This is a genomic window from Erwinia sp. 1181_3, from assembly GCF_052824965.1.
The window spans coordinates 342743-458085 of record NZ_VTDE01000004.1 but is presented as its reverse complement, the minus strand read 5'-3'; the positions used below and the strand labels follow the sequence as shown (position 1 = coordinate 458085).

Annotated in this window: 108 protein-coding genes, 2 tRNA genes, 1 other RNA gene, 1 pseudogene and 1 other annotated feature; of the genes and pseudogenes, 55 read left to right on the top strand and 57 right to left on the bottom strand. The window is 53.7% G+C overall.

All coding sequences use genetic code 11. From position 1 onward, the window contains the following. Positions 1-93 precede the first annotated feature (93 nt). Entirely contained in the window at positions 94-1161 is a 1068-nt protein-coding gene (locus FY046_RS14095; protein ID WP_159337228.1) for a porin, read from the bottom strand. An 869-nt stretch (positions 1162-2030) separates the two neighbouring features. On the opposite strand from FY046_RS14095, the gene FY046_RS14090 reads away from it, so the two are divergent. The 6 genes from FY046_RS14090 (at position 2031) to spy (ending at position 8980) form a co-directional block, all read left to right on the top strand. Beyond that, positions 2031-3251 (top strand): aspartate aminotransferase family protein, encoded by a 1221-nt coding sequence (locus tag FY046_RS14090; protein ID WP_133845473.1) that lies wholly within the window; start codon positions 2031-2033, stop codon positions 3249-3251. After that, complete coding sequence (gene astA / locus FY046_RS14085; RefSeq protein ID WP_133845348.1) at positions 3248-4282, top strand: arginine N-succinyltransferase; 1035 nt, start codon at positions 3248-3250, stop codon at positions 4280-4282. The genes FY046_RS14090 and astA overlap by 4 nt, the downstream gene beginning before the upstream one ends. Continuing rightward, positions 4279-5748: a succinylglutamate-semialdehyde dehydrogenase gene (astD, locus tag FY046_RS14080; protein WP_133845346.1), complete on the top strand. Its 1470-nt coding sequence runs from the start codon at positions 4279-4281 to the stop codon at positions 5746-5748. Before astA ends, astD begins: the two co-directional genes overlap by 4 nt. Beyond that, the gene (astB, locus tag FY046_RS14075; RefSeq protein WP_446186183.1) at positions 5745-7073 is read left to right on the top strand and encodes an N-succinylarginine dihydrolase; all 1329 of its coding nucleotides are present in this window, start codon (positions 5745-5747) and stop codon (positions 7071-7073) included. The genes astD and astB overlap by 4 nt, the downstream gene beginning before the upstream one ends. 72 nt (positions 7074-7145) lie before the next feature. Then, entirely contained in the window at positions 7146-8150 is a 1005-nt protein-coding gene (astE, locus tag FY046_RS14070) for a succinylglutamate desuccinylase (protein ID WP_133845342.1), read from the top strand. 341 nt (positions 8151-8491) lie between these two features. Further along, positions 8492-8980, top strand: coding sequence for an ATP-independent periplasmic protein-refolding chaperone Spy (spy, locus tag FY046_RS14065; RefSeq protein ID WP_167864589.1), 489 nt, complete (start codon positions 8492-8494; stop codon positions 8978-8980). Between the two features lie 78 nt (positions 8981-9058). Here the strand turns inward: spy and cho are convergent, their stop codons facing one another. The 4 genes from cho to FY046_RS14045 all read right to left on the bottom strand — a co-directional run bounded on the left by cho (position 9059) and on the right by FY046_RS14045 (position 12732). Next, positions 9059-9925, bottom strand: a complete 867-nt coding sequence (cho, locus tag FY046_RS14060) for an excinuclease Cho (protein WP_133845338.1) — start codon at positions 9923-9925, stop codon at positions 9059-9061. 92 nt (positions 9926-10017) lie between these two features. Then, complete coding sequence (gene nadE, locus FY046_RS14055) at positions 10018-10845, bottom strand: ammonia-dependent NAD(+) synthetase (protein ID WP_133845336.1); 828 nt, start codon at positions 10843-10845, stop codon at positions 10018-10020. Positions 10846-10960: 115 nt separating this feature from the next. Then, the gene (locus tag FY046_RS14050; RefSeq protein WP_133845335.1) at positions 10961-12151 is read right to left on the bottom strand and encodes a multidrug effflux MFS transporter; all 1191 of its coding nucleotides are present in this window, start codon (positions 12149-12151) and stop codon (positions 10961-10963) included. Next, positions 12148-12732: a TetR/AcrR family transcriptional regulator gene (locus tag FY046_RS14045; RefSeq protein WP_159337224.1), complete on the bottom strand. Its 585-nt coding sequence runs from the start codon at positions 12730-12732 to the stop codon at positions 12148-12150. Before FY046_RS14045 ends, FY046_RS14050 begins: the two co-directional genes overlap by 4 nt. A gap of 201 nt (positions 12733-12933) precedes the next feature. On the opposite strand from FY046_RS14045, the gene osmE reads away from it, so the two are divergent. Then, entirely contained in the window at positions 12934-13269 is a 336-nt protein-coding gene (gene osmE, locus FY046_RS14040; protein WP_133845331.1) for an osmotically-inducible lipoprotein OsmE, read from the top strand. 66 nt (positions 13270-13335) lie between these two features. Here the strand turns inward: osmE and katE are convergent. The 5 genes and pseudogenes from katE to hxpB all read right to left on the bottom strand — a co-directional run. Beyond that, positions 13336-15465, bottom strand: a pseudogene (gene katE, locus FY046_RS14035) (catalase HPII); the annotation flags it as partial. A 145-nt stretch (positions 15466-15610) separates the two neighbouring features. Then, complete coding sequence (locus FY046_RS14030) at positions 15611-17008, bottom strand: L-cystine transporter (protein WP_133845327.1); 1398 nt, start codon at positions 17006-17008, stop codon at positions 15611-15613. A 165-nt stretch (positions 17009-17173) separates the two neighbouring features. Continuing rightward, positions 17174-17764 (bottom strand): metal-dependent hydrolase, encoded by a 591-nt coding sequence (locus tag FY046_RS14025; RefSeq protein WP_133845325.1) that lies wholly within the window; start codon positions 17762-17764, stop codon positions 17174-17176. 149 nt (positions 17765-17913) lie between these two features. Then, entirely contained in the window at positions 17914-18675 is a 762-nt protein-coding gene (gene kduD / locus FY046_RS14020; protein ID WP_133845323.1) for a 2-dehydro-3-deoxy-D-gluconate 5-dehydrogenase KduD, read from the bottom strand. A 189-nt stretch (positions 18676-18864) separates the two neighbouring features. Continuing rightward, complete coding sequence (hxpB, locus tag FY046_RS14015; RefSeq protein WP_133845321.1) at positions 18865-19536, bottom strand: hexitol phosphatase HxpB; 672 nt, start codon at positions 19534-19536, stop codon at positions 18865-18867. Between the two features lie 170 nt (positions 19537-19706). Between hxpB and FY046_RS14010 the strand changes: the two genes are divergently transcribed. Further along, a complete protein-coding gene (locus tag FY046_RS14010; protein WP_159337223.1) occupies positions 19707-20246 on the top strand; it encodes a YniB family protein in 540 nt (179 codons plus the stop codon). A gap of 33 nt (positions 20247-20279) precedes the next feature. Here FY046_RS14010 and FY046_RS14005 read toward each other — a convergent pair whose 3' ends face one another. Further along, entirely contained in the window at positions 20280-21173 is an 894-nt protein-coding gene (locus tag FY046_RS14005; protein WP_446186182.1) for a fructosamine kinase family protein, read from the bottom strand. A gap of 99 nt (positions 21174-21272) precedes the next feature. Continuing rightward, on the bottom strand, positions 21273-21563 hold the full coding sequence (gene ghoS / locus FY046_RS14000; RefSeq protein WP_133845471.1) for a type V toxin-antitoxin system endoribonuclease antitoxin GhoS: 291 nt from the start codon (positions 21561-21563) through the stop codon (positions 21273-21275). A 451-nt stretch (positions 21564-22014) separates the two neighbouring features. Between ghoS and FY046_RS13995 the strand changes: the two genes are divergently transcribed. The 15 genes from FY046_RS13995 (at position 22015) to FY046_RS13925 (ending at position 35966) form a co-directional block, all read left to right on the top strand. Next, positions 22015-22770, top strand: coding sequence for a DUF481 domain-containing protein (locus tag FY046_RS13995; protein WP_133845315.1), 756 nt, complete (start codon positions 22015-22017; stop codon positions 22768-22770). Between the two features lie 334 nt (positions 22771-23104). Then, positions 23105-25033, top strand: a complete 1929-nt coding sequence (gene thrS, locus FY046_RS13990; RefSeq protein ID WP_133845313.1) for a threonine--tRNA ligase — start codon at positions 23105-23107, stop codon at positions 25031-25033. 3 nt (positions 25034-25036) lie between these two features. Then, positions 25037-25588: a translation initiation factor IF-3 gene (gene infC, locus FY046_RS13985; protein ID WP_072277407.1), complete on the top strand. Its 552-nt coding sequence runs from the start codon at positions 25037-25039 to the stop codon at positions 25586-25588. A gap of 92 nt (positions 25589-25680) precedes the next feature. Next, positions 25681-25878, top strand: a complete 198-nt coding sequence (rpmI, locus tag FY046_RS13980) for a 50S ribosomal protein L35 (protein WP_005968897.1) — start codon at positions 25681-25683, stop codon at positions 25876-25878. 41 nt (positions 25879-25919) lie between these two features. Continuing rightward, complete coding sequence (gene rplT / locus FY046_RS13975; protein WP_004157375.1) at positions 25920-26276, top strand: 50S ribosomal protein L20; 357 nt, start codon at positions 25920-25922, stop codon at positions 26274-26276. Positions 26277-26385: 109 nt separating this feature from the next. After that, positions 26386-26511 (top strand) — a sequence feature (Phe leader region). Next, positions 26392-26436 (top strand): pheST operon leader peptide PheM, encoded by a 45-nt coding sequence (pheM, locus tag FY046_RS13970; protein ID WP_133845469.1) that lies wholly within the window; start codon positions 26392-26394, stop codon positions 26434-26436. Its footprint overlaps the feature before it by 45 nt. A gap of 84 nt (positions 26512-26595) precedes the next feature. Beyond that, the gene (gene pheS, locus FY046_RS13965) at positions 26596-27579 is read left to right on the top strand and encodes a phenylalanine--tRNA ligase subunit alpha (protein WP_133845311.1); all 984 of its coding nucleotides are present in this window, start codon (positions 26596-26598) and stop codon (positions 27577-27579) included. 15 nt (positions 27580-27594) lie between these two features. Further along, on the top strand, positions 27595-29982 hold the full coding sequence (pheT, locus tag FY046_RS13960) for a phenylalanine--tRNA ligase subunit beta (protein ID WP_133845309.1): 2388 nt from the start codon (positions 27595-27597) through the stop codon (positions 29980-29982). Positions 29983-29986: 4 nt separating this feature from the next. Continuing rightward, positions 29987-30286, top strand: coding sequence for an integration host factor subunit alpha (gene ihfA / locus FY046_RS13955; RefSeq protein WP_017802142.1), 300 nt, complete (start codon positions 29987-29989; stop codon positions 30284-30286). Between the two features lie 197 nt (positions 30287-30483). Further along, positions 30484-31464: a vitamin B12 ABC transporter permease BtuC gene (gene btuC, locus FY046_RS13950; RefSeq protein ID WP_133845307.1), complete on the top strand. Its 981-nt coding sequence runs from the start codon at positions 30484-30486 to the stop codon at positions 31462-31464. A gap of 45 nt (positions 31465-31509) precedes the next feature. Next, complete coding sequence (locus tag FY046_RS13945; protein ID WP_133845306.1) at positions 31510-32052, top strand: glutathione peroxidase; 543 nt, start codon at positions 31510-31512, stop codon at positions 32050-32052. 3 nt (positions 32053-32055) lie between these two features. Further along, positions 32056-32796 (top strand): vitamin B12 ABC transporter ATP-binding protein BtuD, encoded by a 741-nt coding sequence (gene btuD / locus FY046_RS13940; protein ID WP_171148623.1) that lies wholly within the window; start codon positions 32056-32058, stop codon positions 32794-32796. 72 nt (positions 32797-32868) lie between these two features. After that, positions 32869-33327, top strand: coding sequence for an NlpC/P60 family protein (locus FY046_RS13935; protein WP_133845302.1), 459 nt, complete (start codon positions 32869-32871; stop codon positions 33325-33327). 365 nt (positions 33328-33692) lie between these two features. After that, positions 33693-34436, top strand: coding sequence for an EAL domain-containing protein (locus tag FY046_RS13930; RefSeq protein WP_133845301.1), 744 nt, complete (start codon positions 33693-33695; stop codon positions 34434-34436). A 90-nt stretch (positions 34437-34526) separates the two neighbouring features. Continuing rightward, positions 34527-35966, top strand: a complete 1440-nt coding sequence (locus tag FY046_RS13925; RefSeq protein ID WP_446186181.1) for a protein adenylyltransferase SelO — start codon at positions 34527-34529, stop codon at positions 35964-35966. Here the strand turns inward: FY046_RS13925 and FY046_RS13920 are convergent. The 6 genes from FY046_RS13920 to ppsR form a co-directional block, all read right to left on the bottom strand. Beyond that, complete coding sequence (locus tag FY046_RS13920; protein ID WP_446186180.1) at positions 35963-36739, bottom strand: heme ABC transporter ATP-binding protein; 777 nt, start codon at positions 36737-36739, stop codon at positions 35963-35965. The two genes, FY046_RS13925 and FY046_RS13920, sit on opposite strands and share 4 nt — an antisense overlap. Beyond that, positions 36732-37733 carry a FecCD family ABC transporter permease gene (locus FY046_RS13915; RefSeq protein WP_259149903.1) on the bottom strand — a complete coding sequence of 334 codons (1002 nt, stop codon included), beginning with the start codon at positions 37731-37733 and terminating at the stop codon, positions 36732-36734. The genes FY046_RS13920 and FY046_RS13915 overlap by 8 nt, the downstream gene beginning before the upstream one ends. Then, on the bottom strand, positions 37730-38551 hold the full coding sequence (locus FY046_RS13910; protein WP_446186179.1) for a heme/hemin ABC transporter substrate-binding protein: 822 nt from the start codon (positions 38549-38551) through the stop codon (positions 37730-37732). Before FY046_RS13910 ends, FY046_RS13915 begins: the two co-directional genes overlap by 4 nt. Further along, positions 38548-39579, bottom strand: coding sequence for a hemin-degrading factor (locus FY046_RS13905; protein ID WP_446186178.1), 1032 nt, complete (start codon positions 39577-39579; stop codon positions 38548-38550). Before FY046_RS13905 ends, FY046_RS13910 begins: the two co-directional genes overlap by 4 nt. 248 nt (positions 39580-39827) lie before the next feature. Then, positions 39828-40874, bottom strand: coding sequence for a 3-deoxy-7-phosphoheptulonate synthase (locus tag FY046_RS13900; protein WP_446186177.1), 1047 nt, complete (start codon positions 40872-40874; stop codon positions 39828-39830). Positions 40875-41021: 147 nt separating this feature from the next. Next, entirely contained in the window at positions 41022-41855 is an 834-nt protein-coding gene (ppsR, locus tag FY046_RS13895) for a posphoenolpyruvate synthetase regulatory kinase/phosphorylase PpsR (protein WP_133845293.1), read from the bottom strand. A 473-nt stretch (positions 41856-42328) separates the two neighbouring features. On the opposite strand from ppsR, the gene ppsA reads away from it, so the two are divergent. Beyond that, the gene (ppsA, locus tag FY046_RS13890) at positions 42329-44707 is read left to right on the top strand and encodes a phosphoenolpyruvate synthase (RefSeq protein WP_133845291.1); all 2379 of its coding nucleotides are present in this window, start codon (positions 42329-42331) and stop codon (positions 44705-44707) included. Positions 44708-44843: 136 nt separating this feature from the next. On the opposite strand, the gene rprA is transcribed toward ppsA, so the two are convergent. Beyond that, positions 44844-44947: antisense sRNA RprA (rprA, locus tag FY046_RS13885), an RNA gene on the bottom strand. A gap of 264 nt (positions 44948-45211) precedes the next feature. Beyond that, positions 45212-46336, bottom strand: coding sequence for an AI-2E family transporter YdiK (ydiK, locus tag FY046_RS13880; RefSeq protein WP_133845288.1), 1125 nt, complete (start codon positions 46334-46336; stop codon positions 45212-45214). Between the two features lie 241 nt (positions 46337-46577). On the opposite strand from ydiK, the gene ydiJ reads away from it, so the two are divergent. Then, complete coding sequence (ydiJ, locus tag FY046_RS13875; RefSeq protein ID WP_446186176.1) at positions 46578-49634, top strand: D-2-hydroxyglutarate dehydrogenase YdiJ; 3057 nt, start codon at positions 46578-46580, stop codon at positions 49632-49634. Beyond that, complete coding sequence (locus FY046_RS13870; protein ID WP_133845285.1) at positions 49634-50047, top strand: hotdog fold thioesterase; 414 nt, start codon at positions 49634-49636, stop codon at positions 50045-50047. The genes ydiJ and FY046_RS13870 overlap by 1 nt, the downstream gene beginning before the upstream one ends. Positions 50048-50110: 63 nt before the next feature. On the opposite strand, the gene FY046_RS13865 is transcribed toward FY046_RS13870, so the two are convergent. Beyond that, positions 50111-50515: a hypothetical protein gene (locus tag FY046_RS13865; protein WP_133845283.1), complete on the bottom strand. Its 405-nt coding sequence runs from the start codon at positions 50513-50515 to the stop codon at positions 50111-50113. 391 nt (positions 50516-50906) lie between these two features. Between FY046_RS13865 and sufA the strand changes: the two genes are divergently transcribed. From sufA to FY046_RS13830, 7 genes are all read left to right on the top strand, one after another. Further along, positions 50907-51281, top strand: a complete 375-nt coding sequence (gene sufA / locus FY046_RS13860; RefSeq protein ID WP_133845281.1) for a Fe-S cluster assembly scaffold SufA — start codon at positions 50907-50909, stop codon at positions 51279-51281. A 5-nt stretch (positions 51282-51286) separates the two neighbouring features. Beyond that, the gene (gene sufB / locus FY046_RS13855) at positions 51287-52780 is read left to right on the top strand and encodes a Fe-S cluster assembly protein SufB (RefSeq protein ID WP_133845279.1); all 1494 of its coding nucleotides are present in this window, start codon (positions 51287-51289) and stop codon (positions 52778-52780) included. A 50-nt stretch (positions 52781-52830) separates the two neighbouring features. Then, positions 52831-53577: a Fe-S cluster assembly ATPase SufC gene (sufC, locus tag FY046_RS13850; RefSeq protein ID WP_133845278.1), complete on the top strand. Its 747-nt coding sequence runs from the start codon at positions 52831-52833 to the stop codon at positions 53575-53577. Further along, the gene (gene sufD / locus FY046_RS13845; protein ID WP_133845276.1) at positions 53552-54832 is read left to right on the top strand and encodes a Fe-S cluster assembly protein SufD; all 1281 of its coding nucleotides are present in this window, start codon (positions 53552-53554) and stop codon (positions 54830-54832) included. Before sufC ends, sufD begins: the two co-directional genes overlap by 26 nt. Continuing rightward, positions 54829-56049: a cysteine desulfurase SufS gene (sufS, locus tag FY046_RS13840; protein WP_446186175.1), complete on the top strand. Its 1221-nt coding sequence runs from the start codon at positions 54829-54831 to the stop codon at positions 56047-56049. Before sufD ends, sufS begins: the two co-directional genes overlap by 4 nt. Before the next feature lie 67 nt (positions 56050-56116). After that, positions 56117-56539 carry a cysteine desulfuration protein SufE gene (gene sufE, locus FY046_RS13835; RefSeq protein WP_133845272.1) on the top strand — a complete coding sequence of 141 codons (423 nt, stop codon included), beginning with the start codon at positions 56117-56119 and terminating at the stop codon, positions 56537-56539. A 139-nt stretch (positions 56540-56678) separates the two neighbouring features. Then, entirely contained in the window at positions 56679-57710 is a 1032-nt protein-coding gene (locus FY046_RS13830; protein WP_446186174.1) for a L,D-transpeptidase family protein, read from the top strand. A 106-nt stretch (positions 57711-57816) separates the two neighbouring features. On the opposite strand, the gene FY046_RS13825 is transcribed toward FY046_RS13830, so the two are convergent. The 5 genes from FY046_RS13825 to FY046_RS13805 all read right to left on the bottom strand — a co-directional run bounded on the left by FY046_RS13825 (position 57817) and on the right by FY046_RS13805 (position 62063). Next, positions 57817-58053 (bottom strand): major outer membrane lipoprotein, encoded by a 237-nt coding sequence (locus FY046_RS13825; protein WP_034895178.1) that lies wholly within the window; start codon positions 58051-58053, stop codon positions 57817-57819. A 304-nt stretch (positions 58054-58357) separates the two neighbouring features. Next, positions 58358-59770 (bottom strand): pyruvate kinase PykF, encoded by a 1413-nt coding sequence (gene pykF / locus FY046_RS13820; RefSeq protein WP_159337214.1) that lies wholly within the window; start codon positions 59768-59770, stop codon positions 58358-58360. A 460-nt stretch (positions 59771-60230) separates the two neighbouring features. After that, positions 60231-60307 (bottom strand) — tRNA-Val (locus FY046_RS13815). Positions 60308-60466: 159 nt separating this feature from the next. Beyond that, positions 60467-60543, bottom strand: a tRNA-Val gene (locus FY046_RS13810). Positions 60544-60689: 146 nt separating this feature from the next. After that, positions 60690-62063 carry an MATE family efflux transporter gene (locus tag FY046_RS13805; protein ID WP_133845266.1) on the bottom strand — a complete coding sequence of 458 codons (1374 nt, stop codon included), beginning with the start codon at positions 62061-62063 and terminating at the stop codon, positions 60690-60692. A 284-nt stretch (positions 62064-62347) separates the two neighbouring features. On the opposite strand from FY046_RS13805, the gene FY046_RS13800 reads away from it, so the two are divergent. Further along, positions 62348-63013 carry a riboflavin synthase subunit alpha gene (locus tag FY046_RS13800; RefSeq protein WP_133845265.1) on the top strand — a complete coding sequence of 222 codons (666 nt, stop codon included), beginning with the start codon at positions 62348-62350 and terminating at the stop codon, positions 63011-63013. A gap of 50 nt (positions 63014-63063) precedes the next feature. Here the strand turns inward: FY046_RS13800 and cfa are convergent, their stop codons facing one another. Both cfa and punC read right to left on the bottom strand, forming a co-directional pair. After that, on the bottom strand, positions 63064-64212 hold the full coding sequence (gene cfa, locus FY046_RS13795; RefSeq protein WP_133845263.1) for a cyclopropane fatty acyl phospholipid synthase: 1149 nt from the start codon (positions 64210-64212) through the stop codon (positions 63064-63066). A 312-nt stretch (positions 64213-64524) separates the two neighbouring features. Then, positions 64525-65736, bottom strand: coding sequence for a purine nucleoside transporter PunC (punC, locus tag FY046_RS13790; protein ID WP_167864604.1), 1212 nt, complete (start codon positions 65734-65736; stop codon positions 64525-64527). A gap of 113 nt (positions 65737-65849) precedes the next feature. Here punC and punR point away from each other — a divergent pair, with 113 nt between their 5' ends. Next, positions 65850-66782, top strand: a complete 933-nt coding sequence (gene punR, locus FY046_RS13785) for a DNA-binding transcriptional activator PunR (RefSeq protein WP_133845259.1) — start codon at positions 65850-65852, stop codon at positions 66780-66782. On the opposite strand, the gene purR is transcribed toward punR, so the two are convergent. Continuing rightward, a complete protein-coding gene (purR, locus tag FY046_RS13780; RefSeq protein ID WP_446186173.1) occupies positions 66779-67804 on the bottom strand; it encodes an HTH-type transcriptional repressor PurR in 1026 nt (341 codons plus the stop codon). The two genes, punR and purR, sit on opposite strands and share 4 nt — an antisense overlap. A 294-nt stretch (positions 67805-68098) precedes the next feature. On the opposite strand from purR, the gene cydH reads away from it, so the two are divergent. Further along, positions 68099-68188 carry a cytochrome bd-I oxidase subunit CydH gene (gene cydH / locus FY046_RS13775; protein ID WP_133845256.1) on the top strand — a complete coding sequence of 30 codons (90 nt, stop codon included), beginning with the start codon at positions 68099-68101 and terminating at the stop codon, positions 68186-68188. Between the two features lie 42 nt (positions 68189-68230). Here the strand turns inward: cydH and FY046_RS13770 are convergent, their stop codons facing one another. Next, positions 68231-69103, bottom strand: coding sequence for a C40 family peptidase (locus FY046_RS13770; RefSeq protein WP_133845254.1), 873 nt, complete (start codon positions 69101-69103; stop codon positions 68231-68233). Positions 69104-69488: 385 nt separating this feature from the next. Here FY046_RS13770 and FY046_RS13765 point away from each other — a divergent pair, with 385 nt between their 5' ends. After that, the gene (locus FY046_RS13765) at positions 69489-69827 is read left to right on the top strand and encodes a Grx4 family monothiol glutaredoxin (RefSeq protein ID WP_133845252.1); all 339 of its coding nucleotides are present in this window, start codon (positions 69489-69491) and stop codon (positions 69825-69827) included. A gap of 76 nt (positions 69828-69903) precedes the next feature. Here the strand turns inward: FY046_RS13765 and rnt are convergent, their stop codons facing one another. The 6 genes from rnt to FY046_RS13735 all read right to left on the bottom strand — a co-directional run bounded on the left by rnt (position 69904) and on the right by FY046_RS13735 (position 75326). Further along, complete coding sequence (rnt, locus tag FY046_RS13760) at positions 69904-70572, bottom strand: ribonuclease T (protein ID WP_133845250.1); 669 nt, start codon at positions 70570-70572, stop codon at positions 69904-69906. Between the two features lie 96 nt (positions 70573-70668). Next, positions 70669-71076 carry a lactoylglutathione lyase gene (gene gloA / locus FY046_RS13755; protein ID WP_133845248.1) on the bottom strand — a complete coding sequence of 136 codons (408 nt, stop codon included), beginning with the start codon at positions 71074-71076 and terminating at the stop codon, positions 70669-70671. 87 nt (positions 71077-71163) lie between these two features. Further along, the gene (gene nemA, locus FY046_RS13750) at positions 71164-72264 is read right to left on the bottom strand and encodes an alkene reductase (protein ID WP_133845246.1); all 1101 of its coding nucleotides are present in this window, start codon (positions 72262-72264) and stop codon (positions 71164-71166) included. A gap of 43 nt (positions 72265-72307) precedes the next feature. After that, positions 72308-72898, bottom strand: coding sequence for a TetR/AcrR family transcriptional regulator (locus FY046_RS13745; RefSeq protein WP_133845244.1), 591 nt, complete (start codon positions 72896-72898; stop codon positions 72308-72310). 38 nt (positions 72899-72936) lie between these two features. Next, entirely contained in the window at positions 72937-74574 is a 1638-nt protein-coding gene (gene eptA, locus FY046_RS13740; RefSeq protein ID WP_167864606.1) for a phosphoethanolamine transferase EptA, read from the bottom strand. Positions 74575-74681: 107 nt separating this feature from the next. After that, positions 74682-75326: an NAD(P)-dependent oxidoreductase gene (locus tag FY046_RS13735; RefSeq protein ID WP_133845240.1), complete on the bottom strand. Its 645-nt coding sequence runs from the start codon at positions 75324-75326 to the stop codon at positions 74682-74684. 101 nt (positions 75327-75427) lie between these two features. Here FY046_RS13735 and FY046_RS13730 point away from each other — a divergent pair, with 101 nt between their 5' ends. The 3 genes from FY046_RS13730 to FY046_RS13720 all read left to right on the top strand — a co-directional run bounded on the left by FY046_RS13730 (position 75428) and on the right by FY046_RS13720 (position 77608). After that, the gene (locus FY046_RS13730; protein ID WP_166653745.1) at positions 75428-76342 is read left to right on the top strand and encodes a LysR substrate-binding domain-containing protein; all 915 of its coding nucleotides are present in this window, start codon (positions 75428-75430) and stop codon (positions 76340-76342) included. 42 nt (positions 76343-76384) lie between these two features. Continuing rightward, positions 76385-76624 (top strand): DUF1289 domain-containing protein, encoded by a 240-nt coding sequence (locus tag FY046_RS13725; RefSeq protein WP_159337210.1) that lies wholly within the window; start codon positions 76385-76387, stop codon positions 76622-76624. A gap of 87 nt (positions 76625-76711) precedes the next feature. Beyond that, positions 76712-77608 carry an aldo/keto reductase gene (locus FY046_RS13720; protein ID WP_159337209.1) on the top strand — a complete coding sequence of 299 codons (897 nt, stop codon included), beginning with the start codon at positions 76712-76714 and terminating at the stop codon, positions 77606-77608. Positions 77609-77646: 38 nt separating this feature from the next. On the opposite strand, the gene FY046_RS13715 is transcribed toward FY046_RS13720, so the two are convergent. Genes FY046_RS13715 through FY046_RS13705 form a run of 3 tightly spaced genes read right to left on the bottom strand, consistent with a single transcriptional unit; the run spans position 77647 to position 80745 of the window. Then, complete coding sequence (locus FY046_RS13715) at positions 77647-79653, bottom strand: FUSC family protein (RefSeq protein ID WP_446186172.1); 2007 nt, start codon at positions 79651-79653, stop codon at positions 77647-77649. Next, on the bottom strand, positions 79650-80507 hold the full coding sequence (locus FY046_RS13710) for an efflux RND transporter periplasmic adaptor subunit (RefSeq protein ID WP_133845232.1): 858 nt from the start codon (positions 80505-80507) through the stop codon (positions 79650-79652). Before FY046_RS13710 ends, FY046_RS13715 begins: the two co-directional genes overlap by 4 nt. Before the next feature lie 4 nt (positions 80508-80511). Further along, on the bottom strand, positions 80512-80745 hold the full coding sequence (locus FY046_RS13705) for a DUF1656 domain-containing protein (RefSeq protein ID WP_133845465.1): 234 nt from the start codon (positions 80743-80745) through the stop codon (positions 80512-80514). Positions 80746-80897: 152 nt separating this feature from the next. Between FY046_RS13705 and slyA the strand changes: the two genes are divergently transcribed. Further along, positions 80898-81335 (top strand): transcriptional regulator SlyA, encoded by a 438-nt coding sequence (gene slyA, locus FY046_RS13700; protein WP_133845230.1) that lies wholly within the window; start codon positions 80898-80900, stop codon positions 81333-81335. 46 nt (positions 81336-81381) lie between these two features. Here the strand turns inward: slyA and slyB are convergent, their stop codons facing one another. Further along, positions 81382-81849: an outer membrane lipoprotein SlyB gene (gene slyB, locus FY046_RS13695; protein WP_133845463.1), complete on the bottom strand. Its 468-nt coding sequence runs from the start codon at positions 81847-81849 to the stop codon at positions 81382-81384. A 274-nt stretch (positions 81850-82123) separates the two neighbouring features. Between slyB and anmK the strand changes: the two genes are divergently transcribed. The 5 genes from anmK to pdxY all read left to right on the top strand — a co-directional run bounded on the left by anmK (position 82124) and on the right by pdxY (position 86694). Then, positions 82124-83242, top strand: a complete 1119-nt coding sequence (anmK, locus tag FY046_RS13690; protein ID WP_171148577.1) for an anhydro-N-acetylmuramic acid kinase — start codon at positions 82124-82126, stop codon at positions 83240-83242. A gap of 63 nt (positions 83243-83305) precedes the next feature. After that, on the top strand, positions 83306-83632 hold the full coding sequence (locus tag FY046_RS13685) for an MliC family protein (protein WP_133845226.1): 327 nt from the start codon (positions 83306-83308) through the stop codon (positions 83630-83632). Between the two features lie 64 nt (positions 83633-83696). Next, on the top strand, positions 83697-84353 hold the full coding sequence (gene pdxH / locus FY046_RS13680; protein ID WP_159337207.1) for a pyridoxamine 5'-phosphate oxidase: 657 nt from the start codon (positions 83697-83699) through the stop codon (positions 84351-84353). Between the two features lie 134 nt (positions 84354-84487). Continuing rightward, a complete protein-coding gene (gene tyrS, locus FY046_RS13675) occupies positions 84488-85762 on the top strand; it encodes a tyrosine--tRNA ligase (RefSeq protein WP_133845222.1) in 1275 nt (424 codons plus the stop codon). A 71-nt stretch (positions 85763-85833) separates the two neighbouring features. Continuing rightward, a complete protein-coding gene (pdxY, locus tag FY046_RS13670) occupies positions 85834-86694 on the top strand; it encodes a pyridoxal kinase PdxY (protein ID WP_133845220.1) in 861 nt (286 codons plus the stop codon). 46 nt (positions 86695-86740) lie between these two features. Here pdxY and gstA read toward each other — a convergent pair whose 3' ends face one another. Both gstA and FY046_RS13660 read right to left on the bottom strand, forming a co-directional pair. Further along, the gene (gstA, locus tag FY046_RS13665) at positions 86741-87346 is read right to left on the bottom strand and encodes a glutathione transferase GstA (protein ID WP_133845218.1); all 606 of its coding nucleotides are present in this window, start codon (positions 87344-87346) and stop codon (positions 86741-86743) included. A gap of 100 nt (positions 87347-87446) precedes the next feature. After that, entirely contained in the window at positions 87447-88364 is a 918-nt protein-coding gene (locus FY046_RS13660) for a LysR family transcriptional regulator (protein WP_133845216.1), read from the bottom strand. A gap of 93 nt (positions 88365-88457) precedes the next feature. Between FY046_RS13660 and FY046_RS13655 the strand changes: the two genes are divergently transcribed. Both FY046_RS13655 and FY046_RS13650 read left to right on the top strand, forming a co-directional pair. Further along, positions 88458-89075 carry a glutathione S-transferase family protein gene (locus FY046_RS13655; protein ID WP_171148576.1) on the top strand — a complete coding sequence of 206 codons (618 nt, stop codon included), beginning with the start codon at positions 88458-88460 and terminating at the stop codon, positions 89073-89075. A gap of 2 nt (positions 89076-89077) precedes the next feature. After that, positions 89078-89965, top strand: a complete 888-nt coding sequence (locus FY046_RS13650; protein WP_446186171.1) for a pyridoxamine 5'-phosphate oxidase family protein — start codon at positions 89078-89080, stop codon at positions 89963-89965. A 46-nt stretch (positions 89966-90011) separates the two neighbouring features. Here the strand turns inward: FY046_RS13650 and dtpA are convergent, their stop codons facing one another. Continuing rightward, positions 90012-91505, bottom strand: a complete 1494-nt coding sequence (gene dtpA, locus FY046_RS13645; protein ID WP_446186170.1) for a dipeptide/tripeptide permease DtpA — start codon at positions 91503-91505, stop codon at positions 90012-90014. Between the two features lie 554 nt (positions 91506-92059). On the opposite strand from dtpA, the gene betI reads away from it, so the two are divergent. The 3 genes from betI to betA are packed head-to-tail and all read left to right on the top strand — an operon-like array spanning position 92060 to position 95830. After that, positions 92060-92659 carry a transcriptional regulator BetI gene (gene betI / locus FY046_RS13640; protein ID WP_133845208.1) on the top strand — a complete coding sequence of 200 codons (600 nt, stop codon included), beginning with the start codon at positions 92060-92062 and terminating at the stop codon, positions 92657-92659. A gap of 20 nt (positions 92660-92679) precedes the next feature. Continuing rightward, positions 92680-94137, top strand: a complete 1458-nt coding sequence (gene betB, locus FY046_RS13635) for a betaine-aldehyde dehydrogenase (protein ID WP_133845461.1) — start codon at positions 92680-92682, stop codon at positions 94135-94137. A 46-nt stretch (positions 94138-94183) separates the two neighbouring features. Then, positions 94184-95830, top strand: a complete 1647-nt coding sequence (gene betA / locus FY046_RS13630; RefSeq protein ID WP_446186169.1) for a choline dehydrogenase — start codon at positions 94184-94186, stop codon at positions 95828-95830. A gap of 88 nt (positions 95831-95918) precedes the next feature. Here betA and FY046_RS13625 read toward each other — a convergent pair whose 3' ends face one another. The 10 genes from FY046_RS13625 to ydgT all read right to left on the bottom strand — a co-directional run bounded on the left by FY046_RS13625 (position 95919) and on the right by ydgT (position 104074). After that, entirely contained in the window at positions 95919-96554 is a 636-nt protein-coding gene (locus FY046_RS13625) for a carbonic anhydrase (protein ID WP_133845205.1), read from the bottom strand. 111 nt (positions 96555-96665) lie between these two features. Further along, a complete protein-coding gene (gene nth, locus FY046_RS13620; RefSeq protein WP_133845203.1) occupies positions 96666-97298 on the bottom strand; it encodes an endonuclease III in 633 nt (210 codons plus the stop codon). Continuing rightward, complete coding sequence (locus FY046_RS13615) at positions 97295-97999, bottom strand: electron transport complex subunit E (RefSeq protein WP_133845201.1); 705 nt, start codon at positions 97997-97999, stop codon at positions 97295-97297. The genes nth and FY046_RS13615 overlap by 4 nt, the downstream gene beginning before the upstream one ends. Further along, entirely contained in the window at positions 97992-98624 is a 633-nt protein-coding gene (rsxG, locus tag FY046_RS13610; protein ID WP_133845199.1) for an electron transport complex subunit RsxG, read from the bottom strand. The genes FY046_RS13615 and rsxG overlap by 8 nt, the downstream gene beginning before the upstream one ends. Continuing rightward, positions 98624-99685, bottom strand: a complete 1062-nt coding sequence (gene rsxD, locus FY046_RS13605) for an electron transport complex subunit RsxD (protein WP_446186168.1) — start codon at positions 99683-99685, stop codon at positions 98624-98626. The genes rsxG and rsxD overlap by 1 nt, the downstream gene beginning before the upstream one ends. Continuing rightward, a complete protein-coding gene (rsxC, locus tag FY046_RS13600; protein WP_446186167.1) occupies positions 99686-102022 on the bottom strand; it encodes an electron transport complex subunit RsxC in 2337 nt (778 codons plus the stop codon). Beyond that, the gene (gene rsxB, locus FY046_RS13595; protein WP_133845193.1) at positions 102015-102590 is read right to left on the bottom strand and encodes an electron transport complex subunit RsxB; all 576 of its coding nucleotides are present in this window, start codon (positions 102588-102590) and stop codon (positions 102015-102017) included. The genes rsxC and rsxB overlap by 8 nt, the downstream gene beginning before the upstream one ends. After that, positions 102590-103171 (bottom strand): electron transport complex subunit RsxA, encoded by a 582-nt coding sequence (rsxA, locus tag FY046_RS13590; RefSeq protein WP_133845191.1) that lies wholly within the window; start codon positions 103169-103171, stop codon positions 102590-102592. Before rsxA ends, rsxB begins: the two co-directional genes overlap by 1 nt. Before the next feature lie 126 nt (positions 103172-103297). After that, complete coding sequence (locus FY046_RS13585) at positions 103298-103738, bottom strand: DUF2569 domain-containing protein (RefSeq protein WP_133845189.1); 441 nt, start codon at positions 103736-103738, stop codon at positions 103298-103300. A 120-nt stretch (positions 103739-103858) separates the two neighbouring features. After that, positions 103859-104074, bottom strand: coding sequence for a transcription modulator YdgT (ydgT, locus tag FY046_RS13580; RefSeq protein ID WP_159337200.1), 216 nt, complete (start codon positions 104072-104074; stop codon positions 103859-103861). Positions 104075-104564: 490 nt separating this feature from the next. Here ydgT and ytfQ point away from each other — a divergent pair, with 490 nt between their 5' ends. From ytfQ to yjfF, 4 genes are read left to right on the top strand one after another with little or no spacing between them, the layout of a single operon-like run. Continuing rightward, complete coding sequence (gene ytfQ, locus FY046_RS13575) at positions 104565-105521, top strand: galactofuranose ABC transporter, galactofuranose-binding protein YtfQ (protein ID WP_133845185.1); 957 nt, start codon at positions 104565-104567, stop codon at positions 105519-105521. A 50-nt stretch (positions 105522-105571) separates the two neighbouring features. Beyond that, a complete protein-coding gene (ytfR, locus tag FY046_RS13570) occupies positions 105572-107095 on the top strand; it encodes a galactofuranose ABC transporter, ATP-binding protein YtfR (protein WP_133845183.1) in 1524 nt (507 codons plus the stop codon). Beyond that, on the top strand, positions 107088-108107 hold the full coding sequence (gene ytfT / locus FY046_RS13565; RefSeq protein WP_133845181.1) for a galactofuranose ABC transporter, ATP-binding protein YtfT: 1020 nt from the start codon (positions 107088-107090) through the stop codon (positions 108105-108107). Before ytfR ends, ytfT begins: the two co-directional genes overlap by 8 nt. Beyond that, positions 108100-109083 (top strand): galactofuranose ABC transporter, permease protein YjfF, encoded by a 984-nt coding sequence (gene yjfF, locus FY046_RS13560; RefSeq protein ID WP_133845179.1) that lies wholly within the window; start codon positions 108100-108102, stop codon positions 109081-109083. Before ytfT ends, yjfF begins: the two co-directional genes overlap by 8 nt. Positions 109084-109327: 244 nt before the next feature. Here the strand turns inward: yjfF and FY046_RS13555 are convergent, their stop codons facing one another. The 4 genes from FY046_RS13555 to FY046_RS13540 form a co-directional block, all read right to left on the bottom strand. Beyond that, the gene (locus FY046_RS13555) at positions 109328-110512 is read right to left on the bottom strand and encodes an amidohydrolase (RefSeq protein ID WP_446186166.1); all 1185 of its coding nucleotides are present in this window, start codon (positions 110510-110512) and stop codon (positions 109328-109330) included. 23 nt (positions 110513-110535) lie between these two features. Then, positions 110536-111747: a hypothetical protein gene (locus FY046_RS13550; protein ID WP_446186165.1), complete on the bottom strand. Its 1212-nt coding sequence runs from the start codon at positions 111745-111747 to the stop codon at positions 110536-110538. Between the two features lie 246 nt (positions 111748-111993). Continuing rightward, the gene (araA, locus tag FY046_RS13545) at positions 111994-113499 is read right to left on the bottom strand and encodes an L-arabinose isomerase (RefSeq protein WP_133845174.1); all 1506 of its coding nucleotides are present in this window, start codon (positions 113497-113499) and stop codon (positions 111994-111996) included. An 11-nt stretch (positions 113500-113510) separates the two neighbouring features. Beyond that, a complete protein-coding gene (locus tag FY046_RS13540) occupies positions 113511-115196 on the bottom strand; it encodes a ribulokinase (protein ID WP_446186164.1) in 1686 nt (561 codons plus the stop codon). Between the last annotated feature and the right edge of the window lie 147 nt (positions 115197-115343).

Genomic DNA, 115343 nt, shown 5'->3' with positions numbered 1-115343 from the left:
GTGACGTCCGGCTTACCTCAAACTGGCTTCATCACCGCAAGAGCGTGCCCGCTGTCAGTGTTAAACCCTGCCTGTTTTGGTCCGATTTCCCCATCAGAACTGATAGTTCAGACCCACACCCGCCACATCATCATCCGCCAGCGCTAACGGATTGTTATCCTTCAGCAGATTGAATTTGTACTCGGCATAGACCAGGAAGTTTTTGTTGAAGTAGTAGTTCGCACCCGCAGAGGCATATTTAACGATATCGGCATCACCCACGTTCTCAATGTCTTTACCACGTGAGCTGACATACGCCAGAGAAGGGCGGAAACCATTCAGGAACTGATACTGGGCGATAGCTTCAAAATTCACCGCCTTGTTGGCAAAGCCACCCGTAATTGGCGTGGCGTTGTGCGTGTTACCGTACATCGCGGCCAGGTAAATCTGGTTAGCATCATATTTGATTGCCGTTGCCCAGTGCTCTGCGCGATCACCTTTACCGAAGGTGGCATTGTTTTGTGTTCCGGTACGGCCCAGGTTGGCATAGCTGCCGACAATGCCGAAACCAGAATCGGCCGTCCAACTGACCGATGTGGCGTAACCATCGCCATTTGAACGACGCACGGCGTTGCCGTCGGTACGTTCATTTTTACCCTGGTACTGTACCGCAACGTTCAGACCGTCGACCAGACCGAAGAAATTCGTATTACGCCAGGTCGCGACACCGGTAGCACGGGTTGAGAGGAACACATCGGCATAACCGGAATCACCGCCGAATTTAGGCAGCATATCGGTCCAGGCCAGCGCATCGTACACCAGGCCATAGTTACGACCGTAGTCGAATGAACCCCATTTACCGTACTTCAGGCCGGCGAAACCAAGGCGGGTTTTATCGCCGCTTAATGCATCCGACCCTTCAGATTTGTTCAGCTGGAAGTTGTACTGCCATTGCCCATAACCCGTTAACTCATCGCTGATCTTGGTTTCACCTTTGAAACCGAAGCGCGCATAAGACACGTCACCATCGTTATTGATGTCATCCGAGAACAGGTGCCCGACGTTGATCTTGCCGTTCAGGTCCAGTTTATTGCCATCTTTATTGTAGATTTCGGCAGCCTGGGCCGCAGTGGAAGCCAGTAATGCAGATACCGTTAAAGCCAGAAAAGAATGCTTCATCATTAAATAATCCCTGTTCTTTAAATTTATAATGTTTTGTCAAATCGTGCGGAATGAAAAATGACACAGGTAAGTGTGTCATAAAAACCAAATATTGGTAACAAAATGTAATATCAGCTTTTAGCCCAGATAAATGAAAACCAGTGCAATGCATTTTCATTTTTAATTCTGTCTGTATTTTATACGGACACTCTCGCTCTGTGTATGACTTATTTAATTTATTTTATTTTAACTCAATAGCTTACAGTTATTTTAACTATAGGGTTTCTTTATTCCTGGATAATTTTATCTTATATTAAAAATTGCATTGGCTTATTTTTTGAACGTTTGTTTTTCATGTTTTTTCCATAGTTTAATTACAGGAATTCATTTTCATTAACATGAAATGTCCATATGTAAATAAAGACTATTATCCGCTGTGAAATAACTTTCAACCATAATAATAAAAGAGGGGATTATCAGCAGGGGAATGAAAATCCACTCAACCGCTTCTTTTACTGTTATGCACCCTCACTGCGCGCCATTTTGGTGCGGTTGACGTCTTTTGGGGCGTTAACTGACTCTTTTTAAAACCAAATCCCGGCATTGATCACACATTCGATATTTTATTTTACCACTGCATAATTCTGCTTTTTATTGTGCTGTAAAGGCAGGTTGTTCAGATTGTTATTCACTTTCTATGCATTAACAATGAATAGGCTAATGATGTAACTCATTGATATTTGGTGGTTGAGAACGGTTTATGCATTTTTTTCTCTGGATGGCACGCGGCGTGCAATCTACAGTAGAGCTGCAATGAATCATCTCATTAACATTTTTTAAACTTTTAATTCACCCTGCCTGAGGCGGGGAATGTGCAAAACGAGGCCGATATGCAACCGTCAGTGACCCGTGAAAACTTCGATCAATGGATTGTTCCCACCTATGCCCCGGCCAGCTTTGTTCCGGTAAAAGCAGAAGGTTCGACGCTGTGGGATCAGGAAGGGAAGTCATATATCGACTTTGCCGGCGGTATTGCGGTCAATGCCCTCGGCCATGCGCATCCCGACTTGCAGCTTGCGTTACAGCAGCAGGCAGCACTGTTGTGGCATACCGGGAATGGTTACACCAATGAACCCATTCTGCGGCTGGCCAAACAGCTTATTGATGCCACGTTTGCCGACAGGGCGTTCTTTTGTAACTCCGGTGCGGAAGCGAATGAAGCGGCACTGAAGCTGGCGCGTAAGGTGGCGATGGATCATGGCCACTCGCAGAAAAGCGGTATTGTGGCATTTAACAATGCGTTTCATGGGCGCACGCTGTTTACGGTTTCCGCGGGGGGCCAGCCGGCCTACTCGAAAGATTTTGCACCGCTGCCGCAGGGCATTCAGCACGCGGTGTACAACGATCTGGCATCGGCTGCTGCGTTGATTAACGACCAGACCTGTGCAGTGATTGTCGAGCCGATTCAGGGTGAGGGCGGTGTGGTTCCGGCCGAGCCGGCCTTCCTGCGTGGTCTGCGCGAACTGTGTGATAAACACGGTGCGCTGCTGATTTTCGATGAAGTCCAGACCGGGGTGGGCCGAACCGGATCGCTGTATGCCTATATGCATTATGGCGTCACACCGGATGTGCTGAGCACCGCGAAAGCACTGGGTGGCGGCTTCCCGATTGGCGCGATGCTGACGACGGAAACCCTGGCTGAGCACCTGAATGTGGGCAGTCATGGCACCACCTACGGCGGCAATCCATTGGCAGGCGCAGTGGGTGGCAAGGTGATGGAACTGATCAATCGCCCGGAAGTGCTGGCAGGCGTGGCAGAACGCCATCGGTGGTTTGTTGACGGACTGAATGCCATCAACCAGCGCTTGCAGCTGTTCAGTGAAATCCGCGGACTGGGGCTGTTAATTGGCTGTGTGCTTAATCAGGACTATAGCGGCAAGGCGAAACTGATTAATCAGGCTGCCGCCCGTGAAGGGTTGATGGTGTTAATCGCGGGTGCCAGCGTGGTGCGTTTTGCTCCGTCGCTGATCATCACCCGGCAGGAAGTTGAGGAGGGGCTGGCGCGCTTTGAACGTGCCTGCCTCGCCGTCACTGAAGGAGCCCGCGCATGATGTATATTCGTCCCGTTGAACGAGACGATCTGGCGCAGTTAATGTACCTCGCCGGGAAAACCGGCGGGGGGTTGACCTCGCTGCCTGCTGACAGTGACACGCTATCAGCACGTATCGATCGTTCACTTTTAACCTGGCAGGGAAAACTGCCGCGTGCAGAACAGGGATACGTATTTGTACTGGCAGACAGTGAGAGCAAAAAGGCCGTGGGTATCTGCGCCATTGAAGTGGCGGTGGGTCTGCAGGACCCGTGGTACAACTTTCGCGTCGGTACTCAGGTGCACGCCTCGAAAGAGCTGAATGTTTACAATATGTTGCCCACGCTGTCGTTAAGCAACGACCACACGGGCAGCAGCGAACTGTGCACACTGTTTCTTGACCCGGATTACCGAAACGGGAAAAACGGCTATCTGCTATCAAAATCACGCTTTCTGTTTATGGCCGGATTCCGCCAGCACTTTATGCAGAAAGTGGTGGCCGAAATGCGGGGTGTGATTGATGAACAGGGGCAATCGCCCTTCTGGGACAGCGTGGGCAGTCGCTTCTTCTCGATGTCATTTTCCGATGCTGACTATCTGTGCGGCACCGGGCAAAAAGCCTTTATTGCCGAGCTGATGCCGAAGCATCCGCTGTATATCGATTACCTGTCGGATGAGGCAAAGTCCGTGATTGGGCAGGTCCATCCGCATACTGCGCCTGCGCGTGCCGTGCTGGAAGCCGAAGGTTTTCACTTCCAGAATTACGTCGATATTTTCGACGGCGGCCCGACGCTGGAGTGCGACATTGATCGCGTCCGCGCGATCCGAAAAAGCCGTTTGCAGACGGCTTTGTTCAGTGAGGAGCAAGATGACGCGCTGCCGCTGTGCCTGGTGTCCAATGAAAACTATCAACAGTTCCGTGTGATGTTGCTGCCTGCCGATCCGCAGGGTGACACCATCCGTATTACGGCCGCTCAGGCCGACATTTTAGGGTGCCAGCCGGGTGATAACCTGCGGGTGGTTACCCTTAGTCGTGAGGAGAAAAAAGCATGACGCACTGTATTAATGGTCAGTGGCTGACCGGTGGTGGTGATAACGTCAGTAAAATCGATCCGGTCAGCGGTGAACTGTTATGGCAGGGTAAAGCCGCAACGGCCGCACAGGTGACCTCGGCCTGTGAAGCGGCACGTGCCGCTTTTCCGGCCTGGGCACGCCGCCCGTTCTCTGAGCGCCAGGCCATCGCGGAGAAATTTGCCGTGTTGCTGGAAAAAAACAAAGTTGAACTGAGTGAAACCATCTCGCGTGAAACCGGAAAACCGCGCTGGGAAACGCAGACAGAAGTGCAGGCGATGATCAATAAAGTGGCGATTTCGCTGCGCGCCTGGCATGCCCGCACCGGTGAACAGGCGGAAGGCGAAAGTTCGCTGCGCCACCGTCCGCACGGGGTGATGGCGGTCTTTGGCCCGTATAACTTCCCGGGTCATCTGCCCAATGGTCATATCGTTCCCGCCTTGCTGGCGGGCAACTGCGTGGTATTCAAACCCAGCGAGCTGACACCGATGACGGCTGAGCTGACGGGAAAATTATGGCTGAGTGCCGGGCTGCCGGGCGGCGTGTTTAATCTGGTGCAGGGCGGCCGAGAGACCGGACAGGCGCTGGCGCAGGAACCTCAGGTGGACGGTGTCCTGTTTACCGGCAGCGCTGCAACCGGTTATCAGCTGCACCGCCAGCTGGCCGGACAGCCGGAAAAAATGCTGGCGCTGGAGATGGGCGGCAATAACCCGTTGATCGTTGAAGATCCCGATGATATCGATGCCGCTGTGCATATTGCCATTCAGTCGGCCTTTATCAGTGCCGGACAGCGCTGTACCTGCGCACGTCGTCTGCTGGTGAAACGTGGCGCCGCCGGGGATGCGTTCCTCGACCGTCTGGTGGCGGTGGCGGCAAAAATTCGTACCGGTCGCTGGAACGATGAGCCTCAGCCTTTTATGGGCAGTGTGATCTCAATCCCGGCGGCAGAGAAGATCTTCAGCGAGTGGCAGGCACGTATTGATGCGGGGGGCAGGGTGTTGCTGCCGATGCAGTGGCCGGATCGCAGCAGTGCCATTCTGACACCGGGAATTATTGATGTGACCGGGCTGCAAAATTTGCCGGATGAAGAAGTCTTTGGTCCGCTGCTGGCGGTGATTCGCTATGACGATTTTGACCGCGCAATCCGACTCGCTAATCACACCCGCTACGGGCTGGCATGCGGGTTGATTTCGCCGCAGCGCGACAAATTTGAACGCCTGTTGATCGAAGCACGCGCAGGGATTGTGAACTGGAACAAACCGCTGACCGGGGCGGCGAGTACAGCACCGTTTGGCGGAGTGGGTGCCTCAGGTAACCATCGTGCCAGCGCCTGGTATGCTGCGGATTACTGCGCATGGCCGATGGCGTCACTGGAATCGCCTGACTTAACGCTGCCCGCCAGCCTGTCACCGGGTCTGGATTTTAGTGCACAGGGAGAAACGCCATGAGCGCCCGTGAAGTGAATTTCGATGGTTTACCGGGTCTGACGCATCATTACGCGGGACTGTCGTTTGGTAATGAGGCCTCAACGCGTTATCAGCACCAGGTCTCCAACCCGAAGTTGGCGGCGTTGCAGGGGTTGATGAAGATGAAAGCCCTGGCCGATATGGGCTTTGCCCAGGGCGTGATCCCACCGCATGAGCGCCCCAATATTGCGGCGTTGCGCCAGATTGGCTTCAGCGGCAGCGATGAACAGGTGCTGGCGCAGGCGGCCAAACAGAATCCGGCCCTGCTGTCTGCCGCCAGTTCCGCCTCAGCGATGTGGGTGGCTAATGCTGCCACGGTTTCGCCATCAGCCGACAGCGCCGATGGTCGCGTGCACCTCACCGTGGCGAACCTGAATAATAAATTCCACCGCGCCATGGAAGCGCCAACGACAGGCGCGCTGCTGCGGGCTATCTTCCGCGATCCTGAGCACTTCAGCGTGCACGATGCTTTACCTCAGGTGGCAATGTTCGGTGACGAAGGGGCGGCAAATCATAACCGCTTTAGCCGGGGTTATGGTGAGGCCGGTGTGCAGATGTTTGTCTATGGTCGTGCCGAGCTGAACGGTGGCGAGGCTCCAACGCGCTACCCGGCGCGTCAGACGCGTGAAGCCAGCGAAGCGGTAAGCCGCCTGCATCAGCTTGATGCGGCGCGCACGGTGTTTGCCCAGCAGAATCCGGCGGTGATCGATCAGGGCGTGTTTCATAACGACGTGATTGCGGTCAGCAACCAGCACGCGCTGTTTTGCCATCAGCAGGCGTTCTTACACCAGCCGCAGCTGCTGGCTGAACTGGCCGAAAAAATACCAGGATTTATCGCGATTGAAGTGCCTGACGAGCGCGTCAGTGTGGCGGATGCGGTGGCAACCTATCTGTTTAACAGCCAGCTGTTAAGTAAGGACGATGGCAAGATGTTACTGGTGCTGCCTGATGAAGCACGGCGTCAGGCCGGCGTCTGGTCATATCTGACGGAGCTGGCGGCCAGCGGCGGCGTGATTGATGAACTGAAGGTGTTCGACCTGCGTGAAAGTATGTGCAACGGCGGCGGCCCGGCCTGTTTGCGACTGCGTGTGGTGCTGAATGCACAGCAGCAGGCGGCAGTTAATCCGGCGGTCATGATGAACGATCGGTTATTCGCGACCCTCAATGCCTGGGTGGAGCGTCACTACCGCGATCGGCTGTCGCAGGCTGACCTTGCCGACCCTCATTTGCTGCGCGAAGGACGCGAAGCACTCGAAGAGCTGACGAAGCTGCTAAACTTAGGCAATGTGTACCGTTTTCAGCAGTAAAGCGATGATCGCAGGGCCGGAGATCTTCTCCGGCCTGTCAGGGCTGAACGGCGATTATTCTAAGGAGTATCGATGCAGGATTTCCTCACATTAACCCTCAACGGGCACAGCCCTGCGCATTCGGAAGGGCAGAATGCGCATCTGAGCTGGCGCTGGATTGACGTGGGTATTCTTGAACTGACGCCGAATGAGACGGTGTCGATGGCGCTGGTGGTCTCCGCGGGCATTCATGGTAATGAAACGGCCCCCGTAGAGATCCTCGAGCAGCTTCTCGAGCCGCTGTTGCGCGGTGAGCAGCCGCTGTTAACCCGCTTGCTGGTGATTTACGGCAATCCGGCTGCGCTGCGCCAGAATAAGCGTTATCTGCACGGCGACATGAACCGCATGTTTGGCGGCCGCTGGCAGCAGTATGAGGATTGCCCCGAAGCGCGTCGTGCCTGGCGGCTGGAGCAGGCAATGGAAAACTTCTGGCAGGCGGGTGAATATGAAGAGGTGCGCTGGCATATCGACATGCACACGGCAATCCGTGGTTCGTATCACACCCGTTTCGGTGTGATGCCGCTGCGTGAGACGCCGTGGCCTGAAACCTTTATGGACTGGCTGGCCGCTGCCGGACTGGATGCACTGGTGTTTCACCGGGCACCGGGCGGGACGTTTACGCATTACAGTAATCAGCATTTCCAGGCTGCCAGCTGTACGCTGGAACTGGGTAAAGCGTTACCCTTCGGTGAGAACGATCTGAGCCAGTTTGCGGCTTCTGCGCAGGCGCTGCACGCATTGATCAGCGGCGGCGCATTACCTGAGGTGGCAGAGCCGCCACGCCGCTATCGCGTGTCACAGCAAATTACCCGGCTTTCCGAAAAATTTGTATTACATATGAGTCCTGAGACGCTGAACTTCACCGCTTTCCCGCAGGGGGCGCTGTTGGCGGAAGATGGCGATAAGCGCTATTACGTCCAGCAGGCGCGGGAATTTGTTCTGTTCCCGAACCCTGCTGTCGCCACGGGCTTACGCGCCGGGCTGATGCTGGTGGAAGACAGTGCGCATAACGAGGCGCTGGGATCGACGTTACCCTAAGGGAATGCGATAGAATGCGGCCGGACCACGGTCGCACTTTTATTGCGCTCTGCTGGTGTGGTTCATTGCACAGTAACAGGTAAAGACGCTAACTTTTTCCTTCCGCTATTCTGCCTTCCGTATTACACTTCTCCATAATCTCTGCATAAATCCCCGTAAATTCATACTCTTTTGCAATTCCTCACCGAATCCTTCGCATTGTCTCCATGATTGGCGATAGATTGTCTTTTATGCTTTCACGGCTTTACTCTGCCTCTGAGTACTTGACGTTCAGCGTCGTAAACTTGCTTTCGACATCACGACAACTGAATTGCCACAGACTGAAATATAAGGACAATATTATGCGTAAATTATCTTCTTTCGTTGTAGCCGCTACACTGGCCTTGGGTACTGCTGGTATCGTTCATGCCGCAGCGGATACCTTAACCCCCCCGCCAGCGGGCGCTGAAAAACCGATGATGCATAAGCCACCACGCCATGGCGGTATGCATGAAATGTTCAAGGGGCTGAATTTGACGGATGCGCAGAAACAACAGATGCGCACCATTATGAAAGAGTCGCACAAAGAGATGGAGCGTCCTTCCCTGGAAGAGCGTCGTGCGATACACAGCATTATCGCAGCAGACAGCTTCGACCGGACTAAAGCGGAAGCCCAGGCAACGGAGATGTCGGCGAACGGCAAAGCGCGCGCACTGTCGATGCTGGAAACGCAGAACAAACTGTATAACGTGCTGACTCCTGAGCAGAAAAAACAGTTTAATCAGAATTTTGAGAAACGTCTGACAGAAAAACCACAGCATGAAGGTAAAATGCTTCCTGCAGACGACTAAACCTCGCTGACATAGATTGGAGACCGCCGACGTTGCCCACCTTGCCTGAATGGCGGTGGTCAGCGTCGGCGGTTTTGTTTACAGGGGCAGGGGGATCACGGGCAGTTTGCCCGAGAGCAGCGGTTTGCAAAGGATTTTGTAGCCATCGCTGTCAAATCCTGGCGGCGTTTTGCACAGTGCGACGGCGTCTTCCAGTTCGCTGACCGATCCCAGATACAGCCAGTTATTGATCACATGTATCTGCTTTTGCATCTCTCCCTCTTCAATCACCGCCACTGCGCCAGGCCATGGCCAGCACTGAAGCCGTACGGCTTCCAGCGCGGCCAGTAAACGCTGCTGATGTTCCTCGGGTGGCTCTTTACCGCAGCAGGCACCTGCACAGCGCTTCAGGGCAAAACGAAAGCAGGCTCGTCCTTTGCTTAACGGCTCCAGACCCAGCAGGCCGTAACAGAGCTGTTGTTCATCGGCGATCTTCTGCAGCGTAGCCAGCGCAGCGCGGCGATGTGCATACAGACCAAACAGATTCGATGTATGGGAAAAATCGACCTCTTTGGCATAGACTACGTCGGGCCGACCCTCACGGATTTGCAGTGCGCAGAGCTGGCGGTTTTTGCGCAGGCGCTTATTAAACAGCGGTTGCTGTAGCTTGATCATCTGTGCTTCCAGCAACAGAGCGCCCATCTCTCCGGCGGTAGGAATAAAACTGATGCGCCTGGCCTGATACAGCATTCTTGCCTCGGCTGGGGTGCGCAGGTGCGACAGCACGCGGCTGCGGATATTGACACTTTTGCCGATATAGAGCGGCAGTCTGTCGCTTTCGCCGTGGAAGGTATACACACCGGGCAGGGCGGGGAGACTGGAAAGCCACGGACGGAGTTGCTCGGGGTATTGGTAGAGGGTTTCTGCCTCGAAAACAGGGCGACGGCTGGCTATTTTTTTTGTCACTCACGACTCCACTTACTGGTTACTTGTACAGTGTAGCAGTGAATGCAGGGATGAAAAAGCAGCGGGGTGGCAGGATGCCGCCCCGCTGAGGGTTATTTCTTCCAGAAATCGTCGAAGACGGTAATCGGTGGGCGACGTTTATGCTCCGTTTTCAGATACCAGCTTTCAATGGTTTTCGCCGCGCTGGCATCGATCGTTTCGCCTTGAAGATAACGATCGATCATCTCATAGGTCACGCCCAGCGCGACTTCATCCTGCAAACCTGGACGGTCATCTTCCAGGTCGGCCGTAGGCTGTTTCAGATAGAGATGTTCCGGGCAACCCAGCGCTTTCAATAGCTGTTTTCCCTGGCCTTTGTTGAGACGGAAAATCGGGTTAATGTCCGTACCGCCATCGCCATACTTGGTGAAAAATCCAGTGACCGCTTCGGCAGCATGATCGGTACCGACCACCACACCTGCTGTCATCCCCGCGATGCTGTACTGAGCTTTCATACGCTCACGGGCTTTCTCATTACCACGAATAAAATCAGACAGCGTAATACCTGCCTCGCGCAGTGCCTGCTCGCTGGCCTGCACCGCCGCCTTGATGTTAACTGTCAGTACGCGGTCTGGCTGGATAAACGTAATCGCATCCTGGCAATCTTGCTCGTCAGCCTGAATGCCGTGCGGCAGACGTACGGCGATAAACTGGTAAGTCGTATCGCCGGTTTCGTCACGCAGTTCGTTGATGGCGGTCTGACACAGTTTTCCGGTTAACGTAGAGTCCTGACCGCCGCTGATCCCCAGCACGAGCGTTTTCAGGAACGGATAGGTTTTCAGATACGACTTGAGAAACTCTACGCTGGTGCGAACTTCTTCACGGGCATCAATAGTGGGTTTGACGCCCAGCGCCTTGATAATGTCCTGTTGCAAAGCCATTGACCTCTCCTCAGATTCAGCGCCGACAGACGGCGGCCAGATGCATTTTTGTCTGTTAAAGCTAACCTGCATGGCGCGAAACAACAAATACTTATTCGCGCCACACGCTGATATATCAGGCGTTTTTCGGTTTCACTGCCAGCAGGGTAAACATCAATATGGCCAGCATATAGCAACCGAATATGGTGGCGGTCATGGTCAGTACCGATGTGCCGCCAATGCCAGTTACCGGCACGCTGATGCCGCCCAGGGTAAACATGGTGACGCCAATCACCGCTGAGGCGCTGCCCGCCCGGTGACCCTGGCTTTGCATCGCCAGCGATGACGCGGTGACGGAAATGACCCCGTTACTGGCCACGCTAAAGAACAGCGCGACCAGCACCAGCGGCAGAGCCGCGCCGCTTAAACCTGCCAGCAGCAAACTACTGGATGAGATAAACGCCAGTGTCAGACCACCTTTCAGCACCCGGTATTCACCCCAAAGCGGGCAGAGACGGGCACTGACCTGTGATGCAATTATCAGGCCGACACCGTTCGCAGCAAAACATAAACTGAAGGCCTGCGGCGACAGTTGGTAGATTTGTTGCAACACGAAAGGGGAGGCGCCGATGTAAGCGAACATGCCGGACATCATAAAGCCCTGAGTCAGGCAGAATCCCATAAACGGACGATGAGTGACCACCTGACCTAAGGCGGCCCACGCAGAGAAGATACTGCCCTGGCTACGTCGTTCCGGGGGCAGAGTTTCATGCAGCTTGATACGTGCCAGAATAAACAGCAGCAGTGCGATGAGTGCGATGACCATAAACAGGCCCCGCCAGTCGAGGAAGGCCATCAGTGCGCCACCCATCACCGGGGCGGCAATCGGGGCCAGTCCGTTCACCAGCATCAACAGGGCGAAGAAGCGGGTTAACTCGTGCCCGCTATACATATCGCGAGCGATAGCACGTGACAGAACCGCGCCGCCGGCGCCGGACAATCCTTCAAACAGGCGTGCCAGCAGAAGCTGGTGGATATCCTGCGCCAGCGCACAGCCGATCGATGCCACCAGCAGCAATACCAGTGACAGCAGCAAAGGACGAATGCGGCCATATTTATCACTCAAGGGGCCAAAAAACAGCTGCCCAAGACCGAGGCCAAGCAACCCGGCGGTCAGGCTCAACTGGGCAGTGGCCGTTGGGGTGTTCAGGTCCGTGGCCAACTCTGGCAGAGCGGGCAGATAGAGGTCGATGCAAAGCGGGCCCAGGGCCGCCAGCAGTCCGAGCGTGATGGCATAGCCAAGACGTTTGGGGTGTACAGGTGTCATGATTCCTCTGATTTAAAAAGAAGGTCGTTAATGTGTTGATATAAGGTGTAGAGGCGCTCGGGTGAGGCTTTTTGCGGTGTCAGCCGACGATAAGAGGTGCCTTCAACCATCACGGCGAGGATCTCGACGCTGGCCCGAACCCGTTCGGCACTGAATTCGGGATGCAGGCGGGCAACTTTCTGACAGGCATGGCTGAACATGCGCTCATCAGCATCAGCTATCATTTGTGCCACGCGCGGGTTACGGGTGGCTTCGGCAGCCACTTCCACCATCAGCGCTTCATCATCTTCATCCTGAGCTTCACGCCATGCCAGCATCCTTGCCAGATGAATATTGCTGCTGGTGGCGAGCATCTCCTGCACACGGGAGTCAATAATTCGCTTCACGATTTCCTGGATAATCGCATCTTTATTGGTGAAATAACGATAAATCTGGCCGACACTCAACTGCGCTTCAGTGGCCAGTTGCGCCATACTGGCGGCATGAAAACCATGCTGACGGAAACAGCGACGGGCGGCGATAATGATTTCATCCTGGCGCAGACGATGGCGGGCATCACGGGCTTCTGTTTGTAGGCTCACTGGTGCTCCACTGTCAGGTAAAACGGTCCTGTAAACGCGGATGACGCAGATCAGGATAGTCAGTGCGAATGTTCATTCTCAATCTGTAGATTATAAGCACCCTACGGAGGTAACTGATAATAATTTGACGCCAAAAAGTTGAAAAATCTGTATTTCTATTCCAGGCTTAACGTTACACGGATAAGACACGAGGAAGAATAAATGCGTAAAATGACGGGATTGATAGGTGCCGCAGTAGCACTGGCTGTGTTATCTGGTTGTACAGCTTACGACCGCGCTGAAAGCTATGCGACGAAACCAGTCGTACAGGATGTGAAAAAAGGTATGACGCGTCAGCAGGTTCGTGATATTGCCGGCCCACCATCAACCGAAATTACGATGGTACATGCGCGTGGTACGTGCCAGACCTATGTGTTGGGTGAACGTGACGGCAAGCAGCAAACCTACTTCGTTAGCTACGCTGACACCGGTCGCGTAATGAACTACGGCTTCCAGAGCTGTAAAGAGTACGATACCGATCCTCAGGTTAATCAGTAGCAGATTGTCTGAATAAAAAGAGGCCACTTCGGTGGCCTTTTTTTATACGGAGTTTTCTTCTGTCGTTTATGCCGGAACACTTAATGCTTTCTGGCTGCGTGACCAGATGCGGTGCATCGCCAGTGCCGCGACAAAATCGCTCATTAATTTACCTTCCGCTTTGCTTTCCGTAATAATGCCTTCCTCCTGTTCGTCGTCAGTCAGACCAAAGTGCGCCGCAAAGCGCCGTGCATCTCCACTCAGACCGATCACTTTCAGGTGTTTATAAGCCTCCAGAAGGAAATAGCACGCATCGCCGCGCAGCAGCAGCGCATCGATATTGCCATCCGGAACGATGACAGCATCAAAAGCGAGTGAGGGCAACGCGCTAAAGGTGCCATCCACGGGAAGTGAGGAACCATCGCTGGCGGTTACCTCGCCCATGTGCGCCGCCAGCAGTTTTGCATGTACGCCATGTTGTTTAAGTGCCAGAAAAATAGCCAGCGTATCAGCAGCATCAACGCCATCGCTGACAAGCAGAGCAACCTGCCGGCCTTTGATATTGCCGCTGGGAACAGCATAAAGGCTCAGGCTGGCATCTTTTTTCAGACCATTAATGTCCTTAGGAGGGGCGGTCTGCATCTGCTCATCGGACAGCGTCACACCCAGATGTTCAGCCACACCGGTGGCGAGAGAGATATCAATATGCGTCAGCTGATCCACCACGCGTTCGCGGATAGCACTACGGCTCACCTTACTTAATTCAAAGGAGAAGGCTTCAATAATGTGCTGCTGTTCTACGGGCATCTGGCTGAGCCAGAACAGCCGTGGCTGAGAGTAATGCTCATCAAATGTGGGGCTGCGCTCACGGACTTTATGACCTTCAATGCGTTCCTGGTAGCTTTCGAATCCACCCCGCTGAGCCGCAGGAGGGGTTTCCCTCGGCCAGTTGTCATTAATCGAGTTAGGTTCGTAGTTGGCCGGGTTGGTATCGATATCCATGCGATGCATACCCTGACGCTGAAAGTTGTGATAAGGACACACCGGGCGATTGATGGGAATTTCGTGGAAGTTAGGCCCACCAAGACGACTGATTTGCGTATCGGTGTAAGAAAAAAGGCGTCCCTGAAGCAACGGGTCATTGGTGAAGTCCATGCCAGGAACGATATGGCCTGGATGGAAGGCGACCTGTTCAGTTTCGGCGAAGAAGTTATCCGGGTTACGGTTCAGTACCATCTTGCCAATCAGCTCTACGGGGACCAGTTCTTCAGGGATCAGCTTGGTGGCATCCAGCAGATCAAAATCAAAAGCAAACTCATCGCTCTCTTCTACCAGCTGTACGCCCAGTTCGTACTCAGGGAAATCACCGGCCTCAATAGACTCCCACAGATCACGACGATGGAAATCCGGATCGCGGCCGCTGAGTTTCTGGGATTCATCCCATAGCAGTGACGCTTTACCTGCCACCGGTTTCCAGTGAAAACGCACAAAGGTGGCGTGACCTGCGGCATTGATAAAGCGGAAGGTGTGAATACCAAAACCTTCCATAGTGCGATAGCTGCGCGGGATGCCACGGTCGGACATTGCCCACATAACATTGTGCAGGGTCTCGGGCTGAAGCGAGACATAATCCCAGAAACTGTCATGAGCGCTACCGCCTTGCGGCATTTCATTATGCGGTTCGGGCTTCACTGCATGGACAAAGTCAGGGAATTTGTGCGCATCCTGAATGAAGAAAACCGGGGTATTGTTACCCACTAAGTCGAAGACACCTTCATCGGTATAAAACTTGGTGGCGAAACCGCGAATATCGCGCACGGTATCGGCGGAACCCGCCCCGCCCTGAACCGTTGAGAAACGGACAAAAACGGGGGTAACAGTATCAAGTGAGGTCAGAAAACTGGCTTTAGTGATATCACTCATATCACGGTAGGGCTGGAAATAACCATGTGCAGCCGAACCGCGCGCATGAACAACCCTTTCCGGAATTCGCTCATGGTCAAAATGGGTGATTTTTTCGCGCAGAATGAAGTCTTCGAGCAGGGTTGGGCCTCGAGTCCCTGCGCGCAGTGAATTCTGGTCATCCGCGATCCGCGTGCCCTGATTGGTGGTCAGGGGCTGATTTTTTCCGCTCTTGCGAAAGGGGTCAAGTGCATCAACTTTAGTGTTGGCAGGTGAGGAAAGGTGGCCGCTATCCGGGCGTTCGTTTTTTTTTGACATAATACACTGCTCCAGTGACGGGCTTTCGGGTACCAGTAACTATAGAACAGTGAGCGGTATACGCCTGCAAAATGGAGGGATAAGTCAAATTGATGGCAGGAAATAAAAAAGGGCCGGCAGGATACCGGCCCGTAAACGGCAATTAACGGTGAGCTAATTCGGCTTCGTTATCCGCATCGGTATTCAAAATCTTCTTATCCGTTTGCTTCAGCCACTGACTGGTCAGCGTTCCGGCAGTCATGGAGCCGTTAACGTTCAGCGCAGTACGCCCCATATCGATCAGCGGTTCGATGGAGATCAGCAAAGCGACCAGGGTGACAGGCAGGCCCATCGCCGGCAGTACGATCAGAGCAGCAAAGGTGGCACCGCCGCCAACGCCTGCCACACCCGCAGAACTGAGGGTGACAATGCCTATCAACGTGGCAATCCACATCGGTTCGAACGGGTTGATGCCAACGGTTGGCGCAACCATCACTGCCAGCATGGTCGGATAGAGACCGGCACAGCCGTTCTGACCGATAGTGGCACCGAATGAGGCGGCAAAGCTGGCGATGGATTCAGGAATACCCAGACGGCGGGTTTGAGCCTCAACGCTCAGCGGGATAGTGGCGGCACTGGAACGGCTGGTGAACGCAAAGGTAATCACTGGCCACACTTTGCGGAAGAAGCGCAGTGGATTTACACCGTTAACCGACAGCAGCAGGGCGTGCACGGCGAACATAATCGCCAGGCCAAGATAGGATGCCAGCACGAAGCTACCCAGTTTAATAATGTCGCTGAGGTTGGATGTGGCGACGACTTTGGTCATCAGCGCCAGCACGCCGTACGGCGTCAGCTTCATAATCAGGCGGACCAGCTTCATCACCCACGCTTGCAGCGTATCGATGGCTTTCAGAACACGCTGACCTTTTTCGGCATCATCCTTCAGCAGTTGCAGCGCGGCAACACCGAGGAAGGCCGCGAAGATCACCACGCTGATAATTGACGTCGGATTGGCACCGGTCAGATCGGCAAACGGATTCTTCGGAACAAAAGAGAGCAACAGCTGCGGCGCACTGAGGTCAGCAACTTTGCCGACGTAATTATTTTGGATCGCAGCCAGACGCGCACTTTCCTGCACACCCTGCACCAGTCCACTGGCATTCAGGCCAAACAGCCAGGTAACAAAGATCCCGACTGCCGCTGAAATCGCGGTAGTGAACAGCAGAACACCAATCGTCAGCAGGCTGATTTTACCCAGTGATGACGCGTTGTGCAGACGGGCAACTGCGCTGAGGATAGAGGCAAATACCAGCGGCATAACAATCATTTGTAACAGCTGAACATAGCCGTTACCGACGAGGTTAAACCAGCTGACCGACTCTTTAATGATCGGGCTGTTTTCGCCGTAGATCGCGTGAAGGGCCAGCCCGAACAGTACCCCGATCACCAGACCGAACAGCACTTTCTTTGACAGGCTCCAACCTGTGCGACCGGTTTTTGCTACCAGCAGCAGCAGGGCGACAAACGCCACAAGGTTAATGATTAGCGGAAAGTTCATTCCCATTTTCTCCCAATAAATACGGACTACAATGTCGCCATGCTGGTGACAATTAATTTTTGACGCGCAGAAAGTAAAAACAGTGGCGGAATGGTATCAGCTACTTATGGTGCAGCCTTATATCCAGATGGAATTATTTATAACTTTTCGGTGTTATTTGAACACTTAATCAACCCTTCGTTTATTAATTAATCGCTCAATGTGATATTGCGCGGAGCTGACCACCTGGTTTGTCCAGCCGGATGCACCAAAAGGTAGCGAGCTGGGGGGGAACCAGATGGCATAGCCGACTAAAACCAGGCACAGGGCGCGCTCCAGCTGATTGCCTTTTTGGCTGTTCAGCACGGGCAAACGAAAGCGCCAGCGACAGGGCCAGAGCAGCGGCACGCCAGCGGGTGTCAGCATGTCGGCGACGATGTGGCTCAGATAACCCAGCACCATCCCCTGAAAAGCATCCGCTGGAATCAGCCAGGCGTCTGGGAGCTTTAACTGCAACAGGGCAACGCCCCCGACGACTGCCAGCAGGCTGTGGGTGAACCCCCGGTGGCCAAACGCACGGGCGATAGGATGCGATAGCCACCTCAGGCGCTGGCCCAGAAACGACTTCGGATGGTCGATATCGGGCAACAGGCAGGTCAGCAACGTAGCGGGGATAATGTGCCACCAGTCTGCGCTGGCCAGAACGGGAGTGAGTTCGGCACGTTTCGCAAAAATTGCACTGGCGATGGCAAAAATAAGATGGCCTTCGGCCGTCATGGGAGTACCTGGCTGCATAACTGTCAATGCATCCAGTATAGGGAATATATACAGTAGAATAAATATGTGACGCTGTAACGAAAGATAAATAATTTGGCATTAATCGTGCGGTGAACAAAGCGTGAGCGGCTTTTGTTCACCGCAGCGCATTAACGTGCCAGCCAGCCACCGTCTACCGCCAGCGTATAGCCATTGACGTAGTCAGCGGCCGCAGAGGCGAGAAATACCACCGGGCCCATCATATCGTCACTTTGACCCCAGCGTCCGGCAGGGATGCGATCCAGAATTTGCTGATTCCTGTCTTCATCGTCGCGTAGCTGTTCCGTGTTATTGGTGGCCATATAACCGGGGGCGATGGCATTGACGTTGATGCCATACTGCGCCCATTCATTGGCCATCAGGCGCGTGAGCCCCATCACGGCGCTTTTTGACGCCGTGTAGGACGGCACCCGGATCCCCCCCTGATAAGAGAGCATTGAAGCGATATTGATGATTTTACCCCCACGCCCCTGGCGAACAAACTGGCGGGCTACCGCCTGTGAGAGGAAAAACAATGTCTTGCTGTTAACGTTCATTACGTCATCCCAGTCACGTTCGCTGAAGTCGAGCGCGTCTGCCCGGCGAATAATCCCGGCATTGTTGACCAAAATATCTAACTGTGGGCAGGCGGTCAGCGCCTGATCCATCACGCTCTCAAGGCAATGGCTGTCGGAAAGGTCTGCCGTGATGCTGACAAACCGTCGCCCGGTGGCCATGACTTTTTGTGCAGTCTCGCTGGCAGAGGAGCGATTAACACCAATAATATCGCATCCTGCCTGGGCCAGCCCAAGCGCCATTCCCTGACCAAGACCGGTGTTACAGCCGGTAATCATGGCCACTTTGCCTTCAAGATTAAATGTGTTCAGGATCATCGTGGCTCCTTATAGATAAGTGGGCACGCGCCATGGCAGAGATGACATAACGGATATGCGCGAGCCGGTTAACGGAGCATAGGCAGAAGCGGGGATGAATTCAACAAAAATGAAACGATGTTTTATTTATTTTAACGGCAATGGGTGATAATAAAAAACCAGGCGGACGCATTGCCGCCTGGTACTGACTCAGCGTCCGTGCAGATGCTGTGCTGTAAGCTCTTCAAGGCTGGCGAGTTTTACGTCAGCCAGTGACCAGCGCAGATCGGCGGCATGAGCGGCATCCGGGACGACGATAGAGCGCATACGTCCTGCTTTGGTGGCGATCATGCCGTTAAATGAGTCTTCCAGCGTCACGCAGTTGAGCGGATCCACGCCCAGGCGGGCGGCCGCATCCAGATAGACCTGCGGGTGGGGTTTACTGTAAGGCAGCGCCTCTGCCGAGGCCAGGACCTCAAAGTACTGGCGCAGGTTGAACATCTCCAGCACACGTTCCAGCATAAATAGCGGTGAGGCAGACGCGAGGCCGATCTTCAGTCCCTCGGACTGACAGAGCTGTAATGCCTGTTCAACGCCGGGCAGGAGCGGCCGGGTTTCTTCGACCAGACTCAGTGCCCGTGCGATGACTCGCTGGGTGACTTCGGCCTGGGAGGGGCCTTTCCACGGCAGGTTTTCATACCACATACGTACCACCTGATCGATACGCAGACCCAGCGCATCCGGCATTTCACCGCGACGGCTGAGGTCAACATCAAGGGTGGTTAAGATATCCAGCTCGGCTTGTTGCCACAGGGGCTCGGAATCAATCAGCAGACCATCCATATCAAAAATGGCGGCGAGTACAGGGCGGTGATAAGACATGCTACGGCTCCATTTAACAGTTTATGGCAGCTTAGCACGAAGTGTTGATGAAAAAATTATCATCGCGGCAGGCTGTCTGTGTAAACCTGGCATTAACTCTGCATTTTGCAGGCACTTTTATGTCACTACAGGTAAACTGACAGGCAGACAACAGATGGACTGGAGAAAGCATGACATATCAACAGGCTGGCAGGGTTGCGATTATAAAGCGCATCGCGGGCTGGATTATTTTTATTCCCGCGTTGTTATCGACGCTGATTTCACTGCTGGGTTTTCTGGAAAAGAGTCGTGAGCAGCGCGAAGGTATCAATGCGGTGATGCAGGATTTCGCCCATGTGATGATTGATATGATCCGCTTCAATACTGGTTTTCTCTCTGGCTTCTGGGCAAATTCGCCCATACCGGATTTTAATCAGGGGACGAATGTCCTGTTCTGGATAATTTATGTGCTGATTTTTGTTGGTCTGGCGTTACAGGCCTCGGGAGCACGTATGTGGCGGCAGACGCGTTTTCTGCGTGAGAGTCTGGAAGATCAGATGATCCTGGAGAAAGCGCGCGGCACAGAAGGGCAAAGCCGGGAACAGCTGGAAGCAAAAATTGTGGTGCCACGGCACACGATTTTCCTGCAAATCTTCCCACTCTACATCCTGCCGGTGATCATCATAGTGGCCGGATATTTTGTGTTGAAACTGGCTGGCTTCATCTACTAAGCCAGCCCTCATACCCACGTTTGCGTTCTGCCATCAGGCAGGGCGCGCGTGGCGTTTTACCCGCTCATCGGTATCCAGCAATGCGCTTGTGGCCCGTTGCGCCTCTCCCAGCCAGCGTCCGCCAAAGACATTGGCGCGGTTAAGCAGGTAATAGAGCTGATAGACAGGCTGCCGTTGCAGGAAGTCGCCAGGCAGCGGCCAGACTGACTGGTAACCATCATAAACCTGCACCGGAACATCCGGGAACCAGGACAGCATCGCCAGATCGCATTCACGATCCCCCCAGTAGCAGGCGGGATCAAATATCCACGGTCCGCTGTCACTTCCGGCACAGTTGGCCGGCCACAGGTCGCCATGCAGCAGGGACGGCTGAGGGTGATGTGATTCCAGAATCGCTTGTGCACAATGGACAATCAGTTCGCTGTCACCATACTGAATGCCTTTCTCTGCGGCGAGCTGAAGCTGCCAGCCGATGCGCTGTTCGGCAAAGAATACCGACCAGCGGCGCAACCAGCTGTTCGGCTGCAGGGAGGTGGTGATGTTATTGTCGAAGTCGAGGCCAAACTGCGGTTGTTCACTCCACTGATGAAGGTGCGCCAGCTGCTGACCCAGTTGAAAAGCACCATGGGCATCAAGCGGCCTGACCGGGATGTACTCAAGCAGTAAAAAGCTGGTATCGCGATCGCTACCCACCCCGTATACCGCTGGTACGCGCACTGTCTGACTGCGTGCCAGCAGCTGTAACTGATCGGCTTCCCATGTGAACAGGTCCTGCATGTCACGCTGGTTACATTTAACGAAGATTTCATGCTCACCATAGCGCAGATACCAGGTGGGATGAACATCACCACCGGGCAGCTCGCTGCGTTCGGTGATCTCTGCCGACCCCAACTGCTCACTCAACAGACGACGAATGGCTGACCACATAGGACACTCCTCTTTTTCGCTGTGATTGCACTATGATAACGCTTAAAGAATAACCAAAATCTGCGCTTGCGCACGTTAAGCGCCCGTCTTTACAAAAACTTAGTCGGTGTTACTGCGGAAGTCTTCCCAGTGCTGAACGTCAAGTTGCGGTACTTCTCCCAGTACCTGTTCACCGATCCCCACCGCTTGCTGGTGGATATCCTCTTCTGACAAAGCGGTAATGATGCCGAAACTGTTGGTGCCAAGTTCGTGTGGATGACCATCGTCATCTTTCAACGTGGTAGAAAATCCACTACTAATCAGCGCACTACTGAGTTCCAGCACATCTGACAAACCTTTTTCATCGTAATGAAAAGTCACAACATACTGATGGATCCCCTGATTACTCATCATTCACCTCATTGTAAAAAAACATGTTTTCAGCGTAGCCCATCCTGAAGGGGGCGCAGTAAAATCAGCATATCGTAGGGGGGATGTGGCGCATTAACACATTTGTGCGTGTTGCAAATCAGAGCAGGGGGCTTGAGAAAGAGGTGAAGAAGAAAGCAGCCCGTTGACTGGGGGGATTTTACATTTAGTCACATTGCTGACGGTTTTCGGTGAAAAAATACCCGTTACTAAAGATATTTCTTATTTACAGCCAGGTGTTTTCTCACCAAATACCCTCTATAATGCGCCGCGTTAATGGGAATGTTCTCAATAACGGTGCTGTTTTGTCATGATGCTTTGTAAAAAGAGCGAATTAACAAATTGTTACGAATATTACCGTAAAATGCGTTGATCGTCCTTCAAAACGCTTCAGACTCACTCTTTTAAAAACTGTCGTACGGGTCACATTTAAATGAAAGCGCTTAATAAGCTGTCTGTAGTTCTGCTGCTCTCCGGGGGAGCACTGTGTCAACAAGCCCTGGCGGATAATAACGTCTTCACGGTTATGGATGACCCTTCCACGGCGAAAAAAGATTTTGAAGGCAACGCCGCTGCGGGTTATCTGGCGCAGTCTGGCAACACCACCAGCTCCTCTGCAACGGCAAACACCAACCTGACCTGGTATACGCCAAGCTTTGCATACAGCCTGTGGGGCAACGCCAGTAATACCTCTTCCAATGATGAGCGCTCTTCAGAGACTTATCAGGTGGGTGGCCGTACGCGTTACAACATGAACAGTGCCGATTACCTGTTCGGCCAGGCAAGCTGGTTAAGTGACCGTTTCAATGGCTACGATGGTCGTTCCATCCTGGCGGCAGGTTATGGTCGTCAGCTGCTGAATGGCCCGGTGCACTCACTGCGTGTGGAAGCCGGTCCTGGTGTGCGTTATGACGATTACCATCAAGGTGGCCATGAAACTCAGGCGCTGGCTTACGGTGCATTTAGCTACCAGTGGCAGTTAACCGATACCACCAAGTTCATTCAGGGTGTTTCCGTTCTGGGTAGCGACGATACTACCGTCAACTCAGAAACCGGTCTTCAGGTGGCGATTAATGAACATTTCGCCCTGAAAATGGCTTACAACGTGACCTGGAACCAGAATCCTCCAGAGTCTGCGCCTGATCATACTGATACCAAAACAACGATCATGCTTTCCTACGCGATGTAATCCTCAGACGAGCCGCTGCCTGCGGCTCGTTTTTCTCCTGCCTCGAATCCTCCTGCTTCGTTTCTGAACGGTTTCTCTCTGATCCTAAAGCCATTTGATGACGTATCCGTTCATTGCTTAAGACACGCCCCCGTGCAATTGACCTCTATGAAGTGTAAGATGTTCCTCCTTCTGAAGTTTCTGATAAACAGACACTTTTGAATATGTGTACCAGGCCTGTACCAAATCGGCAAATGTGAGTCGGTTTCAAGTGCAAAGTGCTTGTTGTATAACGTAAATTTTAATTTTGCATGTAATCTTACGTGTGGGTTACCACTGCAATTAAGGATGTTTCATGCCTGTTATTACTCTTCCTGATGGAAGCCAGCGTTCGTTTGACCACGCCGTAAGCGTGATGGATATTGCTCTGGACATCGGTCCTGGCCTGGCGAAAGCCTGTATTGCCGGACGTGTCAATGGCGAACTGGTTGATGCGGTTGACCCGATCACCGAAGACGCACAAGTTGCCATCATCACGGCGAAAGACGATGCGGGTCTGGAAATTATTCGTCACTCCTGCGCCCACCTTTTAGGGCACGCGATCAAGCAACTGTGGCCAGATACGAAAATGGCTATCGGTCCTGTTATCGACAACGGTTTTTACTATGATGTTGATCTCGACCGTACGCTGACCCAGGAAGACATTGAGCTGCTGGAAAAGCGTATGCACCAGTTAGCTGAGACGAATTACGACGTCATCAAGAAGAAAGTCAGCTGGCAGGAAGCGCGTGATGCCTTCGCTGCACGTGGTGAGACTTATAAAACCACCATCCTTGATGAAAATATCAGCCACGACGATCGTCCTGGTCTGTATCATCACGAAGAATATGTGGATATGTGCCGTGGCCCGCACGTACCCAATATGCGTTTTTGTCATCACTTTAAGCTGCAGAAAATTTCTGGTGCTTACTGGCGTGGTGACAGCAATAACAAAATGCTGCAACGTATCTACGGCACTGCATGGGGCGATAAGAAGCAATTAGCCGCCTATCTGCAACGTCTGGAAGAAGCAGCAAAACGCGACCACCGTAAAATCGGTAAACAGCTCGACCTGTATCATATGCAGGAAGAGGCACCAGGTATGGTGTTCTGGCACAACGATGGCTGGACAATTTTCCGTGAACTGGAAGTGTTTGTTCGTACCAAGCTGAAAGAGTATGAGTACCAGGAAGTGAAAGGTCCGTTTATGATGGACCGTGTGCTGTGGGAGAAAACCGGGCACTGGGAAAACTACAAAGAGGCGATGTTTACCACCTCTTCTGAGAACCGTGAATACTGCATTAAGCCAATGAACTGCCCAGGGCACGTGCAGATTTTCAATCAGGGTCTAAAATCATACCGCGACCTGCCGTTACGTATGGCTGAGTTTGGCAGTTGCCACCGTAATGAGCCGTCAGGTGCGTTGCACGGTCTGATGCGTGTGCGTGGTTTTACCCAGGATGATGCCCACATCTTCTGTACCGAAGAACAGGTACGTGATGAGGTCAACGGCTGTATTAAGATGGTGTACGACATGTACAGCACCTTCGGCTTTGAAAAGATCGTGGTAAAACTGTCTACCCGTCCTGAAAAACGTATCGGTAGTGATGATCTCTGGGACCGTTCAGAGGCCGACCTGGCCGCTGCGCTGAAAGAGAACAATATACCGTTCGACTATCAGCCGGGTGAGGGCGCATTCTACGGCCCTAAAATTGAATTTACCCTGTATGATTGCCTCGACCGTGCATGGCAGTGCGGTACCGTTCAGCTCGACTTCTCTCTGCCGAGCCGTCTGAGTGCCTCTTATATCGGTGAAAGTAATGAACGTCAGGTGCCAGTGATGATTCACCGTGCAATCCTGGGGTCCATGGAGCGCTTTATCGGGATTTTAACCGAAGAATATGCCGGTTTCTTCCCGACCTGGTTAGCTCCTGTACAAGTTGTGGTGATGAATATCACCGATGGTCAGTCCGAATATGTTGCAGAATTGACTCGAAAACTGCAAAATGCGGGCATTCGTGCAAAAGCGGACTTGAGAAACGAGAAGATTGGCTTTAAAATCCGTGAACATACTTTACGACGTGTCCCTTATATGTTGGTCTGTGGTGATAAAGAGGTGGAAGCTGGCAAAGTTGCCGTTCGCACCCGCCGCGGTAAAGACCTGGGAAGCATGGACGTAAACGAAGTGATCGCTAAGCTGCAGGGTGAAATCCGCAGCCGCAATCTTCATCAATTGGAGGAATAAAGTATTAAAGGCGGAAAACGAGTTCAACCGGCGCGTCCTAATCGCATAAATAGAGAAATTCGCGCCACTGAGGTTCGTCTGACTGGCGTCGATGGCGAACAGATTGGTATTGTCAGTCTGAATGAAGCTTTGGAAAAAGCTGAAGAAGCGGGCGTGGATCTGGTAGAGATCAGCCCCAACGCCGAGCCGCCCGTTTGTCGTATAATGGATTACGGCAAGTTCCTTTACGAAAAAAGCAAATCTTCTAAAGAACAGAAGAAAAAGCAAAAGATTATCCAGGTTAAGGAAATTAAATTCCGTCCTGGTACCGATGATGGCGACTATCAGGTAAAACTACGCAACCTGATTCGCTTTCTGGAAGATGGCGATAAAGCCAAGATCACGCTGCGTTTCCGCGGTCGTGAGATGGCGCACCAGCAGATCGGTATGGAAGTGCTTAACCGCGTCCGTAAAGATCTGTGTGAAGATATTGATCTGGCAGTTGTCGAATCATTCCCTACAAGGATTGAAGGTCGTCAGATGATTATGGTGCTCGCTCCCAAGAAGAAACAGTAGGCCCTAAAGTAATCTTGCTGCGTGTTTCGGCACGCGGCGTGATTCGCCTGTCTGGTTCATTTTATTAACAATGCGAAGTGGATATTTTTTAAATGCCAAAGATTAAAACTGTACGTGGCGCGGCCAAGCGCTTCAAGAAGACCGCCGGTGGCGGCTTCAAGCGTAAACACGCTAACCTGCGTCATATTCTGACTAAAAAATCTACTAAGCGTAAACGCCACCTGCGTCCTAAAGGTATGGTGTCTAAAGGCGATCTGGGTCTGGTTATTGCCTGCCTGCCGTACGCATAAGTATCAATTTTTTTTAACAGAATATTAAACAGGAGAGCTAAATGGCTCGTGTAAAACGTGGTGTAGTTGCTCGCGCACGTCACAAGAAAATCTTAAAACAAGCTAAAGGCTACTACGGTGCACGTTCACGTGTATACCGTGTTGCTTTCCAGGCTGTTATCAAAGCTGGTCAGTATGCTTACCGTGACCGTCGTCAGCGGAAGCGCCAGTTCCGTCAGCTGTGGATTGCGCGTATTAACGCTGCTGCCCGCACTAACGGTATCTCTTACAGCCGCTTCATCAATGGCCTGAAAAAGGCTTCGATCGAAATCGACCGTAAGATTCTGGCTGACATCGCAGTATTCGACAAAGCAGTATTTGCTGCTCTGGTAGAAAAAGCGAAATCAGCTCTGGCGTAAGCCAGATTGAAGAGGGAGCTCGTCTCCCTCTTTTTTATTATCTGAAATGATTGACTTTTTTCCCCTCCGGCCTTTCAATAGAGCGGTCCGAAACTGCATTTAAGGTCAGCTAACCATGAATACTGCTATTTTCCGTTTCTTTTTTTACTTTAGCGCCTGATCATCGGGGGCTTTAGCGCAAAGAAAAGAAACGAAAAATCGCGCTGAAAGCCTCCCTCGTGGAGGCTTTTTTCGTTTTAGCGCACGTGAAATAACGACCGGGCGGCTATTCGTCCTGAAAAAAACAGATCAGCCAGCGTGGCTGGAAGAAGAGGAAAGCATGTCACATCTCGCAGACCTGGTGGCGAGCGCGAAAGCCGCCATCAATGATGCTCAGGATGTCGCCGCGTTAGATAACGTTCGCGTCGAATACCTGGGTAAAAAAGGGCATCTCACGCTCCAGATGACCTCCTTGCGTGAACTGCCTGCGGAAGATCGCCCGGCAGCGGGTGCGGTAATCAATGAAGCAAAACAACAGGTGCAGGAAGCGCTGAACGCGCAGAAAAACGCACTGGAATCTGCAGTGATGAACGCCCGTCTGGCGCAGGAAACCATTGATGTTTCTCTGCCGGGCCGTCGCATTGAAAACGGTGGGTTGCATCCGGTCACGCGCACCATTGACCGCATTGAAACCTTCTTTGGCGAACTGGGCTTCTCTGTCGAGACGGGCCCGGAAATTGAAGATGACTATCATAATTTCGATGCGCTGAATATTCCGGGCCACCACCCGGCGCGCGCCGATCACGATACCTTCTGGTTCGATGCCACCCGCCTGCTGCGTACTCAAACGTCAGGCGTGCAGATCCGCACGATGAAAAACCAGCAGCCGCCAATCCGCATTATTGCGCCAGGTCGCGTGTATCGTAACGATTACGATCAGACTCATACCCCCATGTTCCACCAGATGGAAGGCTTGATTGTTGATAAAAATATCAGCTTTACCAATCTGAAGGGCACCCTGCACGATTTCCTGAACAACTTCTTTGAAGAAGATTTGCAGGTTCGTTTCCGTCCGTCCTACTTCCCGTTCACTGAGCCTTCTGCTGAAGTGGATGTGATGGGTAAAAACGGCAAATGGCTGGAAGTGCTGGGTTGCGGCATGGTGCACCCTAACGTGCTGCGCAATGTGGGTATTGATCCGGAAGTGTACTCAGGTTTCGCCTTTGGTATGGGAATGGAGCGTCTGACCATGCTGCGTTACGGTGTGACCGATCTGCGTGCCTTCTTCGAAAATGATTTACGTTTCCTCAAACAGTTTAAATAAGGGCGGGTAAAACCAATGAAATTCAGTGAACTCTGGTTACGTGAATGGGTCAACCCGGCCATTGACAGTGCAGCCCTGTCCGATCAAATCACCATGGCCGGCCTTGAAGTGGACGGTGTCGATGCGGTTGCCGGTGCTTTCCATGGCGTGGTAGTAGGTGAAGTCGTTGAGTGCGGTCAGCATCCTAACGCCGACAAACTGCGCGTGACCAAAATCAATGTGGGCGGCGAACGCCTGCTGGATATCGTCTGCGGTGCACCCAACTGCCGCCAGGGGCTGAAAGTGGCCGTGGCAACCGTGGGTGCGGTACTGCCGGGCGATTTCAAAATCAAAGCCGCAAAACTGCGCGGTGAGCCGTCAGAAGGCATGCTGTGCTCTTTCTCCGAGCTGGGTATTTCCGACGACCACAACGGCATCATTGAACTGCCGCTGGATGCGACTATCGGCACAGATATCCGCGATTATCTCAAGCTGGATGACAACACCATTGAGATCAGCGTGACGCCTAACCGTGCCGACTGCCTGGGCATTATCGGCGTGGCGCGCGATGTGGCCGTGCTTAACAAGCTGCCACTGACGGCGCCGGAGATGGCCCCCGTCGCCGCGACCGTGCAGGATACTTTCCCGATCCGTGTGGAGGCGAGCGAAGCCTGTCCGCGTTACCTTGGCCGCGTAGTGAAAGGCATCAATGTGAAAGCTGCTACGCCGCTGTGGATGAAGGAAAAACTGCGCCGCTGTGGAATTCGCTCAATCGATCCGGTTGTCGACATCACCAACTATGTTTTACTGGAGTTGGGCCAGCCGATGCACGCCTTTGACCTCGATCGCCTTGAGGGCGGTATCGTGGTGCGTATGGCAGAAGAGGGTGAAACCCTGGTTCTGCTGGATGGTAACGAAGCTAAATTGAGCAGCGATACGCTGGTGATTGCGGATCAGAAGAAAGCGCTGGCGATGGCCGGTATTTTTGGTGGCGAACATTCCGGTGTGAATGAAGAAACCCAGAACGTGCTGTTTGAATGTGCCTTCTTCAGCCCGCTGTCGATCACCGGTCGTGCACGCCGTCATGGTCTGCATACGGATGCTTCGCATCGCTACGAGCGCGGTGTTGACCCGGCATTGCAGCACACGGCGATTGAGCGTGCGACCCGCCTGCTGTTGGATATCTGCGGTGGTGAAGCGGGCCCGGTCATCGATGTGACCCACGAAGCAACCTTGCCTGTGCGTGCCACCATTACGCTGCGTCGTGAAAAACTGGACCGTCTGATTGGCCATGTGATTGCCGATGCTGAGGTGGGCGATATTCTGCGCCGTCTGGGCTGCACGGTGACAGAAGGCCAGGGTGAGTGGCAGGCAGTGGCACCAAGCTGGCGTTTTGACATCGCCATTGAAGAAGACCTGGTAGAGGAAGTCGCCCGTGTTTACGGCTACGACAATATTCCTGACGTGCCTGTACAGGCCGGTCTGGTGATGACGAAGCATCGTGAAGCGAATCTTTCGCTGAAGCGTGTTAAAGCGTTACTGGTGGACAAAGGCTATCAGGAAGCGATTACCTACAGCTTCGTTGACCCGAAAATTCAGGCGTTACTGCACCCGGGCGAAGAAAATCTGGTGCTGCCAAGCCCCATCTCCGTTGAGATGTCAGCAATGCGTCTATCGCTGTGGAGTGGCCTGCTGGGTGCGGTGGTGTATAACCAGAACCGTCAACAGTCTCGCGTGCGTCTTTTCGAGAGCGGGTTGCGCTTTGTGCCTGATACACAGGCAAACCTCGGTATCCGTCAGGACGTTATGCTGGCTGGCGTGATCAGTGGTCATCGCAACGAAGAGCACTGGGATCTGGCGCGTAACCCGGTAGACTTCTATGATTTAAAAGGTGATTTAGAGTCCCTGCTGGAATTGACCGGCAAACTCGATGAGATTCAGTTTGTGGCTGCCACTAACCCGGCGCTTCATCCGGGGCAGAGCGCCGCGATTTATTTACGTGGCGAACACATCGGATTTATTGGTGTGGTGCATCCGGAACTTGAACGTAAACTGGATCTTAACGGCCGTACCGTGGTGTTTGAACTGTTGTGGGATAAGGTCGCAGACCGCGTCCTGCCTGATGCCAGCGGCATTTCGCGCTTCCCGGCGAACCGTCGTGACATCGCTGTCGTTGTCGCTGAAAACGTGCCAGCAGCAGATATTATCACCGAGTGTAAGAAAGTTGGCGTAAATCAGGTAGTTGGCGTAAACTTGTTTGACGTGTACCGTGGTAAGGGCGTAAATGATGGTTTTAAGAGCCTCGCTATCAGCCTGATTTTGCAAGATACCAGCCGGACACTCGAAGAAGAGGAGATTGCCGCTACCGTTGCAAAATGCGTAGAGGCACTGAAAGAGCGATTCCAAGCATCCTTGAGGGATTGAACCTATGGCGCTTACAAAAGCTGAAATGTCTGAATACCTGTTTGAGAAGCTTGGTCTTAGCAAACGGGATGCCAAAGAGCTGGTTGAACTGTTTTTCGAAGAAGTGCGTCGTGCTTTGGAGAATGGTGAGCAGGTCAAACTGTCTGGATTTGGCAATTTCGACCTTCGCGACAAAAATCAACGTCCGGGACGTAACCCCAAAACGGGTGAAGATATTCCCATTACGGCTCGCCGGGTTGTGACGTTTCGACCTGGTCAGAAACTGAAAAGCCGGGTTGAGAACGCTTCACCGAAAGAAGACTGATTTCTGCTATTCAAAAGGCCGCGCAAGCGGCCTTTTTCATCATGAGAGCAGACCGAAAGGCGGCGATCACCCTAAGCCGAGACCACCAAAGCAAAACCAGCATCATTAATCCACTCAGAGCCAGCGTTGCTGGCTCTTTCTTTTTGCCGATTTCCCTCTACAATTAACCCTCTGTTTTCTTTTAAAAAACGTCGGTTATGACTCTGCTTTCCCAACAGATATCCGCTGCTCACCGTCGTTCCGGCTTCTGGCTGTGCGGGCTGGGGATATTTTGTCTGTCGCTGCTGCTGCTGAGTCTGTGCGCGGGTGAGCGCTGGATCTCGCCTGCCGAATGGTCAACCTCCGACGCACAACTCTTTGTCTGGCAACTCCGCCTACCGCGTTCGCTGGCGGTGATGCTGGTCGGTGCCTCGCTGGCGGTCGCAGGTGCGGCAATGCAGGCACTGTTCAGTAATCCACTGGCCGAACCTGGCCTGCTGGGCGTATCCGGCGGCGCAGGCGTAGGGCTGGTGATGTGCATCCTCTCCGGTGTCGGTAGTCCCTGGTTGATGAGTCTCAGCGCCATTCTTGGGGCGCTACTGGTCACCGTGATTCTGCTGCGTTTTGCCCGTCAGCATCTCTCCAGTAGCCGTCTGCTGCTGGCCGGGGTCGCGCTGGGGATTATTTGCAGCGCGCTGATGACCTGGGCGGTCTATTTTAGCAGCAGCATGGATTTACGTCAGTTAATGTACTGGATGATGGGGGGCTTTAGCGGCATTGACTGGCGCTATGGCTGGCTGATGCTGGCATTGATCCCCGTGCTATTGTGGTTGAGCAGTCGGGTTCGTGTGCTTAACCTGCTGGCGCTGGGTGAGATCTCTGCGCAGCAGCTGGGTCTGCCACTGGTGCTGTGGCGTAATCTGCTGGTACTGGCGGTTGGCTGGCTGGTGGGAGTCAGCGTTGCTCTGGCAGGGGCTATCGGCTTCATCGGCCTGGTGATACCGCATATCCTGCGGCTGAACGGACTGAGCGATCATCGTATTCTTTTGCCGTGCTGTGCGCTGGCTGGCGCAGGTGTATTGCTGGCTGCTGACATTATTGCCCGCGTGGCGTTGACCTCCGCTGAACTGCCGATCGGGGTGGTGACGGCGACATTGGGCGCACCGGTGTTTATCTGGCTATTATTGAGCAACCGCTGACAGTCTGAAGGCTGTCGTGTTCTTACGTTAAAACAGGAAAAGACGATGAGTATTTTCGAAACAGAACTGGTCACGCTGGATGGTGATAAGACGACATTAGCGCAATGGCAGGGCGATGTTCTATTGGTGGTTAACGTGGCTTCTAAATGTGGGCTCACCCCACAGTATGAGGAGCTGGAGACGCTGCAAAAAGAGTTACATGAACAGGGGCTGACAGTACTGGGCTTCCCATGTAATGCATTCCTTGAGCAGGAGCCAGGCACAGACGCTGAGATTAAAACCTTTTGCAGCACCACCTACGGTGTAACGTTCCCGATGTTCAGCAAAATTGAGGTAAACGGCCCGCAGCGCCATCCGTTGTACGCCCAGCTGGTGGCCGCACAGCCTGAAGCCACTGCGCCGGAGGGGAGTGGTTTCCTCGAGCGTATGACCAGCAAAGGGCGTGCGCCGAAGGTGCCGGGAGACGTTTTATGGAACTTTGAAAAGTTCCTGGTGGGCCGTGACGGTAAGGTGTTACAACGCTTCTCGCCGGATACGGCACCGAATGATCCGCAACTGATCGCCCGCATCCACCAGGCGCTGGCGTAACCGATGCTGCTGGAATTAACAGGTGTCGCGCTAACCGGGCGCCTGTTTCCGTTCAGTGCGCAGGTAAAGGCCGGGCAGGTTATTCATCTGGTCGGTCCCAATGGTGCAGGAAAAAGCTCGCTGCTGATGGCGATAGCCGGGCTGCTGTCGGCTCGCGGTAACGTGCTGTTTGCCGGACGTGCGCTGGCTGACTGGCACGGCATGGCGTTGGCCCGCCAGCGCGCTTATCTCGCCCAGCAGCAGTCTCCTCTGGGGCAGATGCCCGTCTGGCATTATCTGCTAATGCATACGCAGCAGCAGGGAGACGTGCATCATGCAATGCTACTCACGCTGGCCCAGGCCTTACAGCTGAGTGATAAGTTGTCCCGGCCTCTTACGCAACTTTCTGGCGGCGAGTGGCAACGTGTGCGACTGGCGGCGGTACTCTTGCAGGTCAGTCACCCGGATGGCAAGTTGCTGCTGTTAGATGAGCCCCTGACGGGGCTGGATATTGCCCAGCAGGCCGCGTTTGACCGCTTGATCCCGGCGCTAACGCAGCAGGGGGTTAGTGTGATCATGAGCAGCCATGATATGAATCACTCCCTGCGATATGCGGATTGTGTCTGGCTGATGCGGCCAGGGCAGTGTGCATTACAGGGTAATCCGCAGGACGTGCTGACTCCGGAACATCTCAGCGCGCTTTATCAGGTCTCATTCCGGATGCTGGATATAGAAGGGCAGGCGATGCTGACAACGCTCAGTTGAGCAGGGTGTCGCTGTTGCCTGTTTCGGGTATTACCGTTAGATTACAGACTGTTGCTATTGAGAGGCATTGTTATGCGTTACTGGCTTCTGCTTATTGTTGTTGTTCTGGCGGGTTGTAGCAGTCGTGCCCCGGCACCTGACGGGCGTCTCTCCGATTCCATTACCGTTATTGCCCAGCTTAATGACCAGCTCGGTCAGTGGCGCGGTGCGCCTTATCGCTATGGAGGGATGAGCCGCAGTGGCGTCGACTGCTCTGGTTTTGTTTATCTGACCTTCCGCGATCGCTTTAATTTGCAGTTACCACGCACCACCTCCGCGCAGACCGATATCGGTACCCGCATTGATAAGGCCCAGCTTTTACCGGGCGACCTGGTGTTCTTCAAAACTGGCAGCGGAGAAAATGGCCTGCATGTCGGCATTTACGACACTGATAATCAGTTTATCCATGCGTCGACCAGTCAGGGCGTCACCCGTTCTTCACTGGATAATGTTTACTGGCGAAAAGTATTCTGGCAGGCGCGGCGTATTTAATCGCCAGATTAAGACGTGGCCTGCTGTTTTAATTAGCGTTTAATTTATGTCCGCATAAATAGGGTTTGCGGAATTTAAAATACCACTTCAACTCAAATTTACCTTAAGTCAATTTTTCTCTGGTGCCGAAATACGCATTCGTAAAGATAGCGTTACCGGAAACAACGACGTTTATTTTTACGCATCAGGAAAGTGATATCAGTAAGCATCGTTTATGTCAGTTTTGTGTTAGCTTAAGGATATGGATTACAAGCAAAAGCACACTGCAATTGAATTTCCGCAGGGTGACAGTCTGTTGACACTGTTGCTTGTCCTATTTTGTTGATATAGGATGCGGTGAGTGCCGCTTAATAATGGCGATTAAGATGAACATCTTTTTGGAAGCTGATTATAAAACTTACACAGCATTCTGCCCGGTTTACAGCCCAGGCGGGCTGTTGACGTCTGTTGAGATGTTAACCCACTTTACTCATGCCAGTGCCAATGTGGCCATGCCTCAGGAGATTCTTACGCCGCTATTAAATGACCGGCAGCGTGTCCTGTTGTTGCAGGAACAAATTAACGTTATTGAAAAACATTACGATTTTTTTAGCGACAATGACCTGAAAGTAGCGATTAATATTGATAAACCGCTGGCTGAGACCATCCTCGAGAGTGAGTTTATTCTGAAAAAAATGTGTCAGCTGGATTGCCTGGAACTGGAAGTCAGCGAAAGCTTTCCTGATTTAACGTTGGGGCGAAATAATAATTTTCTGAAAGCGCTGAGTGAAAAATTTAACTTAAGTCTGAATAATTACGGTGCCGGTAAAGCGACCTCAAAAGCTGTTTTTGACGACTTGTTTTATCGTATTAAGCTGGATAAAGGATTTATTCAACACAATATTAAACGCTTATCTTTTCACCCGTTTATCAACGCTATCCTTGATCACGTCAAACCCCACTGTCAGGAGATTGTCGTGCAGGGCGTGGATGACATCACCGGGTTACAGACTGTTCGTGACTATGCCTTCGATGGTATTCAGAGCGCGCTATTCCCGCCGGTCGGTGAAGAGGCGTTAATTCATCTGACGGAACCCCCTTATCAGCTGCGGGAACGCATACTGCAATAACCCTGAAAACTCTCCGTGTTTTCCAGCACCGTGGCGCTTTACACTAGCAGTATTATCGGGAATGTTCCCAGTGGCACTGATGGAGGCGCCATGCAATTCAATAATACCTGGTATCAGGAGCTGAGTGGTTTTTACACGGCTCTTGAACCGAAGCCGTTAAAAAATCCTCGTCTGCTCTACCACAGTGCGCCACTGGCGCAGGAACTGGGTCTGGATAGCCGCCTGTTTGACGCAGAAAATGTCGACCTGTGGAGTGGTGAAACACTGATGGACGGCATGCAGCCTCTGGCGCAGGTTTATAGCGGTCACCAGTTTGGCGTCTGGGCGGGGCAGTTGGGTGACGGGCGCGGTCTGCTGCTGGGCGAACAGCAACTGCCTGACGGGCGCAAGTTCGACTGGCATCTGAAAGGGGCAGGGTTAACGCCCTATTCACGCATGGGGGATGGTCGCGCGGTGCTGCGCTCCACACTGCGAGAGTTTCTCGCTTCTGAGGCAATGCATGCCCTCGGGATCCCCACATCGCGTGCGTTGACGGTGGTCACCAGCGATGAACCGGTCTACCGCGAAAGCGCCGAACCGGGTGCGATGCTGCTGCGCGTGGCCGAGAGCCACCTGCGTTTTGGCCATTTTGAGCATTTCTACTATCAGGGGCAGCAGGAACAGGTCACCCGACTGGCGGATTATGCGATCCTTCATCACTGGCCGCAGTGGCAGCAGGAGCCGGATAAGTACCTGCTGTGGTTTAGCGATGTGGTGAAGCGCACGGCACGCCTGATTGCAGGCTGGCAGAGCGTGGGGTTTGCTCACGGTGTGATGAACACCGACAACATGTCGATCCTTGGACTGACGCTGGATTATGGCCCTTACGGTTTTCTCGACGACTATCAGCCGGGGTTTATCTGCAACCATTCTGATCACCAGGGGCGTTACAGTTTCGAGAATCAGCCGATGATCGGACTGTGGAACCTGAATCGCCTGGCGCACGCGCTGTCAGGGTTGATGAGCACTGAACAGCTGAAACAGGCGCTGGCGCTGTATGAGACCGAGCTGATGCGCTGCTGGGGCGAAAAAATGCGTGCCAAACTGGGGCTGATGACGGCCGGTAAAGACGACAACAATATTCTGACCGGACTGCTGTCACTGATGACGAAAGAGAACAGTGATTACACACGGACTTTTCGTCAACTGAGCGCAGTAGAGCAGCAACAGTCGCGTTCACCGCTGCGGGATGAGTTTATTGACCGTGAGGCGTTTGATAGCTGGTATAACGTGTATCGTCAGCGCCTGTTGCAGGATGAGCAGAGTGATGAACAGCGCCAGCAAGCCATGAAACAGGCTAACCCGGCGCTGGTGCTGCGTAATTATCTGGCACAACAGGCAATTGAGCAGGCAGAACAGGATGATGTCAGCGTGCTGGCGCGTCTTCATCATGCACTGCTGCAGCCGTTTGATGATGCGCCAGAGTTTGCTGACCTGACGCGTCGTCCGCCTGACTGGGGTAAGAAGCTGGAAGTGAGCTGCTCCAGCTAGCGGCGCAGCGCCACCTGAGGCACACCCTCAATAAGATGAGGGTGAACCATCACATCGGCGTGATACCAGCGCGTCAATGTGGCCTCATCCAGTACCTGTGCCGGGCTTCCCTCCGCCACCAGTTTCCCCCCGGCCAGTAGCATCACACGATCGGACCACAAAGAAGCGAGGTTGAGATCGTGCAGAACACAACAAACACTCAGGGGATACTGTTTCGTCAGTTGTGATAGCAACCGCAACAGATGCTGCTGGTGGTAGAGATCCAGCGCCGACGTCGGTTCATCGAGGAACAACCAACCCTGTGGGCCATCCGGACGCCACAGCTGCGCCAGCGCGCGGGCAAGCTGCACCCGTTGCTGTTCACCGCCGGAAAGTTGCAAATAGTCGCGTTCGGCCAGCCCGTCACAGCCCGTCAGGGTCATCACTTCCTTCACCACCTGCTGCGCAGATCCAGGCCAGGGCGCGCGGCCCATCGCCACCACCTCCACCACACTGAGCGGAAATGCCATGCTGCTTTGCTGGCGCATGACCGCACGCTGTTGTGAAAGCCGTGCGGCAGACCATGCGGCCAGCGGCTGGTTATTCAATACACAGCTGCCCCGCTGCGGTGTGAGAAACCCGGTGAGCAGCCTCAGCAACGTGGATTTACCCGCGCCGTTCGGGCCAATCAAGGACACCAGCTCGCCGGGGCGCAGGGTCAGTGAAATATCGTCAATCAGCCAGCGTGTATCCAGCTGATAGCTCAACCCACTGGCAATCAGGGCATCAGCCATTGAGACCTCCACGACGACGCAGGATCAGCCACAGGAACCAGGGGCCGCCAATCAGGCTGGTCAGCAGCCCGACCGGCATCTCTGCCGGGGCCACGACTGTGCGTGCCAGGGTATCGGCCAGCAGCAACAGGATGGCACCGCTTAACAGTGAAGAGGGCAGCAGCCAGCGGTGATCGCCACCGAGGCAGAAGCGCATCAGATGCGGTACCACCAGACCAATAAAACCGATCACGCCACTGACCGCGACAGCAGACGCCACCAGAAACGCACTCAGCACCAGTAAATAGCGCTGGGTACGTGGCACATCAACGCCCAGATAATGCGCCTCTTCTTCGCCGAGTTGCAGCAGGTTGAGACGCGTAGCCAGGCGTTGTACCAGAACCATGCAGGGCAGCACCACGGAGGCGCAAACCAGCACAACAGGCCACTGGGCCTGGCCGAGACTGCCCATCGCCCATAATGACAGCTGGCGCAGCTGCTGATCGTTGCTGATCCATGACAACACGCCAATCGCTGCACTGCACAGTGCGTTAATAGCGATGCCCACCAGCAGCAGGCGGCTGAGTCCCGTCTGGCCTTGCCGACTGAGCAGGAAAATCACCAACGTTACTGCCAGACTTCCGATAAAGGCGGCCAGCAGAGGCTGATACAGTTTCAGTACACCGGGCAGCGAAAATGAAAGCACGATGGAGATGGCCACTGCCAGCGCGGCACCGCAGCTGATCCCGAGCAGACCCGGGTCCGCCAGCGGATTGCGGAACAACCCCTGCATCACGCAGCCGGAGAGGGCCAGCGCACCGCCCACCATCACCGCCAGCAATACGCGGGGCAGACGAATAGTGAACCAGATCTGCCACAGGCGGCTGTCTGTTCCTGCATCCCACAGCATCGGCAGCGACAAATGCATCGCACCGATGTTGGCGGCGCTGACACCCAGCACCAGCAATAACAGCGTTAAAGCTGCCAGCCAGCTGCGAGATCGCGCTGACCTCACTTCAGTGTTTCCGCGATCTGACGAAGTTTCAGGATCGCGGCTGGCGTATCAATGCCAAAGCCCAGGAACGCCATGTCATCCACCACCAGCAACTGATGATTTTTCCCTGCCGGAGTCAATGCGATACCGGGGAGTTTCCACAGATTATCTTCGCCGCCCAGTGTACGGATGCCGTCCCGGGTGGCCACAATCAGCTGGGGTGCACTGGCGATCACACCTTCCTGGGATAGCGGTTGATAACGCTGAATGCCGGACATGGCATTTTGCAGACCGGCTGCACGGATGGCGGCATCGGCGGAGGTATCGCGTCCGGCCCCCATCGCTCCCATGCCCTGATGTGCCAGAATAAACAGCACGTTGACCGGCAGTGGATTTGTCGGCACGCTGGCCAGCTGCTTGCGGACTTTTTCCTGTAACGCCTTGCCAGCTTCCTCACGGTGCAGGGTAGTGGCAATGGTCTGGATCTTTTCATTGATGGCTGAAATGTCTGTCTTCCCGGTCACATCCACCACTTTCACGCCATTTTGCTCAACCTGTTGCAGCGCCAGCGCCGGTTTTGCCAGCTCACTGGCGATGACCAGCGTCGGCTTCAGGGCCAGAATGCCCTCGGCGTTTAACTGGCGCATATAGCCTACGTCAGGCAGTTTTTTGACCACTTCAGGGTGCAGGCTGGTGCTGTCACGCGCCACCAGTTCCTGCTGCGCATCCAGCGCATAGATGATTTGGGTGACATCGCCACCGATACTGACGATGCGCTCAGCGGCAGCGGCGTGGAAGGCCAGCGACAGAGCAATCAGAGCGAACAAGCGTGATTTCATACGGTTGCACCTTCCGCGCTGAGTGCGCCTAACTGCTCACGCCACTGCGTTTGTTCTGGCTGGCCTTCGCTGCGTTGACCGTACAGTTGGGCAATCTGCGTGCCGTCGGCAGCAAACAGTTCCAGGCTGGTGACAATGCCGTCAGCGGTGGGCTTACGTGTGATCCAGCTCTCCGCAATCAGCTGATCCTGCAAATGCAGGGTGAAAGCCGGGTTGAAGATGTTCAGCCAGCCGTGCATGGGCATCATCTTTTCAATCTGACCCGTAAAGATCTGCACACAGGCGCGGTTACCGACGAAAATCATAATTTCGTTGCCATCCTGACGCACTGTTTCCAGCAGCGTGGCCAGTGACTGATTGCTGACCTGCTGCGCCAGATCGTCGCTGACGGCGTGGAAGGCCTGCTGGCGTGAGGCGTTATGCTTTTTCAGCAGACGGAAGAACTGATGCACATCGGTCATCGCCCGCCATTCCGTTTCCAACGTGGCACCGTCGATCTCGTCGGCAAAGGCGGCAGGCGTAGCCGGGCTCACACTGAGTGAGGTGACGGGTTCTGCACGGTAGTCTGCGATCAGCTGCTGCCAGGCTTCAGAGTGAGTGTTCTCAGTGGCATAAACTTTCAGTACCGCATCACCGTGCTGATCGAAGAACTGAATGCTCTGACGTTCGCCGTGACCGGTCATCTCCTGCAGGTGAAAAACACTGGCCCACTGATTAACAAACACCCGCAGATCCAGTGCTCGTGGATTCAGCACGATGCCGGCATGTTCATTGATATGAATATTGCTGAAAACGCCCAAATGCTCGTGTACGGCGTATTCGTTGCGGGTAATACATTTGGTTTCACCCACGGCTTCCAGCGCGTGCAACAGTTCTCGCATCGCAGGGCGTAACGGTTGTGCCTGATGGCCGACACGCGCTGCGGTCAGTTCCGCTTCACTGATCCCCATCAACGCGGCCAGATCGCGCGCATATTTCTTAGGATGCTGTTCTTTTAATTCGCTGTATTGTTGATAGTGCGCAGTCATTGCTGTTGTCCTCACGGAGCCGCTAATAGGGAAGGGTATTCATTATCAGAATGATAATCATTATCAATGAAAGAAGGCCGCGTGCAAGCAGAAATTAACCTTCAGGTAACAGTTTGCATAAAGAAGGGCATATACCCGTCATACTTCAAGCTGCTTCAGCGTTGGATTCCTTCCATTGCCGCCTTGAAGCCGCTCGAATTATTTAGGGTATAAAAGAAAGCAGGCCCGTTAAGGGCCTGCCAAAGGTGTCAGAAGCGGCTATCGACGGCATCCGCCAGCTGTGCTAAGACGCTGGCTGTATCGTCCCATCCGAGGCAGGGGTCGGTAATTGACTGGCCATAAATCAGCGGGGTTTCTGCTGTCACTTTCTGCGTGCCTTCCTGCAGGAAGCTTTCGATCATCACACCCGCAATGGCGCGCGAGCCGTCGCGGATCTGCTGCGCTACGCTGGTGGACACCTCTTTCTGTAGGCGATGCTGCTTCAGGCAGTTCCCATGGCTGAAGTCGATCACCAGGTGCTCCGGCAGGTGGAATTCCCGCAGGTGTGCGACCGCAGCGGCAATATCCGCCGGGTGGAAGTTTGGTGCTTTGCCGCCGCGCATAATGATATGCCCGGAAGGGTTGCCGCTGGTCTGATAGATGGTCATTTGGCCGCGTTTATCCGGCGACAGGAACATATGGCTGACGCGGGCAGCACGAATAGCATCCACGGCGATGCGCGTATTGCCATCGGTGCCGTTTTTGAAACCCACCGGGCAGGAGAGTGCCGAAGCCATTTCGCGGTGGATCTGGCTCTCCGTGGTGCGCGCACCGATGGCACCCCAACTGATCAGGTCGGCAATAAACTGTCCGATCACCATATCCAGAAATTCAGTCGCCGTCGGCATTCCCAGCGTGTTGATATCCAGCAGCAGTTTACGTGCCACTGCCAGCCCATGATTGATGCGGAAACTGCCATCGAGATCCGGGTCAGAAATTAATCCCTTCCAGCCGACCACCGTGCGCGGTTTTTCAAAATAGGCGCGCATCACGATCTCCAGGCGGGATTGGTATTTATCACGCAGCACGTTCAGACGTTCCGCGTATTCCAGGGCGGCAACCGGGTCATGCAGCGAGCAGGGACCGACCACGACCAGCAGGCGTGGATCTTCACCGGAGAGAATACGGGCGATGCGTTTACGTGACGCTGTCACGTTTTCGATAATGGCAGACGTGATCGGCAGCTGCGCCTGCAGTTCTGCAGGCGTCACTAAGCTGTCGATGCGCGCGGTCCGCAGTTCATCTGTTTTGTTCATGGGGATCTCTAAAATTTTGTCTTCACAACGGCAGGAATACCGGGAAGTAATGGCGTTCACCTTAAACCAAACCGCGATGATTTCAACCGTAAAACAGCAGGGGAATTGCATTTCCGGCTCGCTGCGAGCAAGCCGGAAACGCAAAAATCAGTACATACGGCGCGTAAGACCCATGATATCGAGGATTTTGGTGGCGATCTCTTCCACCGAATAATTCGTACTGTTGAGGTAGCGAATCTGATGGGTACGGAACAGCGCTTCAACTTCGCCCACTTCCAGCCTGCACTGGCGCATTGACGCATAACGGGTGTTTTCTGCCCGCTCCTGGCGGATGGCGGCCAGGCGTTCCGGGTCAATGGTTAACCCGAACAATTTATTCTGGAAGGGTTTCAATGCCGGGGGCAGTTTCAGGTTATCCATATCATCCGCGATAAACGGATAGTTAGCCGCGCGAATGCCGAACTGCATGGCGAGATAAAGGCTGGTAGGGGTTTTACCACAGCGCGAAACGCCCAGCAGGATCACCTGCGCGTCTTCGAGACCGCGCAGTGAGATACCATCGTCATGGGCCAGCGTGTAATCAATCGCGGCAATACGCGCATCATATTTACCGAGGTTGTTGGCGGTCAGACCGTGCGTACGGTTCGCCACAGGCGCAGGGTCAACGCCTAACTCTTGCTGGAGCGGGGCGACCAGCGACTGGACAATGTCCTGGCAGAAGCCATCGCTTTGCAAAATGATCTCGCGGATCTCCGGGGAGATCACCGAAATGAACACCAGCGGACGCACACCGCTTTGCTGGTACAGCGCATTTATCTGCGCTTTCACCGCTTGAGCGCGCTGCACGTTTTCCACAAAGGGCAGGGTGACACTCTGCGTTGCCACCGGGAACTGTGACAGGACCGCATGACCTAATACTTCAGCCGTGATGGCGGTGCCATCTGAAATATAAAAAACACTACGTTCGGCGTTCACGTCCATTTTATCTCCGCTGGCGGGTATGCAGTGCAGACTAAATTAATCTGCCCTGTTAAAGCAAATCGTGATTCAGTCTACAAAACAAAATAAAAAAACCATTAACTAATGATTTGAACTTTTTATTTTTATAAAATCAGAGAAATCGCACTTTTATCATAAAATGAAATGATGTTTCTGTTCACTATTCATCTTTATCGCCCTTTCAATTAAAACCATTCTAATATGGAATCCTTTTTTGTTGCGCAAGTGGCGATGCGATTTTATTTTGTGATTATTTTCAATTTGCTGATTTGTAAGATAAATTATTATTTTATTTGTTGCGCAACGCTGTTTTATTACGCGGAGAAATCTTAAAAATAAAAAAATCATCTGCTTGAACGATTCAACACTTTATCAATCCGGCTTAACTGTGCGAGTCTCAAGAAGCATTACTGTACTCCTCATATTTTTAATTAAATCTTACAAGGATTGCTTCAATGTCCAATAAAGGCCAATTGCCGCTAGTGCTCTGGTATAACCAGCTTGGCATGAACGATGTGGATCGGGTGGGAGGCAAAAATGCCTCTCTGGGTGAAATGATTACTAACTTGTCATCGTTGGGTGTATCAGTGCCGAACGGATTTGCGACAACCTCGGAAGCGTTCAACCTGTTCCTCGACCAAAGCGGCGTCAATCAGCGTATCTATGATCTGCTGGATAAGACCGATATTGATGATGTTGATGAGTTGGCGAAGGCGGGTAAACAGATCCGTCAGTGGGTGGTAGAAACGCCGTTTACGCCAGAGCTGGAACAGGCGATACACGAGGCGTACAACCAGTTGTCAGCCGATGATGCTGATGCATCGTTTGCGGTGCGTTCTTCCGCCACCGCAGAGGATATGCCGGATGCCTCCTTTGCCGGGCAGCAGGAAACCTTCCTCAATGTGCAGGGCTATGATGCGGTGCTCATTGCCGTTAAGCATGTCTATGCCTCTCTGTTTAACGATCGTGCGATCTCGTACCGTGTGCATCAGGGATACGATCACCGTGGTGTGGCACTCTCCGCCGGGGTGCAGCGCATGGTGCGTTCTGATCTCGCCTCTGCCGGCGTGATGTTTACTATTGATACCGAGTCGGGCTTCGATCAGGTGGTATTTATTACTTCTGCGCTGGGCCTGGGTGAGATGGTGGTACAGGGTGCGGTTAACCCGGATGAGTTTTACGTGCATAAACCGACGCTGGCCGCAGGTCGCCCGTCCATTGTGCGCCGTAATATGGGTTCGAAGAAAATCCGCATGGTCTACGCAGATTCGCAGGAGCATGGCGAGCAGGTCAGGATCGAGGACGTGCCAGAAGCAGAGCGTGACCGTTTCTCCCTGACGGATAAAGAAGTGGAAGCACTGGCGGCGCAGGCCGTGCAGATTGAGAAACACTACCAGCGTCCGATGGACATTGAGTGGGCGAAGGATGGCCATACCGGCAAACTGTTTATCGTACAGGCTCGTCCGGAAACCGTCCGTTCTAACGGTTCAGTGATGGAGCGTTACACACTTCAGGGCAACGGTAAGGTGGTGGTTGAAGGCCGCGCCATCGGTCACCGTATCGGTGCCGGTGAAGTGAAAGTCATTCACGACATCAGTGAAATGAACCGCATTGAAAAAGGTGACGTACTGGTGACCGACATGACCGACCCTGACTGGGAACCGATCATGAAAAAGGCGTCTGCCATTGTCACCAATCGCGGTGGGCGTACCTGTCATGCGGCGATCATTGCCCGTGAACTGGGGATCCCGGCAGTGGTCGGGTGCGGTAATGCCACCGATATCCTGAAAGACGGTCACAAAGTGACGGTGTCATGTGCGGAAGGCGACACCGGCTATGTCTATGATGAACTGCTCGACTTCGAGGTCAAAAGTTCGCAGGTTGATGAAATGCCATCGCTGCCGCTGAAAATCATGATGAACGTGGGTAATCCCGATCGTGCATTTGATTTTGCCTGCCTGCCGAATGAAGGGGTGGGACTCGCGCGCCTGGAGTTTATTATCAACCGAATGATCGGTGTACATCCTAAGGCACTGCTGGAGTTTGACCAGCAGACGCCGGAGTTGCAGAAGCAGATCCGCACCATGATGAAAGGGTTTGACGACCCGATTGAGTTTTATATTGGCCGCCTGACCGAAGGGATTGCCACTCTGGGGGCGGCATTTGCGCCGAAACGCGTGATTGTGCGTCTTTCAGACTTCAAGACTAACGAATATGCCAATCTGGTCGGTGGCGAACGTTATGAACCTGAAGAAGAGAACCCAATGCTCGGCTTCCGTGGCGCCGGTCGCTATGTGGCGGATAGCTTCCGTGACTGCTTTGCACTGGAGTGTGCGGCGGTCAAACGTGTACGCAACGATATGGGGCTGACCAACGTAGAGATCATGGTGCCGTTTGTGCGCACCGTAGCCCAGGCGAAAGCCGTGGTGGAGGAACTGGAACGCCAGGGACTGAAGCGCGGTGAGAACGGGCTTAAGATCATCATGATGTGTGAGATCCCGTCCAATGCGCTGCTGGCTGACGAGTTCCTGCAATACTTTGACGGCTTCTCGATTGGCTCAAATGATATGACCCAACTGGCGCTGGGGCTGGACCGCGACTCCGGTGTGGTATCCGAGCTGTTTGACGAGCGTAATGATGCCGTAAAAGCGCTGTTGTCGATGGCAATCCGCGCCGCGAAGAAGCAGGGGAAATATGTCGGTATCTGCGGGCAGGGACCTTCAGACCACGAAGACTTTGCCGCCTGGCTGATGGAAGAGGGCATTGACAGTTTGTCACTGAACCCGGATACCGTGGTTCAGACGTGGCTGAGCCTGGCTGAGTTGAAGAAGTAAACGCGGGTGGTTGCGGGTCGGGCATGCCCGACCCCTACGATTAACCAGATATCCTTAGAGGCGTGGCATACCGCGTCCGGGATCGATGCAAGGGATAACCGCGCTGCGGTTATCCTTTTTTTATGCCGAATTTCAGACAAAAAAAAGCCCATCACAGGGGATGGGCAAAGACTACACACAGCAATTCTTTACTCAGGGAAATAACATTGTTCAGAAACCAGTGGGGTGATTTCAAACTTGATATCCATACTATGCAACCGCGTTTATGGCGTCTTTAAGAATCATCTTATTAGTTTAAAACTCATAATATTTCCCGGTGCAGGTGGCGGTTTTTAACGCAAATTGATGTGCAAAATATCAGCAATTTGGTGATGCAAGGGCTGGAAAGCGTGAAAAGTGGGATTTAGTGATAAATTCCATTAATGAAAATCAGGATTTATGATGCGGAAATATTCCATGCGCTAATGTTTGCAGTCAGCGAACTGACTGCAAACGAAGGGGCGATTATGCTTTTGGCTGGTGCGCTTCTGCTTCAATTTCGGCGAGTTCTTCAACCACTGCCAGCGGGTCTTCTTCCGGTGCCGGTGACTCATGTACCCAGACAGAAACCAGGCGGTAAGAGACGGCCAACACGACAGGGCCAATGAACAGACCAATCATACCAAAGGCAATCAGGCCACCAATCACGCCTGACAGAATCAGGATCATCGGTAAGTCAGCACCCATACGAATCAGCATGGGCCGCAGCACGTTGTCCAGAGTACCCACCACACAGCTCCAGACCAGCAGGACTGTGCCCCAGGTGGTGTCTCCGCTCCAGTAAAGCCAGATGATAGCGGGTACCAGCACAATCAACGGACCGAGCTGGACCAGGCAGGAGAGAATCATCAGTACCGTCAGTATGGTGGCATAAGGAATACCGGAGATTGCCAGTCCAATTCCTCCCAGAACACCCTGAACTAACGCGGTGACGACAACGCCGAGGGCGACCGCTCGAATAGCCTGACCAGCCAACAAGACGGCAGCATCCCCGCGACGAGACGCCAGACGGAAGGCGAAATGACGGATACCGTGCCCCACCTGCTCACCGCGCCAGAACAGCAGCACGGCAAAGAGCAACATCAGACCGAGATGCATCATAAAGCGGCCAAAGTGGCCCGCCTGAGCAAAGAAGAACCCGGTGGTGCGGCCAATATAAGGCTGTACCTGCGTAATCAATGCTGACCCGCCGCCGGCTAGCAGATTGTGATAAGCCGAATAGAGCTTTCTGCCAACGAGAGGAATGCTGCGCAGCCAATGCAGATCCGGCATTTGCAGATGGCCCGAACTGAGCCACGAAAGCAGCGGAGGGACGTTTTCAATCAGGCTGTTAACCAGTACGGCAACAGGAATAATAAAAACCAGAATCAACAACAGCGTCATGACCAGCACCGCCAGCCCGCGGCGGCCCCACAGCAAACCCTGAATTTTGATCATTAATGGCCAGGTGGCAATCACCACCATGCTGGCCCAGGCAAACCCCAGAATAAACGGCTGAACCACCCAAAAACACGCGACAATCGTCAGGCTGATAAACAGCAGTGAAAACACGATTTGCGGTAAGTCCCAACCTTTTTGCGCGTTCTTCATCGATTAACAATGACCTCAAGTAAAATGCGATTTGTCTCTTAAAATCAGCGCAGGCACATCGGTTACGCTAACCCTGACGTTTAAATCATGATGTATGAAACGATTTAGCGACAGAAACAACAGGTTATTCTTTTGCTTCGTTTTTTGAAATAACGGCAGGTCATAAAAAAATGTGATAAAACGGATAACTGCGCTATTTGAGCAACGCAAACGATTCACATAACTTTTTGGTCACCCGATAATGATCCCACAGATTTCCCAGGCACCGGGTCTTGTTCCGTTGGTGCTGAGTTTTTTGGATGCCTTAAAACAGGATGGTTTTACTGGCGACACAGCGACAAGCTATGCCGACCGTCTGATTATGTCCACCGACAACAGTATCTATCAACTGTTGCCCGACGCAGTTATTTTCCCCCGATCCACGGCTGATGTGGCACTGATTGCACGCCTTGCGGCAGACAGCCGCTTCGATTCCCTGACCTTTGCGCCACGCGGTGGCGGCACCGGCACCAACGGGCAGTCACTCAATCAGGGTATTGTGGTGGATATGTCGCGCCATATGAAGCGCATTCTGGATATCAATGTCGAAGAGGGTTGGGTAAAAGTTGAAGCTGGCGTCATAAAAGATCAGCTCAATGATTACCTGAAACCTTTTGGCTACTTTTTCTCCCCGGAACTGTCCACCAGTAACCGCGCCACACTTGGCGGCATGATTAACACGGATGCCTCAGGCCAGGGATCGCTGGTGTACGGCAAAACCTCCGATCATGTGCTGGGACTGAAAGCGGTCCTGCTGGGGGGAGATGTGCTGGATACGTATGCGATGCCCGTCAGCGAAGCGGAAATACGCGCGCAGGCACCTGGTGCGGAAGGTAATATCTATCGTGTGGTGCTGGACCGCTGCCGTGAGCAGCGTGACGTAATCATCGACAAATTCCCTAAACTTAACCGTTTTCTCACCGGTTACGACCTGCGTCATGTGTTGAGTGACGATCTGCAACAGCTGAATCTGACGCACATTTTATGTGGCGCTGAAGGCACGCTGGCGTTTATCGCCGAAGCCACCCTGGATATCACTCCGATCCCAAAAGTGCGGCGGCTGGTGAACATTAAATATGACTCCTTTGACTCTGCGCTGCGCAATGCGCCATTTATGGTGGAGGCCAAAGCGCTGTCGGTCGAAACCGTTGATTCTAAGGTGCTGAACCTTGCCCGTGAAGACATTGTCTGGCACTCCGTCAGTGAACTGATTACGGATATTCCTGACAAAGAGATGCTTGGCCTGAATATGGTGGAGTTTGCTGGCAACGATAAATCCCTGATCGACAGCCAGGTGGAATCGCTGTGCCAGCGACTTGAAACGTTAATGTCACTGCGCGAGGGCGGGGTCATTGGCTATCAGCTCTGTGATGACGTTTCCGGTATTGAGCGTATCTACGGGATGCGCAAAAAAGCCGTGGGGCTGTTGGGGAATGCCAAAGGGCGTGCCAAGCCGATTCCGTTTGTTGAAGACACTTGCGTGCCGCCGCAGAACCTCGCTGACTATATTGTCGATTTCCGTGCACTGCTCGATGGGCATAACCTCAGTTATGGCATGTTTGGCCATGTGGATGCCGGGGTGCTGCACGTGCGCCCTGCGCTGGATATGTGCGACCCGCAGCAGGAGATGCTGATGAAACAGATCTCTGATGAAGTCGTGGCCCTGACAGCGCGTTATGGCGGCCTGCTGTGGGGGGAGCACGGGAAAGGATTCCGCGCGGAGTACAGTCCGGCGTTCTTTGGCGAGGTGCTGTATAACGAATTGCGCCGCATTAAAGCCGCCTTCGACCCTGCCAACCGTCTGAATCCGGGTAAAATCTGTGCACCGCTGGGCGTCGACGACCCGATGCTCAAAGTCGATGCAGTGAAACGTGGCACGTACGATCGCCAGATCCCGGTTAACGTTCGGACTGACTGGCGTGGCGCGATGGAGTGTAACGGCAACGGCTTATGCTTTAACTTTGATGTGAAAAGCCCGATGTGCCCGTCAATGAAGATCACCAGCAACCGCATGCATTCACCGAAAGGGCGTGCCACGCTGACGCGCGAATGGCTGCGTTTGCTGGCCGAGCAGGGCGTAGATCCACTGGTGCTTGAGCAGCAACTGCCGTCAAAAGGAATCAGTCTGCGCGGTATGATCCAGCGGACCCGCAACAGCTGGCAGGCCAAACGCGGGCAGTATGATTTTTCCCACGAGGTGAAAGACGCGATGTCAGGCTGCCTGGCCTGTAAAGCGTGTTCAACCCAATGTCCGATCAAAATCGATGTTCCTGGTTTCCGCTCACGCTTTTTACAGCTCTATCACACGCGCTACCTGCGTCCGGCCAGTGACTATCTGGTCGCAACGGTGGAGAGCTATGCGCCGCTGATGGCAAAAGCGCCAAAGGCCTTTAACTTCTTTTTACGTCAGCCGTGGGTCAAATCGCTCAGCAAGCGCAATATAGGTATGGTCGACCTGCCGCTCTTATCGTCACCGACGCTGAAGCAGCAGCTGGCCGGTCATCGGGCATCGGGCACGACGCTGGAAGATCTCGAACAGATGAGTGCTGAACAGCGTGCGCGGACTGTGCTGGTGGTTCAGGACCCGTTTACCAGCTATTACGAAGCACAGCTGGTGGCCGACTTTGTGCAGCTGATTGAAAAGTTGGGCTTCACTGCTGTGGTACTGCCGTTCTCGCCGAACGGCAAAGCGCAGCATATTAAGGGTTTCCTGCAACAGTTTGCGCGTACCGCACAGAAAACTGCTGATTTCCTCAATCGTGTGGCGCAGTTGAAGATGCCGCTGGTGGGTGTCGATCCGGCGCTGGTGCTCTGCTACCGCGATGAGTACAAGCAGGTACTGGGTGATAAACGGGGGGATTTCCATGTGCAGTTAGTCCATGAATGGCTGCATACTGCGCTGGCGACGCGTGATGCCCAGCCCGCAGCAGAAGGTGAATCCTGGTATCTGTTTGGCCACTGCACCGAGGTCACTGCGCTGCCCGGCTCGATTAAACAGTGGGAAACGATCTTTGCCCGCTTTGGTGCCAGGCTGGAAAATGTCAGCGTGGGTTGCTGCGGCATGGCCGGGACTTACGGGCATGAAGCAAAAAACCTGGAAAACTCGCTCGGGATTTATGCGCTCTCCTGGCAAAATGCCCTGCAAAAACTGCCGCGTCAGCGCTGTCTGTCGACCGGCTATTCCTGCCGCAGTCAGGTGAAACGTATTGAAGGTAGCGGTATACGCCATCCTCTGCAGGCATTACTGGAGATCCTGTAATGGCAATCTGGCAGCGTGAAGCCACGCTTGAGCAGTTAAATCTGCGCAGTCAAAACACGATGGTGGACCATATTGGCATCCGTTTTACGGTGCTGGCGGAGGACCGAATTGAAGCGGTGATGCCGGTTGATCAGCGTACGCGCCAGCCGTTTGGTCTGCTGCACGGCGGAGCATCGGTGGTGCTGGCGGAGACACTAGGCTCAATGGCTGGGTATCTCTGCACCGAGGGTGAACAGCAGGTGGTTGGGCTGGAGATCAACGCCAATCATCTGCGGGCCGCACGGGAAGGCGAGGTCCGTGGTGTGTGCCGTTCTGTGCATCTCGGACGGCGTCATCAGGTGTGGCAAATAGAAATTTTCGACAACAATAATCGCTTGTGCTGTACGTCCCGCCTCACAACTGCTGTGATTTGACCGATAACCCCGCTTAATGCGGGGTTTTTCGCATCACTGGCACGCGGTATAATACTCTGAAGATTACATTATCCACGACGCGTGCTTAACGAATTCGCTTTGCAACACGGTCGCTTTATCCCATTCGCCATTCATTGCCAGCTGATGACAGAGGCGACTCAGGGAGTGGCGTGCCAGTTGCCAGGCTTGCATCCGGAACAGGCGTTCGCGGTCGGTGTTGCTCAGCTCAACAACCAGTCGTTGATGGAGTTTTCCCAGCGCGTGAAGATAGCTTTGATCGTCGCCATTCAGCTGGCAGAGTTCGGCCATGTCGAGGCAGGTATCATTGAACTTACGCAGTTGTTCAATGGAACAGTCGGGCCGGTTTAACTTAGCCTGCGCCATGTAAAAGTCGACGGTGATATCACGTACGGAAAACGTGTACTCATCAATTTTATGTTGCAGCCACGCACTCATCGACAGATTCATTACGGGTTCCAGTCGCGCTAATGATAATCATTATCATATTATAACTGCGATATTATTCAATCGTAACGTGGGAATTTTTATTGATATACCTCACCTGTCAGAAAAATCGGTGATAACGATAACCGCGTCACGGTGAATAACGAGAATGAGTTAGAGAAAGTATTCGGTTTAGATAACAAAATATAAACATCTTATTTTCAAACGCTTATCTTTTGAGACGATGCGTCTTTCAGGCAAAGCGCAATCTTTTTTACAGGGTCTAAACTTAGTCAAGAGTTCCCTAAAAGCACCTTTTGTCCTTTATCCCTGCAAAACAAGAGGTTGAAGTGATTCTGGTAATCACTAACATAGGGGCACTAGCCCGAAGGGCTATCGTATCGCGAGGTAAATTATGCAATCAGCAAATCCTGCCACTTTTTCTCCGGATGAGTACATCTGGAAAGGGCTGACGCTTACTGACAGCGCAGCAAAGCAAATCATCAATCTGGCCGCAGGTGACCCTGAGATTAAGGGCCTGAAGCTGGGTGTCAAAACCTCTGGCTGTGCCGGATTTGGTTACACCATGGATATGGCGAAAGAATCGGCGGCGGATGATTTGGTGTTCAGCCATAACGGTGCGTTGTTATTCGTGCCCCTGCAGGCGATGCCCTATATCGACGGTACGGAAGTGGATTTCGTGCGCGAAGGCCTGAACCAGATTTTCAAATTTAATAACCCTAAAGCTCAACACGCCTGCGGCTGTGGTGAGAGCTTTGGCGTTGAGTGAACCCTATGTCTCGTAATACTGAAGCATCTGACGATGTACAGGTTTGGGAAGGCAGCCCTCAGAACTACAAAGAAGGCTTTTTTACCCAACTGCAAACCGAAGAGTTTGAACACGGCATCAATGAAGATGTGGTGCGCGCAATCTCGGCTAAACGTAACGAACCTGAGTGGATGCTGGAATTCCGCCTGAAGGCCTTCGCTGCATGGCTTGAAATGGAAGAGCCACACTGGCTGAAAGCCAACTACAAAAAGCTGGATTATCAGGATTACAGCTACTATTCCGCGCCGTCCTGCGGCAACTGTGATGACAGTTGTGCCTCTGAGCCAGGTGCCACACAGGCTTCAGGAACCGATGCGCCCAACTACCTGACCCAGGAAGTGGAAGACGCCTTTAAACAGTTAGGCGTACCGGTACGTGAAGGCCAGGAAGTGGCCGTAGATGCGATCTTTGACTCCGTCTCCGTATCGACTACCTATCGCGATAAGCTGGCGAAAGAGGGCATTATCTTCTGTTCGTTCGGTGAAGCCATCCACGAGCACCCGGAGCTGGTTCAACAGTATCTGGGCACCGTTGTTCCGGCAAATGACAACTTCTTTGCCGCGCTGAACTCAGCGGTGGCCTCTGACGGGACTTTCGTTTACATCCCGAAAGGGGTGCGCTGCCCGATGGAGCTGTCGACGTATTTCCGTATTAACGCGGCGAAAACCGGCCAGTTCGAACGCACCATTCTGATTGCCGATGAAGGCAGTTACGTGAGTTACATCGAAGGCTGTTCAGCGCCGGTCCGTGACACCTACCAGCTGCATGCGGCGGTGGTGGAAGTGATCATCCACAAAGATGCGGAAGTGAAATACTCCACGGTGCAAAACTGGTTCTCCGGTGGCGATTCCGAGGGCGGTATCCTGAACTTTGTCACCAAGCGTGCACTGTGTGAAGGGGCGAACAGTAAGATGTCCTGGACGCAGTCGGAAACCGGTTCTGCAATCACCTGGAAATACCCGAGTGTGATCCTGCGCGGTGATAACTCGATTGGTGAGTTCTTCTCTGTCGCGCTGACCAGCGGACGCCAGCAGGCTGATACCGGCACCAAGATGATCCACATTGGTAAAAACACCAAGTCAACCATCATCTCTAAAGGTATCTCTGCTGGCACCAGCCAGAATACCTATCGCGGCCTGGTGAAAATCATGCCAACCGCCACCAATGCGCGTAACTTTACCCAGTGTGACTCGATGCTGATTGGTGCGGAATGCGGTGCACACACTTTCCCGTATGTGGAAGTGCGTAATAACACCGCACAGTTAGAGCATGAGGCCACCACATCACGTATTGGTGAAGACCAGCTGTTCTACTGCCTGCAACGCGGGATCAGCGAAGACGATGCGATTTCTATGATTGTTAACGGTTTCTGCAAGGATGTCTTCTCAGAGCTGCCGCTGGAATTTGCAGTGGAAGCGCAGAAACTGTTGGCCATCAGCCTCGAACACAGCGTGGGCTAACCTACGCACAGCATTGATATGGTGCCGGAAAGCACTACGAAGGAAACCTTATGTTAAGCATTAAAGATTTACAGGTCAGCGTTGAAGACAAAGCTATCCTGCGTGGATTGAATCTTGAAATCAAACCGGGCGAAGTTCACGCCATCATGGGGCCAAACGGCTCAGGGAAAAGTACCCTTTCTGCCACTCTGGCAGGGCGTGAAGATTATGAAGTCACCGGCGGCTCCGTGGAGTTTAAAGGTAAAGACCTGCTGGAACTGGCCCCGGAAGATCGTGCCGGTGAAGGCATCTTTATGGCTTTCCAGTACCCGGTTGAGATCCCTGGCGTCAGTAACCAGTTCTTCCTGCAAACCTCGGTTAACGCGGTGCGCAAATACCGTGAACAGGAAGCGCTGGACCGTTTTGATTTCCAGGACTTCATTGAAGATAAGATTCAGCTGCTGAAAATGCCTGAGGATCTGTTGACCCGCTCCGTCAACGTTGGTTTCTCCGGCGGTGAAAAAAAGCGTAATGATATTCTGCAGATGGCGGCGCTTGAGCCGGATCTGTGCATCCTGGATGAGACGGACTCCGGTCTGGACATCGATGCCCTGAAAATCGTGGCAAACGGGGTTAACAACCTGCGTGATGGCAAACGTTCATTCATCATCGTCACGCACTACCAGCGTATTCTTGACTACATCCAGCCGGACTTCGTCCATGTGCTGTATCAGGGCAAAATTGTGAAATCAGGTGATTTCTCACTGGTTAAACAGTTGGAGGAGCAAGGCTATGGCTGGCTTACCGACCAAGAGTGATAACGCGCTGCAACAGTGGCATCACCTGTTTGAAACGCGTGGTGAAAGCCGTTCGTTGCAGGCTCAGCAACACTGGCAGCAGCTGCTGCGCTTAGGCCTGCCTACGCGTAAGCAGGAAAATTGGAAATACACGCCGCTGGACCAGCTGCTGGGCCATCAGTTTGTGCTGCCTCAGCCTGCTGAACTAAATACAGACGCTATCGACGACGTGGCACTGGCGATTGATGCTGTGCGCCTGGTGTTTGTTGATGGACGTTTTGCACCGGCCCTGAGTGACAGTGAGTATGACCTGTTCGCCATTCAGGTGACTCAGGCCGCGGAACGTCGCGAGTTGAGTGCGCCAATTCAGCCCGAAGTGTTCCTGCATCTGACAGAAAGCCTGGCAGAGGAAGTGACGACCATTCAGTTGGCACGTGGTAAAGCAGCAGCACGTCCCCTTTACCTGCTTCACATCAGCAGCGGCAGTGCGGCAGGCGAGATGAACACCTCTCACTATCGTCACCATCTGGTGCTGGAAGAAGCGTCGGAAGCGACGGTGATTGAGCATTACGTCACGCTTAACGCCTCAACGCACTTTACCGGTGCGCGTTTCACCGCCGATGTGGGCAATAACGCGCAGCTGACGCACTACAACCTCTGCTTCGAAGATCAGAGCAGTTATCACTTCTCACATAACGACCTGATGCTGGGCCGTGATGTGCGCGTGCAGAGCCACAGCTTCCTGCTGGGGGCGGGTCTGACCCGTCACAACACCAGCAGCAAACTGGAAGGCGAGGGCAGCGACCTGGTGATCAACAGCCTGATGCTGCCGCTGGACAAAGAAGTGTGTGACAGCCGCACCTATCTTGAGCACAACAAAGGCCATTGCCAGAGCCGTCAGCTGCATAAAACCATTGTGCGTGACCGTGCCCGTGCGGTGTTTAATGGTCATATTAAAGTGGCCAAGTATGCGCTGAAAACTGACGGTCAGATGAGTAACAACAACCTGTTACTGGGACGTCTGGCAGAAGTGGATACCAAACCGCAGCTGGAAATCTACGCTGATGACGTGAAATGCGGTCATGGTGCGACGATCGGTCGTATTGACGAAGAGCAGATGTTCTATCTGCGTTCTCGTGGGATCGACGAAGCCGCCGCACAGCGCATGATTATCTATGCGTTTGCCGCTGAATTAACCGAAGCCATTTCTGATGAAACGCTGAAAGAAGCCGTGATGCAGCGCATCGCGCAGCGTTTCCCTGGAGGCCTGCAATGAGTTTTGACCTGGCCCGCGTTCGGGCGGAGTTTCCGCTGCTGGCGCGCGAGGTCAACGGGCAACCGCTGGCCTATCTCGACAGTGCGGCCAGTGCGCAAAAGCCGCAGGCAGTCATTGACGCAGAAAGCCGCTTTTATGAACATGGCTATGCCGCCGTGCACCGGGGTATTCACACGCTGAGTGCGGAAGCCACCACGGAAATGGAAAATGTGCGCACTCAGGCCGCACAGTTCCTCAATGCGGCTTCAGCGGAAGAGATCGTCTTCGTTAAAGGCACCACAGAAGCGATCAATCTGGTCGCTAACAGCTGGGGCGGCAGCCAGTTGCAGCCGGGCGACAACATCATCATTACGGAGATGGAGCACCACGCGAATATCGTGCCGTGGCAGATGGTGGCACAGCGCACCGGCGCTGAAGTGCGCTTTATCCCACTGACTGCTAACGGTGAGCTGGATATCGCTCAGTTACCTGTATTGATGGACAGCCGTACCCGCCTGCTGGCGGTGACGCAGGTCTCTAACGTGCTGGGAACTGAAAATCCGGTGAAAGCGCTGGTCGCGCAGGCGAAAGCCGCAGCCGTGGTTACGTTGATCGACGGTGCGCAGGCCGTGATGCATCACCAGGTCGACGTCCAGGATCTGGACTGCGATTTTTATGTTTTCTCCGGGCACAAACTTTATGGCCCGACCGGCATTGGCATCCTGTATGGCCGTAAGGCACTGCTGGATCAGATGCCGCCGTGGGAAGGGGGCGGGGCGATGATTGCTACCGTCAGCCTGACCAAAGGCACCACCTTTGCTGCGGCGCCATGGCGCTTTGAAGCGGGGTCACCGAATACCGGGGCGATTATCGGTCTGGGCGCTGCCATCAAGTGGGTCAGCGATCTCGGGCTGGATGTGATTGCCGAACGTGAACAGCAACTGATGCGCTATGCACTGGATAAACTGGCCGCAGTGCCGGATCTGGTGATTTATGGCCCGCAGCAGCGCGCTGGCGTGATTGCGTTCAACCTGGGTAAGCACCATGCTTTTGATGTTGGCAGCTTCCTGGACCAGTATGGCATCGCGATACGTACCGGTCATCACTGTGCCATGCCGTTAATGCAGCATTACGAGGTACCTGCCATGTGTCGTGCCTCGTTTGTTCTGTATAATAGCGAAGAAGAAGTGGACCGACTGGCCGCCGGTTTAACACGTATTCACCGTTTGCTGGGTTAAGTTTCAACCCGCACCGACCCGCAGGGGCGAGGCATGCCTCGCCCTTTCGTTTTTAAGTGAGGAAGCAATGGCAACTCTGCCAGATAAAGACAAGCTGGTACGTAACTTCAATCGTTGCGCTAACCAGGAAGAGAAGTATCTGTACATCATTGAGCTGGGTGCGCGCCTGTCGGGCGAGGCGGAAACCCTTCAGCAGCCGGAAAACATCATTCCGGGCTGTCAGAGTCAGGTGTGGATTGTCGTCGACACCGATGAAACAGGCTGTGTTCGCCTGCAGGGCGACAGCGATGCCGCGCTGGTGAAAGGGTTGATTGCCATTGTCTTCGCGCTGTACCAAAAGATGACGCCGCAGGAAATCGTCGATTTCGATGTCCGCCCCTGGTTTGCCGACCTTTCACTGACGCAACAATTAACGCCGTCCCGTTCTCAGGGACTGGAAGCAATGATTCGTGCCATTCGTAAGAAAGCGCTGATTCTTACTCAGCCTTGAATTGCTACACTTCTCGGTAAGCACCCCGCCAGGCTACAGTGGGGTGTTTACACATCCAGATACCGGTTACGGGGGGATTTATCGTCCGCCATAAGCGAGTCAGGTTGTGTATCTATCCATTCATAACCGAGAAATGCGCATGAAACTTTTTTACCGCTTTGCCGGGATCTCTGTTCTTACCTTTCTTGCCGGGATGCACGCCGTTAGCGCAACCGAGTATCCGCTTCCTCCCGACAACAGCCGCCTGATTGGTGAGAACACCACTTTTGTCGTGCCCAATGACGGGCAGCCGCTGGAGTCCGTGGCAGCCAAATACAAAGTGGGCCTGCTGGGCCTGCTGGAAGCCAATCCCGGTACCGACCCCTGGTTGCCCAAAGCGGGTTCACAGCTGACCATTCCAACGCAGATGCTACTTCCTGATACGAAACGTGAAGGGATCGTTGTCAACGTGGCTGAACTGCGCCTCTACTACTATCCCAAAGATGAAAACAAAGTGATCGTCTATCCCATCGGTATTGGTCAACTGGGGGCGAATACCCCGGCAATGGTCACCAGCATCAGCCAGAAAATCCCCAATCCAACCTGGACACCCACTCCTAATATTCGTAAGCGCTACGCGGCTGAAGGTAAGACGCTGCCGGTAACCGTACCCGCAGGGCCGGATAACCCAATGGGGCTGTTTGCGCTGCGTCTGGCTTACGGTAAGCAGCACTATCTGATCCACGGTACTAACGCTGATTTTGGTATTGGCATGCGCGTCAGTTCAGGGTGCATCCGTTTGCGTCCGGACGATATCGAAGCACTGTTTAACAGGGTTCCTAAAGGCACGCGCGTGCAGATCATCAATCAGCCAGTGAAATACGCGATTGAACCGGACGGTAAGCGTTATCTGGAAGTGCATCAGCCGTTATCGCATAGCGAAAAGGACGACCCACAAACCATGCCGATTGCACTGACGGTGGCTGCTAAGAAGTTCATCAACAGTGATGCCAGCGATCGGGTAGTCATCAAAGCGGCGATTGAACGCAGAGCAGGGATGCCAGTGCTGGTCAACGAGGGTGAGAAAGTCGATGGTAACCGTGAGTTGCCTGTTAACGATGATAAACAGCATCCTGCTGCTTCGGAGGGCAAATCTGCACCAGTGACTAGTATTGGGGCTGGTGGGGCTTAGAATCGTTTACAGGGCGTTTTAGACGGGGTTGGACGCATGGTGGAAGACTCCGGATAACAGGCAAAAAAAATGGCGCACAATGTGCGCCATTTCATTACCAGAACTCTTACTTACGGTAAGAGTGAGCCTGGTTGTCCAGACGCTGGTTAGCACGAGCTGCGTCATCTTTAGCAGCCTGAACGTCAGAACGGATTGCGTTCACGTCGTTGCTCAGCTGGTCAACTTTAGCGTTCAGAGTCTGCACGTCGGTAGACAGCTGATCGATTTTAGCGTTGCTTGAGCAACCAGCCAGCATAGTTGAAGCCAGGATTACCGCGCCCAGTACCAGTTTAGTACGATTCATTATTAATACCCTCTAGATTAAGTTAATCTCCATGTAGCGTTACAAGTATTACACAAAGTATTTTCTAATGAGAATAATTTTTTGATGAGAAAGTGCTTAAACTTGATCGTTCGCTCAAAGAAGCATCTTATTTCTGATATTTTACAAAAAACGAAGCGAAAACAGGCGATTTTAATCGGAGGGAACGTCGTTTCTTCGGTAATTAAATCGTTAATTTCGATTGGACGCTTTGTGAAACGTCTTACGCAAGTTGTAAAAAAAGCGCCACTGAGGGCGCTTTTTAAATGCAAGGCGTAATTTTTAATTACAGAACGTGCACTGATGCAGTATTGGTCGTTCCACTTGGTACCAATGCACCAGAAACCATGACCACTACATCGCCTTTCTGCGCGTAGCCGCTGGCTTCTGCCGCTTCTTTACCCAGACGGTAGAAATCGTCAGTTGAGGCGATTTCTTTCACCACGGAAGTGATGATGCCTTTACTGAGCAACAGCTGACGTGAAGTCTGCTCGTTTGTCGTCAGGGCGAGGATCGTTGCATTCGGGAAGTATTTACGAATGGACTTCGCAGACTTGCCGCCTTCAGTGGCAACCACAATCAGTGGCGATTCCAGTTTCTCAGCCGTTTCTACCGCTCCACGACAGACTGCTTCAGTGATACGCATTTTGCGGTTGTCGTGCTGGGAGTCGATGCGGCTTTTCATCACGCGGTCGGTACGTTCGCAGATGGTGGCCATAATGGTGACAGACTCCAGCGGGTATTTCCCTTTGGCGCTTTCACCAGACAGCATCACAGCATCAGTGCCGTCGAGAATGGCGTTGGCAACGTCACCGGCTTCCGCACGGGTAGGGCGCGGGTTTTTGATCATCGAATCGAGCATCTGAGTGGCGGTGATCACCACTTTACGTGCACGGTTACACTTCTTGATCATCATCTTCTGAGCGAAGATCACTTCTTCAACCGGGATCTCAACGCCGAGATCACCACGAGCGACCATGATACCGTCAGAGGCATCAAGGATTTCGTCGAAGTTGTTCAGGCCTTCCTGGTTTTCAATTTTGGAGATGATCTGGATATGCTCGCCGCCGTGCGCTTTCAGATGCTCACGGATTTCGATCACGTCTGAACGCTTACGGATGAACGAGGCAGCAACGAAGTCGACGCCTTGCTCACAGCCAAAGATCAGGTCCAGCTTGTCTTTTTCAGCCAGCGCAGGCAACTGAATGGAAACGCCCGGCAGGTTAACGCCTTTGTTCTCGCCCAGGTCACCGTTGTTCAGCACTTTACATACCACGGTGCTTTCAGTGACTTCGATAACTTCCATACCGATCAAACCGTCATCCACCAGTACGGTGTTACCGATTTTCAGGTCAGAAGCGAAACCAGCGTAAGTCACCGCGACGGTATCGGCGTTACCGATGATGGTCTGGTCGGTGGTGAAGGTGAAGGTCTGGCCCGCTTTCAGGGAGGCATCGTTACCGCCTTCCAGCTTCATCGTACGGATTTCAGGACCTTTAGTGTCCAGCAGAATGGCAGCCTGGTGACCGCTTTTGCTCATGACGGAGCGCAGGTTAGTAATACGCTGGCCATGTTCTTCATAATTCCCGTGGGAAAAGTTCAGACGCATCACGTTCATACCGGCATCAAGCAGGTTAGTCAGCATCTCTTCAGATTCGGTTTTTGGGCCGATAGTACATACGATTTTAGTCTTTTTCATGACGATTTATCTATTAAGTTGTGATGGATGATTAAAGATGGATCCCGGCGGTGTTTCCCCCGGAGGAAAAAATTTGCGTTATGAAAACGTCGATACTGAGTAAGGATAGGTGACAGAATTAAAGCATGCAGGGTAAGTTGAGACGTGGTTTCGGCGCAGGCGCAGCAGGACGTTGCGCAACAGGTACTCGTTATAAATTGAGGGGCAACCATACGCTGAAACCATTCAAGTGAAACAACGTTCCGTATTATAGTCGCTAAGTGTTCGAAAACCAATTAAAAAGCGTGAAATAGCATGCAGGAATGATGCGCATCAAATTCGTTGCGCAAACCAGCACTAAGTAAGGTTAATCTGAAAGTCTGGTTGAGGGCAAAAAAAGGGGATGTGGTACGTTTCGTGGAACAGGGCAAAGCCTTTTGAGTAGGGTAACACGGGTAGGGTGATGCTTCGGAAAGGAATTTGGTGCGTCTGAATGGACTCGAACCATCGACCCCCACCATGTCAAGGTGGTGCTCTAACCAACTGAGCTACAGACGCATAATTTGCTTCGTCTTTCATACTACTGCTTTGTTGGCTGCTTTCGTTCACCCCAGTCACATACTGATGTATGCTCCTGCGGATTCACTCAATTGCCGCCGCGCATTAGCACGAAATACTCGCCACTTGTTATTCGCTCATCTTTCTTTGGAAGAAAGATGGTGCGTCTGAATGGACTCGAACCATCGACCCCCACCATGTCAAGGTGGTGCTCTAACCAACTGAGCTACAGACGCAAATTGTTGTCGTGGTGACAACGGGGACGAATATTAACGACACCCCGAACGCCTGGCAAGGAGAAAAAAGGATTTTTGCGTCTGATTGCTGCGCAACTGTGCGAAGCGCAGCAATTTTAATCATTTTCCCCGGGTTTATCAGAAAATTAACGCGCTGCACGCGTGAGAATCATCTCCGCAGGCTGACGTTGCAGACGGCGCATCCGCCAAATCATCATGACGGCAGAGGAGGTCAGTCCAATGATAAAGCCGGTCCAGAATCCTGAAGGGCCCATTGCCGGGACCACCCAGTCGGTCATCGCCAGCACGTAACCGCTCGGCAGGCCGAGGATCCAATAGGCGACGAAGGTAATAAAGAAGATTGAACGAGTGTCTTTATAGCCACGCAGGATGCCGCTGCCGATCACCTGAATGGAGTCAGAGAATTGATACACCGCCGCCAGGAACATCAGCTGTGCTGCCAGCGTAATCACCTCAGGGTTATCGGTATACAGCAGGGCGATCTCTTCGCGGAACGTCACGGTGAACAGCGCGGTGAGACAAGCCATACAGATGCCCACGCCCTGTGCTGTCCATGCGGCGACCTTTGCCTGCTCAACCGAACCCTGACCCAGCCGGAAGCCTACGCGGATGGTGGTAGCGACCCCCAACGACAAAGGCAGGACGAACATCAGTGAACTGAAGTTCAGGGCGATCTGATGGCCCGCGACTTTGACGATCCCCATCGGAGACACCAGCAGGGCCACGACAGCGAACAATGTCACTTCAAAGAATAGCGCCAGCGCAACCGGCAGACCAAGCCCGGTCAGACGGCGTAATGCTTTCCAGTCTGGCGGACTGAAACGTCCCTCAACACGGATATCGCGCATTGATTTGGCTCGATTCACCCAGGCCTTCATCGCGATAAACATCACCCAGTAGACCGATGCGGTTGCCACGCCGCAGCCAATACCGCCCAGTGCAGGCATGCCAAAGTGACCGTAGATAAAGACGTAGTTAACCGGGATATTCACCAGCAGCCCGAGGAACCCCATGACCATGCCGGGTTTCGTTTTGGATAAACCTTCACACTGATTACGGGCGACCTGGAAAAACAGATAACCGGGAGCGCCCCACAGCAAGGCGTGCAGGTATCCCACGGCCTTTCTGGATAATTCCGGGTCAACATTGTGCATGGCGCCAATCAGGTATCCGGCGTTATACAACACCACCATAATCAGCACAGAGACCATCGCTGCCAGCCAGTAGGCCTGGCGAACCTGATGCGCAATGCGCTCACGTCGGCCAGAACCATTAAGCTGAGCCACCACCGGCGTCAGCGCCAGGATCAAACCGTGACCAAAAAGAATGGAAGGTAACCAGATTGAGGTTCCTACTGCAACGGCGGCCATATCCGTGGCGCTAACGGCACCGGCCATCACTGTATCAACAAAGCCCATGGAGGTTTGCGCAACCTGCGCAAGGATCACCGGGATAGCAAGGGCTAATAACTGACGCGCCTCTAAGAGGTACTTCTGCACACATACACCTTTTTAATTTTTCCGCTATGTTTCGCGACGTTTTACTGCGACGTGAAATCCATTGGGTAGTTGAATGATGAAAGACACTGCTGAAGAAATAAACGGCATTTGCGATGATGCCAGCAGGGCAGGCGTTCCATTCTAGTGTCAGCGGTGGAAATAGCCAATCTTCTGATAAAAGAATCGCTCTTTATGTCACGCAATTAAACGGGACTTTATTTGGTTTTGTGGCGATGCCAGGGCAAACTAACTGGAGCGAAAACACATTGATTGAGGCAACAGCTATGTTTACCGGTATTGTGCAGGGCACCGCGGAGGTGCTGGACATTGACGAAAAACCTAATTTTCGTACCCATGTGATCAGAATGCCGGAGGCATTATTGCCCGGGCTGGAACTGGGTGCGTCCGTTTCCCATAATGGTTGTTGCCTGACGGTGACCGAAGTCGATGGCGACCGCGTTAGCTTTGATCTGGTAAAAGAAACGCTGCGTATTACCAATCTGGGCGATCTGAAAGTCGGTGATACCGTTAACGTTGAGCGTGCAGCAAAATTCAGTGATGAAATTGGCGGTCATTTGATGTCAGGTCATATTATGACCACGGCAGAGATCAGCAAAATACTCACCTCGGAAAACAATCGCGAAATCTGGTTTAAACCGCAGGATGCCAGTCAGATGAAATATATCCTGCATAAAGGATTTGTTGGCATTGACGGTATCAGCCTGACGGTAGGAGAGGTGACGCGCACAAAATTCTGTGTTCATCTGATCCCCGAGACACTGATGCGCACCACCTTAGGCAGCAAACGTCTGGGGCATCGTGTGAATATTGAGATCGACCCGCATACGCAGGCGATTGTGGAAACCGTTGAGCGTGTTCTGGCTCAGCGTGAAGCGGCATTACTGGCTGCCGCAGTCAGCGAACAACAGGCTGAGAGCCCGGAAGCGTAATGCGATAAAAAAGGGCGACATGACGTCGCCCCTGCTAAACAGAGTATGTCCTAACGCGCAACGCGCAGTCCACCTTGTTTGCCATGGGTAAATACCACCTGCCAGAGCTGAATATCCCTTGCCCGAAACGCCCCCGCACAAGCATTCAGATAGTAAGTGAACATCCTTTTAAAACGCTCGCCATATTTATCCGACAGTTGAGGCCAGGCGCTAAGAAAACGCTGATACCAGTGCATTAACGTCACATCATAATCAGCGCCAATATTGTGCCAGTCTTCCATCACGAACCAGGGTTCGCTGGCGGCGGCAATATGACGCACAGAGGGCAGGCAACCGTTAGGGAAAATGTATTTGTCGATCCACGGGTCAACATCATTATTGGTTTTGTTAGCACCAATGGTATGCAGCAGGAAAATACCTTCCGGTTTCAGATTACGATTCACCACATCAAAATAGGTAGCGTAATTTTTCGGCCCGACATGTTCAAACATTCCGACAGAAACAATACGGTCGAACTGCTCAGACAGGTCGCGATAATCCTGAAGCAAAATCGTCACATTCAGCCCTTCGCAGCGCTGTTGCGCCAGCTTTTGTTGTTCGGCGGAAATGGTAACACCCACAACATTTACGCTAAAGTGACGCGCGGCATATTCGGCCAGACCTCCCCAGCCACAGCCAATATCCAGTAAAGACATGCCCGGTTCCAGCTGAAGTTTTTCACAGATCATCTGCAATTTGGCTTCCTGAGCGTCTTCCAGCGTACGGGCTTCTTTCCAGTAACCGCAGGAATATTGCATATAAGGATCGAGCATGTGGGTGAAGAGATCGTTACCCAGATCATAATGCTCTTTGCCAACAATCCACGCGCGTTTGCGCGTTTGCAGATTCGTGAGTCGGGAGGCCACAACACGCAAGGTGTCGCGGAAATGGTGAGGGAGTTGCTGATCTAATTTTGACTGCAAAACACGCTGGAAAAAGATATCCAGGCGTTCGCATTCCCACCAGCCATCCATATAGCTTTCACCTAACCCCAGCGATCCTTCCTGCAGAATGCGTTTAAAAAAATCGGGGTTGGTAATCTGGATATCCCAGGGACGGGAACCATTGATTTCAATATTGGCCTGACTCAACATTTCCTGGACGATTCGATACCACGGGTTGTCGTCAAGGCTCACTTCTTCTATACACGATGAACTCATAGCTTCTCCATCACCCTGTGTGATTAAAACCTGAGAAAAAGAATTGTCTGTTTCTACAGGCCTGTGAGAGCACTCACGGCGAATGCCGCAGTCTGATATCCGACGTTAAAAAAGAGGTTTGATGTGAAACTGACAGAGGTCGTAACGTAGTCACTCGGAACAACTCCATGACAACCCTGTCAGGAACCAACAGTGGACGACGACAAACGCCATCGCCCACTCAAAAATGGTGTTAAGTTGTTATTTTATATTGCGCTGAAAAGTATATGCCCACGAAAGGTAATATTCAATTCATTATTGTTAGGGCGCTAACTAAGTGTTTTTACAGGATTCCACCTGGCCCGGCGCCGTCAGGTGGGGCTGTTTTTGCTCCGCCAGTCGCTGGACGATATAGCCAACGACAGCCAGAACAATCGTGCCAGCCATCACCAGCGTAGTGGTCTGTAACGGGGATTCAATCCATGTTGACACCGCCAGACTGGCGAAAAAACAGAGGCCGAGCTGCAACATATTCTGCAAGGCGGCGGCTTTACCGGTCGCCTGGGGGAAGGGCAGTAACGCACTGGACACCACAATCGGGTAAATCGCACCGTTTGCCATCGCCATTCCACAAAACGGCAGTAGCAATGCAAACAAGGAAGGCTGCGGCTGCAGTGAAACAAAATAGATCGCGAGAATGCTGACGCTGTAGAAGGCCAGCAGCCATGGCAACAATTGGCGCCCGGCAAAGTGGTTCAACAGGGCGCGGCAGCTAAACCCGCCGACAAGAAACGCCACAGTTTGCGGAACATAGCTGAGGCCAATATCTGCAGGGGACAAACCAAGGTTACCCAGAATGAAAGGGGAGCCGGTGAGCCAGGCAAAGAAGCTGGCAGAGCACGCGGCATAAATCGCCACGTTGCCACTGTAAATAGGCGACTTCAGCAATGTGAGGAAGCCAGGCGTGCGGGGCTTAACGGCAGCGTGATCGTCCACCGGGCGTGACGGCAAGCGCAATGTAGGGATCAGTAGCGCGAGACTGAGCAGTAACAGGACAACGAAAATAGAACGCCAGGAAAAGTGTTGCAGTAACCAGGCACCCAACAGGGGAGCCAGCGCAGGCGAGAGGGCGACCAGGGGCATAATGGTGGCAAAGACACGGTTGGCCCGCGGACCACTGTAGCGATCAACCACCAGAGCCTGCCAGCTCACCGCCGCAGCGCACACACCCACGGCCTGAACAAAGCGAACGATCAGCAACCAGAAAGCCGACTCCACCCACAGCATGGCTGCACAACCAACGGCGAACAGACTCAAGCCCATCATCAACACCGGTTTGCGGCCGATGCGGTCTGACAACGGGCCCCAGACTAGCTGTGCGCAGGCAAACCCGGCGAGGAAGATACTTAAACTGGCGCTAATGGCGCCGGCTTCCGTCTGTAAGTCCTGTTGCATCACGCCAAACGCGGGTAGGTACATATCGGTAGCAAGAAAGCCCAGCATACTGAGCAGCGCAAGGTAAATCATAAATCCTTTGGAACGCATGGTTTTTAACTCTTATTAGACAATTTTTTTACGCGTGCAGTGTAATCGCGTGCTGACCCGTCTGTGAAACGCTAATATTCGTGGGTTGCGATGAAAAATATTGAAGGCGAATCATGTGGTCTGAACATTCTCTTGAAGTGGTTGATGCGGTGGCGAGGACGGGCAGCTTTACCGCTGCTGCGGCGGAATTGCATCGCGTCCCCTCCGCAGTAAGTTATACCGTGCGCCAGCTGGAAGCCTGGCTGGCCGTGAGTCTGTTTGAGCGTCGTCATCGTGATGTGGAGTTGACGGACGCCGGACGGGTTTTCATTGAAGAAGGTCGTGCTGTTATCAAAAAAATGCTCGCCACCCGCACACGCTGTCAACAGGTGGCTAACGGCTGGCGGGGACAAATCAATATTGCGGTCGACAGAATTGTGCGCCCGGCACGCACCCGGCAGCTGGTCGTGGATTTCTACCGGCATTTTCCGGATATGGAACTGCATATCATGCCGGAAGTGTTCAACGGTGTGTGGGATGCGCTGGCTGACGGTCGCGTCGATGTTGCGATCGGTGCGACTCAGGCGATCCCGGTACGAGGACGTTTTGCTTTTCGTGATATGGGAAGTCTTAACTGGCGCTGCGTGGTGAAAACGTCACATCCTCTGCTGAGCCATGAGGGACCGTTAAGCGAGACGTTAATCCGTGAGTGGCCATCGCTGGTGCTGGAAGATACCTCACGTGCCTTGCCGAAACGCACCACGTGGACATTAGATAATCAACGACGGCTGGTGGTGCCTGACTGGGAAAGTGCGTTTGACTGCCTGCGAGCCGGGCTGTGTGTTGGGATGGTACCCGGTCATTTTGCCCAGCCCTGGCTGCAACAAGGCGTGTTAGGAGAAGTGACGCTGACGTCCCCGTTTCCCGACAGTCCCTGTTATCTCAGCTGGTCGGAACAAAGCGCCTCACCGGCGCTAAGTTGGTTACTGGACTATCTGGGGAGCACAGAAACCCTGAATGCAGAGTGGTTAAGCGAACATCCTGGCCAGTGGCAGGTGAGTGATTAACGGCGGTAGTCGCGGAAAGGACCATCGGCAACGGAACGACGCTCGATCAGTGAAGGGTGAACTTCAATGGTTTGCGGATCTTCGCGCTTGCTGGTAATACGGTCCAGCAACATATCAAAAGCGGTTTCGCCCAGACGCTCTTTTGGCTGGTGGACGGTGGTCAGTGCGGGCGTAAAGTAGCGGGCGTTGCGCACGTTATCATAACCGATCACTGAAATATCCTGCGGTACGCGTAGCCCCATTTCATCTGCTGCGCAAATCGCGCCCATGGCCATAATATCACCGCCACAGAAAATGGCCGTTGGGCGCTGCTTCTGCGACAAAATTTGCTGCATGGCGCGATAGCCAGAATCAGGTTCAAAATCGCCCTGCACCAGCCATTCATCGCGCAAAGTGATGCCCGCTTCTGCCAGTGCCTTCAGGAATCCGGCATGGCGGCCACCGCCTGTATTACGCTCAAGCTGGCCTGGGATCGCGCCGATATCGCGGTGCCCGCGTTCGATCAGGTAGCGCCCCGCCAGGTAACCACCCTCAAAAGCATTATCAAGCACGGTATCAGTGAAATCACCGCGTGATTCGCCCCAATCCATGACGACCATCGGAATATTACGGTTATCTTCCAGCATAGAAATCAACGTGTCAGGATATTCTGAACACATCACCAGCAGCCCATCGACGCGTTTTTGCGCCATCATTGACAGATAGGCCTGTTGCTTTTGCAGGTTGTTGTGCGCATTGCCCAAAATCAGCGTATAGCCTTTGGCAAAGCAGCGGTTTTCTATTGCTTCAATGATCTCTGCAAAATAGGGCGCTTCACTGGATGTTGCCAGAAGGCCAATGGTTTTGGTGTGGTTGACCTTCAGACTGCGGGCTACGGCGCTGGGGGAATAATGCAATTCTTTGATTGCAACCCATACCGCTTCGCGCGTCTCTTCGGCTACAAAGCGCGTTTTGTTAATCACGTGAGACACAGTGGTGGTTGAAACACCGGCGCGCTTTGCCACATCCTTAATTGTTGCCATGAAAATCGTACTCCTGGTGTTATCGTAACATTTTGATAACTAATTGGTTAAACGTTTGCCTGGGTACAGCCATTCCTGCCCGACCAGAATTATTTTGGGTGCTGTCTCAAAGGGTCGGGAAGGGGTAAAATCGTCCGTAGAGTGACATGCAGTGCTGACTTTTACACGTTGCCAACGGTGTTGCGCAACGGAATAAAGAATTCTAACAAGGCTGCGCACAGAAAACGAGATTTTTACGGGTAACTGTGGGAAAATCTGTTGGCTTACTAATAACAAGGTTATTGAGGAGAGAGAATGAACACTGATATGAAAATGACGGCGCTGACCGTTGTGGGTTCACTGCTGATGATTATTGCGTTTAGTTTTACGGCGGTAATGCATTAATTCTTGCACGGGAGGAGGAAACTCTTCCCGAACCCACACGCATTATCGAATCGTTTTAGGCGTCATCATACGGCGCGCACCGATGTAATGTTCCTGCCAGTAATCTTCGCTCAACGCACTGACCTGAATATCTTTACCTGTCCGTGGAGACTGAATAAATTTCCCTCCACCCAGATAGACGCCAACATGATCTGCTGTGCCACGTCCGTTAATACGGAAGAAGACCAGATCACCTTTCTCTAACTGATCGCGCTTAATCGAAGCCGCATCACGCAGATGGTACATTTCATTAGCCGTGCGTGGGATCTTGAACTTCACCAGGTCTTTATAGGCATACCACACCAGACCACTGCAGTCGAAACCGGTTTTCGGAGAGGTGCCGCCCCATTGATAAGGTTTACCGAGCTGGCCCATCAGCTTGTTCATCGCCGTCTCACGTGCTTTCTGGTAGCGAGCGCGATGCGCTTTGCTGAGTTTGAGCGGGGCGTTCAGAGCATCGTTATCATCGTCAGTGGCTTTGCTGCCTGCGCGTTGACGACCATAATGTTTTTTATCTGCTTTTTTGCTGGCCGCGAGTTTTTTACTCAGTGTTTTCTTCTCCACCTTCGCATTACGCACCGGGGCCACGCTGGTTTTTTTCTTTTCTTTCTCTTTCAGTTTTTTTGCCAGCAGAAGCCGTGCTGATTTAGAGGGTTCTTTTTTAGCGGTTTCTTTGGCTTTCTTACTGACAGGTTCTTTGACTTTTTTGGTCGAAGTGGCTTTTACCGGGCGGCGCTTACGGCGGTCATCTACACGTGCAGTATTGCTTTCGGCTTTTTGCTGTTTTGCATTAATAGGGGCATGTGGCGATGCGTGCGCCATGTTGAAGAACAACTGAGTGAAAGCCAGTATGAAGAGCGTGATGAGTAAACGCATCGTTCCCATTAACAGTTTGTGCGCTACAAAAAAGCAGCAACGCGGTAAAAAAAGAGATTTCTGCGGTATGCAGAAGGTTAGGCCAATTCTAATCTAACTTCTTAACAAAGGGTAAGGTCTTTTTTGTTTCAATAATACAGATCAAGAAAATGATGTAATATTGAGCACAATCAGGTGGTTAACCCAGCAATAAAACCAGTGTTAGTCATAACAGGTGCAGCAGTGATGATAAGAAAATGTTATTTTGTTTCCCTGTTTTGTCTATTGGTCACATTTTTACCTCTCTCGCATGTGAAAATGTCATTTTCATCGCCAGGGCAGAATCGCTACAATAAGCAGGCTGCGCCCAGCCTACACACGATGTATCGTATTGAGGAAGATATTTATGAGTACTGTTGAAAAAATTCAACGTCAGATCTCTGAAAACCCTATTCTGTTGTACATGAAAGGGTCCCCTAAACTGCCAAGCTGCGGTTTCTCTGCTCAGGCTGTTCAGGCGTTATCTGCTTGTGGCGAGCGCTTCGCGTACGTTGATATTCTGCTGAACCCGGACATCCGTGCAGAAATGCCAAAATATGCCAACTGGCCAACGTTCCCACAGCTGTGGGTAGACGGTGAGCTGGTGGGTGGCTGCGATATCATCATCGAGATGTATCAGCGCGGCGAGCTGCAGCAGTTGATTAAAGAAACTGCTCAGAAATATCCGTCTGACGCCGCAGAGTAACGCAGGCTTATTGGCAGCATAAAAAAAACCGGGCCCTGAGAGGTCCGGTTTTTTTTCGAGTTTACAGCACGTTGCTTTATTCTTCGCTGTCGTCACTTTCTGCATCAACCGGCAGTGGCCAGCCTCCCAGACGTTTCCAGCGGTTGACCAGTTCGCAGAACAGATCGGCCGTTTGCAGGGTATCGTACAGTGCGGAGTGTGCCTGGGCGTTATCAAAAGGCATTCCAGCTGCGGTACAGGCCTTCGCCAGAACGGTTTGCCCCAGTACAAGCCCGCTGAGTGCCGCGGTGTCAAAGGTGACGAATGGGTGGAAAGGATTACGCTTCAGGCTGGCGCGTTCGGCAGCCGCATTCATGAAGTTCAGATCGAATGTGGCGTTGTGTGCCACCATAATCGCCCGGCTACAGCCGCTCTCCTTAATTCCCTTGCGCACCAGTTTGAAAATGGCATGCAACGCTTCATGTTCACTGACCGCACCGCGCAGCGGATTCTCCGGGTCGATACCGTTAAATGCCAGCGCTTCAGGTTGCAGAACTGAACCGACAAAAGGCTCTACGTGGAAATGGATCGTCTCATCTTTCTCCAGCCAGCCATCGTCATTCATCTTTAGCGTCACCGCTGCGATTTCCAGTAATGCGTTAGTTTTGGCATCAAAACCGGCGGTTTCAACATCAATAACGACTGGATAAAAACCGCGAAAACGGCTGCTAAGGGTATTCAGTTCATTCGATTCAGACATCGGCATCTCACAGGAGAAAAAAAGGCAGCGCGCATTATGGCAAATTTTGTCGGGGGATGCAGCAGGGAGGGGAAGCGGGTGCCTAAAAGGCACCCGAAATACTTAGTGGCCGAGGCCATTACCCGCTTGTTTGTTCTCGATCAGCTCAATTTTATAGCCATCCGGGTCTTCAACAAACGCGATCACGGTGGTGCCACCTTTTACCGGACCGGCTTCACGGGTCACGTTCCCGCCATCGTTGCGGATACGATCGCAGGTCGCGGCCACATCATCCACGCCCAGTGCGATATGTCCGTAAGCATTGCCCAGGTCGTATTTATCCACGCCCCAGTTGTAGGTCAGCTCAATGACAGCACCTTCGCTCTCTTCGGTGTAGCCGACAAACGCGAGGGTGTATTTATATTCGGTATTTTCACTGGTGCGCAGCAGGCGCATGCCCAGCACTTTAGTATAAAAATCAACAGAGCGTTGCAGATCGCCAACGCGCAGCATGGTGTGAAGTAAACGCATAACATCCTCTTTTATCGGCGTCATCGATGGATGACGTAAAAAAACCAGTATAACGATTATGCCATCGGGTGCGAACCCTTGTGGAAATTAACCGAGGAACGGATAGTCTGTATAGCCTTCGGCACCGCCGCCATAAAAAGTTTCTGGCTTAGGTTCGTTCAGCGGAGCATCGTTTTGCAGACGCGCGACCAGGTCCGGGTTGGCAATATAGCTGCGGCCAAACGCAACAGCATCAATCAGGCCTTGCCCGATAAGGGCTTCGGCTTTTTCTGCCGTGTAACCGCCCGCGCCGACAATGACGCCAGGATAAACAGCACGGATGGCCTGACGGAATTCACGGGTGTAAGGCTTGCCACCGGCCCAGTCAGGTTCAGAGATGTGCAGGTAGGCCAGTTGGCGTTTTGCCAGCTCAGCAATAAAGTACAGGGCGGCTTCTTCCTGATCTTCGCCGTTATCCAGACCGTTGAAAGGCCCCAGCGGAGAAATACGGATACCGATGCGATCGGCACTCCAGCCTGCAATGGCGGCATCCACGACTTCCAGTGCAAAGCGGGTACGATTTTCGATACTGCCACCGTACTGGTCGTCACGCTGGTTGGATGCCGGAGAAAGGAACTGGTGAATCAGGTAGCCATGAGCGGCATGCAGTTCAACCAGATCAAAATCGGCCTCACGTGCATTAATTACGGCCTGACGGAAGTCACCAACGATGCCTGCAACTTCTGCCGTGGCTAATGCGCGCGGTGTGGAAGTGGCCTCGCGTACCGGTTTCCCCTCTGCATCACGCAGGGATGTGCGGGTTTCGGCATTAATAGCAGAAGCAGAAACGGGATCCTTACCTTCAGGTTGCAGGCTGGCATGAGAAATACGCCCGGTGTGCCAGAGCTGCACGGCGCTGTGGCCGCCATCCTGATGAATCCCGGCGTTAATCGCTTTCCAGGCACTCATCTGCTCTGATGAATGTAATCCCGGTGCACCGGCATAACCTTTCGCCTGGAAGCTGATCTGTGTCGCTTCAGTAATAATCAACCCGGCAGTTGCGCGCTGGCGATAATATTCACCCATCAGTGGGGTAGGGATATCGCCGGGCTCAATGCTACGCAGGCGCGTCAGCGGTGCCATAAAAATGCGGTTAGGCACGGTGATGGCACCGGTTTTCAACGGGGTAAACAGCGTGTTCAGTTTCATAACTTACTCCTGGTAGACCGGTCGACTAGTGTGGGTTGTTTTTTTAAGCTTTACGCAATATGCGCGTCATTTCCTGCCATGCATTGAGTAACGGTGCATTATCACGGCAGATTTTACTTTGCAGACTGGCGCCCAGCCACAGCGTGTACAGGGTTTGTGCACAGGCTGCACTGTTCACGTCAGCATGCAGTGTTTGCTGTTGTTGTGCTCTTTCCAGTGATGCCTTCAGGGTATCCATCAACGCGGTTGATCCCGCATGTAACGCACTGCGCATAGCTTCAGACAGATCGCAGACTTCGGCGGATAATTTCACCGACAGGCATCCCGCAAAACTGCTTTCTTCACAGTAAGAGAGTGACTGATGATAATAGTCGAGCACGCGCTGGCGGGAATCATCCTGATGATCATTCAGATAATCTTGCAGACGCTGATGATAGCGGGCGAAGTAGCGTTCCAGCATGGCAACGCCGAACACTTCTTTAGAGGCAAAGTAGTAATAGAACGACCCTTTTGGCACTTCTGCCTGTTTCAGCAGCTCGATCAGGCCCATACCGTTGAAGCCGCGCTGAAGGCAGAGCAGTTCACCGGTATCGAGCAGATGTTCACGTGTGTCAAAGCGGGTCGTTTTATTCATCGCAGCAGAGTACTAGACCGAACGGTCGGTTTCAACCCTTAGCTGCTTTTACGACACGATCGGATCATATCCAGAGAAGGTTGATACTCCCGGGTTTGCACATTCATCATACCCAACAGGGTATGGAAGATGTTGTCTTGAGAGACATCATCGGTCTGCGCCTGTCGTTGCAGGCATTGCTGATCAATGCCAAATGCGGTGGCGTAGTCCGGTGACATCCAGAGTAAAAACGGAATATGTGTCTGCTGGCTCGGTGCAAACACGTAGGGGGTGCCGTGCAGATACATCCCATGTTCCCCCAGAGACTCCCCGTGGTCGGAGAGATAGACCATCGCCACGTTGTATTTATCACTGTACGACTTCAGCAGATTAATCGTGCTGTCCAGCATGCTGTCAGTATAGAGAATGGAGTTGTCGTAAGTATTGACCAGCGCCTGAGGGTCGCAGTCCTGAATCTGATTACTGTCACAGGTTGGTGTGAACTGTCGCAGGGCATCCGGGTAACGCAGATAGTACGCCGGGCCATGGCTGCCCATCTGATGCAGGACAATCACCGTGTCATCCTTCACGCTGTCAATATAGTTACTGAGGCGATGCAGCAGCACGTCATCAAGGCAGTAATCACTTTTGCATAATGCACTGACCTTCCATTTGGTCATATCAGTATGAGGTACGCGATCGCAGGCACCTTTACAGCCACCGTCATTTTCTCGCCAGAGTACGTTAACACCGGCATGCGCCATGACATCCAGCAACCCTTCCTGATGGTGTGCACGACCCGCGTCATACTGCTGGCGCGGCATATTAGAAAACATGCAGGGCACGGAGATGGCGGTTTCGGTGCCGCAGGACGTAGCGTTGCGATAGTAGATGACATTGTCACGTTTCAGTTTTGGGTTAGTTTCCCTCGTATAGCCCCCGAGTGAGAAGTTTTCAGCCCGCGCGGTTTCACCCAACACAAAAATCACCAGTGTTTTTTTCTGCTCACCGGCTAACTGTGGGCCTTTACGGGCATCCTGGCCTATTTTAATCAGCGCCTGATCACCCGCAAACCAGCGGTTGTCAGTGTAGTGTCCAATACTGCTGACCACATTGGCTGGCGTGATCATTTTCACCAGACCTTTATTATTACGGATCATCGAGGCGTAATCTTTGTAGAACAGCGCTGCCACCAAAAGTACCACAAGAATGGCACTCAGAGACGTCACTGCGCGCCAGACGATAGCCATCCACCACGGGCGGTTGTTTTCGATTCGGGTCAGCAACATGATCGCCGCAGGGAGTACGCCCAGTAGCAGCAGCCAGAGGAGATATTTCACGCTGAACAGCGAGGTCGCTTCCTGCAGATCCGTTTCAAACACGTTCTGGATCATGTTGGTATCGATCACCGTACCAAAACTGTACATAAAGTAGTTGGCGGCGGCACTGGCAACGATCAGTATCACCAATAAAGGCTTACGTAGCCACGGCAGGGCGGCGACGTTGAAGATCACTAAAAAGGCGCAGAACAGCACCAGAGGAAGCGTAGCCGCATAAAGATAGTCGTGCAGTCCTTGATAGGGAATAATTTCCCATGCCCGAAGCAGGAAGATACTGTTGAGTATCAGCGCGAAAAACAGTGCAGCGCAAACGTTAAAGGTAATTTCATTACAACGTAACTTGTTCAGGCGTTTCATGGTCGTCCAGTAACAGAATAATCTGAAACAAGAGTAACCGGGAAAGCTTAGATAAACCTTAACTTTGCTTAAACATCGGGATAGCCCGCCAGAAGCGGGCCATAATATTAGTAAGCAACGGTAAACTGCTGGCGAATATGTTGCGGATGTTCGATTTCGTCCAGGATGGCTACGGCCAGATCAGCAACGCTGACAGACGCGGGTTTGTCTCCATCCATCAGTAATGAGGTGGTGCCCAGACGGAACTGCCCGGTGCGCGGGCCAGGTTCGAGAAACGCGGCCGGGGAAAGGTAAGTCCACTCCAGCGCCTGTTCTTCAGCCTGAAGCTGATTACGCAATGCACGTGCACCCAGCGCGCCGGGTTTGATATTAGCCGGGAAGGCTTCCGTATCGACCAACTCTACGCCCGGAGCCACTTCCAGGCTGCCAGCGCCACCCACTACCAGTATGCGCTTCACGCCGCTGCTTTTTACGGCTTGCAGGATTTGCTGGCTGCCGCGGGTAAATTTTTCAAAAAGATCGCTCTCCGCCCAACCCGGATTATAGGCGCTGATGACGGCATCCTGACCTTTCAGAACGCCACTCAACCAGGCGCTGTCATGAATATCACCTGTGACCACAGTCAACTGAGGATCTGAAGGCAGATTTTTTCCTGAGCGAGAGAGGGCCGTCACCTGATGGCCGCGTGCCAGGGCTTCTTTTACAACATCAGGGCCGACAAAACCCGTTGCGCCAATAATGGTAATTTTCATTTATTCATTCCTCTGTAAGTGTGGATTCAACTTTACGGCTTAACAGATAGGATGATAAGTGGCATATTTTAGCTTTTATAATGAAGTGATACTTACGAATAATGGAAAAACTCAATCGTATGGCCGTGTTTGCAACGGTTGTCAGCGAAGGCTCTCTGGCAGCCGCTGCACGCCGTCTGGGCATGTCGCCTTCAGCGGTTAGCCAGCATCTGCGGGCACTTGAGCAGGCGGTGGGTGTGCCATTACTGCATCGTTCAACCCGAAAGCTCACACTTTCTGAGGCGGGGGCTGCATTCTATCCGGGCTGCGAGGCCATGCTTCACCACGCGCTGGAAGCGGAAAAACGACTCGCGGAAATGCGCGATACGCTGAGCGGAGAGTTGCGCATCAGCGCAACGGTAGGGATCGGCGGCCAGCCGCTGTGTAGTGCGTTATCACCCTTGTTACAACAGAATCCAGGGCTGAAGCTACGCATTATTGCCACCGATAACGTGCTGGATATGATTGAGCATCGGATTGATATTGCTTTACGCTTTAGCCGCCAGTTAAGTGATGCCAATATTATTGCCCATCCGCTGGCAGAATGGCCGATGGTTATCTGCGCAGCACCCGCCTATCTCAGCCGTTATGGCGTGCCGCAAACGCCGCAGGCACTCTCAGCCCATCGCTGGATACACGGTCATCGGACGCACCGCCATATTGATTTCCATCATCCAAGAGAAGGGGCGTTGACGCTGCGTCTGGCTGAAGGGCAGGTAGTCAGTGACAGTATGAACGTGATGCGTGCATTTACCGTTGCGGGGATGGGGCTGTCATTGCAGCCGTTGCAGGAGATACAGGAGGAGCTGCACAGCGGGCAACTCATGGTGCTGCTGCCTGAGTGGCGCGCCAGCCCTCTAAAGCTGACGGCACTCACGCTGGAACGCGTTTTACCGGAGAAAAGTCAGCAGGCGTTACGTGCGTTACGTGACTATTTTAGTAAAAATCACCGGGTCACACTTGCAGACATGGGATGAGCCGTCTTCAATGAAGACAGAGTGAACTTACCAGGAGTGGCGGTGGCAGAGCAATTAGAGTTTTTCCCGGTACCCAGTCCCTGTCGCGGGATCTGTCAGGTTAACGAACGCGGTTACTGCCGTGGCTGCCTGCGTAGCCGTGAAGAACGGTTCAACTGGATGACGTATAACGATGCACAGAAACGTGACGTTCTGCGTCTGTGTCGCCTGCGTCTCCAGCGCCAGCGTCGTGGGGAGAATCCAGACATTCCGGATCAGCCAGAGCAACCCACGTTGTTTTGACGCGGAGTTTGATCCGCCCCTGTTGTAGCGATGACCTGATGGCGTATTATCCGGGTCAGCTATTTCATCAACGGGAGTAAGAATAAGATGCTACAACGTGTACAGATCGCCCCACAGGGACCGTCATTTTCACCGCTGGTGATGGGATACTGGCGGTTGATGGAGTGGGGAATGACCTCTCAGCAGCTGGTGCAATTTATTGAGCAACATCTGGAATGTGGTATCAGTACGGTTGACCACGCTGATATTTATGGCGGCTATCAGTGTGAAGCCGAGTTTGGCAAAGCACTGCGCCTGCAACCGTCTTTGCGTCAACGTCTGGAGTTGGTGACGAAATGCGGGATTGCCACAACGGCAAAGCCAGACAACGCCCTGGGCCACTATGTCACTGATGCCGCGCACATCATGACGAGTGCTGAAAATTCCCTGCGTTATTTTAATACCGACTACCTCGATCTGTTATTGATCCATCGTCCCGATCCCCTCATGGAGGCAGATGAAGTTGCCAGTGCGTTTCAGCAGCTTCATCAAAGCGGAAAAGTAAAACATTTCGGTGTATCTAACTTTACTCCTGCACAATATTCGCTGTTACAGTCACGACTGCCGTTTACACTGGTCACCAACCAGGTTGAAATTTCCCCTGTGCACCAGCCGCTGTTATTAGACGGTACGCTGGATCAGTGTCAGCAGATGCGGGTCAGGCCGATGGCATGGTCATGTCTTGCAGGCGGGACGATGTTCAGCGCACCTGAGTTCCAGCCGCTGCGTGATGAACTGTTATTGATCCAGCAAGAGACCGGTGCAGAGAATATTGAGCAGTTGATTTATGCCTGGATTCTGCAATTACCTTCTAAGCCACTGCCGATTATTGGAAGTGGTAAAATTGAACGAGTCAGCGCGGCAGCGAGAGCGGTTAACGTGACGCTGACTCGTCAGCAGTGGTTCCGTATTCGTAAAGCGGCCCTGGGTTTTGATGTGCCGTAATCCGCAATCAACAGTAGTAGCATCATTGTCTGACGACATCACGTTGATGTCGTTTGCAACCGTGAGAGTGAACAGTATAAACGCCAGATAATCCCGGCCAGATCGATGCCTTGATCTTCATGAGTATCACGCAGTATATCGATGCGCTGTTGTAGTGTTTTCAACGTATCGTTCAGGGGAATAGGGTGTATCCCGCGTTCACTGATAATAGATTGCAAATCGTGTAGCACGGCGTCGCGTATATTTGCTAATGCTGAAGAGGGTGTTTTCCAGTTGCGCAGATTCCAGGCAATATGCGAACAGTTGAGCAATACAACGCCCCAGCGCATCAGCCACAGATGTGCCTGGTCATCGCGACTATTTTTAAGTTGGTTGATGCGGTGATAAACCAACGATTCAAAACTATTCTGACTTAGGCGAGGGCGTCTTCCCAACTGGTCGACAAACTCACTGCGCAAAGCGCGGATATGACGCCTGCTGCGGTGTTTATCAGAACTGGGACGCAAAATACAGAAGGCCAGCCAGACCATCGCCACGCCACAGACTTTTGCCAGGTTATCATTAACAAAACCCGAAAAATCATAGGTGGGGGGATTGGTGACTGCCAGGAAGGACCCCATAAAAACAACCAGTTGCCCCCAAAGGGCAGCCCGTTTTTTATTCTGTAATTTAATCAGTTGCATGGTGATCAGCAGAGGGAAAAGTACGATAAGAAACTGCCACAGTACGGTCACCTGAATCATGAAAGCAAACTTCATGACAAAGCTGAAGAGTGACAGCAGCACCAGTGTTTTGATCAATAATGTGGCGCTGCTGACCGGGGATGCAGAAGATGAATAAAGCACGCAACTGATAGCGGCCAGCGTCAGTGCTGAGTCACCGGAATCCCACTGCGTTGTGATCCAGAAACTGGTTCCGAAAAAAATCACACAAAAGGTTCGCAGCGCATTCCAGCTGGCTTCTGCCCCATCTGCTTCGCGAGCCAGTGATGGCACAACCGGAGGAGTGAGATCCGTATGGTTATCTGCACGTTCGAACTGGCGTAGCCAGCGTGCGATATTCAGATACAGCCAGCAGAAATAACGTAGCTGCTCCCAGAAGGCCCGGTGCCGATAGTCCGTCGTGTCCATCGGGGCAGCGCGATAGAGTATTTGCGCCAGGTAATACTTATCTTTTTCACCCTTAGCCATGGCTTCCAGTAGCTGATGTAGCGTTACAAACAGGTTTTCTGGTGGGTTTTCCCAGTTAAGCAACATCCGACGCAGGCTGGAGATAATGCTGGTCAGGCGCAACTGCTGGTGCAAAACATAGTTCAGCACATTGTTTTGACGGCGAAAGCGGTAATGACTCCAGAATGCCTGGATGCGCAGCAGATTCATTGTCAGGATTTCGCCAATCACGTTTTCGTGGGCCTGGCGTATCGTGCTGGTGTCCTCTTTATTTAACATCTCCGTTGCATGGGCGAGCAGCTTGCTGTGCATCTCTTTGAGGGAATGAATTAACGTCTCTCCATCCGAGGTGCTGGGCAAGATCATCATCATGAGTGCGCCGCACAGTATTCCGGAAATGACCTCACAGACGCGTGCCTGCGTAATGGTCCATATACTGTCGATCTCAACTTCATTGACACAGGTAAAGGCGATGATGGCGGCGGTATAGCCTGCCAGCGAAAAGGCGTAGGCCACATTATTCTGATAATGGTTTGATATCCACGTGCACAAAGCCAGCCAGCTTGCAATCGACACGGCAAAAAGCCATGGCTCGTCCAGTGTATGACCGGCGATCACCAGGGCTGCCGTCGCGCCCAGCATACTCCCCACAATGCGCCCGAGGCTTTTACTGATCACGCCGCCAACAGTAGGAAAACTCACCACGGCAGCAGAGGTCATCGCCCAGTAAGGTTCATCCAGCTGAAGACCGTAAGCGATACTCAAGGCCAGACACATGGCGATGGTATTACGCAAGGCGTAGCGCCACTGCGCAGCAGTGGCTTTGTTCCACGGCAACTGCTGCCATTGCAGCCAGCTCAGATTAAGTCGACTCATTGCTGGACAGAAATTGTGCAGGTGGTCCCGGCGACCAGTGTTATGGCGGGCGGAAGATGAGTCAGGCGGATACGCACCGGTACGCGCTGGGCCAGCCGGACCCAGGGGACGTTCGGTTTGATATCCGGCACCAGGCCGCTGTCGGATTCGATACTCTGGTCGTAGATTGCCCGGCCAATACTTTGTACCACGCCGGTGAGTGGCTGATCGTTACTGTACAGGGTGATATTCGCCCTGGCGCCTGTGCGGATATGACGCAGTTTGGTCTCTTCAAAATAACCCATCACGTAAAACGAATGGCTATCTACCAGCACAAACAGCGGTGATCCGGTGGTGGCGTAGTTGCCTATCCGGGTTTCCAGATTGTTGATCCAGCCATCGGTGGGGGCAAAAACCACGGTTTGCGACAGGTTCCAGCGTGCACGGTCCTCCTCAGCCTGAGCAGCCTTAACGTTTGCTTCCATTGCCTTGACGTTGAGATTAGCGACATCAAGCGCTTCTTCTGAAATAACATTACGGCCAAGATTTTGACGGCGATGAGCCTCATGCTGTGCCTTGATAAGGTCCGACTGTGCTTTTGCCAGTTGGGCTTCTGCATTCAGTACGGCAATACGATAGGGCTTATCATCAAGGGTAAACAAGCGGGTTCCTTTAGTCACAAACTGGTTATCTTCGACATCGAGCTCAACAATGCGCCCGGAAACCTGTGGAGTAATACTGACCAGTTCGGCTCTGACTTTGCCATCTCGTGTCCAGGGTGACTGCATATAGTAATTCCACATCCACCAGCCGGCACAGAGTGCCGCCGCGAAAAAAAACACGGTGGAAAAGTATCTTAAATAATTTAGTTTCATTACGTTACCCGACGATTAACAACCCCAGAGAGGCGGCTATGCAGAGAGTAAACAAGGAGAGATCCAATAAAGTGGGGTGCCAGATCTCGCCTGAGTACATCCAGTCACGCAGTAACGGATGAAGTAGCAGCCATAAGAAAAAACCGAGCAGAACGACTTTGAACAGGGGCGGAAAAAAAAGTGAGTCCCCGAGCACCAGCTCGGTGATGGGGCTGGCAGCCGTTAATATTGATGTCATCACACACAAAATCCCTATGACCAGTGAATTACCGATGAGGATAACTGAATGCGTCCATCTGATTATGATGGATTTGTGTTTTGCCTTGTAAACTCGCAGAATAGTCTAAAATCATGCTTGATAGCTAGCAAGCTAATTATAAGAGGTAGAAATTGAATACGACTCTGGGAACCGACTTGTCAAGATTGGTACGTATCTGGCGCTCATTAATTGATCAGCGATTGAAACCGTTGCAGCTGACACAAACCCATTGGGTGACGTTACACAACATCCACCAGCTACCGCCTGAACAGTCGCAAATTCAGCTGGCAAAAGCCATTGGTATTGAGCAACCTTCTTTGGTACGCACCCTCGACCAGCTGGAAGAGAAAGGGTTAATCACGCGCAGCACCTGTGCGAATGACCGCCGTGCTAAGCGTATCAGCCTCACTGCGCAGGCAGAACCGATTATTACTCAGGTTGAGCATGTGATTGATGCGACTCGTGATGACATCCTGGCCGGAATTTCTCAGCCGGAGATCGACAAAATGGTGACGCTGATTGCCAGACTGGAAAAGAATATTCTTGAGCTTCAGGGACGAGATGAATAAAAAAAACCGGCATAAGGAGCCGGTTTTTTTATGCGCTACTGTGTCATTAGCGTGGGGAAACAGTGATCTGGCTACCGTTTGACGCCATTGCTACGCGCTGACCTACAGAGTAGCGGCTTACAGCCTGTTTCTGGACCACCATGATGGTGTTGCCATCATCTTTGCGGATTTCCAGCTCAACGCCCTGGCTTTTATTCAGCGAGCCCTGAACACCCTGGCCTGCAACACCACCAGCGACGGCACCAGCTGCGGTTGCCAGACTACGACCCGCACCACCACCAACTGTGTTACCAAGGAAACCGCCCAGTACTGCACCACCAATGGCACCGATAACGTTGCTGTCATCGCCACCCTGAATTTGCACCGGACGAACAGATACCAGCGTACCGTAACTCACGGTCTGAATCTGTTTAGCTTCAGAGGCGCTGTAAACATCACCGGAAAGAGTATTGTCATTTACACAGCCAGCCAGCGTTATCCCGGCAAGCGCCACGATTAATAAACGCATCGTCATCATTAAAACTCCTATGTGTAGCAGGTGCTGCGGATCATCGGGCAGCGGTCAATAACACTATTATAAGGTACAAGCCGCGCCTTTCTCACAATTAGTTTGTAAAAGCACCGCAGAAAGATAACCTGGAGTGCTTAAACGTGGATTCAATCACGACAAGAAAATACGACGTCGTTAACAACGTGAATAAAAGATCACTAAATCATAGAATTGACGCGCTAATTTTGCCAGGCTGGCGCAATGACACTCATACCCGCAGACGGGATAAGGCGAAGGCATGAAATCAGGTCGGTTTATTGGCGTTATGTCTGGCACAAGCCTGGACGGCGTTGATGTGGTGATGGCGGTGATTGATGAACATATGGTGGCACAGCAGGCCAGCTATAGTCACCCGATCCCACAAACGCTGCGCCAGCAGATCCTGGCAATCTGCCAGGGGCAATCATTAACGCTGTCGCAGTTAGGGCAACTGGATACCCGCTTAGGACGGTTGTTTGCGGATGCGGTACTGGCGTTACTCAAGCAGCAGGGATTGTCAGCGGATGATATTACCGCCATTGGTTGTCACGGCCAGACCGTGTGGCATGAGCCGCAGGGCGATGCCCCAAATACCTTACAAATTGGCGATAATAATCAAATCGCAGCAGCAACGGGTATCACCGTAGTGGGCGATTTCCGCAGGCGCGATATGGCGCTGGGCGGGCAGGGCGCACCGTTGGTGCCGGCTTTCCACCATGCGGTACTGATGCACCCCACTGAGCGCCGCATGGTGCTGAACATCGGAGGCATTGCGAATTTGTCTTTGCTGCTACCCGGGCAAACATTGCGTGGGTTTGATACCGGGCCTGGCAATATGCTGCTGGACGCCTGGATCTGGCGGCAGCAGGGCAAACCCTATGATAAAGAGGGGGCATGGGGGGCCGGCGGTCACGTGGCCTGGCCACTGCTGCAACAGATGCTCAGTGACCCCTATTTTGCACTGAGTGCACCGAAAAGTACCGGACGCGAATATTTCAATCTGAGCTGGCTGGAACAGCAGCTGTCATCCTTCCCGGGTCTGCCCGCACAGGATGTGCAGGCAACGTTGGTGGAACTGACGGCAACCACTATCGCACAACAGGTCTTACTCAGCGGGGGGTGTGACAGGCTGCTGGTCTGCGGCGGCGGGGGCCACAATCCCCTGTTGATGTCCCGTCTGGCGGCACAGCTGGCCGGGACGGAAGTGACGAGTACCGACCAGGCTGGCATCAGTGGCGATGATATGGAAGCACTGGCTTTCGCCTGGCTGGCCTGGTGTACCTTGAGTGGGTTACCTGGCAATTTACCGTCGGTGACCGGTGCGCGTGAGGCCAGCGTGATCGGGGCAATATTCCCGGCAAATCGTCCTTTTCGCTGATTGCATCACCTGAAAAGACGTTTTAGCCTAAGTGAACCTCCCGTAGCTCACAAGGAATAAACAATGAAAAAGGGGTATATCGCCGTCGCCGGCATGCTGGTGGCGCTGTCAGGATGCAGCTATTTTCAGACCGACTCTCATACGCCGGTCAACACATTGCATTATACCTGCGGCACGCTGCCGTTAACGGTCAAACTGGATAACAGTAAAAGCGAAGTCAGCCTGATCCTCGACGGTCAACCGCTGGTGCTGAAGCAGCAGCCTGCGGCGTCCGGAACCCGTTACAGCGATGAGCATTACGTTTTCTGGTCGAAGGGCGACAGCGCATTCATTGAGCGCAATGACAAAATCATTATCGATGACTGTCAGCTTCAGCAACCAGCCAGTTAACCCATTGAACTATTGTAGGGTGCGGCGCACAATGCGGTATCCCTACTTATCAGAAGCCAGAGCGATGACTGACAGCGACCATCTGCAACAAATTGCCCATCTGCGGCGTGAATACACCCGTGGCGGCCTGCGCCGCAAGGATCTCCCCGCTAATCCGTTGACCTTGTTTGAACACTGGCTTAACCAGGCGGTTGAAGCACAGTTGCCGGATCCCACGGCCATGAGTGTGGCCACGGTGGATGACCAAGGACAACCCTATCAGCGTATCGTCCTGTTGAAGCATTTTGATGAGCGCGGCATGGTGTTTTACACCAACCTAGGCAGCCGCAAAGCGCAGCAGCTTGAAATTAACCCGCGCATCAGCCTGCTGTTTCCCTGGCATATGCTGGAACGTCAGGTCATGGTGCTGGGGAGTGTTGAGCGTTTATCTACGCTAGAAGTCTTGAAATACTTCCACAGCCGCCCGCGAGACAGTCAGCTGGGGGCCTGGGTGTCGAAGCAATCCAGCCGCATCTCTGCCCGTGGCATTCTCGAAGGCAAGTTCCTTGAACTGAAGCAGAAGTTCCAGCAGGGTGAAATTCCGCTGCCGAGTTTCTGGGGCGGTTATCGGGTCAACATTGACTCAATGGAGTTTTGGCAGGGCGGCGCTCACCGTTTGCATGACCGTTTTTTCTACCAGCGTGAAGATGACGCATGGAAAATCGACCGCCTGGCACCCTAAAACACGAAATAATGCCGTCAATGGGTGGATCGCAGCGGTCCGGCCCATTATTCTATATCCCTTATTTTCTCTCCGCGTTTCAGCGGAAAGCTGTGTACCAGCTTAGGTGCAGACTTTTTCACATGGAGTCTTAGATGGCCAGCAGTAACCTGATCAAACAATTGCAAGAGCGGGGCCTTGTCGCCCAGGTAACGGATGAAGAGGCGTTAGCAGAACGACTGGCGCAGGGGCCAATCGCACTCTATTGTGGCTTCGACCCGACTGCCGACAGCTTGCACTTGGGGCATCTGGTGCCGTTGCTCTGCCTGAAACGTTTTCAGGATGCCGGACATAAGCCAGTGGCTTTAGTCGGTGGCGCAACTGGCCTGATCGGCGACCCGAGCTTTAAAGCAGCCGAGCGTAAGCTGAACACCAGTGATACCGTGAATGAATGGGTCGATAAAATCCGCCATCAGGTTGCCCCTTTCCTTGATTTCAACTGCGGCGACAACAGCGCGATTGCAGCCAACAACTATGACTGGTTTGGCGGCATGAATGTGCTGACCTTCCTGCGTGATATTGGCAAGCACTTCTCTGTTAACCAGATGATTAACAAGGAAGCCGTTAAGCAACGTCTGAATCGTGATGACCAGGGGATCTCCTTTACTGAGTTTTCTTACAACCTGCTACAGGGTTACGACTTCGCCTGTCTGAACGAGCGCCACGGCGTGGCGTTGCAGATTGGTGGGTCTGACCAGTGGGGGAACATCACCTCCGGTATCGACCTGACGCGTCGTCTGCACCAGAACCAGGTGTTTGGTTTGACCGTTCCGCTGATCACTAAATCTGACGGCACCAAATTCGGTAAAACCGAAGGTGGCGCTGTGTGGCTGGACGCGAAAAAAACCAGCCCTTACAAGTTCTATCAGTTCTGGATCAACACCGCTGACGCAGACGTATATCGTTTCCTGAAGTTCTTCACTTTCCTGAGTATTGACGAGATCAACGCACTGGAAGATGAAGACAAAAACAGCGGTAAAGCACCCCGTGCCCAGTATGTTCTGGCCGAACTGGTGACCAAACTGGTACACGGTGAGGACGGTTTGGTGGCTGCACAGCGCATTACCCAAAGCCTGTTCTCCGGGGCGCTGAGCGAACTCACGGAACAGGATCTGGCACAGCTGGCACAGGATGGCATGCCGGGTGTTGAGTTGGAAAACGGGCAGGATCTGCAACAGGCATTGGTCAATACCGAGCTGGCCCCGTCACGTGGTCAGGCTCGTAAACTGATCGAGGCGAAATCCATCAGCATCAACGGTGCACTGCAAACGGAGGCAGAGTATGCCTTCGTAGAGGCCGACCGCCTGTACGGCAAATACACCCTGCTGCGCCGTGGTAAAAAGAACTACAGCTTAATCAGCTGGAAATAATAAGCAGGTTCGTTACGTACTGAAGCCGGCAATGCCGGCTTTTTTTAGGCAAGAAGGGTCAGAGTCGCGCGATGAAAAATATTCTCTCCATCCAGTCCCATACTGTTTTTGGTCACGCCGGAAACAGTGCAGCAGAATTTCCTATGCGCCGCCTGGGCGCAAACGTTTGGCCACTGAATACCGTTCAGTTTTCCAACCATACTCAGTATGGTCACTGGGCCGGAACGGTCATGCCGGCCAGCCATCTGACCGAGATTGCCCGGGGTATTGGTGATATTGATCGTCTGAAAACCTGCCATGCGGTGTTAAGTGGTTATCTCGGCTCCGCCGAGCAGGGAGAGGCTATTCTTGAGATTGTACGGATGGTCAAAGCGGCAAACCCGGAAGCCTGGTATTTCTGTGATCCGGTGATGGGTCATCCGGAAAAGGGCTGCATTGTGGCACCGGGTGTGGCTGAGTTCCATGCGAATGCCTCCCTACCCGCCAGTGATATTATCGCGCCCAATCTGCTGGAGCTGGAAATGTTGAGCGGGCGTCAGGTGGCCGATGTGGAGCAGGCTGTTGCGGCAGCACGTGAGCTGATTGCTAAAGGGCCAAAAGTGGTGCTGATTAAGCACCTTGCGCGGGCCGGTTACCGTAGCGATCGCTTCGAAATGCTGCTGGTGACGGCAGATGAAGCCTGGCATATTGCCCGTCCGCTGATTGACTTTGGCGTGCGCCAGCCGGTAGGGGTGGGTGACCTGACCAGCGGATTATTGCTGGTGGACCTTCTGCACGGGCTATCGCTGCAACAGGCGCTGGAACATGTGACGGCCGCTGTGTATGAAGTGATGCTGAAAACCCATCAGATGGGTGAGTATGAGCTACAGCTGGTTGCTGCACAGCAGGCGATTGCTGAACCGCAGCAGCATTTTGCGGCAGAGAAACTCTGACCCGCTATCGCGATACCGGGCAGTCCTTTTAGGCCTGCCGTCGTCATTAGTTCAACCCTTCAGCTTTCAGCGCAGCGATCACGTCAGGGCGCGCAGCCACCCGTTCAAACCAGTCGTTTAACGCATCCAGTCCACTCAGGTTCAGCTTCAACGCATGAGCCCAGCGGGTCACGGTAAACAGATAAGCATCTGCCACGGTGAAACGCAGCCCCATCAGCCACTGCTTCTCTTTTAATTCGGCATTCACGTACTGGAATTTCTGCTCCAGCAATTCTCTGGACAGTACCTTAAACTCGTCCGGAGTGGTGGGGCGAAACAGCGGGCTGAACCCTTTATGCAGTTCAGTGGCAATATAATTGAGCCATTCGAGCGTATGGTAGCGTGTCAGGCTGCCGGGTGGGGCCAGCAGTTGGCGGTCAGGTTTGAGGTCGGCAAGATACTGCACAATCGCCACGCCTTCAGTCAGCACCGACCCGTCATCCAGTTGCAGCGCCGGAACCTGGCCTTTCGGATTGATTCGCAGATAGTCTTCGCCCTGTTCCGTCTTCTTCGTTTTGGTATCCACGGTGACCAGCGTGAAATCAAGGCCGGATTCGCGCAGCACAATATGGGGTGACAGTGAACAGGCCCCGGGTTTACAGAACAGCTTCATTGCTCGCTCCTTTCATTGAATGATGACGATCTCCTCAGCTTACTGCCGAAGAACATAAAAGTCAGTGTCAACGCGCGGACAATGGCGCATTTTTTGCGGGTTAATTAACCACTGGCAAACGCTGCTGCCCCAGACTGCTCAGTTCAGGCAGAGATGTCCGGGCAAGATCCCAGAATGCGCGCACTTTTGCCGGCATATATTTTACGTTCTGCGCGACCAGTTGCACCGGAACGGCCGGAGGGCGGAAGTCCGGCAGAATTTCGATCAGGGTGCCCCGCAGCAGGTCATCATGCACCTGATAAGAGAGCAGGCGGGCAATACCTTTCCCGGCGCGGGCAGCAATCAGCTGAGTTTCGACCTCATTGACAGTCAGTCTTGGCGTAATGCGTACTCGCTCCTGCTGCACCTCAGGGCCGAAGCGCCATTCTCTTTGCGCGGTGAGTGCCGCACTGGCGATGAGGTGATGATCGATCAGCATGGCGGGCGTCAGCGGTGTGCCGTGCAGGGTGAGGTAGTCAGGGCTGGCAACCAGCATCCTTTGCACCTGACCCACCTCCGTCGCCACCAGTGAGGAGTCCCGCAACTGGCCGATGCGTACCGCCATATCCAGCCCCTGTTCGATGAGGTCCTGATAACGGTCACTGAGCATCAGGTCAATCTGGATATCGGGGTAGCGATCGAGAAATGTCAGCACCAGCGGTGCAATATGCTGGCGGCCGAACTGAACCGGCGCGGTCAGACGGACCCTGCCACTCAGCTGATTGCGGGTGGTGGCGTTCAGTGCTTGCTGATAATCCTCCAGCACGCCTTTTGCACGTTCAAAAAGCGCCAGTCCGGCGGGCGTGGGCGACAGACGCCGGGTAGTTCGTTCAATCAGGTTCACGGCAAAACGGCTTTCCAGCGCTGTCAGGGCACGCGTAATCGCCGGAGGCGACCGCCGCAGAGTGCGTGCCGCTGCGGCAAGGCTCCCCTGTTGCACCACGGCGACAAACACCGCCAGTTCATCCAGTTTATCCATGATTATTCCACTTTGCGAAATTATGAATTGCTATTTTTGCCTGTTTACCTCGTTTTCAGCAAGAGTAAGCTGAGTAAAAAACAGGAGATCATCATGAGTTCATTAACGTTATATGGCACCGGACTTTCCGGCCACGTTCACCGCGTCAGCGTGTTGTTAAGCATACTGGGTCTTTCCGCCACCTGGGTTGAAGCTGATGCCGAGGTCAGACAAAGTGCCGGATATCGGGCGCTCAATCCTCTCGGGCAGGTGCCCGTTTTAGTGGATGGTGACACGGTGATCAGCGACAGTAATGCCATTCTTATCTGGCTGGTGAAGCGCTACGCACCCGACAGTGGTTGGTTGCCGGCTGATTTGCTGGAGGAGGTGCAGGTGCACCAGTGGTTGGCAAAAGCCGCCGGAGAAATCCGTTATGGTGTGGCGTCTGCGCGTCTGATTAAGCAGTTCAACGCGCCGGAAAACTACGCTTCAGCGGTATATGTGGCAAAGAAATTTTTACCTCAACTGGAGGCACATCTTAGCGATCGTCAGTGGCTGGTGGGAAAACGTGCCACCCTTGCTGATCTGGCCTGTTATGCCTACGTGGCCTGTGCGCCTGAAGGGGGCATTGGTCTGCATGCCTATCCCCACATTCAGGCCTGGTTGCAGCAGACGGCCGCACTGCCGGGCTTTATCACGCTGCCACCTCTGCCTTTACCGGCGGAAGCGTAACGATGTTCCATCCAGGGGAGTTGCAGGCGCAGAAAAAAGCAGGCTATCAGCAGGTGAAAGCCGCCCTTTATCCATCGATGCCTGAACAGCACCGTCTGTTTTATCAGGACCTGCAGACTTTCTATATGACCGTACAGGATGACAGCGGTTACCCGTTTGCAGCCCTGGTTCAGGGGGCTCCCGGGTTCATTATTACGCCGGATGAGAGCCATTTTTCCCTGCTGCGCAGTGCCATCGAGGCGGTACCTTATCTGCCTGCATTGAAGTCCGGAATGGCGTTCGGTGGCCTTGGCATCGACTTCGCCAGCCGTCGCCGTAATCGGGTCAACGCATTGGTAGAGGGTTTCAGTGACAATCGGCTACAGCTGCATGTACAGGAAAGTTTTGGCAACTGTCCGCAGTATATCCAGCGACGAACACTGCCCGCGCAGGATAAGCGACGATCGCTGCATATCGAACCCCTCTACACGCTGGATGCCGATGCGCGCTATCTGATTTCTGCTGCGGATACTTTCTTTGTGGCCAGCCATGCACCGCGCAGTCAGGGAATGGGAGGGGCGGATATCTCGCATCGGGGAGGGTTACCCGGGTTTATCACCCTCAGGCAGGGAAAGCTTTTTATCCCGGATTATTCAGGTAATCGTTATATGAACACGCTGGGAAACCTGCTGCTGGATCCCCGCTGTGCTTTGCTGATCATGGACTTCCATCAGGGTGCAGCACTGCATATTCAGGGAAGGGCTGAGATCCTGTGGCAATCACCGGGGGAAGGGCGAGTGGAACGTTACTGGACGGTTGAACCGGAACGCATCCTGCGCCTCAGGCAGTTATTACCCGCTGCCGGAACGGACGTGGAATATGCCGTGTCCACACTGGCAGCTGAAAGATAAAAAAAGGGCGACATCACTGTCGCCCTCATCATCATACTGTTAGTAATCAGTCATTCGCGTTCTGCGGAGCGGGGGTCCCGTCCTGAGTCATACGTTTCAGCAGGGGAGCTGTGAACATCATCAGTACAGCGATCACCCCAGTGACGATGCCGATTTTCAGGAACACATCACCATAAACGTGCAGCGACAGCAGCGGATCGGTAATGTTTTCTGGCACCGCCATCAGGTTGGCCACTTTACCGGCCACCATGGCAGCACCTGCGGTGGTCAGGAACCAGGAACCCATGATAAAGCCCATCAAACGCTGTGGAACCAACTGTGCCACCATCGCCAGGCCCAGACCAGAGATCATCAGTTCCCCAACGCTTTGCAGCGCGTAGCTGAGGATCAGCCAGTTGACGGAAACAATACCCAACTCGTTAGCCAGAGAGGCACCCAGCGGCAACACCAGGAAGGCTGCGGAGCACAGCACCATGCCCAGCGCAAACTTATGTGGCATCGGCAGGCGGTCGCCCATCTTGTTATAGATAGCGGCCAGCAACGGACTGAACACCATAATCCAGAAAGGATTCAGTGCCTGGAACTGCTCTGGCTGGAAAGTGATGCCCAGAATGCTGTGCTCGACGTTACGAATAGCGAAGAAGTTCAGCGAGGTGGGCATCTGCATATACAGCACGAAGAAGACGATAGCCTGTACCATCAGTACAAAAGCGACAATCATCTTGCGGCGCGCATGGCCTTTCAGTGCGAAGGTTTCTTTGGCAAACACCAGTACGATACCGACAGCGATCACGCCAAGTACCAGGCGGGCAATACCCTGGTTATGCAGCAACCAGGTTGCCAGGGTGATCATGACGACAATACCAACCAGCGTCATCAGCAATTTGCGGATGTCCAGCGGGGCAAAATCTGCTTTCGAACCGTGATTTTTCACCCATTTACGGAAGAACATAAAGTTCACCAGGGTGATCAGCATGCCGACAAATGACAGAGCAAATGCCGTACTCCAGCCAAACTCCGCCGCCAGCCACGGCGTGGCAAGCATAGAGAAGAAGGACCCGATATTAATCGCCATGTAATACATGGTGAACGCACCGTCGAGGCGCGGATCGTCTTTCTCATAGCAGGTAGACAGCAGAGACGACGGGTTAGCTTTAAACAGGCCATTACCCACGGCGATGGTCGCCATGCCGATATACACCAGGCTAATGTCGTGACCTGACCAGGCCACCAGTGCGTAGCCCAGCGCCAGCACCAGCGTGCCGAGCACGATAACGCGCTTGGTTCCCAGCACCTTATCGCCGAGCCATCCGCCAACGGCGACCAGTCCATACACCAGGGCGCTGAACGAAGCGAACAGGGTAATGGACTGCGCTTCTGACATCCCCAGCATTTTCACCAGGTAGACAGCCATAATCCCTTGCAGGCCGTAGTAACCGAAACGCTCCCATAACTCGATGGAGAAAATCAGATAAAACGATCGGGGTTGCTTGAACGCGTTGAGGCTTGCTACCTCAGGTTTCTTGTTTGCAGTTGACACTAGTACCTCTGAATGCTTGACCTGTTTCGTGACAGGAAATAAGTCGGCGTAACGCGGGACGTGCGCTCACCGTATAGTTATAAGATGGAAAAACGCCAAATAATTTCGCCGATTGCAGGCCTTGAGGCAAGTGTTATTTCAATATCGCTGACTGATGAAATAACAGTCTTAAATGAGTGGGCTTGCAGTTTACTTGTTTTATTGTGCTGATTTTGGTGCTTTATGTGAATGATTGCACCATTGGTTGTTGCGTGATCGTCCGATGGGCAGACAATAATTCTGGTGAGGGCTTTTCTGGTTGTAACGTCTTCAATAAATAAATTTGTGAGATTTATTGACTGTTTTATAGGGTTTTCTTAGTGATTATTGGTTGTTGTATTACGGGTGTGTGGAGTGAATAACAGGTAAAGCCACTTTGTGTGATTTTAATCACAGAAGGTGTGATAATTTTTGTTGCAAAGCAACTGATAAGTTCCAAATGTTTTTTATTAATTGAACGTTCAATATAAAACGTCTACAATTAAGCTCATTCAATAGTTAAAACCGATGAAGCAATGCCAAAAATTGGAATGAAGGCGATTCGTCAGGCGCAGTTGATTAATGCGACGCTGACGGTAATTGACCGGGTCGGACTGGCAGATGCCAGTCTGGCATTAATAGCGAAAGAAGCCGGGGTTTCTACCGGGATTGTCAGCCACTATTTTGGCGACAAAAACGGTCTGCTCGACGCCTGTATGCGCCAGATCCTCTCTGACCTCTATGTAGCATTAGAGCACCATCGTCAGAAGGCGGCACCGGACCCTGCTGCGCAGATCCGCGCTATTATCGATGGCAATTTTGACGTTACACAGATTGCTGCGCCAGTGCTGAAAACCTGGCTGGTGTTTTGGGCTGACAGCCTGCATCAGCCAAATCTGCACCGCCTGCAACGCATGAACGATCGTCGCCTTTATTCCAATCTGACGGCGCATTTCCGCCGTGTTTTGCCTGAGGAACAGGCCCGTGCCGCAGGTGCATGTCTTGCGGCGCTGATTGATGGGGTGTGGCTGCGCATGACGCTGGCACCTCAGCCGATGGAACAGGGCCTGGATCAGGCCCGCATGCTTTGTTATCAAAATCTTGCGCTGTGGCTGAACAGCGCACCCACCCCCTGACAGGAGGAGACATGGCCGATATGAAACGCCGCGGTTTATACATCAACGGACGCGAAGTGCCTGGCAATGGCGAACTGTTCACCACCGTTAACCCTGCCAACGGCAATGTCCTGGCTGAAATAACCGCCGCCAGCCAGCAGGATATTGATGACGCTGTTGCTTCTGCACAAGCCGGCCAGCGTATCTGGCGTAGCTATACTCCGGTTGAACGCAGCCGCGTTCTGCTGAAGGCCGTTGCCCTGTTGCGCGAACGCAATCAGGAACTGGCCGAGCTGGAAACGGCCGATACCGGCAAACCGATCGGTGAAACCTCAGCCGTGGATATCGTCACCGGCGCGGATGTGCTGGAGTATTACGCCGGGCTGGCCGTCGCCGTCGAAGGCGAATCCATTCCGCTGCGTGACACCGCGCTGGTCTATACCCGCCGCGAGCCGCTGGGCGTCTGTGCTGGCATTGGTGCCTGGAACTATCCGATTCAGATTGCCCTGTGGAAAAGCGCACCTGCGCTGGCAACGGGCAACGCGATGATCTTCAAGCCGAGTGAAGTCACGCCTCTCAGCGTACTCGAACTGGCCAAAATCTTTACCGAAGCCGGGCTGCCGGATGGCGTGTTCAACGTCGTTCAGGGCGCTGCTGCCGTGGGTCAGGGGTTGAGTCAGCACACCGGGATTGCCAAAGTGTCCTTTACGGGTGAAGTGAACACCGGTAAACGCGTAATGGCCGATGCCGCACTGGCTAACCTGAAGTCTGTCACTATGGAGCTGGGCGGGAAGTCACCGCTGGTGGTGTTTGAGGACGCCGATCTGGAGCGTGCGGTCGACGGCGCGATGATGGCAAACTTCTACAGCAGCGGCCAGGTATGCACCAACGGAACGCGCGTGTTTGTCCAGCGTTCGCTGTTGCCTGCCTTTGAAAAACGTCTGCAAGAGAAAATGGCCGGGATCCACTGCGGTGACCCGACCGACCCGGCGGTCAACTTTGGCCCGCTGGTGAGTGAAGGGCATTGCCAGAAAGTGGTCTCGTATCTGGAGATCGGTAAACAAGAAGGGGCGCGTCTGCTGGCTGGCGGTTCACGTATTACCGAAGGTCCACTGGCGAAAGGGTGTTACGTGCAGCCAACGGTCTTTACCGACTGCACCGACGACATGCGTATCGTGCGTGAAGAGATCTTTGGCCCGGTTATGAGCATCCTGGTGTTTGACGATGAAGACGAAGTCATCAAGCGCGCCAATGATACCGAGTACGGTCTGGCGGCCGGGGTGTTTACCACTTCACTGAATCGCGCACATCGGGTGATCCATCAGCTGGAAGCCGGTATCTGCTGGGTAAACAGCTGGGGCGAGTCACCTGCACCGATGCCTGTTGGCGGCTATAAGCAGTCGGGCGTAGGGCGTGAAAATGGTCTGGAAACGCTGCATCACTACACCAGAACCAAATCTATTCTGATCGAGATGGGTGAGTATCCATCCGCGTTCTGATTTTTCGCCGCGGCGTGCGCGTCGCGGCAATATTTCCGGAGGTTTAATGCAGAAATTTGACTATATCATTATTGGTGCGGGTTCAGCAGGCAACGTGCTGGCAACCCGTTTGACTGAGGATGCTGACGTATCGGTACTGTTACTGGAAGCAGGCGGCAAAGATCACCGCTGGGACTTCCGTACCCAAATGCCAGCCGCTTTGGCTTATCCACTGCAGGGTAAACGCTACAACTGGGCATTTGAAACCGATCCTGAACCTCATATGGATAACCGCCGTATGGAGTGCGGACGCGGCAAAGGCCTTGGCGGTTCTTCACTGATCAACGGTATGTGTTACATCCGTGGTAACGCGATGGACTACGACAACTGGGCGAGCAAACCCGGTCTGGAAAACTGGTCCTATCTGAACTGCCTGCCGTATTTCCGTCGTGCGGAAAAGCGCGATATCGGAGAAAACGACTGGCACGGTGGTGACGGTTATCTCAGCGTCACCACGCCGAAAAAAGGCAATAATCCGCTCTATCGCGCCTTTATTGATGCCGCCCAGCAGGCAGGACATCATGAAACCGACGATCTTAACGGATATCGCCAGGACGGTTTTGGCCCAATGGACCGCACCGTGACCGCCAAAGGCCGTCGTTCCAGCACCGCGCGCGGCTATCTGGATGTGGCCAAAACGCGTCAGAACCTGACCATTGTTACCCATGCGCAGACCGACCGTATTCTGTTCAGCGGCAAAACCGCCACGGGTGTCACCTGGCTGCGTAACGGTAAACAAGAGCAGGCGGAAGCCCGCCGTGAAGTGCTGCTGTGTGCCGGGGCGATCAACTCGCCGCAGATCCTGCAACGTTCGGGCGTTGGGCCGGAAGAGTGGCTGCGTGAGCTGGATATCGAGGTGGTTCATGCACTCCCAGGCGTGGGGCGCAACTTACAGGATCACCTGGAAGTTTACATGCAGTACGGCTGCAAAAAACCGGTCAGCCTGTATCCTGCCTTACAGTGGTGGAATCAGCCTGCTATCGGTGCTAAGTGGCTGTTCAACGGCACGGGTGTTGGTGCCAGCAACCAGTTTGAAGCGGGCGGGTTTATCCGCAGTGACGATCAGCCAGACTGGCCCGATCTGCAATACCATTTCCTTCCGGTAGCGATTAACTACAACGGCAGCAGCCCGGTGAAACAGCATGGTTTCCAGGCTCACGTCGGCCCGATGCGCTCTATGAGCCGTGGCCGTATCAAGCTGACATCCAAACACCCGTATGCTGCGCCATCGATCTTCTTCAACTATATGTCGGAAGAGCGTGACTGGGTGGAGTTCCGTAACGCAGTGCGTCTGACGCGCGAGATTATGCGTCAGCCAGCGCTGGCCGAATATTGCGGTGAAGAGTTGCAGCCCGGGATCAACGTGCAGAGCGATGAGGAGATCGACGCCTTTATCCGTGAGCATGCGGAAACCGCCTATCACCCCTGTGGTAGCTGCGCGATGGGTACCGATGCGATGGCCGTGGTGGATGCAGAAGGGCGCGTGCACGGCATGAACAGCCTGCGTGTGGTCGATGCGTCGATTATGCCGCAGATTGTCACGGGCAACCTGAATGCCCCAACGGTGATGATTGCGGAGAAAATATCTGACGCCATTCGCGGCAAAGCGCCATTACCGCTGTCAGAAGCGGATTACTATCAGTTAAGCCGTTAATACGATGTGGGCTGACCGAAACAGAAGGTCAGCCCCGACGTTTGCTGTAGGGCGACTTTTCGTTTCGGTCGCCCCGTAACCAAAATCGTTACTCGAAGTAAACCTCAGGGTTTTCCGACAACAGAACAAACTCCTTCGTGTCTTTCTCCAGTGCGCGAATAGCACCACTTTCAATGTCATACACCCAGCCGTGCAGCCGCAGCGCATTGTTGCGCAGTCCTACGGCGACCGAGGGGTGAGTTTTAATATTATTTAATTGCGCAATGACATTTTCCTGCACCATCGCATTCACTTTGTCTTCTTCAGTGGCATAGGTCTTTTTCTCGACCACGGCTTTCGCCGCATCAGAATAGTGCAGCCAGTGCGCTACGGCAGGCATCGGATCAAGGCACTGACAGGTGGCAATCGCCTTCATTGCACCGCAGTTGGAGTGGCCGCAAATCACGATATCCGTCACACCCAGCGCCACCACGGCATATTCGATAGTGGCAGACACGCCGCCAGGCTCAGGCCCGAATGACGGCACGATGTTACCTGCGTTACGAATCACGAAGAGTTGTCCCGGGTCCTGCTGGGTGACCAGTTCCGGCACCAGGCGGCTGTCGGAGCAGGAGATAAACAGCGCTTTGGGATTCTGGCTTGAAGCAAGGCTGCGGAAAAGTTCTTTTTGCTCGGGGAAAATGTCTTTCTGGAAGTTGAGGAAACCTTCAATGATATGTTGCATAGCACTCTCTCTATCCTGGATTATGGCCGCGAACCACGTCAGGGAACGGGCCGATAATAGTCATAAAATGATATTGTTATGAGGGTCAGAAGGCATTTTTAAGACGTCTGGTCATTCTACTTTAGCATCAAATTCACAAAGATCTTCAATCAGGCAGGAGCCGCAGCGCGGTTTACGCGCAATGCAGGTGTAGCGGCCATGCAAGATCAGCCAGTGGTGGCAGTCGACCATAAACGCTTTCGGCACCACCTTCAGCAGCTTCTCTTCCACCTGTTCCACGTTTTTGCCAGGTGCAAAACGGGTGCGATTACAGACGCGGAAAATATGCGTGTCGACGGCGATAGTCGGCCAGCCAAAGGCGGTATTTAATACGACGTTGGCCGTCTTACGCCCAACGCCGGGTAACGCTTCCAGTGCCTCACGACTCTCCGGCACTTCACCGCCATGCTGTTCCAGCAGAATCCGGCAGGTCTTTATCACGTTCTCAGCCTTGCTGTTAAACAGGCCGATGGTCTTGATGTACTCTTTCACCCCATCGACACCCAGCGCCAGAATGGCGGCAGGCGTATTAGCAACCGGGTAGAGTTTTGCCGTGGCTTTATTCACGCTGACATCGGTAGCCTGCGCAGACAGCAGAACCGAAATCAGCAGTTCAAAAGGAGAGGTGAACATCAGTTCCGTGGTGGGATGCGGGTTGTTATCCCGCAGCCGGGTCAAAATTTCCTGACGCTTTTCCTTATTCACAGCACACCTGTTGTTTTTCCATCCGGCAACGCCTGCGCTTCTCTTTCAGCCTTCAGGGCGGCACGTTGTTTCATTTTATTATCAATCAGATACTTAGCGGCCAGCAGCATGCCCAGACCGATAAAAGCACCCGGCGGCAGCATCGCCAGCAGCATCGGGGAATCAAAGTGGACAACCTCAATGCGCATCACTTTCGCCCAGGGGCCGAGCAGTTGATCCGCACCGTTAAAGAGGGTGCCGTTACCGATGATTTCGCGAATCGAACCCAGCACCACCATCACGCTGGTGGCCCCCAGGCCGATGGCCATGCCATCCAGGGCCGAGAGCGGAATACTGCTTTTCGATGCCACCGCTTCCGCACGTCCAACGACAATGCAGTTGGTGACGATCAGCGGGATAAAGATCCCCAGCGACTGATAAAGGCCGTAAGCATAGGCATTGATCAACATCTGCACGCAGCTCACCACCGCAGCGATAATCATCACGTAAATAGGAATACGTATTTCAGAGGGCACCCAGCGGCGCGAAAGCGAAATTCCGCTATTGGTGCAGGTCAGTACCAGCGTGGTTGCCAGACCGAGGCCGAGCGCATTGGTCGCCGTCGAGGTCACGGCCAGCAGCGGGCACAGGCCCAGCAACTGAACCAGCGCTGAGTTATTCTTCCACAGCCCGCCGACCAGCAGGGTTTTGGCTTCACTCATTGGACTCTCCACAAGGTGGCAGCGAAGAAAGCTGCTCCGGTAAGGTTTCAATATACAACGTTGTGCGCTTAACCGCATTCACCACGGCGCGTGGGGTAATGGTGGCACCCGTAAACTGGTCAAACTCACCCCCGTCTTTTTTCACTGCGAACTGGCTGTCATCGGCGCCTTTTACCTGTTTGCCGTTGAAGCTGTTGATCCAGTCGGAAATGCGCAGCTCAATTTTATCGCCCAGACCCGGCGTTTCGTGGTGTTCGACCACGCGTGTGCCGTAAACCGTGCCGGTAAAACTGGCGCCAACAATCATCTGAATATTACCCGAATAGCCATCGGGAGCGGTGGTTTCAACGGCTACGGCAACCGGTTTATCGCCTTTACGCGCCAGATAAAGATGGTGCGGACTGGCATTACCGAGAGCCGGATTACTGACGATATAGCACTCCTGCTGAATGTGGTTATCATACAGCTCCGGCGGCACCACCTGGTCCAGCAATACTTTCTGCTGTAACGCAGTCTGATGAGCAATCGTCGGTTTGGTGACCGTGTTGACCACCGCCGTCAGCCCGGTAGTGATAGCGGCAAACACGGCCAGCGTGACACCGTTTTTACGAATGGCATCCAGCATTATTTATCCTTCCGATGGCCGTAAACGCGCGGCTGCGTGTAGTAATCGATCAACGGTACGCAGATGTTGGCCAGCAGCACGGCAAACGCCACGCCATCCGGGTAACCCCCGAAACTGCGGATCAGCCATACCAGCAGGCCAATTAATGCGCCATAGATCAGCCGGCCTTTGTTCGTGGTTGAGGCGGTGACCGGGTCAGTGGCAATAAAGAACGCGCCAAGCATGGTCGCACCGGACAACAGATGAATGACGGGAGACACCAGACTGTGCGGAGAAATTAACCAGCCCAGGGTGGCACAAAACGCCAGCGAGATCAGCATCCCTGCCGGGATATGCCAGCGGATGCTGCGGGTGCAAAGCAGGAAAACACCGCCCAGCAGATAACCGACGTTCACCCATTGCCAGCCCAGCCCGGCCAGTACGCCGCTGTAAATCGGCTGCGCCAGCAGCTGTTCTGCTCTGTGCCCGGCGCGCAGTCCGGTCTTGAAGGTATCCAGTGGCGTTGCCTGGCTGACCCCGTCAATCCCCACCTGCAACTGCTGCATGGTGTGACCATCCAGCGTATGGAAATGGAAGATCATGCTCAGGGTGTCACCGAGGGTCGGTGTCATTCCCTGTAAACCGTCCGGCGGCAACCAACTGGTCATCTGCACCGGGAAGGAGATCAGCAGCACCACATATCCGACCATCGCCGGGTTAAACGGGTTCTGCCCAAGACCACCGTAAAGCTGCTTGGAAATCACCACGGCAAACAGCGTACCGATCACAATCACCCACCAGGGCGCCAGCGAAGGAATGCTGATGCCCAACAGCAGGGCAGTGAGCAGCGCAGAATTATCTTTCAGTGTGTCTGCCAGCGGCAGTTTGCGCAGGCGCAGTATGGCGGCTTCAGCACCGATGGCAGCGATGGCAGCAATCAGGACCTGAATCAGGTTACCCCAGCCAAAATAGTACCACTGTGCCACCATGCCAGGCACGGCGGCAATCAGCACCAGCAGCATAATGGTGCTGGTGCTGCGGCGGTTGTGGGTGTAAGGCGAACTTGCAATACGAAAAGCCATTTAATCCTCTTGCTGCGTTGAAGGCTGCTGCGATTTACGCGCTTTCACGCGCGCAATGGCCGCTGCCACCGCCGCTTTACGCGCATCATCTGAAGCGGCAGGCGCTTCACTCTCTTCTGTTTTCACTGACTCTGCGGCCTGCGCGGCTTTCTTCGCTTTTGCGCGGGCAATGGCGGCTTCAATAGCCGCTTTGCGTGCATCCACCACCGGTTCAGCCGACGGCGATTCGGCTTCAGCGGGTTGTGCTGCGCTGGCACTGGCCTGCGCGGCTTTCTTCGCTTTTGCGCGGGCAATGGCGGCTTCAATAGCCGCTTTGCGCGCATCCACCACCGGTTCAGCCGACGGCGATTCGGTTTCAGCGGGTTGTGCTGCGCTGGCACTGGCCTGCGCGGCTTTCTTCGCCTTTGCGCGGGCAATGGCGGCTTCAATAGCCGCTTTGCGTGCATCCACCACCGGTTCAGCCGACGGCGATTCGGCTTCGGCAGGTGCTGTTGCGCTGGCAGTGGCCTGCGCGGCTTTCTTCGCTTTTGCCCGTGCAATGGCGGCTTCTACTGCCGCTTTGCGTGCATCCACCACCGGTTCAGCCGACGGCGATTCGGCTTCGGCAGGTGCTGTTGCGCTGGCAGTGGCCTGCGCGGCTTTCTTCGCTTTTGCCCGTGCAATGGCAGCTTCTACTGCCGCTTTACGCGGATCGTCAGTCTGGCGGGTAACGGGCTCGCTGCTGGACTGTTCTTCCACCTGGCGGGCACGTGCTTCGGCCTGGCGCGCTTCTCGCTGCGCCTGTTTTGCTGCCTGGGCAGCGGTATCCTGGCCGGATGTTTCAGCCTGCTTCGCTTTGACTCGCTCGCGTGCCGCGCTGATCGCATCGGCGTCACTGGCGGCTACGCTGCGTTTTGCCTGTTGATGTTTGGCATCGCGCGCGGCTTTTTCACGTTCAAGGCGAAGCTGGCGTGCTTCAAAACGGCTCTTCGCCAGCGCATTACGTTCGGCCTCCTGGTCAATGGCCAGGATCTCCGCTTTCTCCTGACGGTAATACTGTACCAACGGGATATTACTCGGGCAGACGTAAGCGCAGGCACCGCACTCAATACAGTCAGCAATATTATGTTCACGCGCTTTATCGTGATCGCCGCCCCGGCTGTACCAGTAAAGCTGCTGCGGTAACAGGGCTGCCGGGCAGGCATCGGCACAGGCGCTGCAACGGATGCAGCCCTGTTCCGGTTCGTTCTGGCCCATTTCGCTGGCGGCGGGCGCGAGAATACAGTTGGTGATCTTCACCACGGGCACATCCAGCGTTGGCAGGGTAAAGCCCATCAACGGGCCGCCCATCACCACCATCTGCTCTGCACCCGGCATAAAATCAGCCTGTTGCAACAGATGGCTGATGGGGGTGCCGAGACGCGCCCAGACATTGCCCGGCTTTGCCACAGACTCACCGGTCAGGGTGACCACGCGTTCGGTCAGTGCTTCACCGTCGACAATGGCGCGCTTAACGGCAAAAGCGGTGCCGACGTTTTGCATCAGTACGCCGATATCGGTTGAACGACCACCGTGCGGCACTTCCTTCCCGGTCAGAATTTTTGTGAGCTGCTTGGCACCGCCTGAGGGGTACTTGGTCGGGATCACCCGGATATGCAAATCCGTGGCGCTGCCTAACGCCTGCTTAAGCGCGGCAATCGCCTCGGGTTTATTATCCTCGATGCCGATTAAGACCTGCTCTGCTTGCAGGATCCACGCGAGGATGCGGCTGCCTTCCAGCACGTCATCGGCACAGTCCTGCATCAGACGGTCATCGGCGGTGATATAAGGCTCGCACTCGGCGGCGTTGATGATCAGCGTGTTTACACCCCGCAGGCCACCTTTCAGTTTTGTCGCCGTAGGGAAACCCGCGCCGCCAAGACCGGCAACGCCAGCCTGATGGACTTTCTCTACCAGGATACTGCGTTCCACGCTGCGATAATCGCTCAGGGTTTGCTTATCCACCCAGCGGTCTTCACCATCAGGGGTAATAAACAGGCACATTTCAGCCAGCGCCGACGGATGGGCCGTCATATGTGGCGCAATCTTCGTGACAGTACCCGACGTCGGCGCGTGGATCGGTAACATGCGGCCGTTGCCGAAGGTCAGCGGTTGCCCGCGCAGCACCTTATCGCCCGGACGCACGCCAATCTCGCCTTCATGGCCAATATGCTGCTTCAGGGGCAGAATAAATTGCGCAGGTAACGGCAGGTGACGCAGCGGCACGCCATTAGACTGGGTTTTCATCTCCGGTGGATGAATGCCACCTTCGAAATCCCAGAGCCGATCTTTTTTAAAGAAATTAAGCAGGTTAAACATGACTTTCTACAGGAATAACCCGGATTGGGATGGTGTTGAGATCCCATTTCCAGTTAGCAGTGGTAGTCGCAACCGGACGCATCTCAATGCAGTCGGTCGGGCAGGGGGCAACGCACAGATCGCAGCCGGTACAGACGTCGCTTAACACGGTGTGCATCGCGCGCGTGGCACCGACAATGGCATCAACCGGGCAGGCCTGAATACATTTGGTACAACCGATACAGTTGGCTTCGTCAATCCAGGCCACTTTGCGTTCCGGCTCCGTGGGCATTTCATCGCCCAACGGTTGAGGATCAACATTAAGCAGCGCCGCCAGCTTAAGCATGGTCTGCTCGCCGCCGGGAGCACATTTATTGATCATCTCACCGTTATTGCCCACGGCGTCCGCGTAGGGACGGCAGCCAGGGTAACCGCACTGGCCGCACTGGCTTTGTGGCAGAATCGCATCGATCTGCTCAACAATCGGATCTTCTTCCACTTTGAAACGGCGCGAGGCATACCCCAGCAGTCCACCGAAAACCAGACTGAGCGCACTTAACACGGCAATCGCTATCCAAATCGCACTCATCAGAACTTGACCAACCCGCTAAAGCCCATAAATGCCAGCGCCATCAGTCCGGCGGTGATCAGTGCAATGGAAGAGCCTTTAAACGGTGCCGGGACATCGGCCAGCACCAGGCGCTCGCGGATACCGGCGAACAGCACCATCACCAGAGAGAAGCCCAGTGAAGCACTGAAACCGTAAAGCGCGGCCTGAAGGAAAGTATGATTAAGATTAACGCTTAACAGCGGCACGCCAAGCACGGCACAGTTAGTGGTGATCAGCGGCAGGAAAATGCCTAACAGGCGATAAAGGTCAGGACTGGTCTTACGCACCACCATCTCGGTGAACTGCACCACCACAGCGATCACCAGGATATACGCCATGGTACGCAGATAGACGAGGTCCAGCGGCAGCAGGATCAGATGGTTCACCAGCCAGGCGCAAATGGAGGCCAGTGTGATGACGAATGTCGTGGCGAGTCCCATGCCAATTGCCGTTTCCAGTTTTTTGGAAACGCCCATAAAGGGACAGAGGCCGAGAAACTTCACTAAAACGAAGTTATTCACCAGCACTGTGCCAATAAAAAGAAGCAGGTATTCGGTCATTGATACGCCTGAAAATATAGAGAAAGCCGCTTATTATCAGGCATTGCGTGCCTGACCACAACCGCTCCGGGTCTGTGGGTTTTTAATAGCGCACTCAGGATTAAATTTCTGACGCTTTTTTCGACATCAGGGTGCGATAAAAGTGTTTTTAACCCGCTGAGAACGCTTGAAATAGGGTACAAACACGCTGGCCGCCAGCAGAGCGAGCAGCAAGCTGTTGACCACCGCGCTGTCTTCCACTGGAGCGAAGAGAAAGGCCTTAAGCGCCAGTAGCACGTTGATCAACAGCCAGATAATGTAATGGCGCGGCAGGCGCGGAGAACGCTTGCAGAACATCCAGATAATCCAGGTACTGTAGCTCAGCATCAGTATTGTCGTCAGCAGGAAGGCCCCCCACAGCAACAGCGCAGACGATGGCAGATTGGTTAACGCACTGCGAAAGGCTGGGCCAATCAGTCCGCCCCCATAGATTATCAACACCAGAATCATGTTCATGACGACTAACACCAGCCAGGTCAACGGCACAAAAAGCCAGCCACCGAGGCGCGGTTTAGAATTAACAGGCACAGATTGTCCTTATTCAGCCAGAGACGGCAAAGCGCGCATTGCACAGAGCCCTACGCATGACGAGGAGGATTATACGGAATATCGCGCTTAAGGTCATCAGGACGATAATCAACTGCCGGACTACACCACGTAGTGCCAGACCGTTTTCGGGACGCAGCCGAGGTCGAACAGGCGTCCGCCGGAGGCCAGCTCCGCCCGACGATGGTCGGCGGCGCGGTACATCTTGATAATATCGCTGTCATCGGTCAGGGAGTAATTCAAATGGTCAAAGAGTTTTTCCAGCGTCTCCAGAGAATTAACTTTGCGAAATTTTAACAAATAGTCTTGAACGGTCATTGCGGTCAGCCAGCGACAGAATAATGAGTCGCTGATTATATGTTGCAGAGAAAAAGATTCCACGTTGTTTCGGCTTTGTAATATAAAAATCAGAAAATTCAGCATTCCTTCTAAGCCATACGCAATACGGCACCGGCGGGCAGCTGGTTTTACGCGACAGATTAAACTGTGCAGCAGCTCACAAATCTGCTGTTTGATCGGGGATGAACGGAAGGGGAGTACGGGTGACAGAACTTCACGCGGTATTGTAATCGCTTCCAAATGCTTCTGGCGCAACCGCTTATGTTTATTACAGTTATTTAACCTTCTTTTGGCGCCCTGTGCGCGTTTTTTCCATATCGATTAGCACAGAAACAGATCGGTCTTGTCGCGTAAGCTATTTGATTTGTTGAATTTTGTGAGCATTGTCGTAAATGTTTTGCGGTGAATAGTCCAGGCTTTAGTGGCTCTTAACCCTATACGATAAAATCCCATCAGAGGAAAAATGATCATGTGGAAGCGTTTACTCTTAACCACTCTCATCAGTGCCAGCCTGTCTGCACCGGCACTGGCCGAATCCATGACCGTTGGATTCTCACAGGTTGGCTCTGAATCGGGCTGGCGCGCAGCAGAAACCAGCGTAGCAAAAAGTGAGGCTCAGAAACGCGGCATTACGCTGAAAATCGCGGACGGCCAGCAAAAACAAGAGAATCAAATCAAAGCTGTACGCTCCTTTATCGCTCAGGGCGTTGACGCAATATTTATTGCGCCCGTCGTTCAGACAGGCTGGGAGCCGGTGCTCTCGGAAGCCAAAGACGCCAAAATTCCGGTCTTCCTGCTCGATCGTGCCATCGTCGTCAAAGATAAATCGCTCTATCAGGCCGTCGTCACCGCCGATAACGTTTACGAAGGTAAGTTGATCGGTGACTGGCTGGTCAAACATCAGGCAGGCAAACCCTGTAACGTCGTAGAGCTGCAAGGCACGGTGGGTGCCAGCGTGGCCATTGACCGTAAAAAAGGCTTTGCTGAAGCCATTGCTAACACACCCAATATTAAAGTGATCCGCTCGCAGTCCGGTGACTTTACCCGTAGCAAAGGGAAAGAGGTCATGGAAAGCTTTATTAAGGCAGAAAACAACGGCAAGAATATCTGCATGGTTTACGCCCATAACGATGATATGGCGATTGGTGCCATTCAGGCTATTAAAGAAGCCGGACTTAAACCGGGTAAAGATATTTTAACCGGATCGATTGATGGCGTGCCGGATATTTATAAAGCGATGCTGGCAGGTGAGGCAAATGCCAACGTGGAGCTGACGCCAAATATGGCGGGGCCGGCGTTTGATGCGCTGGAAAAACTGAAAAAAGACGGCACTATGCCGCCAAAAATTATCAAAACTGAAACGAAACTTTTCCTGCCAGCCGATGCTCAGGCACAGCTGGACACCAAAAAAGGGATGGGTTACTGATCCCCTCACCGCCCCTTTCGGGGCGGTTTACTCATGGCCTGAGGCACAACATGACCATCGACACCCCTCTGCCCGCATTGCTGAATATCAGCAACGTCAGCAAATCTTTTCCCGGCGTCCGGGCGCTGGATAATGTCTCGTTTGACCTTCGCCCTGGCGAAATCATGGCGCTACTGGGGGAGAACGGTGCAGGAAAGTCCACGTTGATCAAGGTACTGACTGGCGTCTATCAGCGCGATGCCGGGACCATCATGCTCGGCGGGCAGGCGATAAATCCCCGCAACACGGCAGAAGCCCAGCAGCTGGGAATTGGCACCGTCTACCAGGAAGTGAACCTGCTGCCAAATATGTCAGTCGCTGACAATCTGTTTATCGGCCGCGAGCCGAAACGCTTTGGTCTGATTGACCGTAAGACATTAAATCAGCGGGCGGTGAAGCTGATGGCCGACTACGGTTTTGAGCTGGATGTGACACGTCCCCTTGGACAGTACTCGGTGGCGATGCAGCAAATTATCGCCATCTGCCGCGCGGTGGATCTCTCGGCAAAAGTGCTGATCCTCGACGAGCCGACTGCCAGTCTGGATGCCAGTGAAGTCACCATGCTGTTCACACTGATGACGCAACTCAAAGAGAAAGGCATGAGCCTGATCTTTGTCACCCACTTCCTTGACCAGGTTTACCGCATTACCGACCGCATTACCGTGCTGCGTAACGGGCAGTTTATCGCCACACGCGATACCCGGACGCTGCCGCAAATCGAGCTGATCAAGCTGATGCTGGGGCGCGATCTGCTGGAAACCGCCTTACAGCGGGCTGGCAGCACGCTGAAAAGCAATCAGCCCGTGGTGGAATTTAAAGACTATGGCAAAAAAGGGACGATTGAACCCTTCAGCCTGAGCGTGCGTCCCGGGGAGGCCGTTGGGCTGGCTGGCCTGCTGGGGTCAGGACGGACGGAAACCGCTGAACTGTTGTTCGGCATTAAACGTGCTGACAGCGGCCGCGCTTTCATAAAAGGAAAACCGCAAACAATCCGTTCACCGGCCCAGGCATCGAAGCTTGGCATGGGCTTCTGTCCGGAAGATCGTAAAACCGACGGCATTATTGGTGCAGCATCGGTACGCGAAAATATCATCCTGGCGTTGCAGGCCCAGCGCGGCTGGCTGCGACCGATCCCCAAACGTGAGCAGCAACAGGTGGCTGACCGCTTTATCAAAAGCCTGGGGATCCGTACCCCGGACGCAGAGCAGCCGGTGGAGTTGCTCTCCGGCGGTAACCAGCAGAAGGTTTTGCTGTCCCGCTGGCTGGTCACAAAGCCGCAGTTTCTGATTCTGGACGAACCCACACGTGGCATTGATGTGGGTGCCCACGCAGAGATTATCCGTCTGATTGAGACGCTCTGTGCCGACGGTCTGGCGCTGCTGGTGATTTCGTCAGAGCTGGAGGAGCTGGTGGGATACGCTGACCGCGTGGTGATCCTGCGCGACCGCCAGCAGGTAGCAGAAATACCACTGGAACAACTGTCCGTTGCGGCCATTGTTAACGCGATTGCCGCAGGAGGGGAGCAACATGCCTGAATCGCATCTGATGGCGGGGAAACCACCGATGTTAAAACGAAAACTACCGCCGGGATTACCGCAGATTGGCGCACTGCTGCTGGTGCTGATTATTGACAGTCTGGTGGCGAACAACTTCTTTGCTGTCCATCTGCAGGACGGACGACTGTTCGGTAGCCCGATTGATATTCTCAACCGCGCCGCCCCAGTTGCGATCCTGGCGATCGGTATGACGCTGGTGATCGCCACCGGGGGCATCGATCTGTCGGTGGGTGCCGTGATGGCGATTGCCGGCGCAACGGCGGCCACGTTGACCGTGGCCGGGCACAGTATTCCGGTGATTATTCTGGTCACGCTGGGCAGCGGCATTCTGTGTGGATTATGGAATGGGGTGCTGGTGGCGTTGCTGAAGATCCAACCGTTTGTGGCCACATTAATCCTGATGGTGGCGGGGCGCGGTATCGCGCAGCTGATCACCCAGGGGCAAATTGTCACCTTCGACAGTGATGCGCTGGCGCGTCTCGGCAGCGGGACACTGCTGCTGCTGCCCGTTCCGGTGTGGATCACGCTGACTCTGGCACTGCTGGTGTGGTTGCTGACGCGAAAAACAGCGCTGGGGATGTTTATTGAAGCGGTGGGGATCAACCTGCGTGCGGCGCGTAATGCGGGCGTCAACGGCTGGCTGGTGGTGATGAGCACCTATATTCTCAGCGGGCTGTGTGCCGCGGTGGCCGGGCTGATTGTGGCGGCGGATATTCGCGGTGCCGATGCCAACAACGCCGGATTGTGGCTGGAGCTGGACGCGATTCTGGCGGTGGTGATTGGTGGTGCATCTCTGATGGGCGGGCGATTTAATCTTCTGCTGTCGCTGATTGGCGCGCTGATCATTCAGGCCATGAACACCGGTATTCTGCTTTCCGGTTTCCCGCCAGAACTGAATCAGGTGGTGAAAGCGGTGGTGGTGATGCTGGTCCTGTTGCTGCAATCCCCGCGCTTTATTCAACTGTTTAAACGAGGGCACCGCCGTGATTAAACGTCATCTGCCATTAATGATCACCCTGCTGGTGTTTGTGGCGGGGTATCTGTTCTGTCTGAGCCAGTTTCCGGGGTTTGCTTCAACAAGGGTGATCGCCAATATCCTTACTGACAACGCCTTCCTCGGTATTATTGCCGTTGGCATGACCTTTGTGATCCTCTCTGGCGGTATTGACCTGTCGGTGGGAGCGGTGATCGCCTTTACCGGGGTGTTCCTTGCCCGTTTAATTGGTGATTTCCATGTCGATCCGTGGCTGGCCTTTGCACTGGTGATGTCGCTGGGGACGGCGTTCGGTGCCTTTATGGGCTGGCTCATTGATGCCCTGAAAATCCCGGCGTTTATTATCACGCTGGCCGGGATGTTTTTCCTGCGCGGCTGTAGCTATCTGGTGGCCGAAAGTTCATTACCGATCGATCACCCATTGTATGCCACGCTCTCATCCATGGCGTGGAAGATCCCGGGGGGCGGGCGCCTGAGTTTGCTGGCGGTGATTATGCTGGTGGTGGTGGCGTTCGGTATCCTGCTGGCGCACCGCAGCCGTTTTGGTAATCAGGTCTACGCCATTGGCGGCAACGCCACCTCTGCACAGCTGATGGGGATTTCCACCCGCAGCACCACGGTGCGGATCTATATGCTGTCATCGGGTCTGGCGACGCTGGCAGGCATTGTATTCTCCATTTATACCTCGGCGGGTTATGCGCTGGCAGGAATGGGCGTGGAGCTGGACGCCATCGCCTCGGTGGTGATCGGCGGCACGCTGCTGTCGGGGGGTGTCGGCACGGTACTGGGGACGCTGTTTGGCGTGCTGATCCAGGGGCTGATTCAGACCTGGATTAACTTCGACGGCACATTGAGTTCATGGTGGACGAAGATTGCCATCGGCGTGCTGCTGTTTGCGTTTATTGCGCTGCAACGGCTGCTGACGGTGATGTGGGATCGGCAGCAGAATGCGCCGGTGAAGCGATTAAGTTAAGTTCACAACTCATAACCTCAAGGGCGGGCCTTCTTATGCGGTCCGCCAGTCGCCGCCGCCCTTTGCGGCAGGCGCTGCGTCCACTGCGAGGATGCCTTCGCAAGCGCGGTTCACTTCACGTAGGGGCAGACCCTTTTTTCCGGTTTGCCCGTGATGTTGAGCAGGGGGCTGACCCGGTTTTACGGAGAGATCATCTAAATATGTCTTGCCAGTGATCTGGCAAGACAGTGTCTGCGTGATGAGGTTAAAAATCATCCTGTTGCAGGTAGCGCCAGGCGTACTGCGCATAAAGTTCGGCCCCGGTCACCATCACATCTTCATCGATATTAAAACGGCCGTGGTGGTGCGCCCAGTCGGTGCCTTTCTCGGCATTGCCACAGCCGAGCAGGGCAAAACAGCCGGGGATATTTTCCATAAAGAAGCTGAAATCCTCACCACCGGTGGTCGGTTTCTCGTCAAACAGCACCCCGGCCCCAAACGCATCGCTGATCACGGACTGTGCCAGCAGCGCACTGCGTGCCTCGTTAATCACCGGCAGTGTGCCGTAGGTGTACTCTACCTGCGCTGTTGCACCATAGATTGCCGCCGTATGCTGCGCATAACGCTCAATCGCCGCTTTAAGACGTTCACGGGTGTCGACGTCAAAGCAGCGCACCGTGCCATCCAGAACCGCATTTTCGGCGATAACGTTAAAACGTGTGCCCACTTCCATACGCCCGATGGTCACCACGGCGGACGCCAGCGCGGACGTTTCCCGCGCCACAATGGCCTGCAGATTCATCACAAACGATGAGGCCACCACCGCCGCGTCAATACAGGCTTCCGGCATCGAACCGTGGCCACCGCGCCCTTTAAACGTGACTTTCAGCAGGTCGGCGGAAGCAAAGGATGAACCGACGTTGCAGGACACTTTACCAGAGGCAGTGGTCGTCCAGATATGCATGCCAAAAACGTTATCAACGCCGTCCACCGCGCCCTGTTTCACCATGGCACGCGCACCCTGGGCGATCTCTTCTGCAGGCTGGAAAATCAGTCGTACATTACCGCGCAAACGGGTGCGATGCTCCTGTAATGCTCTGGCTGCCGTCAGCAGCATTGCGGTGTGGGCATCATGCCCGCAGGCGTGCATTTTACCGTCGGTCAAGGATTTATAGCTGAGTGAGTCGCTGAGCTCCTGCACTGGCAGCGCATCCATGTCGGCGCGCAGGGCAACAGTTTTACCCGGTTTACCCCCACGGATCTCGGCAATGATCCCGGTCGGTTGCGTGCGGCGATAGTCGATGCCCATTTCATCCAGCAGAGCGGCCACCGTATTGGTGGTGCGTACTTCTTCCCATGGCAGTTCCGGGTGGGCATGCAGGTCGCGGCGCAGGGCGATCATCGCGTCAACATGCGCATGGACGGATTTTTTAATATCGTGATTAATCACTGTTTAGCTTCCTTGTTGGTTTTTTATGCAGGAATAATATACGCCACCATGACACCGGCCATCACCACGGACACCATGGTCACGGAGATAAATCCACCGACCAGCATCGGGGCCAGCATGTGCTGCATCAGCACCTCGCGCTCATTTTCATCGCGGGTCAGGGCGGTAATGGCTTCATGGGTAATAATATAGTCTGCCGGGAAACCGTACATTGAGGTCAGGGCGATGGCGAAGGCCATCTCGGTGCTGACGCCCAGCAGCTTACCCACCACCCAGCAGACGATAAACATGCCGATAACCGCAGTGGCGATCAGCACCAGCATGGGCAACAGCAGGCGCAATAACATCTCCGGCGTCGCGCGGTTCAGCGTATCAAAGATAAACAGCATCAGCCCCATCACCGCAAAGCCAAAACCGTTGGCTTTCTGTAATGGCTGCTTCTCTAAAAAGCCTAGCGTGGTCGCCACCACGCCAAACAGCAGGCACAGGACAAACGGGCTGACGGAGATGACTGGCGCCAGCCAGCCAGACACCCGATACGCCAGATAGCCGACGGCCGCCAGGCGCAGGAATTTAAAGTAGCTGGTGTTGTAATGGGCTGGAAAGCGTTTAAACAGGCGTGGCATGACATCAGATGACTGATGCGCTGCCACCGCAGGCGTCTCTGCTGTCACGACTGCCTGAGGCCACGCCCCGCTGCGGTACAGGCTCAGCACTCGCTTGCCCTCGCGTTGCAGCATAATGGCGGTTAGCGGATAACCGGCAAAGCCCTGCATCACGTAGATCAGAATGGCGAATACCGACAAATCGACCAGACCCGCACTGGCCGCGCCTTTCGACATAATAATTGCCGAAACGATACCGCCAACCAGTGGCGGGATAGTGACGATAGCCGTATTAAAATCGAACAGTAGCAGGCAGACGCCAAAGACTGTGACAAAAATACCGGCGATACCGGCCAGAGAAATAACAATCGTCTTCCACTGACGGATCAACTCCGGCACGGACAGCAGCGTGCCCATATTGGTGATCAGCAGATACATCAGCATCACCGCTACCACCGGCGTGATCCCGGCAACGCTGACAATATCTTTGGGGAAAAAAGTCCAGTAACCGATTAAAAACAGTACCGCGCAGACAAAGACGGAAGGCACCCACGCTTTCGTTCTGACTGAAACCAGATCACCGAGATATAGAATAGAAATAATCAGTAAAAGAGCGAGCATTTGCGACATGAACCACTTCCATTTGAATAATTATCAGAATAATTCCCCTGACCGAGGCGCGAATGACGATATGATTAAAACTCAATGAAATCATGGAGTTTCCGGCTTCCAGGTTTCATAGTAAGCGGAATGCAGCCGTGCTGACCAGCAGAGATTGAAATAAAGTGAAAGGCGGTGGAAACAGGAAGGCACGACGGTGGGACGGGAGGGGCGGACCTCTTGCGGTCCGCCTGATATCTCACTGAACCCGTGGGATTAACGCTGATTCAAACGGTAGTACGCTTCATTCCAGCGCAGGGCATCGCGGAACCCGTGCAGCGTTGTCTCTTCATCGATCACCAGCACCTCAATCCCGTGCAGTTCCGCGTACAGGCGCATATCTTCCACCGTCAGCGCCTGGCTGAACACCGTATGGTGTGCACCGCCGCCGAGGATCCAGGCTTCAGACGCTGTCGCCAGCGAAGGCTGCGCACGCCACAGTGCACGGGCCACCGGAAGCTTAGGCAGGGCCTGCGGCTGTTCAATCGCATCCACCACATTCACCAGCAGGCGGAAACGGTCGCCCATATCTATCACACTGGCGTTCACCGCGCGCCCGGCAGGGGCAGAGAAGATCAAGCGGGCCGGATCGGCTTTGCCACCAATACCCAGCGGCTGCACATCCAGCAACGGTTTGGCTTCGCGTGCAATGGTCGGGCAGACTTCAAGCATATGGGAACCCAGCACCAGATCGTTACCCGGTGCGAAGTGATAGGTGTAATCCTCCATAAACGAGGTGCCGCCCGGTAAATCCCCTGCCATCACCTTGAACACATGCAGCAGTGCAGCGGTTTTCCAGTCACCTTCACCGGCAAAACCATAGCCTTGCTGCATCAGGCGCTGAACCGCCAGACCTGGCAACTGCGTCATGCCATGCAGGGTCTGGAAATTCGTGGTAAACGCACGGCAGCCTTCATCGTCCAGGAAGCGCTTGATCCCCAGCTCAATACGGGCAGCATCCAGCACATTCTGGCGCTTATTACCGTTTACCGCTGCCGCCGCGCTGAACTCATAGCTGCTTTCATACTCGTCGATTAGTGTGTTCACATCGCCGTCGCTGACCTGGTTGATCACGTCCACCAGATCGCCCACGCCCCAGCCATTGACCGCATAGCCGAACTGGATCTGTGCCGCGACTTTATCGCCTTCGGTCACCGCGACTTCACGCATATTGTCGCCAAAGCGCGCCACTTTGAGCTGCTGGCTGGCGAGCAGGGCGGCGGCACCGCGCATCCATTGGCCGATACGCTGCTGGGAACGCTCGTCCTGCCAGTGTCCGGTCACCACCTGATGCGGCAGGCGCATACGCGCGCCAATAAAGCCGAACTCACGCCCGCCGTGTGCGGTCTGGTTCAGGTTCATAAAGTCCATATCCATCGTGTCCCACGGGATTTCCGCATTGAATTGGGTATGGAACTGCAACAACGGTTTATTCAGGATCGACAGGCCGCCAATCCACATTTTTGCCGGAGAGAAAGTATGCAGCCAGGTGATAATGCCCAGGCAGCTTTGATCGTGATTAGCCTCGCGGCACAGCGACAGCGCTTCATCAGGGGTTTTCACCAGCGGTTTAAGGACCAGCGGGAAGGGCAGTTTACCCGCCCGGTTTAAGCCATCCACTACCTGCTGTCCGTGCTGCTCCACCTGGCGCAGGGTTTCCGCACCGTACAGATGCTGTGTACCAATCACAAACCATACGCTACGGGCGTTTAACTGTGTCATAAAACGATTCCTTAACTGACTGATGAAGGTTGTGGGGCAAACTGCGGTTCCGCCAGTTCACACCATTCAAGATAACGTTGGTAAAGCTGCTGGAAGCGGGCAACGCGCATCGGGTCCGGTTGCAGGGTTTGTTCCAGCGGGCTGGCCATCTGCGCCTGTGCTGCGGGGATATCCGCATACACGCCAGCGGCCACCGCAGCAAAAATCGCTGCACCAAGGGCACAGCACTCATCGGAGGCGACAATATCCAGTGGACGGTTCATCACATCGCAACACACCTGCATGATGGTTGGTGATTTGCGGGCAATCCCACCCAGCGCGAGGATTTGCTGTACCGGAATATCCTGCTGTTCGAAACACTCCATAATGGCGCGCGCGCCAAATGCGGTCGCCGCAATAAACCCGCCAAACAGCGTCGGGGCATCGGTGCCCAGATTCAGATCGGTGATCACGCCTTTCAGGCGCTGGTTGGCAAAAGGGGTACGACGGCCGTTAAACCAGTCGAGTACCACCGGAAGATGGTCGAGCTGTGGGTCAGCCGCCCAGGCGGCGGTCAGCTGTTCCAGCAGGCTGTGCTGGATCGCTTCCAGCTGCGGCTGCAGGTCGGGGTGCAGCGTGGCCGCCTGCACTAACGGCCAGCTCAGCAGGCGGCCAAACCAGGCATACATATCGCCAAAGGCTGACTGTCCGGCCTCCAGGCCAATCATGCCCGGTACCACGCTGCCGTCCACCTGGCCGCAGATGCCTTTAATCGCCCGGTCAGCCACGCGATCCGCATCGGCAATCAGAATGTCGCAGGTGGAAGTGCCAATGACTTTCACCAGGGTATAAGGCTGTGCGCCTGCGCCCACCGCGCCCATATGGCAGTCAAATGCCCCGCCGGACAGCACGACATGGTCTGGCAGACCAAGACGTTCGGCCCATTCGGCGCTCAGCTTGCCGACAGGCACATCGGCGGTCCAGGTCTCGGTGAACATCGGGTGATCGAGATCGGCCGTGAGCAACGGATCGAGAGCATTAAGGAATTTCGCTTCCGGCAGTCCCTGCCATAAAGGGTGCCAGAGGGATTTATGACCGGCAGCACAGCGGCCACGCTTCAGGTCGGCAGGGGCGGTAGTGCCGCTGAGCAGGGCGGGCACCCAGTCGCACAGTTCCACCCAGGAAACGGCTGCCTCACGAACCGCCGCATCGTTGCGGCTGATGTGCAGGATCTTGGCCCAGAACCATTCGGACGAATAGATACCGCCGATAAAGCGCGAGTAATCCTGATAGTCACCGCTGTGGCAGAGTCGGGTAATGGCTTCAGCTTCTTCAATCGCGGTGTGATCTTTCCATAGCACGAACATTGCATTGGGGTTGTCGGCAAACTCCGGGCGCATTGCCAGCACACGGCCTTCACGATCGACAGGGGCGGGGGTGGAGCCGGTGGAATCCACACCAATACCCACCACGTTAAGGCGCTGCTCAGGGGTTAATTTAGTGACAACGTCACGAATGGCCTGTTCCAGGGCATCAATATAGTCCTGCGGATGGTGACGGAACTGATTGTTCGCCGGGTTGCAGAATCGCCCGGCCTTCCAGCGAGGATAGGCAACCACGTGCTTGTGCAGCTCACGACCACTGGCGCAATCGACCGCCAGCGCCCTGACCGAGTCGCTGCCGAAATCCAGACCGAGGGTAATCGCACCCTTATGCATAGTTGTTCTCCGTTATGTTCAGAAGAGGCTCTTTTACTGTTCCTCTATCCTGGAAACATCGCGGCGGAGTGGTTAGGTGCGGCTGGCTGCAAATATGCACTTTTCTGTCATGCAGGGTGGGAATGTGATGGGCTTCAAATGTTGCCT

What these genes read in the sequence shown, in the direction of transcription:
- eptA (WP_167864606.1), bottom strand. Translation starts at nt 74,574, where the DNA reads ATGAAACGCCTGAACAAGTTACGTTGTAATGAAATTACCTTTAACGTT.
- FY046_RS13625 (WP_133845205.1), bottom strand. Translation starts at nt 96,554, where the DNA reads ATGCAACATATCATTGAAGGTTTCCTCAACTTCCAGAAAGACATTTTC.
- sufS (WP_446186175.1), top strand. Translation starts at nt 54,829, where the DNA reads ATGAGTTTTGACCTGGCCCGCGTTCGGGCGGAGTTTCCGCTGCTGGCG.
- astD (WP_133845346.1), top strand. Translation starts at nt 4,279, where the DNA reads ATGACGCACTGTATTAATGGTCAGTGGCTGACCGGTGGTGGTGATAAC.
- ppsA (WP_133845291.1), top strand. Translation starts at nt 42,329, where the DNA reads ATGTCCAATAAAGGCCAATTGCCGCTAGTGCTCTGGTATAACCAGCTT.
- osmE (WP_133845331.1), top strand. Translation starts at nt 12,934, where the DNA reads ATGCGTAAAATGACGGGATTGATAGGTGCCGCAGTAGCACTGGCTGTG.
- rsxB (WP_133845193.1), bottom strand. Translation starts at nt 102,590, where the DNA reads ATGAGTGCGATTTGGATAGCGATTGCCGTGTTAAGTGCGCTCAGTCTG.
- FY046_RS13900 (WP_446186177.1), bottom strand. Translation starts at nt 40,874, where the DNA reads ATGAACAAAACAGATGAACTGCGGACCGCGCGCATCGACAGCTTAGTG.
- ytfQ (WP_133845185.1), top strand. Translation starts at nt 104,565, where the DNA reads ATGTGGAAGCGTTTACTCTTAACCACTCTCATCAGTGCCAGCCTGTCT.
- FY046_RS13765 (WP_133845252.1), top strand. Translation starts at nt 69,489, where the DNA reads ATGAGTACTGTTGAAAAAATTCAACGTCAGATCTCTGAAAACCCTATT.
- ydiJ (WP_446186176.1), top strand. Translation starts at nt 46,578, where the DNA reads ATGATCCCACAGATTTCCCAGGCACCGGGTCTTGTTCCGTTGGTGCTG.
- FY046_RS13710 (WP_133845232.1), bottom strand. Translation starts at nt 80,507, where the DNA reads ATGAAACTAAATTATTTAAGATACTTTTCCACCGTGTTTTTTTTCGCG.
- punC (WP_167864604.1), bottom strand. Translation starts at nt 65,736, where the DNA reads ATGCGTTCCAAAGGATTTATGATTTACCTTGCGCTGCTCAGTATGCTG.
- FY046_RS14030 (WP_133845327.1), bottom strand. Translation starts at nt 17,008, where the DNA reads ATGAACTTTCCGCTAATCATTAACCTTGTGGCGTTTGTCGCCCTGCTG.
- betI (WP_133845208.1), top strand. Translation starts at nt 92,060, where the DNA reads ATGCCAAAAATTGGAATGAAGGCGATTCGTCAGGCGCAGTTGATTAAT.
- purR (WP_446186173.1), bottom strand. Translation starts at nt 67,804, where the DNA reads ATGGCAACAATTAAGGATGTGGCAAAGCGCGCCGGTGTTTCAACCACC.
- FY046_RS13650 (WP_446186171.1), top strand. Translation starts at nt 89,078, where the DNA reads ATGTTCCATCCAGGGGAGTTGCAGGCGCAGAAAAAAGCAGGCTATCAG.
- pdxY (WP_133845220.1), top strand. Translation starts at nt 85,834, where the DNA reads ATGAAAAATATTCTCTCCATCCAGTCCCATACTGTTTTTGGTCACGCC.
- FY046_RS14010 (WP_159337223.1), top strand. Translation starts at nt 19,707, where the DNA reads ATGACATATCAACAGGCTGGCAGGGTTGCGATTATAAAGCGCATCGCG.
- ihfA (WP_017802142.1), top strand. Translation starts at nt 29,987, where the DNA reads ATGGCGCTTACAAAAGCTGAAATGTCTGAATACCTGTTTGAGAAGCTT.
- FY046_RS13910 (WP_446186179.1), bottom strand. Translation starts at nt 38,551, where the DNA reads ATGAAATCACGCTTGTTCGCTCTGATTGCTCTGTCGCTGGCCTTCCAC.
- FY046_RS13660 (WP_133845216.1), bottom strand. Translation starts at nt 88,364, where the DNA reads ATGGATAAACTGGATGAACTGGCGGTGTTTGTCGCCGTGGTGCAACAG.
- ppsR (WP_133845293.1), bottom strand. Translation starts at nt 41,855, where the DNA reads ATGGACGTGAACGCCGAACGTAGTGTTTTTTATATTTCAGATGGCACC.
- pheT (WP_133845309.1), top strand. Translation starts at nt 27,595, where the DNA reads ATGAAATTCAGTGAACTCTGGTTACGTGAATGGGTCAACCCGGCCATT.
- pdxH (WP_159337207.1), top strand. Translation starts at nt 83,697, where the DNA reads ATGACTGACAGCGACCATCTGCAACAAATTGCCCATCTGCGGCGTGAA.
- gloA (WP_133845248.1), bottom strand. Translation starts at nt 71,076, where the DNA reads ATGCGTTTACTTCACACCATGCTGCGCGTTGGCGATCTGCAACGCTCT.
- betB (WP_133845461.1), top strand. Translation starts at nt 92,680, where the DNA reads ATGAAACGCCGCGGTTTATACATCAACGGACGCGAAGTGCCTGGCAAT.
- ydgT (WP_159337200.1), bottom strand. Translation starts at nt 104,074, where the DNA reads ATGACCGTTCAAGACTATTTGTTAAAATTTCGCAAAGTTAATTCTCTG.
- FY046_RS13800 (WP_133845265.1), top strand. Translation starts at nt 62,348, where the DNA reads ATGTTTACCGGTATTGTGCAGGGCACCGCGGAGGTGCTGGACATTGAC.
- FY046_RS13550 (WP_446186165.1), bottom strand. Translation starts at nt 111,747, where the DNA reads ATGTCGCAAATGCTCGCTCTTTTACTGATTATTTCTATTCTATATCTC.
- rnt (WP_133845250.1), bottom strand. Translation starts at nt 70,572, where the DNA reads ATGCCGATGTCTGAATCGAATGAACTGAATACCCTTAGCAGCCGTTTT.
- FY046_RS14095 (WP_159337228.1), bottom strand. Translation starts at nt 1,161, where the DNA reads ATGATGAAGCATTCTTTTCTGGCTTTAACGGTATCTGCATTACTGGCT.
- pykF (WP_159337214.1), bottom strand. Translation starts at nt 59,770, where the DNA reads ATGAAAAAGACTAAAATCGTATGTACTATCGGCCCAAAAACCGAATCT.
- btuC (WP_133845307.1), top strand. Translation starts at nt 30,484, where the DNA reads ATGACTCTGCTTTCCCAACAGATATCCGCTGCTCACCGTCGTTCCGGC.
- btuD (WP_171148623.1), top strand. Translation starts at nt 32,056, where the DNA reads ATGCTGCTGGAATTAACAGGTGTCGCGCTAACCGGGCGCCTGTTTCCG.
- FY046_RS13935 (WP_133845302.1), top strand. Translation starts at nt 32,869, where the DNA reads ATGCGTTACTGGCTTCTGCTTATTGTTGTTGTTCTGGCGGGTTGTAGC.
- FY046_RS13770 (WP_133845254.1), bottom strand. Translation starts at nt 69,103, where the DNA reads ATGCGTTTACTCATCACGCTCTTCATACTGGCTTTCACTCAGTTGTTC.
- cfa (WP_133845263.1), bottom strand. Translation starts at nt 64,212, where the DNA reads ATGAGTTCATCGTGTATAGAAGAAGTGAGCCTTGACGACAACCCGTGG.
- sufE (WP_133845272.1), top strand. Translation starts at nt 56,117, where the DNA reads ATGGCAACTCTGCCAGATAAAGACAAGCTGGTACGTAACTTCAATCGT.
- rsxD (WP_446186168.1), bottom strand. Translation starts at nt 99,685, where the DNA reads ATGGCTTTTCGTATTGCAAGTTCGCCTTACACCCACAACCGCCGCAGC.
- spy (WP_167864589.1), top strand. Translation starts at nt 8,492, where the DNA reads ATGCGTAAATTATCTTCTTTCGTTGTAGCCGCTACACTGGCCTTGGGT.
- FY046_RS13920 (WP_446186180.1), bottom strand. Translation starts at nt 36,739, where the DNA reads ATGGCTGATGCCCTGATTGCCAGTGGGTTGAGCTATCAGCTGGATACA.
- sufD (WP_133845276.1), top strand. Translation starts at nt 53,552, where the DNA reads ATGGCTGGCTTACCGACCAAGAGTGATAACGCGCTGCAACAGTGGCAT.
- FY046_RS13705 (WP_133845465.1), bottom strand. Translation starts at nt 80,745, where the DNA reads ATGACATCAATATTAACGGCTGCCAGCCCCATCACCGAGCTGGTGCTC.
- FY046_RS13540 (WP_446186164.1), bottom strand. Translation starts at nt 115,196, where the DNA reads ATGCATAAGGGTGCGATTACCCTCGGTCTGGATTTCGGCAGCGACTCG.
- pheS (WP_133845311.1), top strand. Translation starts at nt 26,596, where the DNA reads ATGTCACATCTCGCAGACCTGGTGGCGAGCGCGAAAGCCGCCATCAAT.
- FY046_RS14005 (WP_446186182.1), bottom strand. Translation starts at nt 21,173, where the DNA reads ATGTGGTCAGCCATTCGTCGTCTGTTGAGTGAGCAGTTGGGGTCGGCA.
- FY046_RS13925 (WP_446186181.1), top strand. Translation starts at nt 34,527, where the DNA reads ATGCAATTCAATAATACCTGGTATCAGGAGCTGAGTGGTTTTTACACG.
- ytfR (WP_133845183.1), top strand. Translation starts at nt 105,572, where the DNA reads ATGACCATCGACACCCCTCTGCCCGCATTGCTGAATATCAGCAACGTC.
- FY046_RS13905 (WP_446186178.1), bottom strand. Translation starts at nt 39,579, where the DNA reads ATGACTGCGCACTATCAACAATACAGCGAATTAAAAGAACAGCATCCT.
- araA (WP_133845174.1), bottom strand. Translation starts at nt 113,499, where the DNA reads ATGACACAGTTAAACGCCCGTAGCGTATGGTTTGTGATTGGTACACAG.
- rplT (WP_004157375.1), top strand. Translation starts at nt 25,920, where the DNA reads ATGGCTCGTGTAAAACGTGGTGTAGTTGCTCGCGCACGTCACAAGAAA.
- FY046_RS13745 (WP_133845244.1), bottom strand. Translation starts at nt 72,898, where the DNA reads ATGAATAAAACGACCCGCTTTGACACACGTGAACATCTGCTCGATACC.
- FY046_RS13720 (WP_159337209.1), top strand. Translation starts at nt 76,712, where the DNA reads ATGCTACAACGTGTACAGATCGCCCCACAGGGACCGTCATTTTCACCG.
- FY046_RS13930 (WP_133845301.1), top strand. Translation starts at nt 33,693, where the DNA reads ATGAACATCTTTTTGGAAGCTGATTATAAAACTTACACAGCATTCTGC.
- hxpB (WP_133845321.1), bottom strand. Translation starts at nt 19,536, where the DNA reads ATGTCTTATCACCGCCCTGTACTCGCCGCCATTTTTGATATGGATGGT.
- tyrS (WP_133845222.1), top strand. Translation starts at nt 84,488, where the DNA reads ATGGCCAGCAGTAACCTGATCAAACAATTGCAAGAGCGGGGCCTTGTC.
- sufA (WP_133845281.1), top strand. Translation starts at nt 50,907, where the DNA reads ATGCAATCAGCAAATCCTGCCACTTTTTCTCCGGATGAGTACATCTGG.
- thrS (WP_133845313.1), top strand. Translation starts at nt 23,105, where the DNA reads ATGCCTGTTATTACTCTTCCTGATGGAAGCCAGCGTTCGTTTGACCAC.
- FY046_RS13730 (WP_166653745.1), top strand. Translation starts at nt 75,428, where the DNA reads ATGGAAAAACTCAATCGTATGGCCGTGTTTGCAACGGTTGTCAGCGAA.
- FY046_RS13615 (WP_133845201.1), bottom strand. Translation starts at nt 97,999, where the DNA reads ATGAGTGAAGCCAAAACCCTGCTGGTCGGCGGGCTGTGGAAGAATAAC.
- rsxC (WP_446186167.1), bottom strand. Translation starts at nt 102,022, where the DNA reads ATGTTTAACCTGCTTAATTTCTTTAAAAAAGATCGGCTCTGGGATTTC.
- FY046_RS13735 (WP_133845240.1), bottom strand. Translation starts at nt 75,326, where the DNA reads ATGAAAATTACCATTATTGGCGCAACGGGTTTTGTCGGCCCTGATGTT.
- kduD (WP_133845323.1), bottom strand. Translation starts at nt 18,675, where the DNA reads ATGATCCTGAACACATTTAATCTTGAAGGCAAAGTGGCCATGATTACC.
- nemA (WP_133845246.1), bottom strand. Translation starts at nt 72,264, where the DNA reads ATGAAACTGAACACGCTGTTTACCCCGTTGAAAACCGGTGCCATCACC.
- slyB (WP_133845463.1), bottom strand. Translation starts at nt 81,849, where the DNA reads ATGACGATGCGTTTATTAATCGTGGCGCTTGCCGGGATAACGCTGGCT.
- FY046_RS13945 (WP_133845306.1), top strand. Translation starts at nt 31,510, where the DNA reads ATGAGTATTTTCGAAACAGAACTGGTCACGCTGGATGGTGATAAGACG.
- astA (WP_133845348.1), top strand. Translation starts at nt 3,248, where the DNA reads ATGATGTATATTCGTCCCGTTGAACGAGACGATCTGGCGCAGTTAATG.
- FY046_RS13995 (WP_133845315.1), top strand. Translation starts at nt 22,015, where the DNA reads ATGAAAGCGCTTAATAAGCTGTCTGTAGTTCTGCTGCTCTCCGGGGGA.
- FY046_RS13830 (WP_446186174.1), top strand. Translation starts at nt 56,679, where the DNA reads ATGAAACTTTTTTACCGCTTTGCCGGGATCTCTGTTCTTACCTTTCTT.
- punR (WP_133845259.1), top strand. Translation starts at nt 65,850, where the DNA reads ATGTGGTCTGAACATTCTCTTGAAGTGGTTGATGCGGTGGCGAGGACG.
- ghoS (WP_133845471.1), bottom strand. Translation starts at nt 21,563, where the DNA reads ATGAGTAATCAGGGGATCCATCAGTATGTTGTGACTTTTCATTACGAT.
- astB (WP_446186183.1), top strand. Translation starts at nt 5,745, where the DNA reads ATGAGCGCCCGTGAAGTGAATTTCGATGGTTTACCGGGTCTGACGCAT.
- rpmI (WP_005968897.1), top strand. Translation starts at nt 25,681, where the DNA reads ATGCCAAAGATTAAAACTGTACGTGGCGCGGCCAAGCGCTTCAAGAAG.
- cydH (WP_133845256.1), top strand. Translation starts at nt 68,099, where the DNA reads ATGAACACTGATATGAAAATGACGGCGCTGACCGTTGTGGGTTCACTG.
- ytfT (WP_133845181.1), top strand. Translation starts at nt 107,088, where the DNA reads ATGCCTGAATCGCATCTGATGGCGGGGAAACCACCGATGTTAAAACGA.
- anmK (WP_171148577.1), top strand. Translation starts at nt 82,124, where the DNA reads ATGAAATCAGGTCGGTTTATTGGCGTTATGTCTGGCACAAGCCTGGAC.
- FY046_RS14025 (WP_133845325.1), bottom strand. Translation starts at nt 17,764, where the DNA reads ATGACGGCCGAAGGCCATCTTATTTTTGCCATCGCCAGTGCAATTTTT.
- nadE (WP_133845336.1), bottom strand. Translation starts at nt 10,845, where the DNA reads ATGGCTTTGCAACAGGACATTATCAAGGCGCTGGGCGTCAAACCCACT.
- sufB (WP_133845279.1), top strand. Translation starts at nt 51,287, where the DNA reads ATGTCTCGTAATACTGAAGCATCTGACGATGTACAGGTTTGGGAAGGC.
- FY046_RS14090 (WP_133845473.1), top strand. Translation starts at nt 2,031, where the DNA reads ATGCAACCGTCAGTGACCCGTGAAAACTTCGATCAATGGATTGTTCCC.
- astE (WP_133845342.1), top strand. Translation starts at nt 7,146, where the DNA reads ATGCAGGATTTCCTCACATTAACCCTCAACGGGCACAGCCCTGCGCAT.
- rsxG (WP_133845199.1), bottom strand. Translation starts at nt 98,624, where the DNA reads ATGCTGGATGCCATTCGTAAAAACGGTGTCACGCTGGCCGTGTTTGCC.
- FY046_RS14050 (WP_133845335.1), bottom strand. Translation starts at nt 12,151, where the DNA reads ATGACACCTGTACACCCCAAACGTCTTGGCTATGCCATCACGCTCGGA.
- FY046_RS13655 (WP_171148576.1), top strand. Translation starts at nt 88,458, where the DNA reads ATGAGTTCATTAACGTTATATGGCACCGGACTTTCCGGCCACGTTCAC.
- FY046_RS13715 (WP_446186172.1), bottom strand. Translation starts at nt 79,653, where the DNA reads ATGAGTCGACTTAATCTGAGCTGGCTGCAATGGCAGCAGTTGCCGTGG.
- ydiK (WP_133845288.1), bottom strand. Translation starts at nt 46,336, where the DNA reads ATGAAGAACGCGCAAAAAGGTTGGGACTTACCGCAAATCGTGTTTTCA.
- FY046_RS13825 (WP_034895178.1), bottom strand. Translation starts at nt 58,053, where the DNA reads ATGAATCGTACTAAACTGGTACTGGGCGCGGTAATCCTGGCTTCAACT.
- FY046_RS13870 (WP_133845285.1), top strand. Translation starts at nt 49,634, where the DNA reads ATGGCAATCTGGCAGCGTGAAGCCACGCTTGAGCAGTTAAATCTGCGC.
- FY046_RS13865 (WP_133845283.1), bottom strand. Translation starts at nt 50,515, where the DNA reads ATGAATCTGTCGATGAGTGCGTGGCTGCAACATAAAATTGATGAGTAC.
- gstA (WP_133845218.1), bottom strand. Translation starts at nt 87,346, where the DNA reads ATGAAGCTGTTCTGTAAACCCGGGGCCTGTTCACTGTCACCCCATATT.
- FY046_RS13685 (WP_133845226.1), top strand. Translation starts at nt 83,306, where the DNA reads ATGAAAAAGGGGTATATCGCCGTCGCCGGCATGCTGGTGGCGCTGTCA.
- sufC (WP_133845278.1), top strand. Translation starts at nt 52,831, where the DNA reads ATGTTAAGCATTAAAGATTTACAGGTCAGCGTTGAAGACAAAGCTATC.
- rsxA (WP_133845191.1), bottom strand. Translation starts at nt 103,171, where the DNA reads ATGACCGAATACCTGCTTCTTTTTATTGGCACAGTGCTGGTGAATAAC.
- betA (WP_446186169.1), top strand. Translation starts at nt 94,184, where the DNA reads ATGCAGAAATTTGACTATATCATTATTGGTGCGGGTTCAGCAGGCAAC.